The organism is Luedemannella helvata, from assembly GCF_039528415.1.
Taxonomy (GTDB): domain Bacteria; phylum Actinomycetota; class Actinomycetes; order Mycobacteriales; family Micromonosporaceae; genus Luedemannella; species Luedemannella helvata.
Genome location: NZ_BAAALS010000008.1, coordinates 56,915 through 172,257, shown reverse-complemented (window position 1 = coordinate 172,257; position 115,343 = coordinate 56,915). Strand labels below are relative to the sequence as shown.

The window sequence follows — 115,343 nt, the reverse complement described above, 5'->3', positions numbered from 1 at the left end:
CTACGCGGGCAAGCGCTACTACGAGGGCCAGCAGTTCGTCGACCCGATCGAGGAGCTGGCCCGCACCCGCGCCGAGGCCCTGTTCGGCGTCGACCACGCCAACGTCCAGCCGTACTCCGGCTCCCCCGCGAACCTGGCCGTGTTCCTGGCGTTCCTGCAGCCCGGCGACACGTTCCTGTCGCTGGAGCTGGCCCACGGCGGTCACCTCACGCACGGCTCGCCGGTATCGGCGACCGGCAAGTGGTTCCGGCCCGTGCACTACGCGGTCGACCGCGCCACCGGCCGCATCGACATGGACCACGTCCGGGAACTCGCGCTCGCCGAGCGGCCCAAGATGATCATCTGTGGTGGTACGGCCATCCCGCGCACGATCGACTTCCCCGCGTTCGCGGCGATCGCCCGCGAGGTCGGCGCGGTGCTGCTGGCCGACATCGCGCACATCGCCGGCCTGATCGCGGGCGGCGCGCACCCGTCGCCGGTCGGCCACGCCGACGTGATCTCGACCACGACGCACAAGACGCTGCGCGGCCCGCGCGGCGCCATGCTGATGAGCACGGCCGAGCACGCCACCGCGATCGACAAGGCCGTCTTCCCCGGCCTGCAGGGCGGCCCGCACAACCACACGACCGCCGGCATCGCGGTCGCGCTGGGCGAGGCCGCGCAGCCGTCGTTCCGCGACTACGCCGCGCAGGTCGTCGCGAACGGCAAGGCGCTCGCCGCCGCCCTGACCGAGCGGGGCTTCAACCTGGTGTCCGGCGGCACGGACAACCACCTGATCCTCATCGACCTGACCGACAAGGGCGTCGAGGGCAAGCCGGCCGCCAAGGCGCTCGACCGGGCCGGCATCGAGCTGAACTTCAACACCGTGCCGTACGACCCGCGCAAGCCGTGGAACCCGTCCGGCATCCGGCTGGGCACCGCGGCGATCACGACCCGCGGCCTCACCGAGGAGCACATGCCCCAGGTCGCCACGTGGTACGACGAGGCGATCACCGCGGTCGTCAAGGACGACGAGGCGACGCTGGACCGGGTCGCCGGCGAGGTGGCCGACCTGCTGGCCGGCTTCCCCATGCCGGGCTACGCGACCGCCTGACAAGCACGCAGGATCAGGGCCGCGCGCCGCCGTGTCACCACGGCCGCGCGCGGCTCTGATCAACTACGATCGGCGAACCACCCACCGTTGAGGAGGGTGTGCGCCGGTATGGCAGGTCGTTCCACAGAGCTGATGAAGTCCGCGCTCCGGCCGGTCGTGGGCGAGCGGGGGTGGCGCGCCCTGCGCCGCGCCAGGCGGCGCCTCGCCGGACCGGCACCCGCCCCGGCCCCCGCTCAGGCCGGCCTCCGTGACGAGCCGCACCCGGACGACTCCCACAAGATGTCGCGCCACCGGTTCCTCACCGAACTGCACGAGAAGCTGAAGCCGCGCACCTACCTGGAGACCGGCGTCTCCACCGGGCTGAGCCTGGCGCTGTCGCGCTGCCGCAGCATCGGCATCGACCCGGCCTTCGCGATCACCAGCGAGATCCGCTGCGACGTGGCGCTGTACCGCGAGGGCAGCGACGACTTCTTCGCCCGGCCCGACCCGACGGCGCATTTCGGCGGCGACCCGATCGACCTGGCCTTCATCGACGGCATGCACCTGTTCGAGTACGCGCTGCGCGACTTCATGAACATCGAGCGGCACGCGGCGGCGCACAGCGTGATCGTCGTCGACGACATGCTGCCGCGCTCGGTGGCCGAGGCGGCCCGCGACCGTGTCACACGGATGTGGACGGGCGATGTCTTCCGGCTCATCCCGGTGCTGGAGAAGTACCGGCCCGACCTGGTCTGCCGGCCGGTCGACACCCGGCCCACGGGCGTGCTGGTCGTTTTCGGCGCCGACCCCACCAGCACCGTCCTGTGGGACCACTACGACGACATCGTTCGGGCGTACGTGCGGCCGGATCCGCAGCCCGTACCGGCCGAGATTCTGCGGCGCTCGCACGCGGTCGAGCCGACGGCGCTCCTCGCCCACGGCGTGTGGGCCGATCTCGTGGCCATGCGCGACGCCGGCGGGCCGGAGCGGGCCGCGCTCGCGGCCGCGACCGCGACGCTCCCCGCCAAGTAACGGTCCCGCCCGCCGCTCGTTGTGCGACTGGACCGACCTATCCGCGTCCAGTCGGGAGGCATGATGGCGGACGTCAGCGTCGTGCTGGCCGTCTACAACACGATGCCGTACCTGAGCCGGTGCCTCGCTTCGCTCGTCTCGCAGACGATCGGCCCCGACCGGTTGCAGATCGTCGCGGTCGACGACGGGTCCACCGACGGCAGCGGCGCGGAGCTCGACCGGTTCGCCGCCGCGTACCCCGGCTCGTTCGAGGTGATCCACCAGGCCAACTCGGGCGGCCCCGCCGCGCCCAGCAATGCCGCCCTCGCCCGGGCGACCGGACGGTACGTGTTCTTCGTGGGGGCGGACGACTGGCTGGAGCCGGACGCGCTCGAAGCCGCCGTCGCCATGGCCGACCGGCACGGCAGCGACGTGGTGGCGATCCGCATGGTCGGCGAGAACGGCCGGTTCGTGCACCAGGGCATCTTCAGGCAGACCACTGTCGACATCGACCTGGCCGGCTCGGACCTGGCCTGGTCGCTGTCGAACGTCAAGCTGTTCCGGCGCGACCTCATCGAACGCCACGCGATCCGGTATCCGGAGGAGCTGTCGGTCTCCAGCGACCAGCCGTTCACCCTCGCGGCTCTCGTGGCCGCCGCCCGCGTGTCGGCACTGGCCGACAAGATCTACTACCACGTCGTACGCCGCGACGACGGCAGCAATATCACCTACAGCGCCCGGTTCGAGGAGCGGCTGCGCTGCACGGACGCCATCATGGCGTGCGCCGAACGGCTCCTCGACCCGGGGCCGGCGCGCGAGAAGGTGCACCAGCGCCACCTCACCTGGGAGGCGGCCAAGCTGCTGGAACCCGGCCTGCTCGACCTTGAACGCGACGACCAGGAATGGATCTTCGCCGGGATCGGGCGCCTGGCGAAGCTGTACCTGACCGACGCCATCCGCGGCCGCATCGACCAGCGCCGGCGGATGCGCCTGTCGCTGGCCCAGGCCGGCGCGCTGGACACCTTGCTCACCACGCTGCGCCAGGACCTCGCGGGCGGGCCGCCGATCGTGGTGACCGGGGGGCGCGCGTACGCGGCGTACGCGGGATTCCGCGACCCCGAGCTGGGGTTGCCCGACGGCTGGTTCGACGTCACGGACCACGCGGCCCGCCTGGTCGCGCAGCGCCTGGTCATCCACTCGGTGAACCTGACGGCACCCGGCGACGGGGAGTGCGCGGTCACGCTCACGGCGAGAGACGCACCGGTCGAGCTACCCCGCCTCTCGGTCACCGCCGACACCGTGACCGCCCGGTTCGAGCCGCCGTCGGCCACCGCGCCGGCCCAGGCCCGCGTCCCTCTCGCGGAGCTGGTCGCGGGCTGCCCGCCCGGCGGGGTCCGCCACCCGCTGCGCCTGCGTCTGGAAGGGCTGAGCGAGCAGGGCGACCTGCCGGTGAAGGTCACCGTCCCGGTGCCGCGCCGCGCGGTTCACCGGCGCGTGGGCCTGCGGCTGTACCGGGCGTCGCTGCGGGTGACGCGTCGTGGACAGGTCTCGGTCGAGATCCGCCCGGTCACCGTGCGCCGCGTGGCGCGCTGGGCCTGGGGCCGCGCGCGGCGCGTCCTGGCCGGGGACTAAGGCATCCGGGTCACCGTCACGGCCCTGCGGGACCGTCACCGAGCGCGTCGACGAGCGCGGTCCGCAGCCTCGGGCGCAACGAGGCGGCGTAGCTCGCCGTGAGGTGGCTCTTGTCCCGGTAGATCAGCACGCCGCCGATGACCGCGGCACACCTGGGCGTGGGGCAGATCGCGTCGTTGAGATCGACGAGCGTGACGCCGCGCATCTCGCGGGCGGCCGCCTCCTGCGCCTCGCCGGTGCCCTTGAGCGCGGCGGAGCGGGGGAACGAGCAGCGGGTCAGCTGCGTGCGATGGGCCGCCGCACAGTCCGGGATGTGCTGCTCGGGGTACGGGGTGTCGCGGAGCACGACGACGCGGACGCCGGCATCGACGAAGGCCTGCCACGTGCGACGCAGCGCGTCGACGATGACGTCGTCGTCCGCGCCGGACGCGGCCCCGTCCGCCCGGCGCACGCGGTACCTCGCGCTGCTGGTGATCAGGACATCCGGCCGGGCCGGACCGAGCAGCAGCCGGCGCAGCTCGCGGTTCCACTCCGCACACGAGGCGACCTGCTGGGCCGACGGCTTGACGATCTCGGCGTCCAGCACGGGACAGGAGGACTTCGTGTACATGTGCGCGCGCCAGCCCAGCTCCTGGGCGATCGGTTCGATCGCCGGCAGCCACTGGGCCACGTGCGAGTCGCCGGCCACAGCCACGGTGACCCGGCCGGCCGGGTCACCGAACTCGCACGTCAGCAGCGTGCCCGTCGTGCCCGCGTGGCAGGACCTCGCGTAGGAGGCGGGCACGTCCCTCGCCGCCGCGACAGGGTCGGGGAAGACCACGGCCACCCGGTCTGTCGGCGCGCCGGCGGGATCGTCACGGGGAAACGGCCGCAGCGCCGCCGCCCCGGGCGTGGCGCCGGGGACAGGGCCTGTGCCGGACGGCACCGTCGTCAGCAGGACCACCGCGACGAGCACGGGTACGCCCGTGCTGAGCGCCCCGAGCCGCAGTGCCCGCGCCGGCACGCGGACCAGGTGCCGGCGGTTGCGCAGCGGATTCTCCACGAAGCGGTACGTCAGTGCCGCGGGCACGACGGACATCGCCACGACGGCCAGGCCGCCGAGCGCGGACAGGTCCCCGAAGCGTGCCCGCGCCGCGACGAGCAGCGGCCAGTGCCACAGGTAGAGCGAGTAGGAGATCAGGCCGAGCGCGCGCAGGACGCCCGTGTCGAGCAGGCGCTCCGGCCCGGCGCGCCCCGCCGCCGGCCCGGCGCCGATGACCATGGCGGCGCCGAGCACCGGCACGGCCGCCGCCCAGCCGGGAAAAGGGGTCTCGTGGTCGAATCCCACGAGGGCGGCGCCGATCGCGGCCAGCCCCGCCCAACCGATCACCGCCGCGAGCCGGCGGGGCAGGCGGGGCAGCCAGGCCACGCCGAGGGCCAGCGCGCCGCCCACCGCCAGCTCCCACAGCCGCGTGGTGGTCACGAAGTACGCCCGCTCGGGCATCGCCGTGGTCAGGTGCGCCGACCACAGCAATGACGGCAGACCGACGGCCGCCAGCGCGGCGACCAGCCACCCGCGGGGTGTTCGCGCCGCCGGCCGGGCGTGGCCGGACCGCAACCCGAGCCACCGGGCCGGCGACCGGCGCCGGCGTGCCGCCAGTACGCCGACGAGCACGAGCAGGACCGGCCAGATCAGGTAGAACTGCTCCTCGACCGCGAGCGACCAGTAGTGCTGCAGGATGCTGGGCGCCTCGTCCTGCGCCAGGTAGTCGCCCGCGTGGTCGGCCAGCCGCCAGTTCACGACGTACGCGGCGGCCGCGATGACGTCGCCCGCCGTGCCGGACCACCGGGTGGCCGGCAGGCACAGCCAGCCCAGGACCAGCGTGGCCAGCAGGACGACGCCCGCGGCGGGCAGCAGCCGTCGCGACCGGCGGGCGTAGAACGCGAGCAGGTCGATCCGGCCGGTGCTGTCCAGTTCGGCGACGAGCAGGCCGGTGATGAGGAACCCGGAGATGACGAAGAAGACGTCAACGCCGACATAGCCGCCGGGGACCAGCGACTCGCCAGCGTGCCACAGCAGCACGGCCGCGACGGCGAGTCCGCGCAGTCCCTCGATGTCGGGGCGGAACCCGCGACTCACCCGGCGGTCTCGAAGAAGGCCGTGACCGTGGAGGTGACCCGGGCCAGCTGCTCCTCCGTCAGCTCGGGGTACAGCGGCAGTGACAGGCACTCGCGGGCCCACGCCTCCGCGGCCGGCAGGGCCCCGGCGGGCACGCCGAGGTGGGCGTACGCGGGTTGGCGGTGGATCGGGACCGGGTAGTGCACGCCCGCGCCGATGCCCCGGCCGCGCAGGTACGCGAGCAGTTCGTCGCGGTGCGCCGTACGCACGACGTAGAGGTGGTGGACGCCGCGCCGGCCGGGCGGCTCGGCGGGCAGCGCCAGGTCGCCCACGCCGGCGAGCAGGCGCGAGTACCGCTGGGCGAGGGAGCGGCGGCGCTCGTTGGCGGCGTCGAGGCCGCCCAGCTTGGCGCGCAGCACGGCCGCCTGCAGCGTGTCGAGCCGGTGCGCGTACCCGACGACGAGGTGCTCGTACTTGGCGACGCGGCCGTGGTCGCGCAGCATCCGCACGGTCTGCGCGAGCCGGTCGTCATCGGTGGTCACGGCCCCCGCGTCGCCGAAGGCGCCCAGGTTCTTGCCGGGATAGAACGAGAAGCAGCCCGCCCTTGCGTACGTCCCGGCCCGGCGGGCGGTGCCGTCCGGCCCCGTGTACTGGGCGCCGTGCGCCTGGGCGGCGTCCTCGACGACGGGTACGCCGGCCGCGTCGGCGATCTCGGCGATCGCCGCCAGGTCGGCCAGCCCGCCGTAGAGGTGTACCGGCACGACCGCCCGCACGCCGTCGATCACGGTCTTCAGGGCTTCGGGGTCCAGGCAGCCCGTGGCCGGGTCCACATCGACGAACCGGGGGGTCGCGCCGAGCCAGGTGATCGGCTCGACCGTGGCGATGAAGGTGTGCGCGGGCACGGCGACCACGTCGCCCGGCCCGATGCCGAGGGCGGCCAGCGCCAGGTGCACGGCGGCCGTGCCCGAGCCGACGCCGATCGCGTGGCGGGCGCCGCAGAACCGGGCGAACTCGGCCTCGAACTGCGCGACCTGCGGGCCGTTGATGAACTGGGCGCTGCCGATCACCTCGGCGATGGCGGCGTCGATATCGACGCGCTGGCGGGCGTACGCGGCGCCCAGGTCAACGAGCGGAATGGACATCGGCATCCTCACGTCGTGGCGGATACGGCAGGTGGTCGAGCCCGGCCGGGCAGCTGAGCTGGTCGACCTCGCCCACCGTTCGGGCGGGTACGCCGACGGCCACGCTGCCGGCCGGCACGTCCCGGGTGACGACCGCGCCCGCGCCGATCAGGGCGCCGGCACCGATGCGTACCCCGGGCAGGACGGTGACGTTGGCGCCCACGCGGGCGTCGCGGCCGACGCGCACGCCCGCGAGGCAGGCGGACACGTCGGGGCAGCGGGGGCGCGGGGCGTTGGTGACCGTGACGCGCGGGCCGAGCCACGCGCCGTCCTCCAGCACCGAGTACTCCGGAACGAAGCAGTGCGAGTGCACGCGTACGCCGTGACCCACGGTGACGTGGTGCTCGACGACGGACAGGGAACCGATCGAGACGTCGTCGCCGAGCGCGGTGTCCTCGCGCACGAGCACGTGGTGCCCGGTCGCGAAGCCCCGCCCGGCGCGCACCCCCGCGTAGATCACGGTGTGGCTGCGCACGCGCGCGCCCGGCCCCAGTACGGTCGGGACGGGCGCGGCGCCGTCGCCCGCCGGGCGCCCGACGAGGCAGAACTCCTCGACGACCGAACCGGCGCCGAGGACCACGTCGGGCCAGACGGCCGAGCCGGGCGCGACGCGCGGGGCCGCGTCGGCGGGTACGCGCGGATGCGGTCCGGTCACCCCGCCGCGCCCCACGGCGCGCACACCTCGACGCGGGCGCCGTCGGCCCGCATCGAGGCGTCCACGGCCTCCAGCGCCGCGACCACCCGCACGCCGTTCCAGCCGTCCACGGCCGGGCGCTCGCCCGTGCGTACACAGTCGAGGAAGTGGGTGAGCAGCGCGGCGAGCGGCTCGACCGTGGGCAACGCCGGCGCGTGCATGCCGTTGCTGCGCATCTGGTAGCGCCAGACGCCGTAGGCGTCCGAGTCGAGCAGGTCCACGCCCTTGTCGTAGACGCGCAGGCTGCCCTCGGTGTCCAGATCGTCGTAGACGAGCATCCGGCGGCTGCCCACGAGGGTGGTCCGCCGCGTCTTGGACGGGTCCAGCCAGCTGACGTGCATGTGGGCGAGCACCCCGCCCGGATAGCCGGCGGTCACGAAGAGGACGTCCTCGACGTCGCGGCTCAGGTAACGGGCGCCGCGCGCCGATACCCACTCGGGCGTGGCGCCGGTCAGGTAGTTGGCGATCGAGACGTCGTGCGGCCCGATGGACCAGAACGCGTTGATGTCGCGTTGCAGGCGACCGAGGTTGAGCCGCTGCGCGTGCAGGTACAGCAGGTCGCCGGCGTCGCCGCTGAGCAGGTATTCGCGCATGCGCCGGATGGCGGGGACGAACTCGAAGGTGTGCCCCACCATGAGCACCAGGCTCATCTTCTCGGCGAGCTCCGTGAGGTCCACCGCGTCGGCGACGCTGAGCGCGAGCGGCTTCTCCACGAGCACGTGCTTGCCGGCCTCCAGCGCGCGGCGGGCCAGCGGGGCGTGCGTGGCGGCCGGCGTGGCGATCACCACGGCGTGCACCTGCGGGTCGTCGAGCGCCTCGTCGAGGCGGTCGGTCACCCGCACGTACGGGTGAAGGCGGGCCGCCTCGGCGCGCCGCTGCTCGGCGGCCTCCACCACGTACCGGAAGGATCGACCGAGCAGCGTGGTGAGGTTACGCGCGTGGTTGGGCCCCCAGTAGCCGAAGCCCACCTGCGCGACACCGACGCCCATGTGCGCCTCCAAGATCAACTGTGGGCGGATTCCATGTATAACCGAGCAACGGCTGACTGAGGACACGGACCGCATTTAGGCGTTTTCACGTACGTCTCGTGAGCGGGCGCGGGCGTCGTCACCGCGCGCGCAGGACACGGTACGGATATAAGCACTCGAACCTGCATGTTCATGTCTAATGTCGAATAATTCGTGAGCGAAGGGTGACCGAGTCATGGCCCTGGAGGCAACCGAGAGACCGGTCGCGCGTGGCCGGATCGCCATGATCGTCGACACGCCCGTCCGGGGCGACTCGCGCGTCCAGAAGGCCGCGTACTCCGCCGCCGAGGCCGGCTGGGAGGTCACCCTCCTCGGCCGCTCCCCCGACCGGGACCGGCACGAGTTCGACCTCGGTGGGGCCCGCGTGGAGCTGCTGCCCGTCGCGAACACCCTGGCCCGACGGCGGCGGGCGTACCGGCGCTCCCCGCTGCGGCAACCGCTCGCCTACCCGCCCACCGGCATCGCCAACCTGCGCCAGCAGCAGATGCTCGCCTGGCGCGCCGACCATCGCCAGCGGTGCGCGCAGCTGACCGTGGCCCTGACCGAAGGGCCGGTGCGCTGGGCGCGCTCGCGCCGGTGGGCGTTGGACGTCGAGCTGCTCCTCATCCGCGCGGTCCACCGCTGGGTCTCGATCCGCAGCCGTCAGACCAGGCGGCTCGCCCAGCGCCACATCGCCGCCGACACGCTCGCGGACCGCGTCGGCGCGCGCTTCTGGCCGGCCGTACGCGGCACGCGGTCCTGGCGGCGCATCGAACCGCAACTGTGGGAGTACGAACTCGCGTTCGGCGAGCGACTGGACCGCCTGCGGCCCGACATCATCCACGCCAACGACTTCCGCATGCTCGGGGTGGGCGCCCGCGCGGCGCTGCGCGCCCGGGCCGGCGGGCGCACGGTCAAGCTCGTCTGGGACGCGCACGAGTACCTGCCCGGCATGCGGCCGTGGCAGAACCGACCGCACTGGCTGGCCGCCAACTGCGCGCACGAGCGCGAGTACGCGCCGTACGCCGACGCCGTCGTCACCGTCTCGGAGGAGATCGCCGCGCTGCTGCAACGCCGGCACGGGCTGGCGAGCCGGCCGACGGTCGTGCGTAACGCGCCCGAGCTGCGGTCGCTGGCGCCGGCCGGCGAGCCGCCCGGTGACGTGCGCGCGGCGTGCGGGCTCGACGCCGGCACGCCGCTGCTCGTCTACAGCGGGGTGGCGGCCGAACAGCGCGGGCTCGACCTGATGGTCGACGCGCTGCCCGACCTGCCCGGGGTCCACGTCGCCCTCGTGGTGACGCTGCCGGAGCATCCCCTCCTCCGGCGGCTGCGGCAGCGGGCCGAGCGGGCCGGGGCCGGCGATCGCCTGCACGTCCTGCCGATCGTGGCGCACTGGGACGTCGTACGGTTCCTGGCCACCGCGGACATCGGGGTCAGCCCGATCCAGCGCTGGCCCAACTACGACATGGCGCTGTCCACGAAGTTCTACGAGTACTCCCAGGCACGGCTGCCCATCGTGTCCAGCGACGTGCGCACCGCGGCCCAGACGATCCGCGCGACCGGGCAGGGCGAGGTCTTCGCGGCGGGTGACCGCGAGGCCTACGTCCGCGCGGTCCGCGCGGTGCTGGCCGACCCGGCCCGCTACCGCGCCGCGTACGAGCGGCCGGGCCTGCTCGACGACTGGACGTGGCAGGCCCAGGCTCGGGTGTTGGATCAGGTCTACACGCGGCTGCTGCCCGCGACGACGACCGTGGGGGCGCCGCGCGCGCGGAGCGTCACCGCGTCGGTGAACTAGCCTCCGGCTCGACCGTCCCGGCGGCGCGGCGACTGTCCGGGACGGCCATCGGCCACGCGCCGCGGTCGGCGTCGCCGAGCAGCAGCTGGTCGAACTCGCGGCGGGTCACCGGCCAGTCCCAGCGCGACAGCACGTGCGCCGAGGCGGCCTCGCCGAGCTGCCGCCAGGTGGCCTCCGTCGCCGTGACGGCCAGGACGCGCTCGGCGGCCGCACGCGGGTCACCCACCACCCACGGCTGCGGGAACAGCGTACGGGCGCCGTGCGCCCGGCCCGCGAAGAAGGGCCAGTCCCGCACCACCGGTACGGCGCCACTGGCGGCCCCCTCCACGAGGCCGCAGTGGAAGCTCTCCCGGACGGACGAGCTGACGATGACGCCGACCTGGGTCAGCGCACCCACCACGTCGTCCGTGCGGCCCAGCACCTCGACGGCGCCGCCGCGACCCAGCTCGGCGAGGTCGGCCTCGAACGCCGCGCGGTACCCCGCCGCCACGCTGTGACCGGCGTTCGCCGCGTCGCCGATGAGCAGCATGCGGTAGCGGGGATCGCGCTCCCGCACGAGGCGCAGGACGTCCAGCGCCCAGCGGGGGTCCTTCGCGATGCTGCCGAATCCCACCATCCCGAGCGTGAACCGGGCGGCGTCCGCCTTGGGCTGCCGGAAGCCCGCGAGGTCCATGGCGTTGCCGATGACCCACGTGCGCGGCGCGTCCGCATCGCGCAGGCGCGGCACCACGTCCAGGGTCAGGTCGCGCAGATGGTCGGAGACGAAGACGAGGTCGTCCACCCGGGTGAAGTCCATGATCTGGGGCCACAGCGAGAACGCCTCGAAGCTGTGCAGCCGCACGACGACGCGCACCGCGCCGGGGTCGCGCAGCGTCATCATCGCCGCGGGCGCCAGGCACCAGTCCACGAAGACCGTGTCCGCCCACGCCAGCTGGGGCGCCAGCCACTCGTCGAGACGGTCCCCGTAGGCGGTCGGCTCGCCGGACAGCACGTCCTGGATCATCTTGGCCGGATCGGCGGTGAGCCGGCGCGCCACCTCGTCGGTGAAGATGTCGTGGAACCGGACCTCAACGCCGGGCTCGGCCGCGTAGTGGTCCACCACCCGCCGGAGGAAATAGTCGTTGTCGCGCGTGACGAACAGCAGCCGCGCCGGCCGGTCCGTCGGCAGGGGCGCCGCGTTCCTCGCCCGGCCGCGCGAGGCGGTCAGCTGCGCCATGGCCGTGCTGCGCCGCAGCGGGGCCAGAAACCGCGCGGGATCGGCCGCCAACGGCGAGGACAGCACGTCGAAGTGCAGACCCCGGTGGAAGGCGAGGTTCATCGCCGTGACCAGCATCCCGGCCGCGCGGCCGGCCTCGCCGGCACGGTGCAGGTCGTCCGCGACCGCCACGCCCGCCGACAGTGCCCCGTCAAGGTCCCGCGGCGCGCGGCCGGCCCGCAGCTGCGTCTGCCCGGCCCGGCAGCGCAACCGCGCCGCCACCCGTGGGTCGGCGACGCGGCGGGCCCACTCCTCGTCGAGCCTGATGGCCTGGTCGAACCGGCCGGTCCCGACGAGTTCCGCGTGCAGCGTGGCGGCGATCGACCCGACCCGGCGGCCGGGCAGCCGGCCGACGGGCAGCAGGCCACGACACAGGACATCGCCGGCGGTGCTTACGGCGGCGCGCACGGCCGCCACCTTGACCCGGCGCTTGAGCGCGGCCCGGACGACGGCCCAGGAGGGCCCGACCCGGCACAGGTCGGCCAGTGCGCGGGCGAACGGGCGCGCGGCACGCTCGTCCACCGCGCGCAGCGCCGGCGCCAGCCCGAACCGGGCGTCCGCGCGCCGGTTGCGCTGCGCGAACTGCCACACCGTGTGCACCGCGTCCGGGTCGAGCGCCACGAGTACGTGCGCCGCGCGGGCCAGCCTGCGCAGGCGCGCGTCGTGGCCCGCGTACAGCCAGACCCGGCCGCCCTTGGTGCGCCGGCGCTGCGCCGTCCGGCGAAAGTGCGGACCATGGTCGGCCGGCGGCCCGAAGAAGAGCGTCGGCACGGTGGACGCGACGGCGTCCTCCGGGCCGAAGTAGCAGGCGAGGTCGACGTGGGCGCCCCGCTGCGCGAACTGGCCCAGGGCGTGTTCGAGAACGGCGGGCTCGGCCGGCGGGGCGCCGGCGATCAGCAGGACCTTGCTCACCGGCCGCACGTGACCAGCTCCGTCACGTCGCGCACCGCCGGCTGCAACTGGGGACCGCGGGCGAACTGGCGCGCGTACGCGACCGCCGCGGCGCGGTCGGCGGGCGAGACGCTCACGGCGAGTTTCGCGGCGGCCGCGAACGCGGCGGCGAGCCGATCCGGATCCAGGCCGGTCTCCCCGGTCCACAGGGGATAGCCGGCCAGGACCGCGCTGACGCCGTGCCCGCTGGTGTGCGCGGACACGACGGGTAGCCCGGCTGCCATGTACTCGTACACCTTTCCTGAGGTCATGTGTACGCCGCCCCGCTGGATGAGCACGAGCGCGTCCCAGCGCCCGTAGCACCCGGCCACGTCGCCCTTCGGGACCGGCCCGCCGAACACGACGCCGTGCGGGGCGGCCTCGCGCAGCAGTTGCGCGTGACGGTTGGCCTCCCGCAGCGCGGCCGCGCCCACGTGGCCGCGGACCTCGAAGCGCGACCGCGCGACCAGCGGGTCGGCCCGGCGGGCCAGGCGCCAGCCGGTCAGCGTCGCCTCGAGCGTCTCGGTGGGAAACGTGGTCGTGCCGAGGTAGCCGTAGGTCAGCCCGGCCGACGGGTCGGGGACGCGTACGGTGTTCGGCACGCTGTCCGCGTCGTACCCGTTCCGGACCACCCGTACGCGGTCGGCGATGTCGGGGTAGCGCTCGCGGTAGCAGGCGGCGATGGTGTCGTTGACGCACCAGACGGCGACCGCCCGCGCGAGGACGCGCTGCTCCCAGACCCCGGCCACGGACTCCCTGGGGAACGCCTCGCCCCCGCCGACGACGTCGACGGACCAGCCGTCCCGGAAGTCGACCACGTAGGGGACCTGGTGCTCCTCCCACAGGCGCCAGGTGGCGGCGAGGTTGACGTAGGGCACGCAGGTGGTCACGAGCAGGTCCGCCGGGCGGCGGCGGTGCACGCGCAGCAGCGCGCGCTCCAGGTCGTCGCGCCACCAGGCGAAGATGGGCTCCGGGAAGATCTCCTCCGACCGCTCCCGCCACTGCTCCACCCACTGCCGCGGCCGCAGCGACCGCTCATGGGAGTACCGGCGGATGTCGGTCTCCAGGTCGGCACGGACGAGCGGCAGCTCGACGACCCGTACGCGGGGGTCGACCGCATCGAGCAGGGACAGGTCGAGGCCGGAGTCGTCGTCCCAGGCCCGCCGGCAGACGGTCACGACGGTCACGTCCCAGCCGGCCGCGCACAGCTGGTTGGCGGTCTCCCGCATCCGGTACGCGCAGCTCTTGGCTGCTGGCGGAAAGCCGATGGCGAGATAGATCGCGTGCGGTCGGGCCGTCCCACGGCGCCGCCACGGCGGGCGCCATCCGGGGCTCACGCGCGATCTCCCATGGGCAGCCCTTCCCCATACCGAACATAGGCACTAAACATGGAAAGATTACCGGTATCAGCTTGAAAAGGGCAGAATCCCGGCGGCGCGTGTTCCGCTCCGTCCGTTTCCCCGCGCCGGGGTCGGCGCGCGGCACGCCCGATCCGGCGCGTGGCAGGATGGTTGGGTGGAGACCGCTGCGAAGACCCTCCGGTTCCGCCGCTCGGCCGCGATCACCGTCGCGGCGGCGGTCGGCTTCCTGGGCGCCCTGCCCATGCTCGGCGGCGGCCCCTGGTACGCGTTGATCCTGCTCGTACCGCTCGCGATCGCCCTGTGGAGCTGGCGGTCCGGCACGGACGTCACCCCGGACGGCCTGGTGGTACGCGCGGCACTGGGTTCGCGGCGCGTGCCGTGGTCCGAGGTGGTCGAGCTGGCCCCCGCCCCGAAGGGCGGCGTGGCCGTGCGGCTCGCCTCCGGCGCGGTGCTGACCCTGCCCGCCGTGCCGACGAGCGCGCTGCCGGCGATCGCGTCCGTGGGCGGCGAGCTGACCCGCGCCTGATCACGGGCCAGCCGCCACGGACTCAGACGGTCGTCACGACCTCGTCGTACGCCAGCCGGGGCAGGCGGTCGCGCCACGCGTCCGCGGCGGGGCGGCCGATGTTGACCACGGCCACGACCCGGTGCTCGCCGTCGGGGAAGAAGTCCGCGTTGATGCCGGCGGCGTCGTAGCCGCCCATCGGGCCGGCGGCCAGCCCGGCCGCGCGGATGGCGAGGATGAGGAAGCCGAGCTGGATGGCGGCGTTGAAGCGCGCCGAGTTCTCCCGCGCGTGCGGGTCGGCGAACAGCTCCCGCGCGCCGGGCGCGTGCGGGAAGACGCGCGGCAGCTCGTCGTGGAAGCGGGTGTCGGCGGCCACGATCGCGACCAGCGGCGCGGCCGCGGTCTTGTCCCTGTTGCCCGGGGCCATGTGCCCCACCAGCCGGGCCCGCGCCTCCTCGGAACGGACGAGCACCAGCCGCAGCGGTTGCTGGTTCATGGCGGTGGGCGCGTACTTGGCCAGGTCGTAGATGGCGCGGACGTGGTCGTCGGTGACCGGCTCGTCCGTGAAGGCGTTGGCCGTCCGGGCTTCGCGGAACAGCAGGTCCGCGGCGTCCGGACTGAGGTGAAGGCGGTCGATCGCGGGTGCCGTCATGGCGCTCTCCTTAGCGTATGCGCAGCTCAGAGCCGGTCCAGCGGGCATAACGTTGTCTAAGCAATTATTGTTTCAGCAAGGAAGGTGACGGTCACCACCGAGTGGCGCCCACGTGGCAGGCCTCGCTACTGTCGGGCGATGAGGGCCACTCCCCCGCCTCGACGCCTCGCCGCCGCACTCGCCGCCGCGGCGCTCACCGCAGGCCTGCTCGCCGGCTGCAGCTTCGGCGAACCGGACGACACCACCGGAGGCGGCCCGCCCAACCTGCCCAAGCCGACACCCAGCACCGGCGGCGACAGCGGCACCGAGACGGCCGCCACCGTGCTGGCCAAGGGCCTCGAGGTGCCCTGGGCGATCGCCTTCCTCCCGGACGGCGCCGCGCTGGTCACCGAGCGCGACAGCCGGCGCATCCTGAAGGTCGGCCCCAAGTCGGACGCCAACGGGCTGGTGGTCGAACCCGTCCAGACGATCGAGGACGCCCGGCCGTCCGGCGAGGGCGGCCTGCTCGGCATCGCCGTCTCACCGAAGTACAAGACCGACAAGACCGTGTACGTCTACTACACCGCCGAGACGGACAACCGCATCGCGAAACTGACCCTCGGCGGCACCCCCACCCCGATCGTCACCGGCATCCCCAAGGCCGGCAACCACAACGGCGGCGGCCTCGCGTTCGGGCCCGACGGCTTCCTCTACGCGGCCACGGGCGACGCCGCGCAGACCAGCCGCTCGCAGGACCGGGCCGACCTCGGCGGCAAGATCCTGCGGATGACGCCGGACGGCAAGCCGGCGCCCGGCAACCCGTTCCCGAACTCGCTCGTCTGGTCGTACGGGCACCGCAACGTGCAGGGCCTGGCCTTCGACGCGAAGGGGCGCCTCTACGCCACCGAGTTCGGGCAGAACACGTGGGACGAGGTCAACCAGATCACCAAGGGCAAGAACTACGGTTGGCCGATCGTCGAGGGCAACGGCGGCAGGAAGGAGTACGTCGACCCGATCGCGGCCTGGCACACCGACGAGGCCTCGTGCTCCGGCGCGGCGATCGTGACCACCACCTTCGTGGCCGCCTGCCTGCGCGGCGAGCGCCTGTGGCTGCTCCGGCTCACAGACACGGGCGCCGTTCTCGGCGCCCCGACCGCAGCCCTGGAGGGCAAGTACGGGCGCCTGCGCGCCGCCGCGGCCGCACCCGACGGCTCTTTGTGGATCACCACATCGAACCGGGACGGCCGGGGCGACCCGGCGGCCGACGACGACCGCATCGTGCGCATCGTGCTCTCCGGCAACGGCGGCGTCAGCAAGGCGTAAACCTGCCCGGACGGCCGGGTGCCCGGCGCCGCGCGGGTGAAGCTGGCCACCGCCCGGTTCGAGCCGGGCGCGGCCTCACCGCCCCGTCATCTCGGTGAGGTAAGGATGAATGGTGCGACCGTTGCCCCGTACCCGTCGGATTGTCACGACCGGGACCACCGCGCTGGCCGCAGCGACCCGCCAGGCCCGACGGCTGGGCTACCGGGTGCGCGACGACGCGCCGCGGTGGTGGTCCTCGCGCGCCGCGCGGCGGACCCGCTCGGCGGTCGCCCTCCTCGCGGTCACCATCATCGGCGCCGCGCTCGGCACGCTGCTGCTGGCCAACGTCCGCCAGGACGTGGGCCCGTTCCAGGCGGACTTCAGGATCACCCCCACGCTGCACGGCGGTACGGAGGTGCGGCTGCCACCGCTGGGCTCGCTCACCCTGCGCAGCCACAGCGGCCCGGCCCACCTGGAGATCGACCTCGCCGCGCTCGACGAGGGGCGCACCCGCGAGCTGGTCACCCAGCCCAACGCCATCAACCGGGCCAGCGCCGACGCCGTCACCGACGTGACGCAGGGGTTGCGGCGCGTCGCGCTGCAGTTCGCGGGCGCGGCCGTGCTCGGCGCGATGCTGGCCGCCCTGATCGTGTTCCGGTCGACCCGCCGCGCGGCCGCGGCCGGCGGGCTGGCCCTCCTGCTCACAGCGGCCAGCCTCGGCACGGCCGGGGCGACGTTCAGCCGGTCGGCGCTGGCCGAGCCGACGTACCGGGGGCTGCTCGGCAACGCGCAGACCGTCGTCGGTGACGCCGACCGCATCGCCAGCCGGTACGGGGAGTACACGGCCCAGCTGCAGAAGATGGTCACCAACGTCAGCCGGCTCTACGCGACCATCACCAACCTGCCGGTGTACGAGCCGGCCGACGGCACGATCCGCGTCCTGCACATCTCCGACATGCACCTCAATCCGGCCGGCTGGTCGGTCGTGCGTACGGTGGTCGAGCAGTTCCACATCGACGTCGTCGTGGACACGGGCGACATGGTCGACTGGGGCAGCGAGCCGGAGGCGTCGTTCGTCGACGCGATCGGCGGCCTGGGCGTGCCGTACGTGTACGTGCGGGGCAACCACGACTCGGCCACCACGCAGGCGGCCGTGGCCCGCCAGCGCAACGCGATCGTGCTCGACAACAAGGTCGAGACCGTGGCCGGGCTGACCTTCGCCGGCATCGGCGACCCGCGCTTCACCCCGGACAAGTCCGAGGGGGAGCCAGCGGACCCCAACGACCCGTACGAGCGCGCCGGCGTGCAGGCCGTCGGCATCCAGCTCGCGAAGACGATCGCCGAATCACCGCAGCCGGTGAACGTCGCGTTGGTCCACGATCCGGCGATGGCCGCCCCCCTGGCGGGGCTCGTGCCCCTCGTGCTCGCCGGGCACCGCCACCACCGCGAGATCGTCACGGAGCCCGGCCCGGTCGGCGCCCCGTACCCGCAGACCACCGTCATGATCGAGGGCTCGACCGGCGGCGCCGGCCTGCGCGGCCTGGACACCGGAACGCCGCTGCCCTTGGAGCTGTCCGTGCTCTACTTCGGCGGCGAGAACCGTCAACTACAGGCGTACGACGAGATCAGCGTCGGCGGCACGGGCCTGTCCGAGGTCCAGCTCGAACGCCACCTGGCCGGTACGGACACCGAACCGGAACCCACCACCACGCCGACCCGGTAGTCGTCGTGCGGGATTCTGGTCATACTTATGACTATGACGACGTTACCGTTGGCTGAGGTGAAGGCACACCTGTCCGAGCTGGTGGGCCGCGTGCACGACCACCATGAGCGGGTCACCGTGACGGTCCACGGGCACGCGTCCGCCGTGCTGGTCTCGGTCGAGGATCTGGAACAGCTTGAGGAGACGCTGCGGATCCTGAGCGATCCGGCCACTATGCGCCGGCTGGCCGACTCTGACGCCGAACTTGCCCGGGGCGAGGCCGTCTCCGCCGATGAACTGGGCGAGGCCATGCGACGCAGGCGCCGCGGCGAGTGAACGCGCCCGTACCGCCGGCATACACGCTCCGCACAACCCCGACCGTCCGCCGCGCCCTGACGGACCGTCTACCCGAAGCCGTCGCAGCCGCGGCGTACGAGTTCATGACGGGCCCCCTGATCCGGGAGCCGTACCGCGTCGGCAAACAGCTACTGCCACCGCTGCAGGATCGCTTCAGCGCCCGCAGGGGCACGTACCGGATCCTCTACCGGATCGACGAGGCGACACGGACCGTCACGGTCGTCGATGTCGACCATCGGAGCGACATCTACCACCGCTGAGGCCGCGTCCTGGTGCCGGCACGGGCACCAGGACGACATGGCTGCTCAGCTGAGCCGGAAGATGATCAGTTCGCGGACGGTCTTGGCGTCGGCCTGACCCCGGGTGGCCTTCATGACCGCCCCGATGAGCACGCCGGCCGCCTCGACCTTGCCGGAGCGGATCTTGTCGGCGATGGCCGGGTTCGCGGCGATCGCCTCGTCCACGGCCTTCTCCAGGGCCCCGGTGTCGGAGACGACCTCCAACCCGCGCGCCGCCATGATCGCGGCCGGGTCGCCCTCGCCCGCGAGCACGCCCTCCAGCACGGTACGCGCCAGCTTGTCGTTGAGCTTGCCCTCGTCGACCAGGCCCTGCAACTGGGCGACCTGGGCCGGGGTGACGCTCATCGCCGACAGCTCCACGCCGGCCTCGTTCGCCCGCCGGGCCAGCTCGCCGAGCCACCACTTGCGCGCGCCGTCGGCGCTCGTACCCGCCGCGACCGCCGCCTCGATCAGCTCCACGGCGCCGGCGTTGACGATGGCCTGCATCTCGGCGTCCGCGAGGCCCCACGCCTCCTGCAGTCGCTTGCGGTGCGCCCGCGGCGGCTCGGGCAGGGCGGCCTTCAGCTCCGCGACCCACGCCGGGTCCGGCGCGAGGGGCACGAGGTCGGGCTCCGGGAAGTACCGGTAGTCGGTCGCCGTCTCCTTGCTGCGACCCGACGTGGTCTCGCCGGTGTCCTCGTGGAAGTGGCGCGTCTCCTGAGTGATCTTCCCGCCTGCGTCGAGCACGTTGGCCTGCCGGATGATCTCCGATCGGACGGCCCGCTCCACGCTGCGCAGCGAGTTGACGTTCTTGGTCTCCGTACGGGTGCCCCATGGCTCGCCCGGCCGCGACAGGGACGTGTTGACGTCGCAGCGCATCGAGCCCTGCTCCATGCGCACGTCGGAGACGCCCAGCGAGCGGATCACGTCGCGCAGCTCCGTCACGTACGCCTTGGCGACCTGCGGCGCCCTGGCCCCCGTGCCGACGACCGGCTTGGTGACGATCTCCACCAGCGGGATGCCGGCCCGGTTGTAGTCCACCAGCGACTCGGTCGCGCCGTGGATGCGGCCCGTGGCGCCGCCCACGTGCAGGGTCTTGCCGGTGTCCTCCTCCAGGTGCACGCGCTCGATCTCCACCCGGACGATCTCGCCGTCGACGTCGACGTCGAGCCACCCGTCGACGCACAGCGGCTCGTCGTACTGGCTGATCTGGAAGTTCTTCGGCATGTCCGGGTAGAAGTAGTTCTTGCGCGCGAACCGGCACCACGTGGCGATGGAGCAGTTGAGCGCCAGGCCGATGCGGATGGTCGCCTCGATGGCCGCCTTGTTCGCCACCGGCAGCGCGCCGGGCAGCGCCAGGCACACGGGGCACACCTGGGTGTTGGGCTCCGCGCCGAACTCCGTCGGGCAGCCGCAGAACATCTTGGTCGCGGTGCCCAGCTCGACGTGCGTCTCCAGGCCGATGACCGGCTCGAAACGCTCGATCGCGTCGTCGTAGGTCAGCATCGCCACGGTCGTCATGACAGCTCCAGTTCCGGCGGGGTGAGCGTGCCGAGGGCGGACTCCAGCGCGGCGCCGACCCGGTACATGCGGTCGTCGGCCAGCGTCGGCGCCATGATCTGGAAGCCGACCGGCAGGCCCTCCGACAGTCCACACGGGACGGAGATGGCCGGGCCGCCGTACAGGTTCGTCGGGATCGTGTAGAGGTCCGCGAGATACATCTGGTACGGGTCGGACGTGCGCGACCCGAACGGGAACGCCACGAACGGCGTGGTCGGCGAGACCAGCACGTCGACCTTCTCGAACGCGCTGGTGAAGTCGCGGGTGATAAGCGTGCGCACCTTCTGCGCCTGCCCGTAGTAGGCGTCGTAGTACCCGGACGACAGCGCGTACGTGCCGATGATGATGCGGCGCTTCACCTCGGGGCCGAAGCCGGCCTCGCGGGTGAGCGACATGACCTCCTCCAGCGACCGGTTGCCGTCGTCGCCGACGCGCAGGCCGTAGCGCACGCCGTCGAAGCGGGCCAGATTCGAGGAGCACTCGCTCGGCGCGATCAGGTAGTACGCGGGCAGCGCGTACAGGAAGTGGGGGCAGCTGACCTCGACGACCTCGGCGCCCAGCTTGACCAGGGCGTCCACGGAGTCGCGGAAGGCGGCCATGACGCCCGGTTCGGCGCCCTCGCCGGCGAACTCCTTGACGAGGCCGAGCTTGACGCCCGTGAGATCGCCGGTCTTTCCCTGCCGGGCCGCGGCGACCACGTCGGGCACGGGCGCGTCGATGGAGGTGCTGTCGCGCGGGTCGTGACCGGCGATCACCGCGTGCAGCAGGGCGGCGTCCTCGACCGTACGGGCGCACGGGCCGGGCGTGTCCAGCGAGCTGGAGAACGCGACCAGGCCGTAGCGGGATGTGCCGCCGTAGGTCGGCTTGGCGCCCACCGTGCCGGTGACGGCGCCCGGCTGGCGGATCGAGCCGCCCGTGTCCGTGCCGATCGACAGCGGCGCCTCATAGGCGGCCAGCGCGGCGGCCGAGCCACCCCCGGAACCGCCCGGGATGCGGCCCAGGTCCCACGGGTTGTTCGTCGGCCCGTACGCGGAGTACTCCGTGGACGAGCCCATGGCGAACTCGTCCATGTTCGTCTTGCCGAGCATCACCATGCCCGCGCCGTTGATCCGCTCCATGAGGGTGGCGTCGTACGGCGGCCGCCAGCCCTCAAGGATCTTCGAGGCGCAGGTGGTCGGCACGCCCTTGGTGGCGATGACGTCCTTGATCGCGATCGGCACCCCGGCCAGCGGGCCCAGTTCCTCCCCGGCCGCGCGCGCCCGGTCGATATCGCGGGCTTTCTGGATCGCGTTGTCGCCGTCGACGTGCAGGAAGGCGTGCACCTTGCCGTCGACCTCGGCGATGCGGTCCAGGTGGGCGCGGGTGACCTCCTCGGCGGACAGGTCACCGCTGCCGAGGTGGCGACTGAGGTCCGCGGCGGTCAGCCTGGTCGCGTCGGTCACGCTTCCTCCTCCAGAATCCGGGGTACGCGGAAGCGCTGCTCCGCGGCGTCCGGTGCGCCGGACAGCGCCTCATCCGGGCCCAGCCCGGGCACCACGACGTCCTCGCGCAGCACGTTGGTCAGCGGCACGGAGTGCGACGTCGGCGGGATGTCATCCGCGGCGACCTCGCCGACCCGGGCCACCGACTGCAGGATCACGTCCAGCTGGCCGGCGAACCGGTCCAGCTCCTCGTCGGTGACGGCGAGCCGCGACAGGCGCGCGAGGTGCGCGACCTCCTCGCGGGAGATGGCGGCCATGATGCCCCCTAGGACCTGGTTCAGATTGCGTCGCGGTGAGTCTATTTGGCGTCGTATCCGGTCCCGTCGGCGGCCACCGGCCGGCGGGCCGCGTCGTAGCGGATCAACCACTCCGGCAGCGCCGCGGCCGGCATCGGAGCGGCGAACAGCCAGCCCTGGGCCAGCCCGCAGCCCGCCTCGACGAGCATCCGGCGGGTCCGGTCGTCCTCGACGCCCTCCGCGACGACGCGCAGTCCCAGCTCGCCGCCCAGCCGGACGACCGCCCGCGCCACGGCCGCGTCCCGCGGGTCGGTCGCCATGCCGAGCACGAAGGACCGGTCCATCTTGACCTCGCTCAACGGCAACCGCCGCAGGTGCCGCAGCGACGAGTACCCGGTGCCGAAGTCGTCCAGCGACAGCGCCACCCCGAGCCGGTCCAGCCGGTGCACGGCGGTCACGGCGCCCGGCGGGTCGATCATCAACGCGCTCTCGGTGATCTCGATCTGCAGCTGGCCGGCCGGGAGGTCATGCGCCCGCAGCAGGTCCGCGATGCTCTCGACCAGCCCGGGATGGTGCAGGTCGCGCGCGCTGACGTTGACGGACATCCGGGGCGCGAGGCCGGCCGCGCGCCAGGCCGCCGCCTGCGCGACCGCGTCGGCCAGCACCCGGTCGGTGACCTGCCGCATCACGGCCGTCCGCTCGGCCAGGGCCACCAGGTTCGCCGGCTGGATGTGACCCCGCCGCGGATGGCGCCACCGCAGCAGCGCCTCGACCCCGACCACCCGGCCGGTGGCCAGCTCCACCTGTGGCTGGTAGTGCAGGCAGAGCTCATCGTCGCGCCGGCCGAGGGCCGCCCGCAGGTCGGCGAGCAGCGCCAGCCGGGCGGCGGAGTGATGATCGGCCCGGGGCGAGTAGACCGCCACCCCCGACCCCGACCGGGCCTGCGCCATCGCGGTGTCCGCGTGCCGCATGAGCGTCTGCGCGTCGCTGCCGTGCTCCGGGTACCACGCCAGCCCGATCGCCGCGCTCACCTCCAACGCCAGCCCGTCGAGCAGTACCGGCTCGGCCAGCAACCGCTCCACCTGCCCGGCCCGCTCCAGCGACGGCCGCCCCCGCGACGTCCCGTCGCCGCTCACCATGATCGCGAACGCCGCGCCGTCCAGTCGTGTGATCAGGTCGTCGGACGGCAGGTTCTCCCGCAGGCGCCGCGCCACGGCCGCGAGCAGCCGATCCCCGGCCGCGTGCCCCAACGACTCCACGACCTCCCGGAAAAGATCAAGATCAAGGACGAGTACGCCGTCGAGCCCGTCGCCGCGCCCGACCGCCCCGAAGAACGTCCGACGGTCGGGCAACCCCGTCACGGGGTCGGTGCCCGCAAGAGAGCGCTCCTGCCAGCGCAACCGTCGTACCGCTTCCCGGATCACACCATCACGCTATGCGTTGGATGCACCTTTTAGAGTGATCGGCGCCCTTCGCAATCAATCCGAGACGCTCCGCGCCAGCGCACCGGAAAGTCGCCCGCCCGCGACAGTCACCCGCGACGGGCGAGCACCCGCCCGGCACAGCCCTCGCCAAAGGCACGACATTGGCGACCCCCGCCGCCCCCCACCTCACCAAAAGCACGACTTTGGCGACCCCAGCCGCCCCCCACCTAACCAAAGGCACGACTTTGGCGAACGCAGCGGCCACCGAGCCCGCCAAAAGCACGACTTTGGCGAACGCAGCGCACGCCAGCCCGCCAAAAGCACGACTTTGGCGACCCCGCCGCCCCCCACCTCACCAAAAGCACGACATTGGCGAACGCAGCGGCCACCGAGCCCGCCAAAAGCACGACTTTGGCGACCCCCGCCGCCCCCCACCTCACCAAAAGCACGACATTGGCGAACGCAGCGGCCGCCCATCTCACCAAAAGCACGACTTTGGCGAACGCAGCGCCCGCCAGGCCGCCAAAAGCACGACTTTGGCGAAGATCGCCCGCAGGCACCCGCCACAGCCGCGCGTTTCGTGAGGAGTTCAGGTTGGCCGCCAGCGCGTGGATGATCTTGGTGGCGGCTGACCTCAGCGCCTCGCCTGCCGCATCAGTGCGGGCGAGGGCTCGGACCAGCCATCACGGGCTGCCGTGGGGACGGGTTAGCGCTGCTCGGGAGCGCTCGCGGCCTGGCGGGCCGCGTCGGGGCCGTCGGCGAGGAGGACGGCGAAGCCGGCGTCATCGAGGGTCGGCACCCCCAGTGACAGGGCCTTGTCGTACTTCGAGCCGGGATTGTCGCCCACCACCACGAAGCTCGTCTTCTTCGAGACCGAACCGGCGACCTTGCCGCCGCGGGCGGTGACCGCCTCGGCGGCCTCCTCGCGGGTGTAGTCCGCCAAGGTGCCCGTGATGACGGCCGTGATCCCGGCGAGCGTCTGGGGAAGCTGCTCGGACGGCGGCCTGGGCTCGTCCTGCATGCGCACCCCGGCGGCGCGCCACTTCGCGACGATCTCGCGGTGCCAGTCGACCGCGAACCACTCCTTGAGCGACTCGGCGATCTCGGGGCCGACGCCTTCGACGGAGGAAAGCTCCTCGACGCTCGCCGCCTCGATGGCGTCGAGCGAGCGGAAGTGGTCGGCCAGCGCCTGGGCGGCCGTGGGGCCCACGTGGCGGATGGACAGCGACACGAGCACCCGCCACAGGGGGCGCTGCTTGGCGGCCTCGATGAAGCCGAGCATCTTGACCGCGTTGGCCGACAGGGTGCCCTTCTTCGTCACGAAGAACGGCGACGCGGCGAGCCGTGCCTCGTCCAGAGAGAACAGGTCGCCCTCGTCGGCGATCACCTTGGCGTCGAGCAGCGCCACGGCCGCCTTCAGACCGAGCAGCTCGATGTCGAAGCCGCCGCGCCCGGCCGCGTGGAAGACGCGCTCGCGCAGCTGCGCCGGGCAGTACCGGGTGTTGGGGCAACGGATGTCGACATCGCCCTCCTTGGCGGGGGCGAGCGGCGACCCGCACTCGGGGCACTCGGTCGGCATGACGAACGGCCGCTCGGCGCCGGTGCGCTTCTCCTGCACGGCGCCGACGATCTCGGGGATCACGTCGCCGGCCCGGCGCACGATGACCGTGTCGCCGATGAGCACGCCGCGCCGCACGACGTCGGACGCGTTGTGCAGCGTGGCGTTCGTGACCGTCACGCCGCCCACGTAGACGGGCTCCAGCACGGCGAACGGGGTCACCCGGCCGGTGCGACCCACGTTGACCTCGATGTCGCGCATGACCGTGGTCGCCGTCTCCGGCGGGTACTTGAAGGCGATCGCCCAGCGCGGCGCCTTGCTGGTGTTGCCGAGCCGCCGCTGGACGGCCACGTCGTCGACCTTGACGACGACGCCGTCGATCTCGTGCTCGACATCGTGACGGTGCTCGGCGTAGTAGCCGATGTACCCGCGCACGGCCGCCACGTCCGGCAGCACCCGCCACCGGTCGGACGTCGGCAGGCCCCACGCCTTGAGCTGCTCGTACGCCGTTGACTGGCGGGCCGGCTCGAAGCCCGAACGCGCGCCGACGCCGTGCACGACCAGGCGCAGCGGCCGGGTCGCGGTGACCCGGGGGTCCTTCTGCCGCAGGCTGCCCGCCGCCGCGTTGCGCGGGTTGACGAACGGCGACCTGCCCTGCGCGATCATGGCCTCGTTGACCTGGGCGAAGGCCTCCACCGTGAAGAAGATCTCGCCGCGCACCTCCAGCAGGTCGGGCACGCCCGCGCCCGTGAGCCGCTTGGGCACGTCGGCGATCGTGCGCACGTTGAGGGTGACGTCCTCCCCCGTCCGCCCGTCGCCGCGAGTCGCGGCCCGCACCAGCCGACCCTGTTCGTACGTCAGGTTGATGGCGAGGCCGTCCACCTTGAGCTCGCAGAGGAAATCGACCTCGCCGGCGTCGCGGCGGATCCGGTCGGCCCACGCGGTGAACTCGTCGTCGTTGAGGGCGTTGTCGAGGCTCAGCATGCGCTCCGCGTGGGGCACTGCCGCGAAGTCCGTCGAGTACGTCCCGCCGACCCGCTGGGTCGGGGAGTCCGCCGTGCGCAGCGTCGGGTACGCGTCCTCGATGCCCTCCAGCTCGCGCATCAGCGCGTCGTACTCCGCATCGCCCACGGTCGGCGCGTCGAGGATGTAGTAGCGGTACTGGTGTTCGTCGATCTCGACGACCAGCTCGGAGTGCCGTTCGCGCACGGTCGCCGGCGGCTCGGCCACCGTCACCGGGGCGCCCGCGGCCACCTCGGCGGGCAGTTCCGCCCGGTCGGCCGCCTCGGCCATCCCGGCCCCGTCGTGGGGAACAGTGCCGCCGTCCTCCGTGCCGCGCCGTGCCATCCGGCTCGCCTCCCGTTCGCGTGCCGCGCGGCCGTTCTCACCACCGCGCCGAGACCATCATGCCGCCTGGGTACGACGAAACGGGCTGGTCAGTCCCAGGCCTCGCCGAATCCGCGCAGCCGCTGCGCGTACTCGATGCGGGTGTCCCAACCGGCCGGCCAGACCGCCATGCCATGGGCGGCGCCCAGGAACGCGCCCGCCAGCGCGGCGATGGAGTCCGAGTCGCCGGAACTCGCCGCCGCGCGGCCGAGGGCGGCCACTGGGTCGTCGGGGTAGAGCAGCGCGCAGTGCAGCGCCGTGGCGAGCGCCTCCTCGGCGATCCAGCCCTCCCCGGTGGCCAGGCACGGGTCGGCGGACCGGTCGGGGGCCGCCAGCGCCGCGTCGAGCCTGTCGAGGACCGCCAGGCACTCGGCCCACCCTCGGCCGATGTAGTCGTCCGGGGTGCTGGCGCCGGGCCGCTCCCACAGGTCGCCGAGCCACTCCGCGCGGTAGACACCGCGCTGCCCCTCGGCCCGCTCGCGCAGCAGCGCGGGCACGTCGGCGAGCGCCGCGCCGTCGCGCAGCACGCGCACGGCGTACGCGGTCAGTTCGCTCGCCGCCAGGGCGGTCGGGTGCCCGTGCGTCATGCCGGCCTGCAGTTGCGCCAGGCCGGCGAGGGTGTCGTCGTCGATGTCGCGCAGCAGGCCCACGGGGGTGACCCGCATGTTCGCGCCGCAGCCCTTGGAGCCGGGCACGGTGGCGTGCTGCCACCGGTGCCCGTCCTCGAGCGCCGCGACCGCGCGCAGGCAGGTCATGCCCGGGGCGCGGTCGTTGTCGGGCGAGTGGGCCCAGGCGATGAACGCCGAGCGCCACAGGGGCTCGACCACGTCGGGCGCCCACGATCCGGCGGCCAGCAGGCCGTCGGCGACCGCGAGCGCCATCTGCGTGTCGTCCGTGACGAGCGCGGGATCGCCCGCCAGCTCGCGCGGGCCGCCGGGACCGTAGCGCCGCTCGATCTCGACCAGGTCGAGGAACTCGGTCGGCTTGCCCAGCGCGTCGCCGTACGCCAGTCCGAAGAGACTTCCGCTCGCCCGCCTCATGCGCGCGACGTTACGCGATCGATCACTCGTAGCAGAAACAGAACGGGTGGCCCGCCGGGTCCGCGTACACCGTGAAGTTATCGCCGCCGCCGGGCAGCTTGGTGGCGCCCAGGGCGAGCACCTTCGCCTCCGCCGCCGGCAGGTCGGCCCGCTCGATGTCGATGTCGAGGTGGACCTGTTGGGGGTGCTTGGCGTCGGGCCACTGCGGGGGCACGTGGTCGGGGGCGAGCTGAAAAGCCAGGTGCGGCGTCTCGTCACCGGCGAGCGTGACCCAGTCGTCCTCGACACGCGTGATCGGCTTGCCGAGGAGCTGCGAGTAGAACTCGGCGAGCGCCTTCGGGTCCGGACAGTCCAGGACGATCACGGAGAGTTTTCCAATCATGCCCACGACTCTGCCACGGCCCTGCGACAGGTTTACGCCTCCGCGAGCCGCCGGCCGGCGTCGCGGCACGCCCGCAGCACGTCGCGCGCGTAGGTCATGGAGGCGCCGGCGAGCCCGCACGTCGGGGTCACCACGACCTGGTGGGCCGCCTGGGCGGCCGGGAAGCCGAGCCGGTGCCACAACGCGCGCACCTTGTCGGCGACCTGAGCCGAGGTGGGCGCCCGGCCCGCGACGCTGGGCGCCGCGCCGGCCAGCAAGCCCATGCCCGCGTCCAGCGCCTCGCCGAGCGGGTCGAGGTCGGTCAGCAGGGACAGGTCGAGCCCCACGCCGCGCACCCCGGCCTCGCGCAGCAGCCGTACGGGCACGTCGGCCGCGCAGGAATGCACGACGACCGGTACGCCCACCGTGTCCACGAGCGACCGGAGGCTGTCGCGGACGGCCGCCTCCGGCACCGCCCGCAGGGTCTGCCAGCCGCTCTCCGTCGGCACGGTCCCGGCCAGGACGGCCGGCAGCCAGGGCTCGTCAAGCTGCAGGACGACCTGCGCCCCGGGCAGCCGGCGCGACACCTCGGCCACGTGCACGGCCAGGCCCTCGGTCAGCGACTCGCACACGTCCCGGGCGGCGCCGTGGTCGCGCAGCAGGCGCCCGCCGATGGGCAGCTCGACGCTCGCGGCCATCGTCCATGGGCCGGCGGCCTGCACCTTGAGCGGGCCGGTGAGGCCCTCGCCCAGCTCCGTCAGCGCGTCCAGGTCGCGTTCGCGCAGGTCGTGCGTACGAAGAAGGTCGCGGCCCGGGTGGGCGGCGACCCGCCACCGGCCCGCGTAGAGCTCCACCGGCAGTTCGATGAGCAGGCCGGCGGTGCGTCCGATGAGGTCGGCGCCCGGCCCCCGGTTGGGCAGCTCAGGCAGGTGCGGCAGGTCGGGCAGCTCGCCGAGGACGACCTTGACGGCCTCACGGATGTCGGTCCCGGGCAGCGACCCCACCCCGGTGGCGGTCCCCGCCCCCCAAACCCACGCGTCGTCCGTCACGCCATCAGACGCTACCGTGCCGCGCGACGGGAAACCGCTTCAGCGGGCAGAGGAGATGGTGGCTGAGCCCAGGACGACGTCGCCCTGCGGGTCGGGGCGGTAGGCGACCAGCGCCTGGCCGGCCGCGACGCCGCGCACCGGCCGACCCAGCTCGGCGTTCAGCGAACCGCCCTCGACCGTGACGACCCCGGGCACGGTCTCCCCGTGGGCGCGCAGCTGCAGGTGCGCCTCCACCGGGCCGCTCGGCAGGGGTCCACCGGTCCACACCGGACGGTCTGCCACCACGGTGCTGACCTCGAGTGCCTCCAGAGGCCCCACGGTCACGGTGTTGGTGACCGGGGTGATGGACAGGACGTAGCGGGGGCGGCCGTCCGGCGCGGGCACCCGCAGGTCGAGCCCGCGACGCTGGCCCACCGTGAACGCAAACGCGCCCTGGTGGCGGCCGAGGACCGCGCCGGAGGTGTCCACGATGTCCCCGGGCGCCTCCCCCAGCCGCTCGGCCAGGAAGCCACGGGTGTCGCCGTCGGCGATGAAGCAGATGTCGTGCGAGTCGGGCTTGTCTGCCACGGCGAGGCCCCGCGCGGCGGCCTCCTCCCGCACCCCGGCCTTGGTCGTGTCGCCGAGGGGGAACATCGACCGGTCGAGCTGCTCGCGGGTGAGCACGGCCAGCACGTAGGACTGGTCCTTGGCGAGGTCGACGGAGCGGCGCAGCAGGCCGTCGGCGCCCAGCCGGGCGTGGTGGCCGGTGACCACGGCGTCGAAGCCCAGGGCGATCGCCCGGTCCAGCACCGCCGCGAACTTGATCTTCTCGTTGCACCGGAGGCAGGGGTTCGGCGTACGGCCCGCCGCGTACTCGGCGACGAAGTCGTCGACGACCGAGGAGTGGAACTCGTCGGCCATGTCCCACACGTAGAACGGGATGGCGATCACGTCGGCCGCCCGGCGAGCGTCGCGGGAGTCCTCCAGCGTGCAGCAGCCGCGCGCGCCCGTACGGTAGGTCTGCGGGTTGCGCGCCAGCGCCAGGTGCACGCCGGTGACGTCGTGCCCGGCGTCCACGGCCCGCGCGGCCGCCACCGCCGAGTCGACGCCGCCCGACATCGCCGCGAGTACGCGCACGCTCCGCCCGCCTTTACAAGATCTTGATTGGTACGCCCATTCGAGAGTACCCGCGTCAGCGCGCGGCCTTGAGCGCCCCGGCACGTCGCGCGCGCTCCACGGCGGCCGGCAGGGCGGCCACGACGTCGGCCACATCGGCCGCGGTCGAGGTCTGCCCGAGGGTGAACCGCAGCGAGCCGCGGGCGCGGGAGTCGTCGGCGCCCATGGCGAGCAGCACGTGCGAGGGCTGGGCGACGCCGGCGGAGCAGGCCGACCCGGTGGAGCAGGCGATGCCCTGCGCGTCGAGCAGCAGCAGGAGGGCGTCGCCCTCGCAGCCGGGGAACGAGAAGTGGGCGTTGCCGGGCAGCCGCTCGACCGGGTCGCCGTTGAGGACGGCGTCCGGCACGGCCGCGCGGACGCCGGCGACCAGCTCGTCGCGCAGCGCGCCGACCCGGAGCGCGAACTCGGTCTGGTGCTTGACGGCGAGCTCCGTGGCCACCGCGAACGCGCTGATGCCGGCCACGTCGATGGTGCCCGATCGCACGTCGCGCTCCTGACCCCCGCCGTGCAGCAGCGGGGTGCACTCGATGTCGCGGCCCAGGACGAGCGCGCCGACCCCGACCGGGCCACCGAGCTTGTGCCCGCTCAGCGTCAGGCCACCGACCCCGGCGGCCGCGACATCGACCGGCACCTGCCCGACGGCCTGGACGGCGTCGGTGTGGAACGGGATCCCGCGCTCCGCCGCCGCGGCGGCGGACTCGGCGATCGGCTGCAGCGTGCCGACCTCGTTGTTGGCCCACATCAGCGTGACGAGGGCGACCTCGTCGGCGTACTGGTCGAGCGCCGCGCGGACCGCCCCGGCGGGCACGGCGCCGCTCTCGTCGGCCGGCAGCCAGGTGACCTCGGCGCCCTCCCGCTCGACCAGCCAGTGCACGGCGTCGAGCACGGCGTGGTGCTCGACCGCGCTGGCCACGACGCGGCGGCGCCCGGCGTCGGCGGCGCGGCGGGCCCAGAAGATGCCCTTCACGGCGAGGTTGTCGCTCTCCGTGCCGCCGCCGGTGAAGATGATCTCGGAGGGGCGGCAGCCCAGCGCCGCGGCGACCCGCTCGCGGGCCTCCTCGACCCGGCGGCGGGCCAGCCGCCCGGGGGCGTGCAGCGACGAGGCGTTGCCGACCTCGCGGGCGGCCGACACGTAGGCGTCGAGCGCCTCCGGCAGCATCGGTGTAGTCGCGGCGTGATCGAGGTAGGCCATCGCATCCAGCGTAATCGGCACCATGACCCCGGCCCAGCCGCCCCGGCGCCGCTCGCGCTCCGCGCGATTTCTCATCCCGCCGGGGGACGGGTAGAGGGGCGGCCGGCGTGCCGGCCGCCCCTCGCGGGACCCCCCAGCCCCGTCAACCGGACCACCGGGGTGCTGGCAGCCCGTCCGTACGAGTGGAGCCGTCGGTCGCGTCGACCGCACCGCGCGCCGCTGACGTGCGCTCCCGAGGGACGGCGAACTGGGAGCGCTTCCACTTGTACGGCGAAGATAGAACCGTGCGGCGGCGGCGCCGAGATCCGGCGACACTCTTCGCAACTCGACCGGCGTTCGGGCTGTTCACCCCCACCTGGGACAGCACCTGCGCGCAGAAAGTTCCAACGCTTTCGAAATCGGCCCGCGGGCGGAAACGTTGCGGGCCGCACCCGTGCGGGTGCGGCCCGGTCCTACGGCCGTTCGGGGCTCAGCCCTTGCGCTTGCGGATCTCCTCGGCGGCCTGCGGAACCACGGCGAACAGGTCGCCGACCACGCCGAAGTCGGCCAGCTCGAAGATCGGTGCCTCGGCGTCCTTGTTCACCGCGACGATCGTCTTCGACGTCTGCATACCGGCCCGGTGCTGGATCGCCCCGGAGATGCCCAGCGCCACGTAGAGCTGCGGCGAGACCGTCTTGCCGGTCTGGCCCACCTGGAACTGGTGCGGGTAGAAGCCCGAGTCGGTGGCCGCGCGCGACGCGCCGACGGCGCCGCCGAGCAGGTCGGCCAGTTCCTCGACGAGCTTGAAGTTGTCCGCGCTGCCCACGCCGCGACCGCCGGAGACGACGATGGAGGCCTCCGTCAGCTCGGGGCGCGCTCCCTTGGCCTCGACGACCCGTTCGACCACACGCGCGGCCTTGTCGGCGTCCGACAGCGTCACGGACACGGGCACCACGGCCGGCGTGGTCGGTGCGGGGGTCGGCGTCACGGACGACGGCCGCACGGTGACCAGCGGGATGCCGCGCGTGACGCGGGACTTCACGATCGTGCCGCCCGCGAACACCACCTGCGTGGCGGTGCCGTCGACGGCCAGCTCGTTGACGTCGATGAGGACGCCGTTGTCGAGGCGCACCGCGAGGCGGCCGGCGATCTCCTTGCCCTCCTGCGTGGAGGGGATGAGCACGGCGGCCGGCGAGGCCTCGCGCACGAGCTGTTCCAGCACGGTCACCTTCGGGGCGACCAGATAGTCGCGCAGCTCCTCGGCGTCGGCGGCGTACACCTTCGTCGCGCCGTACTCCCCGAGGGTCTCCACGACGTCGGCCGGGGCACCCACGACGACCGCGGCCGGCTCGCCGAGCGAACGGGCGATGGTGAGCGCTTCCAGCGTGGCCTTGTTGACCTTGCCGTCGGCGACCTTGACCAGGACGAGAACCTCAGCCATCTCTACCTCACACGAACTTCTCGGACGACAGGAACTCGACCAGCGCCAGGCCACCCTCGCCGGAGTCCTCGACCCGGGTGCCGGCCGCGCGTGGCGGCCGCTTGCTGTGTTCGACCACCGCGGTCGACGCCCCGGTGGCGCCCACCTCGTCGGCGGCGATGCCCAGGTCGGCCAGTGTCAGCGTCTGGATCGGCTTCTTCTTGGCGGCCATGATGCCCTTGAACGAGGGGAAGCGCGGCTCGTTGATGGTGTCCCACACGCTGACGACGGCGGGCGTCGACGCGGTGAGGACCTCGTAGCCCTCCTCGGTCTGCCGCTCGGCCGTCAGCGACGTGCCGTCGACCGTGAGCTTGCGGGTGCCGGTGAGCGCGGGCGCGCCCAGCCGCTCGGCGACCATCTGCGGCACGACCTGGCCGCGCGCGTCCGTGGCCTCGGCGCCGCAGAGGATCAGGTCGGGCGACAGCGTGCGCAGCGCGGCGGCGAGCACCTTGGAGGTGGCCAGCGCGCACGAGCCGGCGAGGGCGTCGTCGACGATGTGCACGCCCTTGTCCGGGCCCATCTGCAGGCCCTTGCGGATCGCCTCGGTGGCGCGCTCGGGGCCCATGGACAGCAGCGTGACCTCGCCGCCGTGCGCCTCCTGGAGCTTGAGCGCCTCCTCGATGGCGTACTCGTCCATCTCGTTGATGACGTTGTTGGCCGACTCCCGGTCGACAGTGTTGTCGTCGCTGCGCAGGCTGCGCTCCGCACTGGAGTCGGGCACCTGCTTGACGAGTACGACGATATTCATCGCTTTCGACGTCCTCCTGCTTGAACGACCGAGCGGTCGTGGTGGCTCTCCCGAATGGTGCCACCCTGCCGGAGCTGGGCAACGGGCAGCCGCGGAGCCCAATGTTACCCACAGGTAAGTTAACCGGGCCCCGACGGATCTATGACTCAGCTCACGACGGCCGCCCCACGCACGCATACTGAGGTGCGGCAGGAGGTGCAAAATGGCAGCTCACGAGCTTGATTCACATGTGATCGTCGATACGGACGCGCTCGCCGCGCCCTCCGGCGACGCGCCGGCGCACCGCTGCCGGGCGGCGCCGGAGGAGCATCTGTGCTCCTGCGGGCGGTTGCGCGAGGACTGCGTGCGCGACACCGTCCGCGCGGTGTGGTCAACGTAACAGTGGCGGCGCCCACACGTACGGCGTCGTGGTGGTGAGCGCGACGAACCCCAGCCGCTGCAGGATCGGCCGGCTGTTGTCAGAGGCGTCCACCTGGAGGACCCGGTAGCCGCGCGCCACCGCCAGGCTCGCCCGCCGGGCGACGAGGGCCTTGTAGATGCCGCGTCCCCGCCACGCGGCCAGCGTCGACCCGCCCCACAGCGTGGCGAACCCGGTACCTGTGACATACCGCACCCACCCGGCTGACACGACCTCCCCGTCCGCCTCCGCCATCACCACGGTGACCGACCCGGGGTCCGCCGCGATCTCCTTGCTGAGCGCCTCGGCCTGCCACGTGCGGTCCGCGCCCCACACCCGCGACTCCATGGCCGCGATCCGCGCCAGGTCCGCGTCGGACACGACCTCCTTGAGGAGTACGCCGTCCGGCGGCGTGAGCCCGGCCGTGCTCAACGGCGCGGCGAGCCCCACGACGACCGTCTCCCGTTCCTCCGGCTCGAACCCCGCGGCGACCAGCCGGTCGGGCAGCGAGGCGGGCAGGTCGTGACCGTGCAGCTTCCACTCCACCCCCTCGCCCCGGGCCGCGAAGTAGTCCCGCTGCCGGGCGATCAGCTCGTCGAGCGCGTCCCCGTCCAGCCCACCGAGATCGCGATAGGTCACGAATCCCTGATTATCGAGTCCGACGAAGCGCAGCAGCGGGCCGTCGGTCTCCACCCGACCGCCTTCCGGCATGGGATCAGGCACGTGGGCCCGGAGGTGGGCGTCGTACTCGGCCAGCAGCCCCGCCAGATCGGCGTCGTTGTCCATGTCCCCAGCCTCCCCCGAGGGCTGCGCCCGGCGGTCGCAGGGTGCATCATTCACCCGTGGCCCGCGTATACCTCCTGCTCTTCATCATCAACCTCGTCCTCGCCGTGGCGGCCCTGATCGACTGCCTGTCGGCCGAGGAGGACGAGATCCGCGCCCTGCCACGCCTCTTCTGGGTGCTCATCATCCTGCTGTTCTCGCCGATCGGCCCGATCGCCTGGTTCATCGCCGGCCGTCCACAACGGACGGCGGCCCGTCCGGGCGGCGCCTGGCGCCCCGGCAACGGTTTCCCCGAGGCGACGCGGCCCCGGCCCCTGGCCCCCGACGACGACCCCGCGTTCCTGGCCAACCTCAACCAGGTCCGCAAGGACGACGAGGAACTCCTGCGGCGTTGGGAGGAGGACCTCCGCCGCCGCGAGGAGGAACTGCGCAACAAGGACGAGGACGACCGCAAGAGCTGACCGGCGGGCCGCGGCCCACGCCGGGTGAGCGCTCAGGCCAGGTTGGAGGAGCGGGGGTAGGCGTCCGTCGGGTCGGTGAGGACGTTGACGAGGTACGGCACGCCGGCGTCGAACGCGCGACGCAGCGCCGGGCCCAGGTCGCCGGGCTTCTCGACGGTCTCCCCCGCCCCGCCGAGCGCGCGGACCACGTCGTCGTAGCGCAGGCCGGGCTGCAGGTCGGCGGCCACGTCGTAGCCGTACATGGCCCGCATGGGGTGCTTCTCCAGCCCCCAGATGCCGTTGTTGCCGACCACGATCACGACCGGCAACCCCTGGCGGGCCAGCGACTCGACGTCCATCAGGGAGAAGCCGGCCGCGCCGTCGCCCATGAGTACGCAGATCTGGCGGTCGGGGTAGGTGACCCGGGCGCCGAGCGCGTACCCCATGCCGGTGCCCAGGCAGCCGTACGGGCCGGGGTCGAGCCACGTGCCGGGCTGGGCCGGCTCCAGGTACCTGCCGGCGTAGGAGACGAAGTCGCCGCCGTCGCCGATGGTGACCGCGTCGGGCTCCAGGACCTTGCGCAGCTCGCCGTAGACGCGGCTGGGCTTGATCGGGTCGGTGTCGGCGTCGAGTTCGGCCAGCTCGGCCTGGCGGGCGGCGTCCTCGATCTGGCGCAGCTGGGTGACCCAGTCGACATGCGCGGCGCGGTTGCCGGCCGGCGCGTCGGCCAGCGCGGACAGGATCAGCCGCAGGTCACCGGCCGGCGAGACGGCCGCGCTGACGTGCTCGGCCCGCTGGGTCGGGGCGTCGACGATGTGGATGACCTGGGCGTCGCCGAAGTCGCCGAAGCTGAGCCGGAAGTCCAGCGGCGTGCCGACGACCGCGACCACGTCGGCGCCGCGCAGCGCGGCCCGGCGCGCCTTGGCGAACGCCAGCGGGTGCTCGGGCGGCAGGCTGCCGCGCCCCATGCCGTTGGTGAAGACCGGTACGTGCAGGGCCTCGGCGGCCTCGCGCAGGGCCGCGGTGGCGTCGCCGGCATACACGTCCGAGCCCACGATGATGACGGGCCGCTGCGCGGCGGCGAGCAGGGCGGCCGCGCGGGCCACCTCGTCGGGGTCGGGCGCGAGCACGGGCGGGGTCGTGGTCTCGGGCTCGGCGCCCTCGCCGTAGCTGAAGATGACGTCGAGCGGCAGGTCGAGGAAGACCGGGCCGCGGTGCGCGGTCAGCGCCGTGAGGGCCGCACCGTGCACGGCGCCGTAGACGTCGTCCGTGCTGGTCACGGTGGCCGCGAGCTTGGTCACGGGCGTGACGAGCGGCACGTGGTCGATCTCCTGCAGGCTGCCGGCGCCCCAGCGGAACTGCGGGGCCCGGCCGCCCAGCACGACGACGGGCGCGCCGTTGAAGTACGCGCTGGTCAGACCCGAGATGCCGTTGGTGACGCCCGGCCCGGCGGTGAGCACGGCGAGCGACGGGCGGCGTTGGAGCTTGGCGACGGCCTCGGCGGCGAACACGGCGGACTGCTCGTGGCGCACGTCGACCAGCCGTACGGCGCCGTCGCTGTTGTGCACGGCGTCGTACAGCGGGAACACGTGCCCGCCGGAGAGGGTGAACATCTCCCGCACGCCGAATGCCCGCAGCGCCGCCAGCGCCAGGTGCCCGCCGTGCCCCTCGACCCGCTCGCCCATGCCGCCTCCTCGCCGTCAAACGCGAATCTTACTCACGACCGAACTCGGGGCGGCGCTTCTCGACGAAGGCGGCCATCCCCTCGGCCCGGTCCGCCGTCGCGAACAGGCCCGCGAACAGTTGACTCTCCCACGCCAGGGCGGCCGGCAGGCTCAGCTCCAGGCCCTCGTCCACGGCCTGCTTCGCCGCGCGCAGGGCCAGGGCCGGTCCGGTCACGTACGGCCGCACGAGCGCCACGGCCGCGTCGTACACCTCGTCGGCGGGTACCACCCGGTCGGCCAGGCCGATGCGCAACGCCTCCGCCGCGTCGACCATGCGGCCCGACATGATCAGCTCCTTGGCCCGGGCCGGGCCGATCAGCCGGGGCAGCCGCTGGGTGCCGCCCGCGCCCGGGATCAGCCCGATTGTGATCTCGGGCTGGCCCAGCTTCGCGTCCTCGGCCACCACCCGCCAGTCGCAGGCCAGGGCCAGCTCGCAGCCGCCGCCGAGCGCGTACCCGTTGATGGCCGCGACCACCGGCTTCGGGATGCGCGCCACCGCGTCGAACGCGCTCGACAGGTCGCGCGCCCGCGCCACCATGTCGGCATAGGACATCCCGGCCATCTCCTTGATGTCCGCGCCGGCCGCGAAGACCTTCCGTCCGCCGTACACGACGACGGCGCGGACCTCGGCCGACGCGGACGCCCACGCGGCCGCGGACCGCAACTGCTCCTGAGTGGCCACGTCGAGCGCGTTCATCGGCGGACGCGCCAGCGTGATGGTGCCGACGCCGTCGGTCACCTCACAGCGCACGTACTCACCCATCGGTCCCTCCTTCGCAGCGCCGTCGCAGGCGAGGTTAGCCCGTCCGGTGACCTGTCGGGGTGGAATCGTTGCCGGGCACCGTCCGCGGGCTCACACTGGTGGTACGGGATCGGAGCCTGCCATGGCCATCTTGTTCAATGAGCGTGACCTGCTCATCACGGATGAACGCGTCCGCACGCCCCGCCGCGAGTACCCGATCCACCGGGTGCGCCGCGCGTGGGTGTCCCTGCCCGAGTCGACGCGGGGCCTGCGCCTCGTCGTCACGGCGCTCCTGGTCGGCGCGGTGGTCGCCGTGGCGGCGTGGGCCGTGGCCAGCGGTTGGCTCACCGACCACTGGATAGCCGTGCCGCTGTTCATCGTCGCGGCCGCCGTCGCCGGCTGGGCCGGCTTCCTGGACCCGCTCGCCATCTACCTGGAGAAGCGCCGGCACGACCTGTGGATCGACGTGGACGGCGTCGCGGTGCACGTGTGGTCGGACAACAAGGTCGAGGTCAACAAGGCGGTACGCGCCATCGACCGCGCCCGGGAACGGCACCGCGACGCCCAGTGGCGTTAGTCGCGCGACACGATCTCGTGGCCGAGGGGGAACAGCGACACCGGCACCAGCTTGATGTTCGCCAGACCCAGCGGGATGCCGATGATGGTGATGAACTGGCCGATCGCCGTCGTGATGTGGCCCAGCGCCAGCCACCAGCCGGCGACGATGAACCAGATCACATTCCCGACCGACGACGCGACCCCGGCCGACTCCTTGCGCACGAGGTCACGCCCGAACGGCCAGAGGCAGTAGTTGGCCATCCGGAACGAGGCCACGCCGAACGGGATCGTCACGATCAGGACATAGCAGATCAGGCCGGCCACGGCGTAGCCGAGCGCCAGGAAGAACCCGCCGAAGATGAGCCAGCCGATGTTCATGATGAGGTTCAGCGTGCTTCGCATACCTCGATGGTGACCGGTGCCGTCCACCCCGGTGCGCTCAGGCGATGTCCCGGCGCCGGAACGCGAACAGGGCCGCGCCGGCGAGCAGCACCACGACCGTGCCGAGGACCGCCGACGACGCGGCCAGGTCCACGACGTAGAACCGGTTGCCGCAGCCCGGGCCGACACCGGCGCAGACGTCGTACTCGTAGAGCTCCACCCGCTGGGTGAGCCAGGCACCGATGTACGTCGACAGCCGGAACCGCTCCGGGAAGCTCGCGTTGAGCACCCCGAACACGAGCAGGGTGCCCAGCTCGACAACGATCGCGTACCCGATGCCGATGCCGAGCGCCGAGGCGGTGTGCCGGCCCAGCGAGGCCAGCGCGAAGCCGATCGCCGCGCTGGCGAGCGCGAGCACGAGCACCCGCAGGCACAGCAGGGCGGTCGACTGCCAGAAGCCGGCCGTGGCACCGTCGACGACGCCCCGCCACTGCGCCACCAGCCCCAGGCCGCCGGTCCACAGCGCCAGGTAGGCCGCGCCGACCGCGGCTGTGCCCAGCAGCGCCGCCGTGAGCTTCGTGGCCAGCAGCGCGACGCGGCGCGGGTACCACAGCGCGAGGTTCGTCATGCCGCCCGAGGTCCATTCGGCGCCCACGAACGACGCCCCGATGGTGAAGGCGAACAGGCACAGCACCAGTGCGGCCAGATAGAGCCAGGTGTCCAGCTCGTACCGCAGGTTGAACTGGTCGGGCAGGTAGGCGACGGGGTCGCTCGGCGAGATGGCGCGGGCCTTCTCCAGGATGCCGGCGCACACCTCGATGCCGCCGTTGCCCCAGGTGCCGCTCGGCGTGGGCGAGGTGACGTCCTCAACACAGTTCTCGTACTCGAGCTGCAACATCTGCTTGTTGAGCTCGAAGTCGCGCTGCGCGGCGTCCTTGGCGGCCGCGTACTGCTCCGGGCCGACGGGCGTGGAGTTGCCCGCGACGGCCGCCAGGACCGTGCCCATGATCAACAAAATGAAGATCGACAGTACGTGCAGGAACCGGCGCGCGAAGAACCGGCTCAGCTCGGTGCGCAGCAGTCTCACTGGGACAGCTCCTCGGCTTTCGCCGGCGCCTCGGTCGGCGCGGGCCAGGGTTCGTCGCGTGACTCGTCCACCGGACGGTGGGTGCCCGGCTCGGGCGTGGTGCCCGTGATCGTGAGGAAGACGCTCTCCAGGTCGGGCGTGAGCGGCGACAGCTCCGTCAGCCAGACGCCCGCGCTGCCAAGCACCTCGCTCACCCGGGCCGGATCGCTCACCCCGCCGACCACCAGGCGGCCGTCGCGGGGCACCACGCTCAGGCCCGCGGCGCTGAGCAGCTCGGCGGCCCGGTCACGGTCGTCGTCGCGGACGCCCACGAGGTGTTCGCCCTTGTCCTGTGTGGCCAGCACGTCCGCGACCGGGCCGGCCGCGACCCGCTTGCCGCGCGAGATGATCGTCACCGAGTCGCAGATCTGCTCGATCTCGTCGAGCAGGTGGCTGGACACGAGCACGGTCGACCCGGCCGCCGCGAGGCCGCGCACCAGGTCGCGCATCTCCCGGATGCCCGCCGGGTCCAGGCCGTTGGCCGGCTCGTCCAGGATCAACAGTTCGGGGGACTTCAGCAGCGCGGTCGCCACGGCCAGCCGCTGCTTCATGCCCAGGGAGTACGTTTTGACCTTCTCGTCGCCGCGCTCGCGCATACCGACCAGCTCCAGCACCTGATCGACCCGGGCGTCCGGCAGCCCGCCGACGCGGGCGAGCAGCGACAACGTGCGCCGGCCGGTGAAGTTGCGGAAGAACTGCGGGCTCTCCACGATCGCGCCGAACCGGTGCACGACCGCGGGCAGCGCCTGCGGCACCGGCTGGCCGAACAGGAACATCCGCCCGGAGTCCGCGCGGGCCAGCCCCAGCAGTGTCCGCAGCGTCGTCGTCTTGCCCGAACCGTTCGGCCCGAGGAACCCGTGCACCTGCCCCGCCGTGACCTGCATATCGAACCCGTTGAGCGCCACGCGTTTGCCGCGCAGCAGGCTGACGTACGTCTTGCGGAGGTTCTCGATCTCGATCACCGCGGCCACAGCGGCCCCTCTCGATCCGGGTGTCGGCACACACTACTGGCCCCGGACCCCGCGCGGGGGGACGGCTGACAGCGGCCCTGGTAGAGCCGCATGGTTGGATAGTCGGCGTGCCACAGGAGCCCCCGCTGGACGCCCCGGTCGACGACGACACCGTGATCGCGGTCCGCAACGCCACCGTGACCCGGGGCGGCAACCATCTGATCCACAACCTCAGCTGGCAGGTCGAGCTCGACGAGCGCTGGGTCGTGCTGGGCCCCAACGGCGCCGGCAAGACCACCCTGCTCAACCTGGCCGCCGCCCGGCTGCACCCCACCCGCGGCCGGGTGTACGTGCTCGGCGAGCGCCTCGGCCGCGTCGACATCAACGAGCTGCGCCCCCGCATCGGCCTGGCCACGGTGGCGCTGCACGACCGGATGCCGCCCGACGAGACCGTGCACAACATCGTGCTGACCGCGGCGTGGTCGGTGCTCGGCCGCTTCCGCGAGTCGTACGACCCGATCGACGAGTCCCGGGCCACGGCCCTGCTGGAGCAGCTCGGCATGGGTCCGCTCGCTTCCCGGCTCTACGGCACCCTGTCGGAGGGCGAGCGCAAGCGGGTCCAGATCGCCCGGGCGCTCATGACCGACCCGGAACTGCTGCTGCTCGACGAGCCGGCCGCGGGCCTGGACCTGGGCGGCCGCGAGGACCTGGTCCGCCGGCTCGCGGAGCTGGCCGCCGACCCGGACTCCCCGGCGCTGGTCCTCGTCACCCACCACGTGGAGGAGATCCCGCCCGGCTTCAGCCACGGCCTGCTCCTCCGCGACGGCGAGGTGGTGGCTCAGGGCCTGCTCAGGGACGTGCTCACCGGGGAGAACCTGACGGCCACGTTCGGCGTACCGCTGCGCGTGGACCACGCCGACGGCCGCTGGTCCGCCCGCGCCGCCTAGTTGAGGTTCTCCAGGAACTTCTTCGCCAGGGGGATGGCCGGGCCGGCCGAGCCGCCCTTCTCCACGAAGACGCAGAACGCGATGTCGTCCTGGTACCCCATGATCCAGCGGTGGTCTTCCTTGGTCTCCTCCGAGTACTCGGCCGTGCCGCTCTTGGCGTAAACCGGGTCGCCGGGCACGTCAACGAGCTGGGTGGCCGTGCCGTCCGTGACGACCTCGCGCATCATCGTGCGCAGCGCCGCGACCGACGACTCCTTCAGCGGGGCCTGCGGGGTGGCCGGCGCGGCGGACGCGGTGGCCCCGGCCGCACCGGCGGGCGGCTCGGTGAACAGCTTCGGCTGCTGCCAGGAACCCCTGGCCACCGCGGCGGCGGCGCCGGCCATGGCGACCGGACTGACGAGCGTGTCTCCCTGGCCGAAGGAGGCCGCCGCGAGGTCGACCTTGGTGATATTGGGGCCGAGCGAGCCCGTGAAGGCGGGGGCGCCGAGCTTCCAGTCCACGCCCACGCCGAGCGCGGCGGCGGCGCCGGCCAGCTGCTCGGGCTGCAACTTGAGGCCGACGTTGATGAAGGCGGTATTGCAGGAACGGGCGAAGTCCTTACGGAACGGGACCTTGCCGAGGAAGGAGTTGTTCGCGTTGTTGAACACCCGGCCCTCGACGGCCAGCGTCTTCGGGCAGTCGACGATGCTGTCGGCGGTGACGAGGCCGGCGTCGAGGCCGGCCAAGGCGGTGACCACCTTGAACGTGGAGCCCGGCGGCACCTGGGCGGTGAAGGCGTAGTTCTCCGTGCCGCCGTTCGGGCCGTTGGCGACGGCCACGACCGCGCCGTCGCTGATCCGGATCGCGACGAGCGAGGTGTTGTACTTCTTCTGGCCGGCGAGCGCGTTGTCGGCCGCGTTCTGGATCTTCTGCACGATCGTGGTCCTGAGCGGGGTGCCGTCGACCGGCGCGACGCGGAACAGCTCGGGGGTCTCGACCTGGGTGCCGTCGCCGTCGACCCGGCCGTTGATGACCACGGCGAAGCCGTTGCGGCCGCGTAGCTGCTCGTCGTAGATCTCCTGCAGGCCACCCTGGCCCACCTGGTCGCCGATCTCGTAGCGGCCCGGGTGGGCGTCCATGTCGTCCTTCTGCACGTCGCCGACCTGGCCGAGCAGGGCGCGGGCGAAGGACCTCGTGGGCGCGAGCATCAGGCTGCGCTCGCGGAAGACCGTGCCGTCCAGGTCGCGGATCTCGCCGCGGATGCGGTTGTAGACCTCTCGGCGCAGGGTCACGATGTCGACCCACGCGTCGGGCTTGGCGGCCTTGATCCGGGCGGGCAGGTCGGTGAGGCCGGCGTCCACGTCGACGGACTTGAGCGCCTCGTCGAGCCGCTTGGTGAGGTCCTCGGCGTCCTTGACCCGGCGCGGTTCGACGCCCACGTCGACGACCGGACGGGGCTTGACGATCGCGTCGCCGCCGCCGTCGAGGACGCTGGCCCGCTGGGCGACGAGGCGCCTGGTGCCGAGCTTGTCGCCGGCCTGCAGCTGCTCGTGCATGGTCGCGGGGGTCCACACGACCGCCCACGTGTCCGCCTTCTTGTGCAGGCGAACGGTCGTGTCGTAGGTCCAGACGATCCCCTCGGCGACCGTCCACTCCACCTTGACGGGCGCGGTCGCGTCCTTCTCCGTGACGGTGGCCTTCGCGGCGGTCAGCTTGATCGGCTTGTCGAGGAGGGTGCCCGACAGGGCCTTGAGCTGGGCGAGCACGTCGGCGGCGGGCATGGTGTCGCCGGTGGCCGCCAGGAAGCCCACCTTCCCGAGGTCCTTGTTCCTCCAGCCCTCCAGGAACGCGCGCACGGTCGGGTCGGGGCCATCGTCCTTGCCGCAGGCGGCGAGGGTGCCAGCGACGACCACCCCCATGACGAGAATGGCGGCGACAAGTCGACGACGCATGCGGTCCCCTCCACACGGTTCGGATCCGGACAGCCCGGGGCATGTCATTGTGCCCGGTCAGGACGACACGCGCTCCGCCCGAAAGCCCCATAACGCTGCAATCTCCGCGGGAATGTGGCGGAACGCATGACGCGAGCCAACCGGCCGGGCGCGTCTGTTCGACTGCCGACAGCGGCCCGTCGCCTAGGACCTAGGCTGGGCCAGACGGGGTCCACAGCGCCGTGGACCCGAGAAGGAGTACGCCCATGGACCGGCGACGCGTGACCCTTGACGCGGATCCCGCCACCCGCCATCCCGATGACCTGATCGACAACGACCTCGTTGACGACGGCCCCGGAGAGGATGCCGAGCTGAATCCACGGGTACCGAACCTCGAACGGCTCGTCGCGGACGCGATGGCCCTGGCGGTCACGCCCGGGCCCCGGGCCGCCGAGCCGGGCGCCATCCGCGGCCCCGCGCTGGCCGACCTCGTCAACCGGTACTGGCGCCACGTGCCGGACGAGGACCTGGCCGGGCATACCGCCGTGAGCATGCTGGCCGCCACCCGGGAGCACGCCGGGCTCGCCGCCCATCGCAAGCCGGGCGAGACGCGCATCGCCGTCGAGTCGTCCGCCGACGGTACGCACACCGTCATCGAGATCGTCACGGACGACATCCCGTTCCTCGTCGACTCCGTGACCGGCGCGCTGGCCCAACGCGACCTGGACCTCGACCTGATCGTCCACCCGCAGCTCGTGGTGCGCCGCGACGCGACCGGCGCGCTCACGGCCGTACGCGCGCACGTGGAGCCCGACGACGCCGAGGACGGCGACCTCGTCGAGAGCTGGATCCGGATGGAGACCGACAAGCTCGGCGACGCCGCCCGCGCCGCGCTGCGCGACGATCTCACCCGCGTACTCTCCGATGTCGCCGAAGCGGTGACCGACTGGCCCGCGATGCGCGAGCGGGCGCTCATCCTGGCCGACGAGATCGCGGCGAACGCCACCGCGCTGCCCGTGCCCGACAAGGACGTCTCCGACTCCGTCGACCTGCTGCGCTGGCTCGTCGAGGACAACTTCACGTTCCTGGGCTACCGGGAGTACCGGCTGGCGGTGGGCGAGAACGGCGAGCGGCAGCTGCGCGCCGTGCGCGGCAGCGGCCTGGGCATCATGCGCGACCAGCCGGGGTCCGTGCGGGTCCTGTCCTCGATGACCCCCGAGGCCCACGCGAAGGTGTTGGAGAAGCGGCTGCTCTTCATCACCAAGGCCAACTCGCGGGCCACGGTGCACCGCACGGCCTACCTGGACTACATCGGCGTGAAGACGTTCGACGCGGACGGCAACGTGCTCGGCGAGGTGCGCTTCCTCGGCCTGTTCACCTCGTCGGCCTACCTGACGTCCGTGCGCGACCTGCCGGTGATCAAGCGGAAGGTGGCCGAGGTGCTGGCCCGTTCGGGCCTCAACACCCGCAGCCACACCGGCCGCGACCTCATGGCGATCCTTGAGGACTACCCGCGCGAGGAACTGTTCCAGATCTCCACGGACGACCTGTACCGCACCGTGCTCGGCGTGCTGCGCCTGGCCGGCCGGCGGCAGGTGCGCATCTTCTGCCGCAAGGACTCCTACGGGCGGTTCATCTCCTGCCTGGTCTACCTGCCCCGCGACCGGTTCAACACCGCCAACCGGCTGCGCATCCAGGACATCCTGCTGCGCGAGCTCAACGGCGTGGGCCTGGACTTCACCACCCGGGTCACGGACGCGACCCTGGCCCGCCTGCATTTCATCGTCCGCACCGACCCGGCCAACCCGCCCGGCGTCGTCGACGCCGACCACCTGTCGGCGCTGATCGCCGAGGCGACCCGGCTGTGGGACGAGGACTTCCGGCTGCTGCTGGAGCGCAAGCTCGGCGAGGACCAGGCCAAGACGCTGGCCGCCCGCTACCGCGGCGCCCTGCCGGAGACCTACAAGGACGAGCACAGCGCGCATGAGGCCGTGCAGGACCTGGCCAAGCTGGAACTGATGGACGAGCCCGGCCAACTCGTGCTGCACCTGTTCCGCCGCCGCAAGAACGACTCCGACGTCCGGTTCAAGGTCTTCCGGTACGGCGAGCCGATGCTGCTGTCGGCCGTCCTGCCCGTGCTGCACTCCCTGGGCGTACGGGTCGTGGACGAGCGCCCGTACGAGGTGCGCCGCGCCGACGGCACGGTGCACATCTACGACTTCGGGCTCATGCTGCCCGAGGGGGCGCTGGCGCTGCCCGAGGTGCGCGCCGACGTGGAGAACGCGTTCTCGGCCGCGTGGCGGGGCGAGGCGGAGGTCGACCACTTCAACGAACTCGTGCTGCGCGCAGGGCTGACCTGGCGGCAGGTGGTCGTCCTGCGGGCCTACGCGAAGTACCTGCGCCAGGCCGGGACGGTGTTCTCCCAGGAGTACATGGAACAGACGCTCACCGCGTACCCGAAGATCTCCGAACTGCTGGTGAACCTGTTCGCCACCCGCTTCGACCCGGGCAGCGGCCTGGGCGCCGAGGATCGGGCCATGCGCTCCAAGCAGCTCATCGAGTCCGTGCGCGAGCAGCTCGACGCGGTCGCGTCGCTCGACCAGGACCGCATCCTGCGCGGTTTTCTCACCCTCATCCAGGCGACGCTGCGCACGTCGTTCTTCCAGCGGGGCGCCGACGGCCGGCCCAAGGCGTATGTCGCGTTCAAGCTGGACCCCCAGTCGCTGCCGGACCTGCCCGCGCCCCGACCCAAGTTCGAGATCTTCGTGTACTCCCCCCGGTTCGAGGGCGTGCACCTGCGCTTCGGCCCGGTCGCGCGCGGCGGCCTGCGCTGGTCCGACCGGCGCGAGGACTTCCGTACGGAAATTCTGGGCCTGGTCAAGGCGCAGTCCGTGAAGAACGCCGTCATCGTGCCCGTGGGCGCCAAGGGCGGCTTCGTGCTCAAGCAGGCGCCGGTGGCCCGCGACGCGCTACAGGCCGAGGGCGTCGCCTGCTACGAGCAGTTCATCTCGGCCATGCTCGACGTGACCGACAACCTCGTGGGCGGCCAGGTCGTCACCCCGCCCGACGTGATCCGCCACGACGGCGACGACCCGTACCTCGTGGTGGCCGCCGACAAGGGCACGGCGAGCTTCTCCGACATCGCCAACAAGATCTCGCTGGAGTACGGGTTCTGGCTGGGCGACGCGTTCGCCTCCGGCGGCTCGGCCGGCTACGACCACAAGAAGATGGGCATCACCGCGCGGGGCGCGTGGGAGTCCGTGAAGCGGCACTTCCGCGAGATGGACGTCGACACCCAGACCCAGGACTTCACCGTCGTGGGCATCGGCGACATGTCGGGCGACGTGTTCGGCAACGGGATGCTGCTGTCCGAACACATCCGCCTGGTGGCCGCGTTCGACCACCGGCACGTGTTCGTCGACCCGGCGCCCGACGCGGCCACCTCGTACGCCGAGCGGCGGCGCCTGTTCGAGCTGCCGCGCTCGTCGTGGGACGACTACGACCGCTCGCTGATCTCGGCCGGCGGCGGCGTGTGGCCGCGCACGGCCAAGTCCGTTCCGGTCAGCGAGCAGATGCGCGAGGCCCTCGGCATCGAGGACGACTCCGTCACCGCGCTGGCTCCGGTCGACCTCATCAAGGCGATCCTGCGGGCCCCCGTCGACCTGCTGTGGAACGGCGGCATCGGCACGTACGTGAAGGCCGCCACGGAGTCGCACGCCGACGTCGGCGACAAGGCCAACGACGCCGTCCGCGTCAACGGCCGCCAGCTGCGGGCCAAGGTGGTCGGTGAGGGCGGCAACCTGGGCCTGACCCAGCGGGGCCGCGTCGAGTACGCCCTCGCCGGCGGGCGGGTGTGCACGGACTTCATCGACAACTCGGCCGGCGTCGACTGCTCCGACCACGAGGTGAACATCAAGATCCTGCTCGGCGGGGCGGTCGCCGACGGCTCGCTCGCGCTGGCCGACCGGGACACGCTGCTCGCCGAGATGACCGACGAGGTCGCCGACCTGGTGCTCGCCGACAACTACGGGCAGGCGACCGCGCTCGGCAACGCCCGCGTGCAGGCCGACCTGCTGCTGCCCGTACACCGAAGGCAGATCGCGGAGCTGGAGCGCTCCGGCCGGCTGGACCGGGCGCTGGAGGCGCTGCCCACGGACGAGGAACTCGACGCCCGCGGGGCGGGCCTCACCGGGCCCGAACTGGCCGTCCTCATGGCGTACACGAAGATGGCCCTTGAGGACGAGATCGACGAGACGCCGCTGCCGGACGAGGAATGGACCGACCCGGTGCTCGCGTCGTACTTCCCCAGGCCGCTGCGCGAGCGGTACGCCGACCGGATGGCCGGGCACCGGCTGCGCCAGGAGATCGTCTCGACCACGCTGGTCAACGAGATGGTCAACCGGGGCGGCATCACGTTCGCGTTCCGGGTCGCGGAGGAGACGGGCGCGCTGCCGCCGGATGTCCTGCGCGCCTACGTCGTGGCCCGCGAGGTGTACGGCCTGGACGAGCTGTGGGAGGGCGTCGCCGCCCTGGACAACCAGGTGCCCGCCCAGGCCCTGACGGCCGTCTACCTGGAGACCCGCCGGCTGCTCGACCGGGCCGTACGCTGGCTCGTGTCCGGCCGCCGCTCCCCGCTCGACGTGACCGCCGAGATCGAGCGGCTGCGACCGGGGGTCACCGCGCTGCTGCCCCGGCTGGAGGAGCTGTTCCGCGGCCGCGAACGGCAGACGCTGCTCGCCCACATCGACGAGGTGGTGGCCAGGGGCGTGCCCGAGGACCTGGCGCGGGTCGCCTCCCGCGTCATGTACGGCTTCGGCCTGCTCGACATCGTGGAGACCGCGCACGCCACCGGCCGCGACCCGGTCGAGGTCGCCGGCGTGTACTTCGTGCTGTCCGAGCGCTTCGGCATCGACGACCTGCTGTCGAAGATCTCGGCGCTGCCGCGCGAGGACCGCTGGCAGACCCTGGCGCGCATGGCGCTGCGCTACGACCTGTACGCGGCCCTGGCCGGCCTCACCCGGGAGGTGCTCGCGGACACGGACGCCACCGCGCCGGCCGAGGAGCGCGTCACCGCCTGGGAGGCGGCGAACGCCACCTCCATCATGCGGACCCGCAACGCGATCGGCGAGTTCGACGACTCCCGCGCCGACCTCGCGGCCCTGTCGGTGCTGCTGCGCCAGATCCGGACCCTCGTGCGTACCATCGCCTGACGGGTGGTGGCCACCGCGGCCGGCGTGTTCGCCGGCACGAACGTCGACGACCTCGTCGTGCTGACGGTGCTCTTCCTGTCGGCGCGCGCGACCGGCCGGCCCAGGCCGTGGCACATCTGGGCCGGCCAGTACGCCGGCATCGCGGTGCTGGTGGCCGCCTCCGCGCTCGCGGCACTGGGATTGGCGGTCGTGCCCGACGGCTGGGTCCGGTTCCTGGGCCTGATCCCGCTGGCACTCGGCGTGAAGGGTTTCGTGACCGCGGACGGTTCGGGTGAGCCCGTCCCGGGGGTGACCGGATGGGTCTCCGTCGCCGGCATCACGATCGCCAACGGAGCCGACAACATCGCCGTCTACACGCCGCTGCTGCGCACGGTCGGCGCGGCCGACGGCCTGGTCATCACGGCGGTCTTCGCGGTCGGCGTCGCGCTGTGGTGCCTGGCCGGCTCGTGGCTCGGCGCACACCCGCGAGTGATCGCCGTGGTCGAACGCTTCGGGCGCTGGCTCGTGCCCGGCGTGTTCGTCGCGCTCGGCCTGCTGATCCTGTTCGGCCTTTAGCCGGCCTTGAGCAGCTCATCGAGCTTCTCGTAGCCCTCGATGACGCCCTTGTCCATGCCACTGGACACGATCATGTCGCGGATCTCGATCGACTCCACGACGGAGGTGCTCGTCACCCGGGTGCGACCGTCGCCCAGGTCCTCGAAGACCATGGTGTCCAGCGAGACGCCGTCCGGGGCGCCCTCCCAGGTGAAGGTCTGCACGAGGCGCTCGTTCGGGCGTACCTCGTGGAAGGACCCGAAGAACCGGGCCAGCTCCTCCCCGTCACGCCACGCCGCGTACCGGTAGCCGCCGCCCGTGCGGCCGTCCCACTGCTCGATGCGCATCTCCGTCTCCCTGGGGCCGAGCCACCGCCGCACGAGGTCCGGGTCGGTCCACGCCCGGAACACCCGGTCCGGCGGGGCGTCGAAGTCCCGGATGATGCGCAGGGTCGGCAGGTTCGGGTCCACCTCGATACGGGTGTCGTTCGTCGTCATCACGCTGCTCCTCGGTTGTCGTCCTCGTCCGTCTCGGCGTCCAGTTCGGCCAGGACGGCGTCCAGGCGGCGGAACCGTTCCTCGGCCTGCCGCCGGTACCGCTCGATCCAGCCGGTCATCAGGTCGAACACCTCGGCCTCCAGGTGACAGGGCCGCCGCTGCGCGTCCCGCCCCCGGGTGACCAGGCCGGCGTCCTCCAGCACCCGGATGTGCTTGGAGACAGCCTGCAACGAGACGTCGTAGGGCGCGGCCAGATCGCCGACGCTCTTGTCCCCGGCCGCCAGCCGCGCGACGATGTCGCGCCGCGTCGGATCCGCCAGCGCCGCGAACACCCGCGAGAGCCGATCCTCACCCACCGCCGCCTCCATGTTCAACCAATCAGTTGAGTACGACCGTACGCGGCGCGAGGTGGTTTATCAACCATCTGGTTGAGGACGGTCGCCTCTCGGGTTCGACCGTTGACGGGCCCCTTGTCCGCCCCCTTACCCGCGTGGCCCTGCCCCTGGTGCGCGCCGACACCACCCCGCCGCCAAAGTCACGCTTATGGCGGGACGGCGCCACCCGCCCTTCGCCAAAGTCCCGCTTATGGCGGGACAGCGCCACCCACCCTTCGCCAAAGTCACGCTTATGGCGGCACGGCGCCACCCGCCCTTCGCCAAAGTCACGCTTATGGCAGCACGGCGCCGGGCTTCCCCCACCAAAGTCGTGCCATTGGCGAGGCAGCATCACCCTCCCCTCGCCAAAGTCACGCCTTTGGCGATGCCGCGCCACCCACCCCTCGCCAAAGTCACGCTTATGGCGACGTTGCGCCACCCACCCCTCGCCAAAGTCACGCCTTTGGCGACGTTGCGCTGGGCCAGCCTCGCCAAAGTCACGCTTTTGGCGAGATGCACCGGACCTCGCCCGCCAGAGTGACGACTCTGGCGAGCACCTCAGACGAGTCAGCAGGCGCGGCGCGGCGGACGGGCGAAGTCCAGCGCAGCAGCGAGACCCGCACCCCTCGACGGGAGCGGTCAGCAGAGGTGAAGAATCTCGGCGGCCGCGCGGGCGTTGACCGGGGCGGCGCCGAATGTGGCGACGTAGCCCGCGCCGGCCGGGCGCCACGCGGCGGGCCAGCCCATCTCGACGAGGACCACGCCCGGGTGGGCGGCGGCCAGGGACTCGACGAGCGCCCGGGCCCACGGATGGCGGTGGGTGTCCCGGCTCGCGACGACGAGGGGCCGGTCGCCGGCCAGCGACACCAGGTCGGCCACCACCGCGGTGTCCGCGACGGGGTGGACGCCGGGCAGGACGGGCGCGAGCCCCCAGGGGACCTCGCCGACCGCCGCCGTGGCCGGCGGCATGAGCTGCACGACGACCGCGCCCGCCAGGCCGGCCGGCAGCGGGCCCTCGACGCGGACGGCCCGGCGCGCGGCGACCAGGCCCAGCGCATCGTCGTAGCCGCCCACCGGGACGGGGGCGGCCGGCGCACCGAGCATGGCGTTGCGCGCGGCGCTCGCGGCGAGGTCGTCCTCCGTGAGCCGGCCGTCGACCACCGCCGCGATGATCGCCGCGACCGTCTTCTCCACGACCGCCTCGGCGTCGGGCGACTTGGCCAGTTCGCCGCCGAAGCAGAGCAGGTCGTTGCCCGCGGCCAGGGCGCGCACGGCGGCCTCGGGGATGCCGATGGCGCCGCTGGCGCCGCGCATCTCCAGCGCGTCGGAGACGACCGCACCCGTGAAGCCCAGCTCGTCGCGCAGCAGGTCGCGCAGGGTACGACGGCTGAAGGTGGCCGGCTCGGCGCCGGTGAGTTCCGGTACGCGGATGTGCGCCGTCATCACCGAGCGGGCGCCGGCCGCGATGGCCGCCGCGAAGGGCGGCAGTTCGCGCTCGCGCAGCGTGGCCAACGGCGCCTCGACGAGCGGCAGGTCCAGGTGGGAGTCCGTGACGGTGGCGCCGTGGCCCGGGAAGTGCTTGGCGCAGGCGGCCACGCCGGCCGACTGGAGGCCGGCCACGGCGGCGGCGCCGTGCGCGGCGACGCGGGCGGGGTCGGCGCCGAAGCTGCGGGTGCCGATGGCCGGGTTGTCGTCGGCGCTGTTGACGTCGACCGCAGGGGCCATGTCGAGGGTGATGCCGACGGCCGCGAGCCGGACGCCGATGGCCCGGTAGACGGACTCGGTGAGCGCCACGTCGTCGACGACGCCGAGCGCGGCGTTTCCCGGGTACGGGCTGCCGTCGGCGTAGTGCAGGCGGGTGACGTCGCCGCCCTCCTCGTCGGTCGCGATCACGACATCGGGCCGGACCGCGCGTAGCGTCGCCGTCAGTGCGGACACCTGCGCCGCGTCGCGGATGTTGTAGCCGAACAGGGTGTAGCCGCCGAGGCCCTCCTCCACGAGGCGCAGTGCCCAGGCGGGCGGCTGGTGGCCGTGGAAGGCCGGGAGCAGGGTGCTCAGCGCGAGGCGCCGCAGGGGGGACCCGCTCATCGGCCACCACGCACCGTCATCGATAGGATGCGATGCGCCGGGCTACCGTCCGTCCGCACCAGCCAACTCCCTTGCGCCGTCGGGTGAGACTGGCAGCGTTGGGCCGATCGCCCGGCAAGAGGCTTGACCGTACGCTGACAGCATCCGTACGGTCGAGAATCTAATAGGAAACTTTCCTAACCACAAGCTTCGTAGGGTCGTTACCAGAATGAGTCCTGCCCGCCTGCCCGGTACTCCCAGCCTGTTGCGCGCCATCAACGACCGCGCCGCGCTCGAGCTTCTGCTCGACAAGGGTCCCCTGACCCGGGCGCAGCTCGGTGAGCTCACCGGGCTGTCCAAGGTCACCGCCTCCCAGCTCGTGGAGCGCCTGGAGGAACGCCAGCTCGTCGCCCGCGTGGGCGAGCTGGCCGGCGGGCGGGGCCCGAACGCCCAGCTGTACGCCGTCGTGCCGAGCAGCGCGTACGTCATCGGGGTCGAGGTGGGCCCCACCCAGGTCGTCGCCGCGTCCGCCGACATCACCGGCGCCGTCACCTCCCGCGTCGAGGTCACGACCAGGGGCGCCGACGACCCCGTCGGCCTGGTGCACAACGCGGTCATCGAGGCGGCCACTCAGGCGCAGGCGCCGTGGGACCGGGTGCGCCGCGTCGTCCTCGGCACGCCCGGCCTGGTCGACCCGGCCACCGGCGACATCGCGTTCGCGGTCGACCTGCCCAAATGGCACCACGGCCTGCTCGCGGCCCTGCGCTCGGACCTCGACCGGCCGGTCGCGTTCGAGAACGACGTCAACCTCGCCGCCATCGCGGAGGCGCGGGTCGGGGCGGCCCGGGGGGTGGACGACTTCGTGCTCATCTGGCTCAGCCGGGGCGTCGGCCTGGCGGTCGTGCTCGGCGGCAAGCTGCACCGGGGCCACTCCGGCGGCGCGGGCGAGATCGGCTACCTGCCGGTGCCCGGCGCCCCCCTGCCCGACGACGCGCGCCAGCGCAGCCACCGCGGCCTGACCGGCTCGTTCCAGCGGACGGTCAGCGCCGAGGCCGTGCGCGACATGGCGGGCGCGGCCGGGTTCGGCTCCGCCACGGGCGCCGCCGCGCTCGAGGCGGCCGTCGCCGCGGGCGTCGACGGCGAACCGGTCCTCGACGAGCTGGCCCGGCGCGTGGCGCTGGGCGTCGTCGCCGTCTGCGTGGTGCTCGACCCGTCGCTCGTCGTGCTCGCCGGCGACATCGGCAGCGCCGGCGGCGCGGCGCTCGCGAGCCGGGTTCAGGAGCAGGTCGCCCGGCTCGCCCCGGTCTCGCCGACCGTGGTGACGACCCAGGTCCCGCAGGACCCGGTGCTGCGCGGCGCCCTCCTCACGGGGGTGGCCAGCACCCGCGAGGAGGTCTTCACGACCACCCCGGCGTCGGCCTGAGCGTCAGCCCGCGTGCGGGATGCTCGCGCGGGTGGGTTGGGCGGGGATGGGCGGGGTCGGCGCGCCGCCGGTGACCGGGGCGAGGCCGGACACGAGGGTCTGCACGACCTCCCGGGCGTACTCGCCCTCGGGGTCGAAGTCCGGGTCGAAGACGGTCACGTCCAGGCCCAGGCACTCGGCCGACCCGACGAGGCCGCGGATGAGCAGCTCCAGCTCGCTGTGCGAGATGCCGCCCGGGTCGGCCGTGTCCACGGCGGGCATCACGGCCGGGTCGAGGACGTCGACGTCGACATGCACCCAGAAGCCGGCGCAGTCCGTGACCTGCGCGCGCGCCCACTGCGCCGTGCGGGCCGCCCCCTCGGCCCGCACCTCCGGGACGGCCCGGAACGAGAAGCCGCCGGCCTGCAGGTCCATCCGGTACTCCTCCGTGGCCCGGATGCCGAGCAGCACCACGTCGCTGTCGCGCACGTACGGCCGGCGGCCCTCCAGGCCGGCGAGGTTGGCCTGCCCGCGCCCGGTGGCCAGGGCGAGCGCCTCCCCGGCGGCCGCGCCCACGACGGCCGCGTTGCCCGGGTGGCGGAAGTCGGCGTGACCGTCCACATAGATCAGACCGATCCGGCCGCCGATCGCCTCGCCCAAGCGGTTCATGGCGAGGGCGGCGCCCAGCACGACGGAGCAGTCCCCGCCGAGCACCACGGGGAACTCCCCCGCGTCGACCATCACGCCGATGCGGTCGGCGAGCCTGATCGTGTACCCGGCGATCTCGGCCGCCTGGCTCACCCCGTCGCCGGGCCGCCAGTCCCCCGGCTCGTACCTCGGTGGGGTGTGGCAGCCCGCGTCGCGGGCGGCGAGCCGGGTGATCAGGCCCTGATCGCGCAGCGCGCCCGGCGCCTTGCCGCAGCCGGGCACGGAAGTGGGCGTCGGCGGGCGCAGCCCCAGGTTGGAGGGGGCGTCAAGGACGGCGATGCGGCGCATAGGGGGTGGTCGCGCCTCCTTCTAGAACAACGCGCTCGCGAGCGCGCGCCGGGCGTTCGCCACAGCCGGGTCGTCCGGGCCGGCCACCGCGAACAGCCCCACCAGGTGCTGGCGGACACGGTCGCGGTCCTCGCCGAAAACGCGCCGCACCAACGCGATGAGCCGGTTGTAGGCCAGCTCGGCGTTGCCGCTGACCACCTCCAGGTCCGCGGCGCTGAACTGCGCTTCGATGTCGTCGGGCGCCGCGTCGGCGGCCGCGAGCGCCGCCGCCGGGTCGCCGATGCCCTGGACCCGGCGGAAGAGCCCGACCTGCGCCAGGCCGGCCTCCGCGTTGCCGTCCGCGGGACGCTCATTCAAGATCTTCTTGTACGCCGCCTCGGCCGCGTCCAGGTCGCCGGACATGAGCGCGTCATCGGCCGCGGACAGCACCGGGTCCTCCGGCTCGGCCACCTCGACCCCGGACGCCTTGAGCAGGTTGTCCAGCCACTGGCGCAGCTGCGCCTCGGGCACCACGCCGCTGAAGGCGTCGACCGGCTGGCCGCCGAGCACCGCGTACACCATGGGGATGCCCTGCACCCGGAAGGCCTGCGCGAGGCGGGGGTTCGCGTCGACGTCGATCTTGGCAAGCACCCACGCGCCCTGGCCCTCGGCAGCGAGCTTCTCCAGGACCGGTGAGAGCTGCTTGCACGGGCCGCACCACTCGGCCCAGAAGTCGATGACGACGAGCTGGTTCATCGACCGCTCGACGATCTCCGCCTGGAACGTGGCCTCGGTCACGTCGATGACCGTCACGGCGGTGCCGGGCAACGTGGGCGCGGGCGGCGTGCCCGGCGCGGCGCCCTCGGCGCCCCCGGCCGACCCGTTCGCCGGCTGGGCGGGCTGGGCCGGCGTCCGGCTCGCGGCGGCGGCACGGTCGCGCAGCGCGCTGAGGTCGACCGCGCCCCGCGTGAAGATCGACTGACTCCGTGGATCGCTCATGCTCATGGTTGTCTAGTCTGGCACGCGTGGCGCGCCGGCAGCGCGACGCCTAGACGGCAGCGTCGGCTTGTCGCGTCGCGGTCTCCAGCACCGGCTCGCCGTTGGCGAGCAGCGTCACCCCGCCGTCCGAGCGGTCGACCGTGAACAGCGTGCCGGGCGGGAACTCGCCCAGCACCTCCGGCGGCAGCTGGATCGTGCCGTCACCGGCCACCACGGCGAAGTCCTGCCCGTCTCGACCCTCGGCGCCGACCCGCCCGTCGCGGATCGTCACCGCCCGGCCCAGCCGGTTGCCGACCTCGCCGTCGTGGGTCACCACCACGATCGTCGTACCGCGCTCGGCGTTGACGGTCTCCAGGGCGTGCACCACCTCGTCGCGGCCCTCGGCGTCGAGCTGGCTCGTCGGCTCGTCGACCAGCAGCAGGCCCGGGCCGGCCGCGATGCCGACGGCGAGGGCGGCGCGCTGCCGGGCGCCCGGCGCGAGCTGGTCCACCTTGGCCTTGCCCTGGCCGCCCAGGCCCACCAGGTCCAGGATGCGCTCGGGGTCGTCCAGCTTCACGCCCCGCGTACCGGCCGCGCGGGTCTGCGCCAGCCAGATGTTGCGGTGCAGGGACGCGTACGGCAGCAGGTTGCGGGCCGCGCCCTGCAGCACCACACCGACCTCCGTGCCGCGCAGCCGCGAGATCTCCGCGTCCGAGAGCTTGCCCATGTCGTACGTGCCGATGCCCACCCGCCCGGCCGACGGCCGCATGAGGCCCGCCAGCAACGCGATCAGGGTCGACTTGCCGGAGCCCGACGGGCCGACGAAGGCCACCATCTCCCCCGGCGCGATGTGCAGGTCCACGCCGGCGAGCGCCACCACGTCGCCCGCGTCGGCCCGGTAGATGTGCACCACGCGCCGGCAGGTCACAGCCAGTCCGGTCATGAGTAACCACCCTTGCTTCCATTGCGCGCCACGGCGCGTCGCAGCTGTGCGGCGACAATCGCGGCCGCCACGGCGAACAGGACGGTCGCGGCCGCCCACGGCAGCAGGACGGCGTCCGGGGACGGCCAGCGCGGCGGCGTGATGGCCACGAGCTGGTCGACGAAGATCGGTAGCTGGTCTCCCGCGACGGTCCACGCGAGCGCGGCCGCGCCGAGGCCGAGGACGGCGCCCGCCAGCACCACGGTCAGGTTGCCCCACAACGCCGCCCGGCGTACGTCGCGCCGACGCAGGCCCTGCCAGCGCAGGTAGCGCAGGTCGTCCGCGCGACGGCGGCGGTCCACGGCCGCGACGAGCCCGATGCCCCCGACCGCGAGCAGGACGCCGAACCCGGCCGCCACGACGTAGAACCACAGCGCGAGCGCGGAGCCCTGCCAGGCCAGCGAGGCCTCCTCGGCGGCGATGCCGAGCTCCTTGCGCACCGGCAGGCCGGCCGCGCGCAGCTTGGCCACGATGTCGGCGGGAGCGGCCGGGCCCAGCCACACCTCGGCCCCGTTGACGGAGTTGTCCGCCGCCGCCGAGCGCGACAGGTACTCGAGGTCCACCAGCATGCCCGCGCTGCCCAGGCGCGGCAGGGAGACCGGCTTGGCGGCCCGCAGGACCCGCAGCCGCGCGCCATCGAACCCGGAGACCTCGTTGCGGTACGGCGGCTCCCCCGTCGACGCGATCGGCAGCGGCACCGGCGCGTCGACCGGGCGCGCGCCCAGCGGGTTGCCCAACCAGCCGGAGCCGGAGATCCGCAGGCCCTCACCGTCCGCCCGCACCATGCTGCCGTCGTCGCTGATGGCGGCCCACCGGTCCGGCGCGGTGAGCTCCCGCCGACCGATGATCGGGGCGGCCGTGCCGCGGGCGGAGATGCCGAACAGCACAGCGTCGACCTGGCCGGTGTCGTCCGTCACGAGGGCCACCTGCGCGAGCCGGCAGCCCTCCGAGCAGGCCGGGACCGCCACGTCGTACGTGTGCCGACCGGCGCGCAGCACGCCCAGCGACACCGTGACGTCGCCCGCGCCGCTGAGCCGCGTGAGGATCAGCTTGCCCTCAAGCCGCTGGCCGCCCAGGTAGTTGCCGTTCTCGATGTCGACCCGGAGCGCGCGCGCCTTGAGCACGAACGGTTGCGGCGCGCTCGGCCGCAGCAGCCGGGCGGTCTCCGCCGCGCCGGTCGGGCCGAAGCTCGCCCGCCACTGCGCGACATTGGCCAGCCGGGTGCTGTCCACCGCGAGGCCGGGCAGCTCCCCGGCCGACTGCGGCGTCGGCGCGACCGCCATGGCGAACGCGCCGTCCGGGTCGACCGAGCGCGTCGCGTTGAGCAGCAGCTGGGTCGATACCGCGTCGATTTCGAGCACGCGGGTGGCGCCGACCGAGATGGTGGCCCGGTCGTGGCGGGCCTGGGCGGCCACCTCGACCCCCGCGGCCGCGAAGCCGAGCAGCGCCGTGGCGACCGTGAGCAGCACCAGCAGCCGGTGGCTGCCGGGCCGGCGGGCCAGCTGCACGGCCGCCAGGCCAAGGCCGAGGCGGCCCCGGCGCATCGCGGCGCGGGCGACCGCGCCGGCGAGCGGCACGACCGCGCGGGCGGCCAGGAGCGCCACGGCGGCGATGACGAGACCGGGCAGCAGGGCCGCGATGCCGGCGAACCCCGTACCCGCGCCGCGCAACTGGATCGCGGCCGCCACAGCGAGCGCGACGACGAGGACCTCCAGCACCACCGAGCGCCACGCCCGGCCCCGACCGGCGACCCGGCGCAGCAGCTCGGCGACGGAGGTGCCCAGATCACGGCGCAGGCCGAAGAACGCGGCCACGAGCGCGCCGCCGAGCGCGGCCAGGGCGTACGGCACGGTGTCCAGCGACGGGCCGACCACGGCGTCGAACTGTGACCAGGCCACGAACGCGACGGCGGCGTGGCCCAGGGCGTACCCGACGGGCACGCCGAGCAGGATCATGAGAATGACCTCGCCGCTGGCCAGCCACCACCGACCGAGCGGGCTCGCGCCGCGCAGGGCGACCAGCCCGAGTTCGTACCGGCGGCCCGCGGTGCCGTAGGAGACCGCCAGGTAGATGACGAACAGGCACAGGGCGACGAGCGGCACGAACGCGACCGGTACCAGCGTGTGCGCGGTGTCCATGCTGGCCTGGATGCGGTCGAGCAGCGCGGGGATCTCCGTCGAGACGGCCAGCGACTCGGCCTCGCCGAGGCGGTCGGTGAGCACGGTGAGGTTGTTACGCAGTTCGGCCAGCCCGTCCGCGGTCACCGCGTCGGCGCGCAGCACCGCGTCGATGGACTGCCACTGCGTGTACGAGTTGATGTAGCCGATGGTCCGCCGGCTCATGAACACCGGCTCGGCGCGCTCGCCCTTGCCGTCGACGGAGAAGTAACCGGCGCGGCCCCAGTACAGGTCCTCGGGGTCGGTCGGGGTGTAGGTGCCCACGACGTTGAGCACGTGCGGGTTGCCGGCCGGATAGGCCACACCGGTCGACGGGTTGTAACGGACCTCGTCAGCGGTGACCTTGCTGCCCGGCCCGAGGCCCGTCCGCTGCGCGGTGCGCGCGCCGATCACGACCTCGTAGTTGCCCTGGGCGCAGCGCCCGCGCTCGATCGTCAGGTGGGCGCAGTTGTCCTCGCGGAAGATGACCCGCGAGATGCCCGACCCGAACCCGAACATCGAGATCTCGATCGCGTACACCTGGTCGAAGGCCGGCATCTGGAGCACCGCCGGCACGAACTGCGAGAACTCGCCCGAGGTGTTGACGCCCTCGGACGACACCGAACCCAGGGTCAGCATCCGCTCGGTGGCGCTCGCGTCCGCCGTCTCGTGCGCGACGATGGCCGCGTCCACGGCGTGCAGGCTGGCCGGCCCGGCGACCGCCGCCCCGGTCGTGAAGGCGCACAGCAGCAGCACGGTGAGGGCCTGCGCGCGGCGGGCCCGCAGCATCGCGAGGACCAGGGCGATCACGAGCGGCCTCCCGGCTGCCAGACCCGCACGGTGCGGATCATCTGGGCGGTCGCCACCGCGGTGGCGCCCACGAGCACCACGACCGCCACGGCGGCCGCGATCAGCAGGGGCACGGGCTCGGCCCCGGTGCGGATCGGCAACACCGACCAGCCGTCGGTGAAGACCGGCGCCGCGGCCTCGACGATGAGCCGCGCGAGGATCGCCGACAACAGACCAGCGAGTACGGCGCCGCCGACGAGCGCGCCGTAGCTGGCGTAGCCGGCCAGGCGCACCACCCGGTGGGGCACGCCCTGCGCGCGCAGCGCGGCGAGTTCGCCGGCGCGGGGGCGGCGCTCGACGGCCGCGACGACGAACAGCGAGCCGGCGGCCAGCGCCAGCCCGACCAGCGCCGTGAAGACCAGGTAGCGCAGTGCCGCGGCGGGACCCTGCCGCGCGTACCGACCTGCCGCCTCGTCGACCGTGCGCTGATTGATCACGTTCAGGCCGGCGTCGGCGAGCCGGGCGGTGAGCGCTTCGGGCGCGTCGTCGGTGAGCCAGACCTCGTAGGCGACCGCCTCGGCAACGGCGGTGCTGGTCCGCGCGGCGGCGGTCAGGTCGACCAGGACGGCGTCCGCGCCGAAGCCGGGCAGCACGTCGGCTGTCCGCGCGATCCGGTAGGGCACGTCGTCCACCCCCAGCGGGGAGATGCGGTTGTCACCGAGCGGGTCGGCGGCGGGTGCCCTGCCGGCGCGCACGACCGGCAGCGGCACGACCGCGTCCGCGACGAACACCCGTCGGTCGACCTGCCGCTGCTCGCCGGCGGGGAAGCCGTTGGTGATGGTGAGGACGCCGTGCCCGGCCTCGAGTTCCACGCCGCCGCCGGCCGGGACCACGGACCCGCGCCAACGCGCCACGTCGCCGAAGGCGTCCGGGGTGATCAACACGCCGCCGGGCCCGTCGAGGCGGTGCAGCGACACCGCGGCGCGCACCGGCCCGTCCACCTCGACGCTGACCAGCCGGCACGGCCGATCGGCCGGGCAGCCGGTGAGCGTGAACGGGTACGTGCGGGTGCCGCCCTTGATCGGGCCGATCGTGATGATCTGCGTGGCGCCGCCGGCGCCCATCACGGTCACCTCGAGCTCAGGCGCCGCGATGCCCGCCGCCCCCGGGTCGTTGTCGAAGTCGATCGCCGAGCGGGGAACGGGGTTCGCCGCGGTCAGCACCAGCGTGCCGTCCGTGAGGGTGATGCTGGGCGGCGCGGAGGGCTTCAGGGCGGTCGCCACCTCGGCGCGTGAGGGCGCGCCGTACTCGTCGTTCCAGAGGGCGACCCGCGCGAGCCGGTCACTGTCGACGGCGAGCAACCGCCCGCTCACGGAGCCCGAGCCGCGCGCGACCGCCATGGCGTAGCGCCCCTCCGGGTCGGCCGCGTGCGTCCCCGTCAGCAGGTGGGTGGCGTTGGTCGCGGTGACCGTGAGCACCCGCGACGCGCCCAGTTCCTGGGCGGCCCGCCCGTGCCACGCGTCGCGCGAGGAGAACCAGGTCAGGCTCGCCGTGGCCAGCACGCAGACCGCGACCACCAGCATGGCCAGCACCCGGTGCGTGCCCGGGCGGCGGGCCACGTGCAGCGCCGCCAGCGCGAACGCCGGCCGGCCGGAGCGCAGCGCGGCGCGTCCCGCACGGCCGGCCACGATCGGCAGCAGGCGCGCCACGATCAGCCCGATGGCCAGGGCCATCAGGCCCGGAGCGAGCAACGGCAGGGCGCTGACGCGGGTGCCGCCGCTCTCGGCCCAGCCCTGGTACACCCCGGCGAGCGCGAGCGCGGCGATCAGCAGGTCGATGATGTCGGCCCGCCAGCCGGCCCGGCGCGCGGGCACCCGGCGCAGCAGGCCGGTGACGGAGGAGCCCAGCGCCCGCCACTCGGCGATGACGGCCGACACCAGCGCGCCGAAGGCGGCGACGCCCGCCGCCGCGAGCGACAGCCACAGCGGGGTGCCGCCGATGGCCGGCAACGCCGCGCCACCGGCGAGGCCGGCGAGCACGCGGGCCGCGAGGTAGCCGCCGGCCCAGCCGAGCACGGCGCCGATCAGCATCGGCCAGGCGCTCTGCTCGGCGGTGAGGGCCCATACCCGCCACGGCGCCGCGCCGCGCAGCTTGAGCAGGCCGATGTCGGGCCGCCGCTCCTCGGCCGTGTGGCGCACCGCGAGGAACAGCGCGAACCAGCACAGCAGCAGCAACTGGGCGACGGCGACGCCCACCCCCACCCGGACGAGGTTCTGGTCGCGGGCGATCAGGTTGGCCAGCACGTCCGCGCTGGTAATGGGGTTGAAATCGGCGATCTTGAGGTCGTGCCGGGTGCGGGCCAGCTCGGCGCGCAGGTCGTAGCCGTCCGTGCGACCGAACAGGTTGTCGGGCAGCCGCGCGTGGTAGATCATGTCGATCCGGTCGGCGTTGCCGGCCAGCAGGGCTGGCTCGTCGACGAAGGCCGCGTCGGAGAAGCTGCCCGGCCCCCGGCCCCGGCTGCGGCTGCCCTGGTTGTCGAGCAGGTCGGTGTCCACCCAGTACGGGTCGAGCAGCACCGCGGGGCGGTAGATGCCCACGATCGTCACCGGTACGGCCTGCTTGAACCGGAACGAGGTGAGCGAGATCCGCGCGCCCTTGTCGACGCCCAGCTTCTTGGCCACAGCCTCGGAGACGATCACCTGGTCGGCCCCGCGCGGACACGACCCGTCGATGACGAGGTGTTCGCACACCTGCTCGCGGTGGGCGATCGGCAGGGTCGCCGACTCGTCCTTGTACTTCGCGGTGCCATCGACATGGTCGCCCACCGTGGCGGTCGTGCCGGGCAGGTTGAGCAGGCCGGCGATCCGCTCCTTCGCGGCGGGCAGCGGCGACGGACCGTCCGGGGTGACACGCAGCGAGCCCTTGACGATGTAGACGCGCTCGCGGGCGGTGGACGCGGCCACGTCAGCGGCGGCCACGGAGTCGACGGCTGACGACAGGTACCACGGTGCCGCGGCGGCCGCACCCACGGCGAGGACGGTGAGGACGAGCAGCCACACCGCCTGCGCCCGGCGGGCCACGAGGGCACTCAACACCAAGCCGAACATCGACACCCCGTCGCTCGTCGTACCCGCGCTACGCGGGAGCGGGCGCGGCGGGCGTCAGCTTAGGCGATCGGCGTGGAAATGTGGATGCTCAGAACCTTGCCGGTTCCCGGTAACTGCCCCATTCGTCACGCAACGCGCCGCAGATCTCACCAAGCGTGGCCTCCGCGCGGACCGCGTCCAGCATCGGCGGGACGAGGTTGCCGTCACCGCGGGCGACCTCCACCATCCGGGCGAGTGCGATCTCCACAGTGGAGGCGTCGCGGCCGGCCTTCCGCTCGCCGAGCACCCGGCGTTGTTCCCGTTCCACCTCGTGCGACACCCGCAGGATCTCCAGATCGCTCGTGACCGTGCCGGTGTGGCAGTTGACCCCCACGATGCGCTTGGCGCCCTTCTCCAGCGCCTGCTGGTAGGCGAAGGCCGAGTCGGCGATGGCCGCCGTGAACCAGCCGTCCTCGATGCCGCGCAGGATGCCGCTGGTCATCGAGCCGTCCCCGCCGAGCGCCGTGATCCGCTCGAAGATGTCCTCCGCGTCGCGCTCGATGCGGTCGGTGAGCGCCTCGACGTACCAGGAACCGCCCAGCGGGTCGACCACGTTGGCCACCCCCGTCTCCTCCATGAGCACCTGCTGCGTGCGCAGCGCGATCTCGGCGCTCGCGTCCGTCGGCAGGGCCAGGGTCTCGTCGAGGGCGTTCGTGTGCAGCGAGTTCGTGCCCCCGAGCACGGCCGACAGGGCCTCGATCGCCGTGCGTACCACGTTGTTGTAGGGCTGTTGCGCGGTGAGTGAGACGCCCGCGGTCTGGGTGTGGAAACGCAGCCATTGCGCACGCGGATCGGTCGCGCCGTAGCGGTCGCGCAACCACCGCGCCCAGATGCGGCGGGCGGCCCGGAACTTCGCGATCTCCTCGAAGAAGTCGATGTGCGCGTCGAAGAAGAACGACAGGCCCGGCGCGAACCCGTTCACGTCGAGGCCACGCGAAAGGCCCAACTCGACGTAGGCGAACCCGTCGGCAAGGGTGAACGCCAGCTCCTGCGCGGCCGTCGACCCGGCCTCGCGGATGTGGTAGCCCGACACGGACAGCGGCTTGTAGCGCGGAAGGTTGCCCGCGCAGTACTCCATGAGGTCACCGATCAGCCGCAGGTGCGGCTCCGGCGCGAAGATCCACTCCTTCTGCGCGATGTACTCCTTGAAGATGTCCGTCTGCAGGGTGCCGTCGAGCTTGCCGATGTCGGCGCCCTGCCGCTCGGCCGCCACGAGGTACATACAGAAGATCGGCACGGCCGGGCCGGAGATCGTCATCGAGGTGGTGGTCGTCGCCAGGTCGATGCCGTCGAACAGCACCTCCATGTCGGCGGCCGAGTCCACGGCCACGCCGCAGTGCCCCACCTCGCCGATCGCGTGCGGATCGTCCGAGTCGCGGCCCATGAGCGTCGGCATGTCGAACGCGACGGACAGCCCACCCCCACCCGCGCCCAGAATCATCTTGTACCGCTCGTTGGTCTGGCGCGCGTTGCCGAACCCGGCGAACTGCCGGATGGTCCACGACCGGCCCCGGTAACCCGACGGGTACAGGCCCCGGGTGTACGGGAACTCCCCCGGCCAGCCGACCCGCTCGAACCCGGGGACCTCGACGCCTTCCGGCGGGCCGTAGACGGGTTCGACCTCGTCGCCGGACAGCGTGGTGAAATCCGCGTCCCGAACAGGCGACGCGGCGTACCGGTCCGACCAGCGTTTCCGCCCGGCCTCGATCTCCGCAGGATCCATGCTCAGCCTCCGCGCTTGGAGTGGTCCCCACGATCCTATGCCGCAACCTTAACGATTGCTAAGGAACTGCGCCGGCACCCGCACCACCTGCCCGCACGCGATACCGGCGAACGGGCCCCCTCCCCGCCACCAAAACCACGACCTGGGCGGGCCTCCGCCCACATCCCCGCCCGCACCCCCGCCAAAGGCACGACTATGGCGAACCTCGCCACCCGCACCCCCGCCAAAAGCACGACTATGGCGAACCTCCCCGCCCACACCCCCACCAAAAGCACGACTATGGCGAACCTCCCCGCCCGGGGCATCGCCGCGACGGCCTGGGCGCGCCCCGCCCAACTCCGCATCACCAGAGTCGCAACTTTCGCGACCGACAGACTCCCCACGGCCGCATGATCGTGAAAGATTCGTCGATTCGTGCATGCGGAAAGGACCGGTTGTACTCTTCACGACCGTGACTGAGACCACTCCGCCCGACGAGTCCGACGTCGCCGAGGCGACCGATAACCCCAAGCCGAAGCGGGCCGCGGCGAACGGGACCGCCAAGGCGGACGAGGCCAAAGTGGACACCGACGCCAGCCCGGCCAGCGACGTCGACGCCGACGCCGACGCCGCGACCGACAAGGACGCGACCGGCAAGGCCGCGACCAACCGGGCCGCGACCGGCAAGGACGACGCGGACGTCGAGGACGACACCGATGACGACGACGCGCGACCGCTGCTCGCCGACAAGCGCGGGTCGTCCACGCCGGCCATCGTCGGCGCGGTGATCGCGGTTCTCGTCCTGGCGCTCGGCGTCTGGGGCCTCACCGCCCTGGGTACCTCGGACGACGACGAGGGGAACAAGGCCGCCGCACCGCCGCCGGCCGCCACGAGCGCCCCGGCGCAGGCGGCCCTGGGCGGCCCGGTCGCGCAGCTCGACACGACCGACCCGGCCACCGCGCCGGCCGCGTGCACGTGGACGCCCGCGCCGCAGGAGCATCACAAGGATGTCGGTACGCCGCCGAAGGGCGAGCCGCGCAAGGGCATCGCGACGATGACGATGAACACGACCGTGGGCGTCATCGAGATCGCCATCAACGTGGCGCGTACGCCCTGCACGGCGTGGAGCTTCCACTACCTCGGGGAGAAGAAGTTCTTCAACGACTCGACCTGCCACCGGCTGACCAGCGCCGGGCCGGAGGCGAGCATCGGCATCCTGCAGTGCGGCGACCCGACGAGCACGGGCGGCGGCGGCCCCGCGTACGTGTACGGCGACGAGAACCTTGAGGCGCAGGCCGACCAGGTCTACGAGCGCGGCGTGGTGGCGATGGCCAATGCGGGCCCGAACACCAACGGCAGCCAGTTCTTCATCAACTTCAAGGACGGCGCGCTCAGCAACGCGTACACGCCGTTCGGCGTGGTGACCAAGGGCATGGACATCATCGACACGATCGCCCTGAAGGGCCAGGACAACTCGTACGACCAGGGTGACGGTCGCCCGATCCAGGGCTTCAGCATCATGTCCATCACGGTCAAGATGCCGTAACAGGCCTCAACAAGGTGCGCACTTCGGCGGCATCCGGCCCACCGGTAGGCGCCAAAGTGCGCACCTTGCCGTTGAGGGCGCGCCAGGGGCGCCGCCCGACCGGCGGCGCGAGGCGCAGGGTCAGTGGTATTCCGGCGCGCGGGACTCGTCGTCGCCGACCGGGCCCTTGTCGGGCACGTGGACGTCGTCGACCACGATGTCGCAGGCCGTGACCTCCAGGCCCAGCAGATTCTCGACCGCGCCGATCACCTTCATCCGCACGCTGTCGGTCACCGAGTGGACGACGAAGCCGTACTCGATGACCAGGGTGACCGTGACCGTGGCCTGGCGCCCCTCAAGGCGCACCTTGACCCCCTGGTCGGCGGACTCGCCACCGTCCTTGTCCCGGCCGAACCCGATGCGTTCCTTGACGGAGGCGAACAGCCGGGCGACGTCCCCGCCCAGGTCATACACGCCGGGCACCTCGCGCGCCGCAATGGCCGCGATCTTCTCCACGACCTCGTTGGCGATCGTGGTGGTGCCCCGGTCGGCGGTCAGCTCGGCGTTGTTGCGCATGCGTTCCACCAGGTCGGAGGTGATCCGCCCGGTGGCCGCGCTGACCCGTTCGGCCGTCTCGCGCGCCTTGTCCGCGTACTCCCCGGCCGTCTCACGCGCCTTGTCCGCGTACTCCGTGGCGGTCTCGCGGGCACGGTCGGCGAACTCGGCGGCGGTCTGCTGGGCACCGTCGACGACCTCCACCTGGGTCGAGGGCGCGGCGGTATCGGTCTCGCTCATCCGTTTCTCTCCTTGCTCAGCGCAGGTACTCGGCGGTGCCGTCGAGCAGGTGCAGCTCGCGGTCGCACAGCGCCGCGGCCTCGGGGTCGTGCGTCGCGAAGACCACGGCGGCGCCCCGCTCGGCCTCGGCGCGCAGCAGGTCGATGACGCGCTGGCGGTTCTGCGCGTCGAGTTCGCTGGTCACCTCGTCGGCGAGCAGCACGCGACCGCGCAGCGCGAGGCCGCGGGCCACCGCGGTGCGCTGCTGCTGACCGCCCGAGAGTTCCTCGACGAGTTGGTCGGCCTGCTCGGCGAGGCCCACCGAGTCCAGGGTGTCGACCGTGCGCCGGCGCGCCTCGGCCGGCGAGATGCCGTTCGCGACGAGCGCGACCTGGATGTTCTCCTGCGCCGTCAGGATCGGCGCGAGGCCGTTGTCCTGCGGCACGAGGACGACCTCGGCGGCCACGGCCTGGTCGCGGTCGCGCAGTTGGGCGCCGTCGACGCTGACCACCCCTCCGGCGGGCCTGATCAGCCCGGCCATGGCCCACAGCAGCGTGGTCTTGCCCGCGCCCGACGGCCCGGTCACGGCGAGCACCGTGCCTGGTTCCACGGTCACCGACACGTCCCGCAGCACGACATGCTTGTCGTAGGCGACCGTCACCCGGTCGACCACGAGGGTCTCGCTCACGTGTTTGCCCTCCCCCACGCGGCGGTTCGGGCCACCCCGTCCGCCACCGCGCCATCTTCGCTGCCCGGCCCGGCTCTGCCAACCCCCGGCCGGAAAGCCGACGCTCAGCGGTGGTCGCCGTCCGCGCGTCGGTCCAGGGCCGCGAGCAGCTTCGCTGCCGCCGTGTACGGGTCGGCAGCGCCATCGGCGACCTCGGCGGCGAGGGCGGGCAGGCCGGCGTCGCCCGTGACGGCTTCCAGCCGCGCGCGCAGCCGGCCCAGCGCGATGCGGCCGATCTCGACCTCGGCGCGCTCGCGTCGCCGGCGGGCGAGCACGTCGTGTTCGACGAGCCAGGCGCGGTGCTTGCCGAGCGCCGCGAGGATGTCGTCCATGCCCTCCGCGCGCGCGGCGACGGTGCGCAGGACGGGCGGGCGCCAGTCACCCGGCGCGCGCTCGCCGAGCGCGATAGCGCCCTGGATGTCGCGGTAGGTGACGTCCGCCCCGTCGCGGTCGGCCTTGTTGATGACGAAGATGTCGGCGACTTCGAGGATGCCGGCCTTCACCGCCTGGATGGCGTCGCCCATGCCGGGAGCGAGCAGCACGATCGTGGTGTCGGCGAGGCTGGCGATCTCCACCTCGGCCTGCCCCACGCCGACCGTCTCGACGAGGACGACGTCGCAGCCGGCCGCCTCCAGCACCCGTACGGCCATGGGCGTCGCGGCGGCGAGACCGCCGAGGTGGCCGCGGCTGGACATGGACCGGATGAACACCCCCGAGTCGGTGGCGTGGTCCTGCATGCGCACCCGGTCGCCGAGGATCGCCCCGCCGGTGAACGGGCTGGACGGGTCGACGGCGAGCACCCCCACCCGGCGCCCGGCCGCGCGCAGCGCGCGGACCAGCTCGTTCGTGGTGGTCGACTTGCCCACGCCGGGAGCGCCGGTCAGGCCGATCACCTCGGCGCGGCCGGTGTCGGCGGCCAGCAGTGCGGCCAGCTCGGCCAGTCCGTCGCCGCCCCGCTCGACGAGGCTGATGAGCCGGGCCACCGCCCGCGCGTCGCCGCCGCGGGCGGCGGCGACAGCCGCGGCAAGGTCGGCCCTCATGCCGTCACCTCCGCTGCGCTCCGGCGCCGCCATGAGCCGAACCCGCGCTGATGATTCGCTCGCGGACGCTCGCTCATGCCCTCACCTCCGCTGCGCCCCGGCGCCGCCATGAGCCGAACCTACGCTGACGATTCGCTCGCGGACGCTCGCTCATGCGCGCAGCAGGAGCGCGTCGCCCTGGCCGCCGCCGCCGCACAGGGCCGCGGCGCCGAGGCCGCCGCCGCGTCGACGCAGCTCGAGGGCCAGGGTGAGGGCGAGGCGGGCGCCGGAGGCGCCGACCGGGTGACCCAGCGCGATGGCGCCGCCGTTGACGTTGACGATGTCGGGCGAGATGCCGAGGTCGCGGGTCGACTGGATGCCGACGGCCGCGAACGCCTCGTTGATCTCGACCACGTCGAGGTCGGCGGCGGTGGCGCCGACCTTGGCCAGTGCCTTCTCGATGGCCCGGGACGGCTGGCTGTGCAGGGAGTTGTCGGGGCCGGCGACGCTGCCGTGCGGGCCGATCTCGGCGAGCCAGGTGAGGCCGAGCGCCTCGGCGCGGGCGCGGCTCATGACGACGACGGCGGCCGCGCCGTCGGAGATCGGCGACGAGGTGCCCGCGGTGATGGTGCCGCCGGCGCCGAACGCGGGACGCAGCTTGGCCAGGATCTCCGGGGTGGTGTCGCCGCGCACGCCCTCGTCCTCCGCGATGACGAGCGGGTCGCCGCGCCGCTGGGGCACCTCGACGGGCACGATCTCGTCGGCGAAGACGCCGTTCTTCTGCGCGGCGGCGGCCTTCTGGTGGCTGGCAGCGCCGAACGCGTCCTGCTCCTCGCGGGTGATGCCGAGGCGGGCGGTGTGCCGGTCGGTCGACTCGCCCATGGAGACCTCGTCGTACGCGTCCGTGAGCCCGTCGAACGCCATGTGGTCGACCATGGTCACGTCGCCGTACTTGAACCCGGTGCGCTGGTTGCGCAGCAGGTGCGGGGCGTTGGTCATCGACTCCATACCGCCGGCGACCACGATGTCGACCTCGCCGGCACGGATGAGCTGGTCGGCCAGCCCGATCGCGGTGAGCCCGGAGAGGCAGACCTTGTTGATGCCCAGCGACGGCACCGACATGGGGATCCCGGCGGCGACGGCGGCCTGCCGCGGCGGCATCTGGCCGGCCCCGGCCGGGAGCACCTGCCCCATGATCACGTAGTCGACCTGCTCCGGGGCGACGCCCGCCCGCGCGAGAGCTGCCCGGATGGCGGCCGCGCCCAGCTGCGTGGAGGAGTGATCCTTGAGATTGCCGAGGAGCCGACCCATGGGGGTGCGGGCCCCGTTGACGATGACCGTGGACATGCCGACCTACCCGTCGCTCGCGCCTTAACGCTGGTTCGGGTAAGACTAGCTCCATGGAGAAGATCGGCCTGCTGCGCATTGACCACGTTGGGATCGCCGTCACGGACCTGGACGAGGCGGTGGAGTTCTACGAGCGGGTGTTCGGGATGCGCTGCGCCCACCGGGAGACCAACGTCGAGCAGGGCGTCGAGGAGGCCATGCTCGACGTGGGGCCCGAGGGCGGCGTCGTGCAGCTCCTGGCCCCGCTGACCCCGGAGTCGGCCATCGCCCGCTTCCTGGACCGCTCGGGGCCGGGGGTGCAGCAGGTGGCCTACACGGTGCGCGACGTGGCGGCGGCGTCCGCCGCGCTGCGCGAGCGGGGGCTACGCCTGCTCTATGACGAGCCACGCCGGGGCACCGGCGGCTCATTGATCAACTTCGTCCACCCGAAGGACGCCGGCGGGGTGCTCATCGAGTTGGTCGAGGCGCCGCGGGAATAAACGCGACAATTGATTTTTCTGTCACGTCCAGTGACGGAAGATGCGGAAATAACGTCTTTCATGTCTGGTGTTTCCGCTTTTACGACACGCCGGATAAGGCGGCCGTTTACTGCCCGCTACCGCCGATCATGGCGGTGCCGCACAAGATGTCCATCAGCATGAGGGCAGACATGGCCGTACGCCCTTGCGAAAGGGCAGGGTGGTTCTGCAAGTATGTGCCACATGCCCCAGCAGCAGTCTTCTCTGGCGTTCTTTGACAACGCAAACTCCCAGCCTGACTTCACTGTCGTGCTCCGTGGCTACGACCGTCCTCAGGTTGACGACTTCGTGCAGCGGCTCAACGCTGCCCTCGCCCAGTCCGAGACGGCTCGGGCTGAGGCGGAGCAGCGGCTGACCGAGGCGCAGCGCCGCACCCGCCAGGCGGAGCAGGCGCTCAGCTCAGCGCAGCAGAAGCTGACGGACCAGACCAAGCAGATCGAGGAGAACAGCCGCCCGACGCTGTCTGGCCTGGGCACCCGGGTCGAGCAGATCCTGCGGCTGGCCGAGGAGCAGGCCAACGAGCACCGCGGCGAGTCGAAGCGGGAGTCCGAGGGCATCCTGTCCGGCGCCCGCCTCGAAGCCCGCGAGATCACCGACAAGGCGCGCGCCGAGGCTGCCGCCATGAAGGCGTCCGCCGAGCGGGAGGCGGGCAACCTGCGCACCGCCGCCGAGCGCGAGGCCGCCGAGATGCGCGTGCAGGCCCGCCGCGAGGCCGACACCCTGCGTGCCGACGCCGACCGGGAGACCAAGCAGCTGCGCACCGCCACCGCGCACGAGGTCGCCGAGCTCAAGGCCACGGTCGAGCGCGAGGTCGCGACGCTGCGGGCCACCGCCGAGCGCGAGATCACGCAGCTGCGGGCCAAGGCCGCGCGCGACGCCGAGGAGAAGCGCGCCGAGGCCGCCAAGCTGCACGCCGAGGCGAAGGACAAGCGCGACAAGGACCTGCAGGCCCTGGCGCTGGAGCTGGCCGAGCGCCGCGAGAAGGCCGAGCGCGAGGAGTCGCAGCGCCACGCCGCGGCGGTCGCCAACACGCAGAAGCTGGTCGGCGAGGCCGAGGTGCGGGCGCGGGCGGCGGAGGAGCGGGCCAAGGAGATCGAGCAGCGCGCCGAGGTGCGCCGCGTCGAGTCCGAGCGCCACGCGACCGACACCGTGGAGAAGGCCAAGGCGCTGGCGGAGAAGACCATCAACGAGGCCCGCGCCGAGGCGCACCGGGTGCTCAGCGACGCGCGCAGCGAGGCGGAGATGACCACCACGGCCGCCCGCCGCGAGGTCGAGGACCTGACCCGGCAGAAGGACGCCGTCACGGCGCAGCTGGGCCAGATGCTCTCGGGCCTGGCCGGAATCGTCCCGGGTGTCCCGAACGGCGGCAAGCCCGCCGCCAAGACCGACAAGGACGCGGACGCGACGCAGCGGGTCGCGGCCAACGGCTGACCACCATCGACCGCCGTCCCGTCACGCCAAGCGCGCGCGCCGCGCGTGACGGGACATCGCGTGTGAGGATAGGCCTATGGCACACGGCGCGGAGCTCTACACCCTGACGAACGGTATGACGACCGAACCCACCCCGTTCGAGACCGCCCTACGCGGCTACGAACGCAAGCAGGTCGACCGTTACGTCACCCAGGCGGAAGGGGAGATCGTGGCGCTCGCTGGGGAGCGCGACGAAGCGTTGGATCAGCTGCGTGCGCTCACGGAGCAGGTGCACCAGCTGCAACAGGAGCTGGCGGTGGCGCGCAGGAGCGCGACCGCGCCGGCACCCACCAACGTCTCGTTCCGCCACCTGGGTCCCCGCGTGGAGCAGATCCTCGCGCTCGCCGAGGATCAGGCCGAGGCCATCAAGGCCGAGGCGCTGGAGAGCATCGCCGACCACCAGGCCGAGATCGAGCAGCTGCTGGAGAAGACCCGGGCCGAGGCCGCGTCGGCCACGCGGGACTTCGAGATCTCGCTCGCCGCGCGCCGTGCCGAGGAGGAGGCCGCGCTCACGCAGCGTCGTGAGGCGGCCGATGCCGAGGTGGCGGCCGCGGAGGAGCGGGCGCGGCAGGTGCGCGCCGAGGCCGAGGCCCGCTACGAGGCGGCGAAGCAGGAGTCGGAGCGCGCCGGCAAGGCCACCGCGGAGTATGTGGAGCGCGTGCGCAGCGAGACCGACGCGCATGCCATGCGGGTGCGCGACCAGCTCGACCAGGAGCTCGCGCAGCAGCGCGCCGCGCTGGAGGAGGAGCTGTCGAACCGGCGGCGGGCGGCCGAGCGCGAGCTGGCCCAGCGTCGCGCCGAGGTCGAGCAGGAGCTGAACAACCTGCGGCAGGCCGCCGAGACGCACGCCCGCGAGCTGCGCTCCGAGGCGGAGACGTACGCGGCGAACCTGCGCGCCCGGGCAGACGAACTCAAGGCCGCCGCCGAGGTGGAGCTGCGCGAGGCCAAGGCCGAGGTGCAGCGCACGGAGTCCGAGGCCAAGGCCCACGCCACGGCGCTGGCCCAGGCGAAGTCGGACATGGAGAAGGCGAGCGCCAAGGCCCAGCAGGCCCGGGCCGAGGCCGAGCAGGCCGCTGGCCGGGTCCGCGCGGCCCACGCCGAGGTCGAGCGCGCCAACCAGCAGGCCGAGTCCGTGCGCAGTGAGATCGACCGGCTCACCGCGGAGGCCCGCAAGTCCCGCGACGAGGCGGAGCGCGACCGGGCGGCCGCCGCCGAGGCGCTCGCGGACGCCGAGCACATGCGCGCCGACGCCGAGCACATCCTCACCGCCGCGAAGGCCGGCGCCGAGGCGATGATCAACGCGACCAGGGCGCGGGCCCGGTCGGCGTCGCCCGCCCCGGCCCCGCCGACCGGCGACGAGGAGGCGGAGGCGGGAGCGCGCGCCTGAGCTGACCCGGATCGGTGAGGTGTCGCATATGCAGCACCCATCGCCGACTGACCTTCCCAACCCGAGCAAGTAGGGTGACACCAGTTTTTGCCGGGGAGGAGTGTCGGATGGGTTCGGCTCAAGCGCGGCCGTCGCACCGCGCGAGGCGTCGACGGGTCGTCGCCAGCACCATCCAGTCCGCCGCCGCGGCCGCACTGGGCCTGGTCATCAGCGTGGGGGCCCTGGGCGCGCTGAACGACACGGCGTACCTGCGGATGGTGGACCCGACGCTGCCCGTCGGGCGCGCGCCGCTCGTCATCGCGCTGACCGTCGCCGTCATCGCGCTCGTCCCCCGCTGGGGGATCGTGCGGTGGCTCATCGGGGAGCGCTGCGGGTGGCCCGTGGCCACCGGCGGCGCCCTCATCGCGGCCACGACCGCCCTGCTGACCGAGGGCGGGGCACCGAGCGCGGCCGAGGCCGATGCCGCCACCCTCATGCTCGCCGTAGCCGGCGCGGTCACGCTCGGTGGCGTGCTGCTGGCCGCGGCGGAGGCCACCGCCCGGCTGCGGCTCGCGATCGGCTGCGGGCTCGCGGCCGGCCTCGTCATCGCCCCGCTCGCGTTCGCCGTCGTCGTCGGCCGCGCCGGCCTGGGCACTGTCGGCGACCTGCCCGGCGTCGTGCTGTTCGGAATGCTCGCCGTCGTCGGCGTGGCGGCCACCGTGGCCGACCGCACGGACCCGCGCATCGACCTGGACCGCCTGCCCCGCATCGGGGTGCGCCGGGCCGTCGCCCCGGTCCTCGTGGTGATCGGGGTCATGGTGCTGCCGGTCATCGGCTGGCGCGTACGCGAGACCGTGTCGGGCAAGCTGCGCGGAGCGCTGAGCGAGAAGCGCGCCAACCTGGCCGCCACGGTCGACACCGTCCTGCCGTACGCGGTGGCGGCCGCCGTGCTCGTCCTGCTCATCTGGTACGGCTACCGCCGCGCGGGCGCGCCGCTCGTGCGCCTCATCGTCACCGCCGCCGGCCTCGGCCTGCTGCTGCCGGTCGGCCTGCAGGTCGACCTGCTCGCCCAGCGGTCGGCGGGTGCCGCCGTCGTGGTCGTCGGCGCGGCGGCGGCCCTGGCCGGCGTGCTCCTCGCCCGCCGGGTGCCCCGGGCGCTGCCCTGGGACGCGCTGGGCCTGCTGGCCGGCGCGGGCGGCGTGGTGCTGCTCGGCCGCTCGGTGCGCACCGAGGTCCACTCCCCCGGCGCGATGCAGGCGATGCTGCTCGTCGGGGGCGCCGCGCTGGCCCTGGGCGCGACGCTGACCCCGCTGCTGCGGCCGGAGGCGACCGACCAGCCCGGCACCCGTACCCCCACCGAGACCGTGGGTACCCTGGCCGTCGCGGTCGCCGCCCTGACGACCAGCACCGTGCTGCTCGGGCCCGCCGCGCTGAGCCACATCACCTACCTGCGCACCGGGTTCGGCGTCTACGCGGGGCCGGTGACCCTCGGCGTGCTGGCGCTCGTACTCACCGGGATCTTCCTTTTCGGGCTGGCCATGGCGCGCATCCTGCGCGAGCGCGCGGCCGCGAACATCGCGCCGCCGGCCACGTTGTACCGCAGCACGGCCGCGAGCGCCGGGGAGGCGGAAAAGGCGGAGCGCGCGGCCCGGCCGGCCGGGCCGGCCCCGATGCGACTGGCCACGTTCGAGGACCCGCCACCCGCGGACGACTGGGACCTGCCGCCCTCGGACGAGGTCACCATGGTGGGCACGATGTCGCCGTTGCGGACCACGGCGGCCCCGACCGCGCCCAGCACCCCGGTGCCCACCCAGTGGCCGCCGCTGTCCCCGGAGCTCGGTCACGACGACGAGCCGGACGACAACGACACCGGCATCATGATCGTCCCAACGGACCCGTCGCGCGGGCACGGCACCCGCAACCCCTGGTAACCACGAGCACGAAGGACGGTCATCTCAAGATGCGGGGACTGCTGCGCCAGGCTCGGCTGCTCGTCACGGCGCTCGCGCTGGTCGGCGTCACGGCCACCACCCTGGTCGTCGCTCCGGCTCTGGCCGCCGACGACCCGTGCGCGGACGGCAACCTGATCGTCTGCGAGAACTCGCGCCGCGACGCCGACGCGTCGGCCTGGGCCGGCGGCCGGTCCCCGGAGTGGGACATCGACAAGGCCGGCGACGCGTCCATCCAGGGTTACTCGACCGACATCAGCGTGAACCTCGGCGAGCGCATCGATTTCAAGGTGGACACCGAGGCCAGCGCGTTCGATGTCGACATCTACCGGGTGGGGTGGTACGGCGGAGCGGGCGCCCGCAAGATCGCTTCGCTGGACCCGGGCACGATCGTGGCCCGCCGGCAGCCCCTGTGCCTCACCGATCCCGCGACCGAGCTGCTGGACTGCGGCAACTGGTCGGTGTCCGCGTCGTGGACGGTGCCGGGCGACGCCGTCTCCGGGGTCTACCTGGCCAAGCTGACCCGCCCCGACACGGGCGGGTCGAGCCACATCGTCTTCGTGGTACGCGACGACAGCAGCAAGGCGGCCATGGTCTTCCAGACCTCGGACACGTCGTGGCAGGCGTACAACACGTACGGCGGGTCGAGCTTCTACCAGGGTGAGGCGCACGGCCGGGCGTACAAGCTGTCCTACAACCGGCCGTTCGCCACCCGGGGCCTCAACCGCGGGCAGGACTTCTTCTTCGCCAACGAGTACCCGATGATCCGGTTCCTGGAGCGCAACGGGTACGACGTGACGTACACGACCGGCGTGGACTCCGACCGCCGCGGCCAACTGCTCAAGAACCACAAGGTGTTCCTGTCGGTCGGCCACGACGAGTACTGGTCGGCCAAGCAGCGGACCAATGTCGAGGCCGCCCGCGACGCCGGGGTGCACCTGGCCTTCTTCAGCGGCAACGAGGTCTACTGGCGCACCCGCTGGGAGCCCAGCCAGGACGGCACGAGCACCCCGTACCGGACGCTGGTCTGCTACAAGGAGACCTGGGCCGACGCGAAGATCGACCCGTCCAAGGAGTGGACCGGCACCTGGCGTGACCGGCGGTTCGCCGAGACGGCGACGGTCGGCGAGCCGGAGAACGCCCTCACCGGCACGGCCTACGTGGCCAACTCGACCGACCTGGCCCTACAGGTGTCGACCGAGCAGGCCCGGCTGCGGCTGTGGCGCAACACCAGCATCTCCACGATGACCGCCGGCCAGACCGCCACGCTCGCCCCGCACACGGTCGGGTACGAGTCGAACGAGGACCTGGACAACGGGTACCGCCCGGAGGGCCTGATCCGGATGTCCACCACGGTCGGCCCCACGCCGGAGTACCTGCGGGACGAGGGACGCATCGTGACGCCGGGCACCACGACCCACCACCTGACGCTCTACCGCGCCCGCAGCGGCGCGCTCGTGTTCAGCGCCGGGACGATCCAGTACGCGTGGGGCCTCGACCCCCAGCACGACGGCGCGCAGGAGCCGGCCGACCCGCGCCTGCAGCAGGCGACGATCAACCTGTTCGCGGACATGGGCGTGCAGCCCACCACGCTGATGGACGGGATGGTCGAGGCGACCGCGTCCACGGACAAGACGGCCCCGACGGCGGCCATCACGTGGCCCAAGCGCCCGCAGGTCAAGGTCGGCGAGGAGATCACCGTTCAGGGCAGCGCGGCCGACAACGCCGACGGTCGCGTCGCGGCGGTCGAGGTCTCCCTCGACGGCGGCGACACCTGGCGCCCGGCGATGGGCACCACCTTCTGGTCCTATACCTTCACGGCGACCCGGGAAACGACGCGGGTGCTGGCGCGTGCCATCGACGACAGCGTGAACATCGGCCCCGCCTCACCGCCGCTCGCGGTGCGGGTGACGACCGCCAACTGACGGGAGGACCGCCGTGGAGAACCCCGCCACGGGCGGCCGCCACCGCCGGCCGGAGCCCGACGACCTGGACACCGCGGACACGCTGGTCACCGCCGCGCCCTGGGCTCCGCCCGCGCAGCGCACGGCGCCGGCGCCCTACCCGGCGCCGGCCATCGACCCGCTGGACGCCTCCCCGCTGGACCAGACGGTCGAGATGGCCGGGCTCCCGGACCTGATCGCCCAGGACGCACCGCGCGGCGCCGGTACGCCCGGATCGCCGCCCGACGAGCCGCCCGCCGCCCCCGCGCCCACCGACGGCGAGGACGAGAGCAGCGGGCTCGGCCGAAAAGCCAGCAAGGCGCTCGGCTGGAGCCTGGCGAGCACGATCCTCGGCCGGGTGGGCCGCATCGCGTTCGGCATCTGGATCGCCCGCCTGCTCGGTCCGGACGAGTTCGGCGTCTACGCCCTGGCGTTGGTCTTCCAGCTCGCCATCCTCAGCTTCAACGAACTGGGCGTGAGCCTGGCGATCGTCCGGTGGCCCGGCCACCCGCGGGAGATCGCACCGACGGTGGCGACCATCTCGGTGCTGTCCAGCGTCATCATCTACATCGGCTGCTTCTTCGCCACGCCGTTCATCGCGTCCGCCATGGGCGCCCCGGGCGCCACGCCGGTCATCCGGGTACTCACCCTGAGCGTCATCATCAGCGGGCTCGTGGCCGTGCCCGTCGCGTTGCTGCAGCGCGGCTTCCGGCAGGACAAGCGCACGGTCGCCGACCTGACCACCGCCATCGTCAGCCCGCTCACCTCCATAGCCTGCGCGGTGGCCGGCATGGGCGCCATGAGCCTCGCGGTCGGCACGCTCGCCGGCAGCGTGGTGGGCGCCGCGCTGTTCATCTGGTTTGCCCCCGAGGGCCTGCGCTTCGGCTTCGACCGCGCCATCGCCCGCAAGCTGCTGACGTTCGGCCTGCCGCTGGCCGGGTCGAGCATCGTCGTCTTCGCCGCCGGCAACATCGACAAGATGGTGGTGGGCGCCCTCTTCGGCGTGCGGTCGCTCGGCATCTACACGAACGCGTTCAACCTCTCCAACCTGCCGGTGAGCATCTTCTCCACGCCGATGCGCGCGGTGGCCCCGGCGGCGTTCGCGCGCCTGCAGCACGACAAGCCCCGCATGAACCGGGCCTTCCTCATGTCGTCGGGCCTGCTCGGGGCGATCGCCCTGCCGGCCTGCGTGCTGCTCGCCACCGCGCCGTACCCGCTGATCCGCATCGTCTACGGTACGGCGTGGGAGGCCTCCGCGACCGTGCTGCCGTGGCTGGCGGCGCTGGGCGCGCTGCGCATCTTCTTCGAGCTGATCTACGACTTCTTCGTCGTGCTGGCCAACACCCGCGCGGTGTTCACCATCCAGGTGGTCTGGCTCATCGCGCTCGCCCCGTCGATCTGGGTGGGCTCGCACTTCTTCGGCCTGCCCGGCGCCGCCGCCGCGCAGTTCGCCACCGGCCTGCTCGTGGTGCTGCCGTTGTACCTGCGGGAACTCAGCCGCGCCGGCATCCGGCCCCGATCCATCGCCGGCAGCGTGGCGATGCCGATCGCGGCGGGCGCCGTGGTGGCCGGCCTGGTCCTGCTGATCCAGGTGTTCGTGACGAACGACTGGGTGGTGCTGCCGCTCGTCGGCCTGGTCGGGATGGCCGCGATGGCGGCGGTCCTCTACCGGATGCGCGCCACCCTCAAGTCCCTACGCTCCACCAACCCGGAGTCGACCCCCGCCTAGCCCGCTACGCGCCGAGGCCACCTACGCACCGAATCACGGTCTCGATTCCGTACGTAGGTGGCCTCGGTGTGGCTACGACGGTGCTGCTACGACAGCGTCACGGCAGCCGGGGCAGCACCTGGGTCGCCGCGGCCTTCGCGAAGAGCTTGTCCGCGTCGCCGCCCGCGGGGGTGGTGGCGTAGATGTCGACCTCAATGTGGCCCTTGCGGATGAAGAGGTGGTTGGAGAAGAAGTGCGCGTCGTAGCCGAGGTCCGTCACCGGCTCCGAGTCGGGGTGGTTGGTGCCGAAATCCGCCTCGGTGGTGGGCCCGAGCTGGATGGCCAGCCGTGCCCCGGACAGCTGCCACTGGCAGTACCGGACGGTCGCGTCAGGAGCCGCGTCGTCGCGGTCGACCTGAAGGACCGACGCGCCCCCGGCCAACGCCGTGACCTCCTCCTTGGTGAGCAGGGTACAGACGTCAGGCAGGCCACTCGCCCCGGTGCCGCTGCCGCCCGGGGGCGTGGCGGCGGCGGACGGGGACCCGACGACAATCTCGGTGCCCGTGGTCGCGCCGGGATCGTCGCATCCGGTCAGGGCGAACGCGGCTGCGGTCACCAGAACGGCACCAATGCGGGCCACACGCGGTGGGCAGAAGGGCATCGTCATCTCCTCGGCTGGGGGGCAGTCCGCCGTGAATCTATGCTATGTGGACAGTCCCGGTCGCCAGCTGAGCCGACAGTGGTTCGGGCGGATGGCCGACTGATCACGCATTGAGATCCGGACCGGATTGCGCGCCTGATGTCGCCTGGTGCCCGGAGGCCGCGGTCTCGACGCGGGCGATGAGCTGCTTGAGCCGCTCCATCTCCTCGGCGAGCGCGGTGCTGCCCGCGGCGGTGAGCGTGATCCAGGTGCGGGCCCGCTTGCCGGCGTACCCCTTCTCCACCTCGATCAGGCCGGCCGTCTCGAGGACCCCGAGGTGCTGCGAGAGGTTGCCGGCGGTCAGGTCCAGCTGGGTGCGCAGGTAACCGAACTCGACCCGGCGCGCCTCGTGCGCGATGGCCAGGATGCCCAGCCGCACGCGCTGGTGCACCACGTCGTCGAGTCCGGAGACCGGGTGCGCGGCCTGCGGAGCCCCGGATTCGGCCGTCACCACCGGTGCCACCGCAGGGCGAGCACGAAGCCGACCACGGTCAGCGTCAGGAGTACGGCGTTGACGATGTGCGGGGCTCGGGGCCATCGGCGCTCGAGCGCGAAGCCGACCGCGCCGGCGAGCAGCACGACGCCGTTGATGACCTGCGGCGCCAGGGACATGTCCGGCGTCGGATCCTGGGCGGGCCGCCAGATCGTGTTGATCGGCACCAGCACGATCGCCAGGTAGCCGAGGGTGAACACCGCCAACCCGACGTTGCGTTCCAGCCAGGCCAGCACCAGCAGGGCGACGCCGATCGTGCCCCAGGGTGCGACCAGCCGGTCCAGCAGCATCACCCAGTACGGGAACGGTTCGGTCGGCACCGGGTGGGTGTCGAGGTACAGGCGGAACGACAGCCACACGGCGGTGTGCAGGGCGGTCAGCGCGACGCCGGTGACCACATAGGGCAGCACCCGGGTGCCGAGCCCGCGCGCTCGAGCGACCCGCACGTAGCACCAGGCGATCGCCGCGTACGCCAGCAGCAGCGCCGGGGGCCAGAAGAACGCCGCGTGCCTGATCTCGCAACGCATGCCGTCGGCCACGGAGGAGCAGGTGCTGTCGAGGAAGGCCCAGTCCAGCGGGATCGCCGCGAACGTCACCGCGGACAGCACTAGCAGTGCCACCCAGGTGGCCCGCTGGTCGAGGCGCACCCGGTGGGCGAGCGCGCGCACGTCGGTCAGCAGCCGGCGGGCATCGCCAGCGGCCGGCACGGAGTCAGTTGTCATGCCAATAGGTTTGCACAACAAACCTATTGGCGCTAGTGCCAAACTGAGCCGCCCGACGGGCCGAGGTCAGGGCCTGCGCTCCTCCTTCATGGCCTCGGCGGCCAGGGTCACCGCGTTCATGTCGTCACTCTTGGCCGTGCCGCGCATGCGGTCGACCTTGCGGCGCACCTTGTGCGAGGCGAGCAGGACGGCCGACCGGGCGCCGACCGTGGCCTGGCGCACGGCCGAGGTGTGCCGGGACGCCAGCGCGCTGCGGTAGATCTCCTCCTGCAGCAGGGCCGCCCGTTCCAGGCTGAACCGCCGCAGCGCGAGCTGTCGCCCGTACTCCCCGAGGTTCTCGCGGAGCGCGCTGTCCATGATCAGTGGTTCCAGGATGGCCCGCAGGCGCTCGGCCCCGCCGGTGCCGTTGCCGATGCCGTACCAGCCCTGGCTGAGGAAGAGGTCGACGCTGTCGGGCGTGAGCAGCTGCCAGAAAGCCTGCTCCCCCTGCACGACGAGTGGCTTGCCGAAGGCGAGTGCGCGCAGCGCCGAGCCGCCCATGCCGAGCATGATGTCGGCGGCGTCGTAGGCCGGACGCGGGTCGACCAGCTCCCCGGTCAGCACGACGACCTCCCGGCCCGCGCGCTGGTTCGCCGCGGCCGCGCGCTGCGCGACCTGGTCGCGCGCGTCGCCGTCGCCGGTGATGACCAGCCGTACGGGCCAGCGCAGCCCCAGCTCCCCCACCACATCGACGGCCGTGAGCACGCCCTCCAGCTTCAGCTCGGGCACGAGCCGGCACACGACCCCAATGTCGATCGTCTGGTGGGTGCTGCCCAGGAACCGGTCGCGGAACTCGCGCACCGGCTGGCCCGGCGAGTTCGCCTTCATGTCCACGGGCGGCTCGATCAGGTACGTGGGGCCGGAACGCTTGCGGGCGGTGTGCTGGCGCAGCGCCTCCGTACCCACGATGAGCGGCATGTTGCCCGGCAGGAACGGCGCCACGGCCATCGACATGATCGTGCAGATGGCCACGGCGCGCTCGTTCGGGAACACGGCCGCGACCGCGTCGAGCGCGGGCGGCCACTCGTACCCGTGGATGATGTCGATGTCGTACTGGCGCACCAGCGCGCGCAGCTGCTTGGCCACAGCCGGCGAGGGCCGGCGGCGCTGCGCCGGGATCGCCATCCGCTCCAGGCCCAGCTCCTCCACCCGCCGGCTGAGCGGGCCGTCCTCGCCGATGATGGCGACCTGGTGCCCCAGGTCGCGCACCGCGGCGGCCAGCTCGATCGCGTTGAGCTGGCTGCCGCCCAGCTCCATCGCGTGCGGGTAGACGAGGATCTTCATCGGTTGCCCGTCCGGGAGGGACCGGGCAGCTCCGCCCAGCGGCGCTCGGACACCAGCGCCTGCAGCGCGCGGCGCTGGCCCGGCCGGTTGGCCCGCAGCAGCTGGGTACCGATGACCACGAGCCGGAACGCCGCGCTCGCCACCCGTCCGTGGTACTTGCGGTAGTAGCGCACCTTGTTGACCGCGGTGAGCGCGACGAGCGCGGGGCCCGTACCCGAACCCGCGCCCTTGTGCGTCACCACCGCGTCGGGCAGGTAGCGCACCGCGTAGCCGGACTCGCGCAACCGCCGGCAGTAGTCGGTCTCCTCCGAGTAGAGGAAGAAGCGCTCCTCGTCCCAGGCGCCGACCCGCTGGTCGGCCTCGATCGCGATGAGCAGCGCCGCGCCGGTGGCCCAGTCCACATTGGCCGGCGCGTCGTAGGCGTCCGTGCGCCACACCATCTCCGACAGCGCGGCCGGGCGGTTGCGCCACTTGGCGCCGAGCAGGCCGTCGGCGGCCGAACGCAGCAACGACGGCTCGCGGCGCAGCGACGGCGACGTGTGCCCGTCCTCACCGAGCATCCGGGGCACCACGGCGCCGACGCCGGGCTCGGTCAGCGCCGCGCAGAGCCGGCGGATGGACCCGGGCGCCGCCCGCAGGTCCGGGTTGAGGATCAGGACCGCCCGGGTGGGGCCGAGGTGGCGGCGGCCGACGTTGATGCCGCCCGAGTAGCCCAGGTTGCCGCCCGACGGCACGAGCTGCACGCCCGGGTAGCGGGCCACCACGGAGGCGATGTCGTCGGCGGAGTCGTTGTCGACCACGAGGACGCGCACCCGCAGCCCGTCCGCCGCCGCGGGCAGCGAGTCGAGCAGGCCACCCACGTCGGCCGCGCTGTTGTAGGTCACGATGATGGCGGTGCAGTCGGCGAGCTCCCGCTCGTCCGCAAAAACGCCGCCGGTCGCGGCAGTCGCGCTCTGGGTCATGCCCGGTCCCCTGCTCGAATGTTGAATTGTCATCGGCTCACCGACGGCGACCAGGCATCGTGCACCAGGACCCGCGGCGTTCCCCCGCCATCGGCGTCGGCCACCCAGATGTCGCTGGTCGCCGCCGCCCCGCCCGTGCGGGGCAGACCATAGACCACTCGGCTGTCGTCGAGCCATTCGGCCTGGTCGTCCACGCTGCGCTGCTCCGCGAGTACGGTCTCGCGCATCGTGGCGAGATCGAGTACGGCCAGCCGCCACTGCCCGGCCGGCAGATCTCCGTGCTTCTTGAACGCGATGCGGGTGCCGTCCGGCGACAGCGACGGGCACTCCACGTCCTCGCGCAGCGCCGTCAGGGTCCGCTCGCGCAGGCTGCCCCGCACCAGCCAGGTCGTGCCGCCGGACGCGGCCGTGGCGTAGAACGTGTCGTCGTCGGCGAACGTCACGCCCCACACGTTGCGGTCGGCCGCGTTGATCTGCTTGCCGTTCACCAGCAGCCGGAACTGCTCCAGGTCCTCGCTCGGCCCGCCCGCCGCGCGGCTGACGAGCGTACGGGTGGAGAACTGCCCCGGCATCGCGTACGAGTCGCCGTACACGAAGGTCGTGGTGGCCACGAGCGACCCGTCGGCGGACAGGCGGGCCCGGCTGGGCAGCCCGGTCAGCGGCAGCTCGCGCCGCACGTCCCAGTCGGGGCCGAGCAGGTGCGACTGGTACGTGGTGACCAGGCCGCGGTGCGCGGACAGGCAGATGGCGGTGTCCGCCCGGGCGTAGACGCGCTCGCAGGCCGCCCGGGTGAAGGTGCGGGGCCCGTCCGGGTCGCTCAGCGGGGCGAGGGCCACCCGCCCGTACGTGTCGCCGAGCGCCGTGCTGCGGAACGCCAGGTGCGGCACGGCCGTGACGGCGGCGAGGTCGTCGTTGGTCGCCACGGGCGTGGCGGCGCTCTGGGCGGCCTGCTGGCGGGCGGCCTGGCGCACGACGTAGCCCGCCGCGCCGAGCACGACGAGCACCGCGACGGCCGCGAAGATCGCCAGCCGGGTGCGCGACGTCATGCCGCCTCCGCGGCGGCGTCCGGGCGGGGGCGCATCAACCAGGCGGCCACCGGCAGGGCGACGGCCAGTGCCGGCACGACGGCGAGCAGCGCGGATGCCGTGCCGAGGTTCAGGGCCAGCGCGCCGAAGCCGAGCGACGAGGCGAACCGGGCGACCACCACCACAGTCTGCGCCGCCGCGATCCCGGTCGCCCGGCCGTTGTCCGGAACGAGCCGGCTCACCAGCGCCGGCAGCACCCCGTCGGTGGCCGCGTAGTACGCCCCGAAGAACACCAGCGCCACGGCCGTGGCGGCCCACCCGCCGGTGAGCGAGCCGGCCGCCAGGTAGGCCCCGAGCAGGGCGAGGTGCCCGCCGAGGAAGACCCGGCCCCGGCCGACCCGGTCGGCGAGGCGCCCGAGCGGGACGGCCAGCGCCAGGTACGCCACGTTGGTGCCCACGGCCAGCAGCGGGAAGTACTGGGCGGCGAGGTCGTCGCGCTGTTGCAGGGTCAGGTAGAGGAACCCGTCGCCGACGGTGAGCAGCCCCAGCAGCGCGGCGGCGAGCAGCGGCCGGCGCAGCGCCGGGGTGGTCAGCACCCGCAGGATGTCGCGGCGCGACGGCTTCTGCGCGGCCGAGGCCCGGCCCAGGCGGCGGTTCGGGACGAACAGGACCAGCACCGCGAGCCCCACCAGGGCGACGGCGAACGACACCACGAACACCGCGTCGTACCCGTCGGGCAGCAGCAACAGCAGCGCGAACGCGGCGATCGGCCCGAGCGCGGCGCCGATGGTGTCGAGCATCCGGTGCACGCCGAAGGAGCGGCCGAGGGCGGCCGGGTCGGCGGCGTCGGCGATGAGCGCGTCCCGCGGCGCGGTGCGCAGCCCCTTGCCGAGCCGGTCGGCGACGACGACCGAGGTGATGGCACCCATGGTCTGCGCGGGCAGCAGCGCGATGCGCGACAGGGCCGACAGGCCGTACCCGATGACGGCCACCCACTTGGGCCGGCGCCCCCGGTCGGCCGCGTACCCGCCGGCCACCCGTACCAGCGAGCTGACGCCCTGGTAGAGCCCGTCGATGATGCCGTACCCGAGCAGGCTGATGCCGACGTGGGCGGTCAGGTAGATCGGCAGGACGGCGTTGACCATCTCCGAGGAGACGTCCGTGAGCATGCTGACGACGCCCAGCAGGACGACCGTCGAGGCGACGCGGGCACGCGGCCCGGACCGGAGCTGATCCGCCCCGGGCCGGTCGCGCACCGTGATGTACATGTCAGGCCAGGGCCGCCTTCAGCGCCGCCACGACAGCCTCCTGCTGGTCGACCGTGATCTGCGGGAACAGCGGCAGCGACAGGATCTCGTTGGCGGCGGCCTCCGCGTGCGGGAAGGCGCCGGCCCGGTAGCCGAGCCCGGCGTACGCCGGGGTGAGGTGGACCGGCTGCGGGTAGTGGATGCCCGCGCCGATGCCGGCCGCGTTGAGCTTGCCGAGCACCTCGTCGCGCCGGGCCGGGGTACCGTCGCCGGGCACGCGCACCACGTACAGGTGCCACACGTGCTCGTTGCCCTCCAGGGTCGCCGGCCGCACGATGTCGACGTCGGCGAGCAGCGCGTCGTAGCGGGCGGCGGCGGCGCGGCGGGCGGCGTTCCACGCGGCCAGTCGGGTGAGCTTGGCGCGCAGCACGACCGCCTGCAGGCCGTCGAGGCGGCTGTTCATGCCGATGATGTCGTGCGCGTACTTCTTGAGCCCGCCGTGGTTGCCCAGCGTGCGCACCGTGGTGGCGAGCGCCTCGTCGTCCGTGACGACCGCGCCGGCGTCGCCGTACGCGCCGAGGTTCTTGCCGGGGTAGAAGCTGGTGGACGAGACACCGCCGGCGCCGGCGGCCTTGCCGAACCGGGTGGCGCCCTGCGACTGCGCGCCGTCCTCCATGATCACGATGCCCTCGGTGCCGGCGAGGCCCTCGCGCAGCCGCTCGACGGGGGCGAGCTGGCCGTACAGGTGCACCGGGACGATCGCTTTGGTGCCGCCGTCGACCGCGGACAGGGCCGCGTCCGTGTCGATGAGGTAGGTGTCGGGGTCCATGTCGACCAGCACGATGCGCGCGCCCGCGCGGGCGGCCGCGCCGGCCGTGGCGATGAAGGTGTTGGCCGGCAGGATCACCCCGTCGCCCGGCTTGACGCCCGCCGCGAGCAGCGCCAGCTCGATCGCGTCCGTACCGTTGGCCACGCCGACGGTGTGCCCGACGCCGGAGAACGCCGAGTACTCGCGCTCGAACGCCGCGACCTCCTCGCCGCCGACGAACGCCGTGTTCTCCATGACGCGCTTGAACCCGATGGCGACCTCCTCGGCCACCTCCGCGTGCTGCGCCTTCAGGTCTACGAGGGGGATGGACACGGTTAACGACTCCCTAAATCCGGCATTTCGAATGACACGTCACGGAGCCGGCGCGCGGGTGTGCCCACCCACACCTCGCCGGCCGGTACGTCGTCGAGGACGACCGAGCCCATGCCGACCTGCGACCAGGCCCCGACGCGGACGCCCTCGCGCAGCAGGGCCCCCGACCCCAGGTAGGCGCCCGTGCCGACCACCGCGCCGCCGCCGACCCGTACGCCCGAGGCGATCGTGGCGAAGTCGCCCACCTCATCGTCGTGGGTGAGCACGGCGTGCGGCATCACCGCGACGTGCGACCCGACGGTCACGTCGGCGGTGAGCACGACCCCGGCGAGCAGCACGCTGCCCGGGTTGACGACACAGCCCGACCCCACCGAGGCGAGCGGGTGCACGACCGTCGCGTAGCGCTCCGCCGGCAGGTCCAGCCGCTGCACGAGCCGCATCCGCGAGGTGTAGTCGCGCGGGTTGCCGACGCAGACCACGACGTCCGCGTCCGGCAGGTCCGCCAGTGCCTTCAGGCCGCCGATGATCTCAAACCCCGTGCGGTACGTGCCGTGCAGCGCCTCGTTGTCGTCGAGATAGCCGAGCAGCCGCCACGTCGGCGTCACCTCGTTGATCGAGGTGATCGCCGACGCCGTCTCGCGGGCGAAGCCGCCTGCTCCGACGATAACGAGGTCGCGGGTCATCGACTCGCCAGCTTGCGCAGCACCGCGACGACGTGGTCCTGGTCGTCCTCGGTGAGCGCGTGGTGCACCGGCAGGATGAGCGACTCGCGGGTGATGCGCTCCGTGTTCGGCAGCGCGACGTGCGGGTGACCGGCGTAGGCGGGCTCCAGGTGCGAGGCCATGATGCCGCGCCGGGCCGAGACGCCGTTCGCGGCCAGCTCGGCGAGCGCCTCGTCGCGGGTGGCGCCGAAGCTCGGCTCGATCAGTACCCAGAACGACTGGTAGTTCGTCGTGCCGTACGCCGGGTCGCGCACCGGGGTCAGCCCGTCGATGTCGGCGAGCAGCTCCTGGTACCGCTCGGCGATCGCGCGGCGCTGGGCCACGATGCCGTCGAGGCGGCCGAGCTGAACCAGGCCGACGGCGGCCTGGATGTCGGTCATGCGGTAGTTGTAGGCCGTCTCCAGGTAGGCCTCCAGCACGGGCTGCGCGCTCGCGTGGCGGTCGGCGGCGGAGACGTTCATGCCGTGCTCGCGCAGCCGGCGCAGCCGGGTGGCCACCTCGGCGTCATCGACCGTGACCATGCCGCCCTCGCCCGTGGTGATGAGCTTGCGCGGGTGGAACGACCACGCCGAGATCAGCGAGCCGGCACCCACCGGCTCGCCGTACGCGGTGGAGCCGGCGCCGCAGGCGGCGTCCTCGACCAGCGCGATGCCCCAGTCGGCGGCGGCCGCGCGCAGGGCGCGGGTGTCGAACGGCACGCCGCCCTGGTGCACGGCGATGATCGCGCGGGTGCGCGGGGTGCGCACGGCGTCGATCGTCTCGACGCTCAGGTTGCCGGTGGCCAGCTCGACGTCGGCGAACACCGGGACGGCGCCGACGTAACGGGCCGCGTTGGCGGTCGCGATGAACGACAGCGACGGCACGATGACCTCGTCGCCGGCCTGCACGCCGGCCGCGATGAGCGCGAGGTGCAGCCCGGTGGTGCAGGAGCTGACGGCCACGCCGTGCGCGGCGCCGACGAGCGCGGCGAACCGCTTCTCGAACTCGGCGACGCGCGGGCCCTGGGCGACCCAGCCCGAGCGGACCGCCTCGGCGGCCGCCTGGGCCTCCTCCTCGCCGAGGAGGGGGATCATGACCGGGATCTTGCGTTCGGTCATGCGCCCACCTGCTCGACGCCGGCCGCGCGCTCCGCGCGCCACCAGTCGACCAGGCCCTGCAGGCCCTCGCGCAGCCCGATCTCGGCGCGGAAGCCGAGCTTGCTCTCGGCCGCCTCCGTGGAGGCGAGCCGGCGGGTCACGCCGTTGACCGCGCGGGCCGGGCCGTGCTCCGGGGCGAGGTCGGACTTCATGACCTCGGACAGGGCGGCGGCCAGCTCCTTGAGGCTGGTCTCCTCCCCGCTGGCGATGTTGAACACGTCGTCGGTGAGGTCGGCCTCAGCCGCCAGGATGTTGGCGCGGGCGATGTCGATGACGTTGACGAAGTCCATCGTCTGCAGGCCGTCGCCGAGGATCAGCGGCGGGGTGCCCGACTCGATGCGCTCCATCCAGCGGATGAGCACCTCGGTGTAGAGGCCGTAGATGTCCATCCGGGGGCCGTACACGTTGAAGTAGCGCAGCGCCACGTAGTCCAGGTCGTACATCGACTTGAAGCTGCGCAGCATGGCCTCGTTGAACGCCTTGGCCGCGCCGTAGAACGTGTCGTTGTTGTACGGGTGGTGGCGCTCCGTCGTCGGGAACTGCTCGGCGAGGCCGTACACGGAGGCCGACGAGGAGGCGATGACCTTCTTCACACCCGCCTGCTGCGCCGCCTCGATCACGTTGAACGTGCCGTCGACGAGCACCTCGTTGGCCAGCCGCGGCTCCTCGGCGCACTGCGTGATGCGGATGGCGGCGAGGTGGAAGACCAGGTCCTTGCCCCCGGTCAGCTCGCGCACGAGCGCGGCGTCACGGATGTCACCCTCGACCACGCGGACGGGGCCGTTCTCGACCGCCCAGGCGATGTTGGCCTGCCGGCCACGCACGAAGTTGTCGAGGATGACGACCTCGGCCGCGCCGCCGCGCACCAGCAGGTCGACCACGTGCGAGCCGATGGTGCCGGCGCCACCGGTCACCAGGGCACGGGAGCCGGAAATGGGGACGGAAGCTGTCATCGGGCACTCTCCAGGGGGATCGCGGCACCACCGTCGGCGAGACTACGCGACGCGGCTTCGAGGATTTCCAGAACCCGCAGGCCAGCGCGGCCGTCCGTGAGCGACGGCGTGCCCGTGTGGATGGCCTCGGCGAACGCGTTGACCATCTGGCCGAGGGCCTCCTTCTCCACGAGCGCCGGCGCGATCATGTCGCCGGAGCGGTAGGAGACCTGGATGGAGCGGCGCTCGTCCACGCCCAGCTCGTCCGGGGTGGCCACGTCGACGCCGCGGTCGTAGATGCCGATGCGCTGGGTCGGGTTGAGGTCGTCCCAGACCAGCGTCCGCTTCGACCCGCCGACGATCGTGGTGCGCACCTTGATGGGTGAGAGCCAGTTCACGTGGATGTGGGCGATGGCGCCGGTGTTGAGGGCCAGCGTGAGATATCCCACGCAGGAGTTGCCGGCGCCGATGGGGTCGGCGCCGTGCGCGCTGACGGACACGGGGAAGACCCCGTCCGGCAGCACGAAGTCCAGGATGGAGAGGTCATGCGGGGCGAGGTCCCAGATGACGTCGATGTCGCGCTGCACGAGGCCCAGATTGATGCGCACCGAGTCCAGATAGTGCAATTCGCCCAGTTCGCCCGAGTGCAGGGCCTCGCGGATGCGGGTCACGGCGGGCGTGTAGCAGTACGTGTGGTCGCACATGACCGTGAGGCCGCGGCCCTCCGCCTCGCTCACCAGCTTCAGGCCGTCGGCGTACGTCGCCGCGAGCGGCTTCTCCACGAGCACGTGCTTGCCGGCGCGCAGCGCCTTGAGCGCCACCTCCAGGTGCGTACCGGCCGGTGTGGCGATCGCCACGGCGCCGACGCCCGGGTTGGCCAGCACGGCGTCGAGGTCGTTGGTGGCCTCGACGGTCGAGTACGCGCCGAGAACCTTGCGGGCGCGCGCCACGTCGAGATCGACGACCGAGGTGAGCCGGAACGCGGCCGAGCCGGAGAAGTTGCGCACCAGGTTGGGGCCCCAGTAGCCGGCACCGACGACGGCGACGCCGATCGGCTCGCGGTCGGCAGACGGAGAAGTCACTGATCCTCGCAGGAAGTCGGGGGCGGACAGCGGCGAGGCCCGCACAGGTCCTCGGGACCCCAGGGCGCGGGTCAACGCCCGTGGTCAGGCGCGATGGCGTGACGTTGGCAAGGTACCGGCTGACCTCGTACAACGCGAAGCCGGTGACAGAAATCCGGCAGAGGGGCACCCGCCCGGGCAGGCCGGTCGGCGCGCTGGAGTAGCGTCCCGACGACACCGCAGGACGAGATGTCAGGAGTACGCCCATGGCCGCGGTCAAGATCGCCTCAAGCGCCGACGTGGACGAGCGCGCCCAGGTGGGCGACGGCACCTCGGTGTGGCATCTGGCACAGGTGCGCGAGGACGCCGTCGTGGGCGAGAACTGCAACATCGGCCGGGGCGCCTACGTCGGCCCCGGCGTACGCCTCGGCGCCAACTGCAAGCTGCAGAACTACGCGCTCGTGTACGAACCGGCACAACTCGGTGACGGCGTGTTCATCGGGCCGGCGGCCGTCCTCACCAACGACGAGTACCCGCGGGCGGTGACCCCGGAGGGCCGGCTCAAGTCCGGCCACGACTGGACGGCCGTGGGCGTGACGGTCGGCGAGGGCGCCGCGATCGGCGCCCGGGCCGTGTGCGTGGCGCCGGTCTCCGTCGGCCGCTGGGCGCTGGTCGCCGCCGGCGCCGTCGTCACCAAGGACGTGCCGGACTTCGCGCTCGTCGTCGGCGTGCCCGCCCGGCGCGTCGGCTGGGTCGGGCGGGCCGGCGTCCCGCTGGAGAGCAAGGGCGACGGACGCTACGTCTGCCCGTCGACCGGCGAGGAGTACGTCGAGGCCGACGGCCTGCTCAGCCCGGCCGGCTGAGCACGGTTTGGCGGCTGACGTCAGTTCTGCCGGCTGACCGCGACCGGCTTGCCGTTGTCCTTCCAGACGTTCGTCTTGTCCCACTGCGTGGTGTTGCTGTTGATGCCCCACAGCACCACCGCGCCGTAGATGCCGCCGCGCAGGAAGGTGTTGCGGCGGAAGATGTTGTCGCTCATCTGCGGGTCGTTGCGCACGTTGATGCTGAACCCGCCGCCGTTGACCAGATTGTCCTCGAAGCGCAGGCCGCGCAGCGGTCCGAACTCGGCGCCGACCATGAACGCCGCGTTGAACGTGTAGTCGGTCGGTGACATGGCGTCGATGGTGTTGTGCCGGATGATCGATCCGATGCCGCCGGTGGTCTGCAGCGCGTCCTGGTGGTCGTCCTTGTTAGTGAGCACCATGTTGTGGATCCAGCTGTCCTCGATGAGCACCTTGTTGCCGATGCGCGGACCCTCGTTGATGTTGTAGATGTCGACCCGGCGCAGGGTGTAGTTGCTCCACCCGATCGCCATGGCGGTGCGCCCGCCGTCGATGTCGCTGTCCTCGATGGTGACGGACGCGCGGTCGCCGTCGTCCGGAGCAACCCGCACGATGGTCTCGCCGTCGCAGGTGAGCTTCGAGCGCCGGATCACCACGCCCTTGGCCTGGATGTTCAGGCATGTCGTGACCGACTTGCCGTCAATGACGTACCCGTCCTTGGTGATGGTCGACGGCCCGGTGTAGCGGGTGAGCGTCACGCCGGCCGGTACGCCCGTGTTGTCCGCACCTGGCCAGCCTGTCGTGCGTGGCTTCTTCGACGGCGCGGCGGACGTGGGCGGGCGGGTGGTCGGCGAGGCCGGCGCGCTCTTGGCGGCCGGCGACGCGGGCGCGGAGGTACCGGCCGGGACAGCCGTGGGCGACGCCGCCGGCTGCTCGGCGACGGCGACCTCGCCGGCCGGGCGCAGCACCATCTGCGTGGCGACCGCCGTACCCGACACCAAGGTCACAAAACAGACGCCAAGGAGTGCATAACGGACGATCTTGCCCGTATGCACGTGGCGACCCAGGTACGTCACGACAAAACCCTCCCGACGAACGGTCGAAGCACTCTGGACACTACCCAGGTACGCTCGGCTCGGTCCGACGTAGGTTACGGCCGCCGCCTTGTCAAGATGGCGACATCGGGCCTGGCGAACTCACCGAATCTGACCGGTTTTTGCTGGTCGGAGCCTCGCGGGGGGTCCGTCACCACATTGCATCATTGGCATGGTCGTAGCAGACTGATTCGCGGTGCGGGTGAATCGTGCCCAAGCCCGGTCCCGCCAATGCTGCGGACGCTTGATCCGGCAACGAGATAGGGGAGCCGTGGACCTGCTGGCAATCAGCAAGATGATGTTCCGTCGCTGGTATGTGGCGATGCCACTGCTGGTCCTCACGGTCGTGGCCACGCTGCTGACCGCGGCGGTCGTCAAGGTGGAGTACAAGGCCCTGGGCCACGTCCTGGTGGTGCCGCCCACGGTCGAGCTCCGCACCGACCAGCAGGTCCGACAGGTCAACCCCTGGAACGACCTCGGCGCCCAGGCGCTGGGCCAGGCGGTCGTCGTCACCCTCACCCAGAAGTCCGTGCAGGACGACTTCGTCGCGCAGGGCCTGTCCAAGAACTACAAGGTCCTCGTCGACCAGGAGTGGCCGATCATCAACATCGAGGTCGTCGGCGCCACCCGCCAGCAGGCGACGTCGACGGTCCAGCAGCTGTTCTCGCTCATCAACACGAACATCACGGCACAGCAGGACCGCTACAAGGTCGCCAAGAACCAGCGCTACACCGCGCAGAACCTCGACAGCGGCAACCTGGTGACCCCGGAGAGCGGCAAGCTGAAGCGCGCCATCATCGTGGTGGTCGCCGCGGGCCTCATCCTCATGGTGTCCGCGACGCTCGGCCTGGACGCCTTCCTGCGCCGCCGTGCCCGCCGCCGGATGGGTGACGCCGCCGTGGCGGCCGGCCCGCCGCCGGCCCGCGGCTGGGGCGCCGCCTCCTCCGCGGCGGCCCTACCGACCGCCGGCGCGGCCGGTGCGGCCCCTGCCGCGCTGCCGGCCAGCTCGACGGCTGAGCCGGTCATCAACTGGGTCAACCTGAGCCCCGCGCAGGCCACCGCCGGCGCCCAGCCGGTGGTGAACGGCAACCGTGGCGGCCGCTCGACCTCCGGCACGGTGCATCCGTCGTCGTCGTCAACGACCCCCACCGAGGACCCCACGACCCACCTGTCGCGCCCGTCGAGCGAGTCGAGCCTGCCCAGCCTGGCCGACGTGCCCGAGCTCGACCGCGCCGACGACGTGGACGAGACCATCGTGCTGCCGCTGTCCTACCCGCGCTGGTCGAAGGGGGAGAGCTGACCGGCCGGCTGGAGGGCGCGCGGCGCGACCTCATCGTCTACTACGCCACGACCCGCTACATCGGGCCGGGCGGCACGGACCGGCATATCGCGGACGCGCTGACCGCGCACGGACCCGTGCTGTTCGTCGACCCCGAGCTGAGCATGATGGCGAAGCTGCGCCGCCCCGATCCCGCCAGCGGCGCGCCGCAGCCGGGCCTGCACGTGCTCGGGCCGCGCCTGGCGCGGCTGGTCCCGATGGTGACGCCCGGCAACACTCGGCCCGGGCTGCGGTCGCTCGTCCAGCCGTTGATCAAGCGGGCGGTCAGGTCGGCCCTGGCTGACCTGTTCCCCGGCTCGGCCGAGCCGGTCGCCGCCGAGGTCACCTGCCAGTACGGGTGGTACAGGTTCGTCGACAGCCGCCACCGGATGGTCTACATCAAGGACGACTACGTGCTGGGCGCCGAACTGTTCGGCGAGACCCGGGAGCGGATGTCGCAGCTGGAGGACCAGGTCATCGCCAACGTCGACACGGTCGCGGCCGTGTCGCTGCCGCTGCGTGACCGGCTCGTCGCGGCGGGTCACCAGGTGGAACTCATCCCCAACGGCTGTGACCCGGACGTCTACGCGAAGGTGGACGACGCCCCGCCGCCGGCCGACGCGCCACTGCGCGGCCCCGTGGCCGGCCTCGTCGGCCAGATCAACGACCGGCTCGACATCGGGCTGCTCGAAGCCGTCGCGGACACGGGCGCCCCCGTCCTCGTCGTCGGCCCGATCGGCCCCGGCTACGACCCGGCGCGGTTCCTGGCGTTCACCGAGCGTCCCAACGTCTGCTGGGTCGGCGGCAAGCCGTTCGAGGAGCTGCCCAGCTACCTGCGGCTCATCGACGTCGGGCTGGTGCCCTATGTCGACAACGCCTTCAACCGCGCGAGCTTCCCGCTCAAGACGCTGGAGTACCTCTCCGCCGGGCGGGCCGTGGTGTCCACGCCGCTGCCGGCCAACGACTGGCTCGCCACCGACCTCATCGACGTGGCCACCGGCCCCGGCGCGTTCGCGGCGTCGGTCGTGCGGGCCCTGCGTGAGCCGCGCACCGACGCGCTGGCTCAGCGTCGCCGCGCGTTCGCCCGGGAGCACACCTGGCAGCGCCGCGCCGATCAACTCGCCCGCCTGGCCGGCATCGGCCGAGGGCACGTCCCGGGCCCGCACCCGTCATGAAGCCGACACCGGCTCGGCTCAAGGCGCGACCGTGTCCACCCGTACGCGCCTTTTAGCCTGGTCCGGCGGCCTGCCCGCCGGCATCGAGGCGGGTCAGGCCCGGGTCGGGGACGCACCGCCAGCGAGGAGATGAGGAAACCGTGGACCTGCTCGAGCTGATCAAGCTGGTCATCCGGCGGTGGTACGTCGCGCTCCCGCTGCTGCTCGTGGCCACGACGACGACCCTGTGGACCGCGACCCACATGCAGCCGGAATACCGGGCCAGCAGTCAGGTGCTGCTCGTGCCGCCCGCGCTGAGCGCCGACACCGACCACCTCGGCGTCACCCGGATCAACCCCTGGTTGGGCCCCGGCCTGAAGAACGTCGCCAGATCCCTGGTGGTGAGCCTGCAGCAGGGCGGCGCCGCGGTCATCATCGCCGGCAAGAACCTGTCCAAGTCGTACACGGTGACGGCCGACCCGTACCTGCCGATCATCAATCTCGCGGCGGTCGGGCATTCGGAGGACATCGCGATCCAGACCGTGGCCGAGCTGACGGAGTTGGTCAAACAGAGCGTGCTGCAGCTACAGGTGCGCTACAAGGTCCCCGAGATCGAGCGCATCACGACCCAGGTCATCGACGAGCCCAGCCTGATCAGCACCCAGTCGAACACCTTCAAGCGGGTGGTCGGCGGGTTCGCGCTGGCCGGGCTGCTGATCACGCTGGCGCTCACGATCGCCTTCGACGGGTACGTGCGCCGTGGTCGCCACCGGCTTGCCGAGGCCGCCAACGCCGTCGTCGCCGAGGTGCCGGGCTACGGCTCCCCCGGCCAGTCGCTCGCCACGGCCGGCCCGCCGCCCGACCGGCCACCGGTACTCGCCGGCGTCCAGGGCGCGCCGGCCAACAACGACCAAACCATGATCATCCCGGCGCAGCCGAAGGCGCCGGCGTCCGGGGAGGGCAAGAGTTGACCGCCGTCACCATCCACCCGGTCGATCTCGACCCCGGACGCGTCGCCGACGGGACGTACACCACGCGCCGGCGTGGTGGCCTCGACCCGACCGCCCTGATCGTCTTCATGCTGGTGCTGCTGTGCGTCATCCCGGCCGGCCTCATCGTGCCGGGCATGACCGACATCGGCCGGCCGGCCCAGCTCGTGTCCCTGCTGCTGTGCGCCTGGTGGGTCGCCGGCCGCATCCACCCCGCGCTGGCCATGCGCGGCCCGCAGCCGCTGCGCTGGGCGGTCGGTTTCTTCCTCATCTCGGCCCTCCTCTCGTACGGCCTGGGCTACCTGCGCGGCCTCACGCTGCTGGAGGCCAACGCCTCCGACATGGAGATGCTCAAGACGCTGGCCATGATCGGCGTCATCCTGATGACCGCCGACGGCATCTCGACCCGGGAGCGGCTCGACCGCGCCCTGCAGGTGCTCGTCTGGCTGTGCGGCTTCATGGGCCTGATCGGCATCATCCAGTTCGCCAGCGGCTACGACATCACGCAGAACATCATCATCCCGGGCCTGGAATACAAGCGGGACCTGACCGGCTTCGCGTCACGCGGCGACGGCCTCTTCCGGGTGCCGAGCACGGCGCTGCACTACATCGAGTTCAGCGCCGCCATGGCCATGGTGCTGCCGTACGCGATGCACTACACGCGCTTCGGCGAGACCCGCGGGCGCCGCCAGCTCGCCGCGATCAGCGGCGTCCTCGCGGCCTCGGCGATCCCGCTCACCCTGTCGCGCACCGGCATCCTGGCCGCCGGCGTCGCGCTCATCTGCGTGCTGCCGGCGCTGCCGTGGCGCATCCGGGCCAACGTCCTCGTGGTGTTGGCGTTCGGCACGGCGGCGTTCATGGTCATCCGTCCCGGCCTGCTCGGCACGCTGAAGTCACTGTTCCTGGGCGCCAGCAACGACCCCAGCATCCAGGGCCGTACGGACGACTACGAGCAGGTCGCCCAGTACTTCTCGGAGCGTCCCTGGTTCGGCCGCGGCACGGGCACCTTCGTGCCGCAGGCGTACCGGATCCTCGACAACGAGTGGCTGTTCTACCTCATGACCAACGGCCTGGTCGGGGTGTTCGCGCTGTTCGCCCTGCACGTGGTGGCCATCAGCCTGGCGGTCATCGCGATGCGCCGCTCCACCAGCGAGGCCGACCGGCAGCTGTGCGCCGCGCTCATCTCCACCCAGTTCGTGTCGATGCTGGTCGGCCTGACGTTCGACTCGCTGGGCTTCATCACGTACGCCACGATGTGGTTCGTGCTGACCGGCGCCGCCGGGGCGATGTGGCGGCTCACCCACCCGAGCCGGCAGATCAGCACGGCGACGCCGCACGAACAGTTCACCGGGGAGTTCCCCGTGATCACCCTGGACGGCGCCGGCGCACCCGCGATCGGGGCGGCCCCGGACGCGAAGCCGGCCCTGCCGAGCAAGCCGACGGAGTCGCCTGCCTAACGGGCGTGGCGGCCCGACGGGGTCGCCGCGCCCGTGACGATGTCGACGACCTGGCGGCCGGCCCGTTCCCAGGTGTACCAGGAGGACACCTCGGGCGCCCGCTTGGCGCAGTTGTCATAGAGGGCGTCGTCGGCGAGCGACGCCGCGATGACGCGGGCCAGCTCGGCCGGGTCGTCGCCGCTGATCAGGGCGCCGGTCACCCCGGGTTCGATGATCTCGGTCATCGCGTACGCGTCACGGCCCACGCACGGCAGGCCCCGCGACATCGCCTCGGTGAACACGATGCCGAAGCCCTCCAGCCGGCTCGGCATGACGAACAGGTCGTGGGTGTCGAACAGCCGCGCGACCTCCTCGCGCGGGATCGAGCCCAGGAACGTGACCCCGTCCGGGACCGGCGTCTCCAGCGGCCACTCGGGCGGCCCCGCGAAGGTCAGCGTGATCTCCGGGTCGACCTCGCGGCGAAGGATCTCCAGGGCGGCCAGCGTCAGGTCGCCGCCCTTGCCGGTGAACGAGCCGCGGCCGACGAGCAGCAGCTTGCGCCGGGGCCCCGCGCGCTCGGGCAGCGGCGGCGGCTCGGTGGCAGCCGACGAGCGGCCCGGATGGATGACGTGGACCTTCTCCGGCGGCAGGCCGGAGAGGTCAACGAGGCTCTGGCCGAACCAGTGGCTCATGGCCAGCACACCGGTGGCCTTCTCGTAGATGCCGCGCTGGCGGTCGCGGCGGCGCTCGATGTCGGCGCGGGTGAGGCCGAAGGGCAGCGGCACCCCGTGCCGGTCCTGCGCGTCCAGCAGCAGGTCGAAGCTGAGGTCCTGGTACAGGTAGAAGGGCTTCTCCACGGGGGCGATATCGCCGATCTCGACCACGACGTCGCATCCCGACGCCACCACGGCGCGGTCCAGTCCCCAGTGGAAGTACGCGTCCGTAAGCCGTGATTGCTGCCAGGTCGTGACAAACCGCCCACCTCGCCGGCGCGCGTGCAGCACCTTCAGCCCCAACTGCACCTTGGCGGGCACCTCGACGCCCACGTCGATCACGTCGCCGAACTGGCGCATGGCGTTGCGCAGGTTCCACGGCGTGTACGACCACGTCTTCTGGGGATTGGGGTGGTCCCAGACACAGGCGAATCCGATGCGGGGACCGGCCATGCTCGCGAGCTCCTTGTGGGGGTAGCGGACGGGCAACCCTATCCCGGGCGCTCCGGCGGGTTGGTCGGCTGCCCGACATTCCGGCGCCGGCCGGGGCACCTAGGATCGTCAGGTCACAGCACCGACAACGCGGGACGAGGAGTTCGGGTGAGCGGCGCAGCGCGGGCAGGACGCACGATCGTCAAGACGGTCGCGCGGAAGGCGAGCAGCCCGGTGGGCTCCGTACGCGCCATCCGCACCGACGCTCCGCACATCGTGCTGACCTACGACGACGGCCCGGACGACGTCGGCACGGAACGGGTGCTCGCCGCGCTCGCCCGCCACCAGGCCACGGCCACGTTCTTCGTCCTGATGGGCCGCGTGCACCGCAACCCCACGCTGTTGCGCGAGGTGCGCGACGCGGGGCACGAGATCGCCCTGCACGGCCTGGACCACAAGCGGCTCACCGACTTCTCGGCCCAGGACGTCTTCCGGCGTACCCGCGACGGCCGCGCCCAACTGGAGGACATCGTCGGCGCGCCCGTGAAGTGGTTCCGCCCGCCGTACGGGGCGCAGGTGCCGGCCACCTGGCTGGCCATCCGCCGCGCGGGCCTGATGCCCGTGGTGTGGGGCCCGACCCCGGGCGACTGGCGCGACCTGCCGGAGGAGCAGCTGGCGCAGGACGCGATGGCCGGCAGCGGCAAGGGCTCGGTCGTGCTCTGCCACGACGGGCACGCCGGCCCGGCCGACGGCGTCAACGACGGCCCCGAGCCGCGCATCGACCGCGGCAAGCTCGCCGACCTGATGCTGCAGGGGTTCGCCGCGCGCGGCCTGCAGGGCCGCTCCCTGGCCGACGCGATGGCGTCCGGCCGGGAGCTGCGCTGGGCCTGGTTCAAGCACTAGACCGTGGCCCGACCCGGCGGTCGGGCCACGCGATCAGTACCCGACCGGTCGGCCGTTGTCGTCCCAGACGTTGTTGCGCCACTCGTTGCCCGGCCGGCCCGGGTCGAAGTGCGCCGCCGGCCCGTACGAGCCGCCGTTGGCGAAGTGCCCGCCGCCGGCCGCCCGCTTGAACCGGTTACCGATGATCTTGATGCCGGACACCCGGTCGGTGTCGCCGCCGCCATACAGCGAGTAGCCGCCGCCGTTGAACAGGTTGTTCTCCACGAGCACGTTGCGCAGCGGGGCGAACTCCTCGCCGAGCAGCACGCACGACGTCTGGGAGTACCTGTTGTCGATGTGGTTGTGCCGGATCACGATGTTGGAGCCGCCGGTCGACTGGATGCCGTCGTTGTGGCAGTCGCCGCACGTCTTCAGGTCGTGGATGTAGCTGTCCTGGATGGTGACGTTGCTGCCGGCGCGCATGCCGTCGCCGACGCCGTGGCAGTTCACCCGCAGCGCGGTGTAGTTCTCCGCCGCGATGCACAGCGCCTCGTACGAACCCCGGCCGTCGACCTCGGTGTCCTCGATCCACAGCGTGGCGGGCGACTCGACGCGCACGGGGTAGGGCCCGCTGCACCGGACCCGCGACTTCTTGATGACCACGTTCTTGGCGCGGATGAACATGCAGCCCATGTCCATGCCCTCGATCACCGTGCCGTCCCGGGTGATCTCATCGGGCCCCCGGTACTGCGTCAGCGTCACGCCCGTGTGCTGCCACCCGGTGTTCGCCTCCGAGGGGAAGCCCTTGACGGTCGCCTGATCCAGCTTCGGAGGCGTCGGTGACGGCAACGACGCCGAGGTGCCGGCCGCCGAGGTCGGCGGCGCGGCCGAGGCACTGGCCGTGGGCGGTGCGGCGCTGCCCGCGTCGCTCGCCACGGCGGCCGTCGTCGGCGCCGTGACCTGCGTCAGGTCGGGCTCGGTGACCACGTTGAAGACGGTCACGACCATGGCGGTGACCGCGACCGTGACCAGCGCGACACCGCCGACGACCGCAGCCCGCGCCACCCGGGGTTGTCCGGACGCCGGAGGCACCTGCCGGTACGAGCCCGTCGACCCGGCCGGCACCTGCCGATAGGAACCCGTCGACGAGGAACCCGGGGGCACCTGCCGGTACGAGCCGGTCGACCCGGCCGGCACCTGCCGATAGGAACCGGTCGACGAGGACCCCGGGGGCACCTGCCGGTACGAGCCCGTCGACGACGGCGACACAGGCACCTGCGGGTAGGCCCCGCTCGGCTGCGAGACCGCCGGCACCTGCGGGTAGGACCCGCTCGGCTGCGAGACCGCCGGCACCTGCGGATAGGAACCCGTCGACGGGGGCCCCGGGGGCACCTGCGGGTAGGACCCGCTGGGGTACGACGCCGGCATGTCGTTTGTGGAATCCGACGACTCGTCATCCGGGTCGTACGGCGATGTGGGCGGGGGGAAGGCCATATATGTCTACGTCCCTCGGGCGGGGTCAGTAACGCTCGGACTCCAGTGGTTGCGGGCGCGACACGGCCTCACCATCGCCCGCCGTTCGCATCATCGACACGCGGTCGCGCGGCACCCGGCCAACGGCCTCGACCTGTACGGGCACGAGCGTGCGCCACATCTCGATGTACGCGGCCGCCTGATGGTCCCACGAGAGCGTGTCACGGAAGCGCTGAAGCGCGATCTCCCGCATGAGCGCCAGCTCGGCGGGTGAATCGAGCAGCGCGTCGATCGCCTTGGCCAGCTCGTCGGGCGTACCCGTGGGCACGTAGACGGCCGCCCCCTCGGCCGTACGCCGGGTCTCCAGCAGGTCGACCGCCACGACGGGGATGCCCCGCGCGACGTACTCCACGCTCTTGGCCATGGTCGACAGGTTCGCCATCGCGGTGGGCGGGTCGGGCTGCACGCCGATGGTCGCCGAGGCGAGCAGTTCGTCCACCTGGGTCGCCTCGAGCCAGCCGGCGAAGCTGACCACGTCGGTGATGCCGCGCGCCGCCGCGAGCTGCCGCAGGTCGGCCAGGCAGTCGCCGTCGCCTGCGATGACCATCTCCCAGTCGTCGCGCCCGCGCAGGTCGATCAGGCGCTCGGCGGCGAGCACGGCCGCCTCCACGTGGTCCTGCGGGTTGATGACGCCGAGGTAGACGATGCGCTTGCGGGCGCCCGGACCGTGCGCGACCACCGGTGGCGCCTTGATCTCACTGGCGGCCGGGCCGTTGCGCACGACCGTCACGCGCTCGGGGGCGCACCCGCCGCGCCTGATGGCGATCTCCCGGTACGACTCGTTGGTGGACACGACCCAGGAGGAGCAGCGCATCGACAGCTTCTCGAACAGCTTCAGGACGCCGAGGATGACGCCGTTCGGCTTCTCGTTCTTCTCGTCGGCCTTGCACTCGTACAGCTCGGGGTTGAGGTCGTGGTGGTCGAAGACGAACGGCGTGCCCAGCGCGCGCATCAGCAGCGCGAGCGGCCAGAACACGTCCGGCGGGTTGCACACCTGCATGCCGTGTACGCGGCCGCGCAGCAGCAGGCCGAACAGCCGCCACGCCACGCAGACGAAGGACCAGAGGAACTCCATCGCGAAGGAGATGACACCGGAACCGGCGAGCGGCTGGCGGAAGGAACGGATCGCGGTGTCCCGCGTGCCGGGCAGATACGTGAGGCCTTCCTTGCCCCGCGGGCAGATCACCGTGACCCGGTAACCGGCCGCCTCCAGGGCCTTGCACTCGCGGATGACCCGCCTGTCCCGCTCCACGGGGAGGTTCACGACCGCGATGACGATGTGCGGCCTACTCCGATCGCGCGAGCGTGCTCCCATCACTTCCCCACATTCACTTGGCTCCGTCCAACCCTTCCTGGCCTGGTAGGAGACCGACAAGCCCCGCACGGACCGGTTCGGTGTCGACATGTCGACACGGCCGTAACCACTGCGGCTACGGTGTTACGCGCGAGACTTGACCGCCGGAGCAGCCCGGCACAGGGGTGGGAGGACAGCGGGTGACCAGCGTAATCGTGGCGGCGCACAACGAGGCGGCGGTGCTGGACCGCAGCCTGCCGAACCTGGTCGGACCGGGCATTCAGGTCATCGTCGCCGCGAACGGGTGCACCGATAACACGGTCGAGGTCGCCCGGCGCCACCCCGTCGAGGTCGTCGACATCCCCACGCCGTCCAAGGTCGCCGCGCTCAACGCCGGCGAGGCCGTCGCGACGAGCTTCCCGCGCATGTACGTGGACGCCGACGTCGTCCTCTCCCCCGGCGCGATCGCGCACCTCACGCGCGCGCTCAGCCGCCCGGGGGCGCTGGCCGCGGTGCCGCTGCGCCGGCTGGAACTGTCCGGCCGCCCGCTGCTGGTACGGGCCTACTTCGCGATCCACTCGCGCCTGCCGGTGTTCTACAACGGACTGTTCGGGCGTGGGGTCATCGCGCTCTCCGAGGCCGGCCGCGCCCGCTTTGCCCAGTTTCCTACGGTCGTCGCCGATGACCTCTTCCTGGACTCGCTGTTCGGCCCGCACGAGCGCACCGTCGTCCCCGAGGCCAGCGTGCTCGTCGAGACGCCGCGAAAGACCAGGGATCTCGTACGCCGTCTCGTGCGCGTACGCTCGGGCAACTCCGCGCTGCGGCAGGCGGCCGCCGCGGCGGGCGCCCCAGCGGCCGTACGGGCCAGCGACAAGTGGTCCTGGCTGCGCGACGTCGTGCTCCCCGCACCGTGGCTGGCCCCGGCGGCGGTCTGCTACGTCGGCATCACCGTGACGGCCGGCCTGCTCGCCAAGCGCGCCCGCAAGCGCGGCAACACCGTCTGGCAGCGCGACGAGTCCAGCCGCGTCGCCGCGAAGTAGGGCGCTACCACCCGCGCGGCTCGTCGGCCTCCGGCTTCTTGACCTCAGCGAACGCCGCCACCGTACGGTCGGCGTACGCGCTGGCGTCGCCCGACTCCATCGGACCGTCCCACTCGCGCGGCAGCGGTTCGCGCCCCGGCGCCACCCGTCGCACCACCTCGTCGAGCACCTTCTCGGCGTCGCCGACCCACAGGTGCTTGGCGCCCGGCACCCCGACGACCTCCGCCTGCGGGATCGCCGCGAACCGCGTGGTCGCCTCGGCCGGGCGCAGGTAGTCGTCGAACTCCGGCACCAGCGCGACGACCGGCTTGCCCGATTCGCCCCACACCGCGAGGTCCGCGTCCGTGGCCGTACGCAGCGGCGGGGAGAGCAGGATCGCGCCCACGACGCCGGGCTCGCACCCGTACCGCAGGGTCAGGTCCGTGCCGAACGACCAGCCCAGCAGCCACAGGTTCGGCAGGTCGGCGAACTCCGCGTACTCGATCGCGGCCGCGATGTCGAACCGCTCCCCCACCCCACCGTCGAAGGCGCCCTGCGAGGTGCCGCGCACGCTGCTGGTACCCCGGGTGTTGAACCGCAGCACCGCGAGGTCGGCCAGGGCGGGCAGCCGCCAGGCGGCCTTGCGCAGCACGTGGCTGTCCATCATGCCGCCGTGCGTGGGCAGCGGGTGCAGGCACACCAGCGTCGCGAACGGCGGTCGGTCGAGTGGCAGCGCCAGCTCCCCGACCAGGGTCAGGCCGTCGGCCGTGTGCAGCTCGATGTCCTCGCGCCGGGCGGGCAGGATGGAGTTCGCGCGGATGGTCGTCACGTCACCATGATCCCGTAGCGCCGCGCCCGCCGCGACGGGTGGGCCCGCGCCGGTCGCGCGCCCGCCAGCAGGCCGTGTGCCAGTGACGCCGGTCACCCAGGTCGCCGCGGCCGTCCGCCGGCCACGCGACGATGTGCGCGACGCCCGCCTTGACCTCGTGGTCGCAGCCCGGGCACCGGTAGGTCTTCACGGCCGCGCCGGCCGGCACGGTGCGCACCGCCCACTCGCCGTCCGTCCACTGCTGGACGGCGGGCAGCCCACGGCGGGCCCGCTCCTCATCGAGCGGACCGACGTCGTCGAGGCGGCGGTGTCTGCGCGGCACGCGCCCAAGGTTAGCCGCGCGGGCACCGGGCTCCGGCCGCGACCACGGCACCGGACGTGAGCCGGCCCACACCGGCGGCGTGGCCCTCGCCACACCCGATGTCACTCCACAAGGGAGGTCAGTAGTAGACCCGCATCAGGTCCTCGGCCCAGGCGGGCTCGCGCACCTCACCCCGGGGACCGAACCCACTGATGTACGGCTTGACGTCGAGCACCGGCGTCCCGTCTATCGCGTCGAGCCCACCGACATGCAGGTCCAGCCCATCGACCGCGAGCAGGGCGCAGCGCGAGACGCCGATCCGGTTCGGGCGGTTGGGTCCCCGGTGGGCGAAGATGCCCACTTTCGGCCAGTCGGTGTTGCCGCGCGGGTGCCGCGCGCCGTACTCGATGGCGTCCGGGTCGACCTTGTCGAAGAAGAACACGACCTCAAGGTGCGAGAACTCGGCCAGGCCGACGATCGCCGCCGGGGTGAACCGGTCGGCGCGGATGCGGATCACCGCGGTCTCCGGCGCCCAGTGGTCGTGGTAGGGCTCGCCGCGCCCGCCGACCACCTGCCCGATCGGTTCCATCGTGATCACGCCGTCGTGGTCCGGCCCTGAGCCGATGACTGGCTCGCTCATCGTTCCTCCTCGTACAACTCCACCGCCCGGCGCAGCCAGGTCGCCACGTCGCCGGCGTGGTAGGGGTGCTCGGCCGGCTCGATGCCGGCCAGGAAGTCCGCGTAGACGGCGGCCATCCGCAGCGCCGCCACCGGCCGCAGCAGCTCGAGGGCCCCGTGCGGGTCGCTGCCCGGGATCTCGGCGCGCCAGCGCGCCGCCCAGTCCTCGATCACGACCTCGGCCTCACCGGCAGGCATGACCTCGGTCAACCGCAGGACGTCGAACCCCGGGTGGCCGATGAACGAGTCGCCCCAGTCGATGATCGTGCGCCGGTCGCCGCCGATGACGTTGCCCGGGTGCAGGTCGCCGTGGACGAGCGTGTCGGGCAGCCGGCACGCCTCGATCCGGTCGAGGCGGTCGGGCAGGCCGGCCGCCAGCGCCCGCAGGGACACGTCGCCGCCGCCGTACTCCTCGATGACGCCGCGCAGGTAGCCCTCCAGCCGTGGCCGGCGGCGGTCGGGCACCCCGTCCGCCAGCAGGTGCGGCACGCTGTCGATCGCGGCGACCTGCAGGTAGTGCAGGTCGGCGGCGATGTCGCGGCGCACCTCGACGCCGGCGCCGTAGAGATCGTCGCCGTCGACGTGCGCGAGCAGCATCCTGGCGTCCTCGGCGACCAGCAGCGGGGTGGCCCGGCCGCTGCCCGCCGCCCAGGTGAGCACGACCGGCTCGTGGGCGAAGAAGTCCGGCACCTGCTTGAGCCAGTACGGCCCGGTGGGGGTGTCCAGCCGCCACAGGGTGGACAGGTTCCACGTGCGCTGCTGGATCGCGGCCGTCACCGGGCCCCGGCCGCGCTCGTCGAGCGCGCGGGCCGCCCACGCCAGGCTCCGCGCCGGGCCGCCGGCGTGCGCGTAGGGCGCGCGCAGCGGGTGGTGGCTCAGGTCGACCTCGGTCGGCGTCCAGGGCGCACCGGCCGCCGGGGACAGCAGCTGGCCGAGGTAGGTGACGTGGCCGCCCTCGGCAACGTCGCCCGGCGCCTTCAGCAGGCGCAGTACGGCCAGGTCAAGGCCGTACCGCTCGCGGGCGGCGGCCACGATCTCGGCCGTCTCCGGCCAGTACGGAAGGGACACGTCGAAGGCCGGCAGCTCCCCCAGGAGCCCGCCGGACTCATCGAGAACGATGAGCGTCACGGTACGGGGCACGGTGTCCGAGATTAGGCGATCCGCGCCGGTCACGGGCACTCAGGTCCGGGGTGGGTGGCGTCCCACGAAATAAGATCTTCTACAGTCCTGGCGTGCGTTCAGTAGTAATCACGGGGGTTTCGAAGGGCCTGGGCTCGGCGTTCTTCGAAGAGTTCGTCACCAGCGGGAACCGGGTGCTGGCCATCGGCCGCCGGTTCACCGACAGCCAGTACGCCCGGGAACGGGCAGAGCCACAGCGCGTCCGGTTACGCCCGGCGGACCTCGCGTACCCCGCCTCCCTGCCGAGCGCGGCCGAGCTGGCCTCGTTCACGCACGGGGCGTCCGAGATCGTCCTGATCCACAACGCGGCGACCGTCCGCCCGGTCGGGGCGATCGGCACGCTGCCGGACGACCAGATCATCCACGCGGCGTCGGTGAACTTCGTGGCCCCGATGATCCTCACGAACGCCCTGCTCGGTACGGGCGTGGCCCGCCCGGCGGGCGAGGGCGCGGGCAACGCCACCGCGCTGACGGTGCTGTTCATCTCGTCCGGGGCCGCGCACCGGCCGGTCGGCGGCTGGTCGGTCTACACCGCGACCAAGCGCGGCGCCGAGGCGTTCTTCGACACGCTGAGCGCGCAGCACGCCGACGACAAGCGGGTACGCGTGATCAACGTGAACCCGGGCGTCATGGACACCGAGATGCAGGAACAACTTCGCCAGTACGCCGCGAGCGGCGCGTACTTCCCGGACGCCGAGCGGTTCGTGAACCTGCACGCGACGGGCGGGCTCCCGCGCCCGGTCGAGGTGGCCCGAAAGATCATCGCGGACACCCTCCACTGACGCTCTACCCGTGGGTAGCATCCGCACTATGATCGCGTCGCCCCCGCCCGTCAACGCCGACGGCACCCTCACCTCCACCAACCCGGTCACCGGCGAGGTGGTCGGCACGTTCCCGGTCGCCGGTCCGGACGAGGTCGCCGCCGCGGTCGCCCGGGCCCGCGAGGCCGGCGCGTGGTGGCGGGCGCTGGGCTTCGACGGCCGCCGCGAGCGGCTGCTGCGCTGGGCCGGCGCGATCGCCCGGCGGCTGCCGGAACTGACCGCCCTCATGCACGCCGAGGGCGGCAAGCCCGTCGCCGACGCGACCGTCGAAGCGGCGGCCGCGCTGGAGCACCTGGCCTGGGCGGCGAAGAACGCCAAGCGCGTGCTGCGGCTGCGCCGCCAGCGCGGCTCGATCATGCTCGCCGAGTTCAGCGCCATGCTGGAGTACCAGCCGTACGGGGTCATCGGCGTGATCGGCCCGTGGAACTACCCCATCCACACGCCGATGGGGTCGCTGGCCTACGCGCTCGCCGCCGGCAACGCGGTCGTCTTCAAACCCAGCGAGTACACCCCGGCGATCGCGGACTGGTACGTGCGACGGTTCGCCGAGGTGGTGCCCGAGCAGCCCGTACTCCAGATTGTCTTCGGCGGCGGAGAGACCGGCGCCGCGCTCGTGGCCGCGGGCGTCGACAAGATCGCGTTCACCGGCTCCACGGCCACCGGCAAAAAGATCATGGCGGCGTGCGCGGCGACGCTGACGCCGGTCCTGCTGGAGTGCGGCGGCAAGGACGCCATGATCGTCGACAGCGACGCCGACCTGGACGCGGCCGCCGACGCGTGCTGCTGGGGCGCGCTGACCAACGCCGGCCAGGCGTGCGTGAGCATCGAGCGGGCCTATGTCGTCTCGTCCGTCTACGACGCCTTCCTCGACAAACTGGTCGGGCGCGTGTCCAGGCTGCGCGTGGGCGGCGACCCGGACGCCGACCTCGGCCCGATCACGATGCCCGGGCAGGTCGACATCATCGCCCGGCACATCGACGACGCCCTGTCGCGCGGCGGGCGCGCGATCGTCGGTGGGCGCGAGGCCGTCCAGCCGCCGTTCGTGCACCCGACGGTCCTGGTCGACGTGCCGCAGGACTCGACCGCCGTCACCGAGGAGACGTTCGGCCCGACCCTGGTCGTCACCCGCGTCGCCGACGCGGACGAGGCCGTCCGCCTGGCCAACGCCACCTCGTACGGGCTGGGCGGCGCCGTCTTCGGCAAGGCGCGCGCCCTGTCGCTGGCCCGCCGGATGCGCTCGGGCATGACGTCGATCAACGGCACTCTGTCGTTCGCGGGCATGGGCTCGCTCCCCTTCGGCGGCACGGGCGACTCCGGCATCGGCCGCATCCACGGCGCCGACGGCCTGCGCGAGTTCGCCCGCCCCAAGGCGATCACGAAGCGCCGGGCCAGATCCCTGATCCCGTCGACGACCTTCGACCGCACCCCCGCGGACACCTCCCGCGTGGTCAAGATCGTCCGATTCCTCCACGGCCGCCGCTAAACCCCGCCGCAACAGCCCGAACTGATGCTCCTTCGGCTCGTCAACGTGGATCTCGCGACCGATGTACCGCTTGAGACACCGAACGACGCCTTCCTCGCCGAGGCCCGCACCCCGGCGTTGACGGAAAGGCGCGTTATTCGGGCGTGTTATTACACGCGGAACCGCCCAAACGTCGGGAAGCAGGGGCCAGCACCGGCGGGCGAGTGTCGGAGGGCGGGCGCCCGGCGGGCGAACCCACACCCGCAGACCGCCGAAGTGCACTTCGGCGACGGGAGGGCAGCCTCGGCCGGCAGTGGTGGGTCAGAAGAGGGTCAGCTCGTCGCGGACGATGCCACGTAGGGCGTCATAGTCGACGACCACGCAGCGGATGCCGCGGTCGGTGGCCAGGACGCGGGCCTGGGGCTTGATCTCCTGGGCCGCGAACACGCCCGTGATCGGGGCGATCAGCGGGTCGCGGCCGAGCAGCTCCAGGTAGCGCGTCAGCTGTTCCACGCCGTCGATGTCGCCGCGCCGCTTGACCTCGACCGCGACGTGGGCGCCGGTCGCGTCGCGGCACAGCAGGTCGACCGGGCCGATGGCGGTCATGTGCTCACGGCGTACGAGCGTGAAGCCCACGCCGAGCGCCGACGGCGTCGCGGCGAGCAGCTCCTGCAGGTGGGCCTCCACGCCGTCCTTGCGCAGGCCGGGATCGACGCCCAGCTCGTGGCTGGTGTCGTGGAGGATCTCCTCGAGCGTGATCCGCAGCTCCTCGCCGGCCTTGTTGACCACGCGCCACACCCCGGGCGCCTCTTCCAGCCGGCACGGCGGGCTCATCCAGTTCAACGGCTTGTACGCGCGGTCGTCGGCGTGGATCGAGATCGACCCGTCGGCCTTGACCATGAGCAGCCGGGTGGCGAGGGGCAGATGTGCGGTGAGCCGTCCGACGTAGTCCACCGAGCACCGAGCGATAACCAGACGCACCGCAGCAGCCTACGCGAACCACCGCCGCGCCGACGCGGGTTGGCGGCGTACCGCATGTCCGATCACGTGATGTGCTGAGCCGGGGTCGGACCCCGGCCAGCGGCCGGGGCTCGGCACCCTTTGCGAGCAAGTGTCATGCTTGGTACGTGCTGGAGACATTGACGGGAGTCGGGCTGGCCACCTCGGCCGGCCTGAACGCGTACATCCCCCTGCTCGCCGTCGGCCTCCTCGGTCGCTTCACCGGCCTGATCAACCTCCCCGGGTCATGGAACTGGCTGGAGAACGGCTGGGTGCTCGGCATCCTGACGGTCCTGCTGCTCATCGAGTTCGTCGCCGACAAGATCCCGGTCGTCGACCACATCAACGACGTGGTCCAGACCGTCGTCCGGCCCACGGCCGGCGGCCTCGCCTTCGGGGCGACGTCGAGTTCGGGTGCGGTCACCGTGGACAACCCCGGTGACTTCTTCGGCGGCAACCAGTGGGTACCGGTCGTCGCGGGCATCGTGATCTCGCTGGTCGTGCACGGCGCCAAGGCCGCGATCCGGCCGGTGGTGAACCTGTCGACCGGCGGGGCGGGCGCGCCGGTGGCGAGCACGGTCGAGGATGTGGCGAGTGCCTCACTGTCGCTGATCGCGATCATCCTGCCGGTACTCGTTATTGTCTTTCTGATCGGTTTTGTCTGGTTCTTCTGGGTGATGTTCCGCAAGGTGCGGCGACGGCGGGCGGAGAAGCGGGCCCGCCGGGCGGGCGTCCGCGAGCCGGATCCGACGCTGCCCCTGCCGCCGGTGCGGTAGCCCCGGCGAACGGCCGCCGGTCCGCTCCGACATAGTGGACGGCATGAGTTCTGACGCCGCCATCGCGGTGGTGGGCCTGCGCAAGGCGTACGGCAAGCAGCAGGCGGTCGCCGGAGTGGACCTCACGGTCGACAAGGGCGAGGTGTTCGCGCTGCTCGGGCCGAACGGCGCCGGCAAGACCACGACGGTGGAGATCCTGGAGGGTTACCGGCGCCGGGACGCGGGCGAGGTCAGCGTTCTCGGCGTCGATCCGGCGCGGGCCGACGCGGCCTGGCGCGCGCGCATCGGCATCGTGCTGCAGAGCACCAACCAGTTCGACAACCTGCGCGTCGGTGAGCTGCTGCGGCTGTTCGCGGGCTACTACCCGAACGCGGACGACCCGGCGGGCGTGCTGGAGCGGGTGGGCCTGGCGGACAAGGACCGCGCCGCGGTGCACACGCTGTCGGGCGGGCAGCGCCGGCGCCTCGACGTGGCGCTGGGCATCATCGGCCGCCCCGAGCTGCTTTTCCTCGACGAGCCGACCACGGGCTTCGACCCCCAGGCGCGGCGCGAGTTCTGGGCGCTCGTGCGCGACCTCTCGGCCGCCGGCACGACCATCCTGCTCACCACCCACTACCTGGACGAGGCGGAGGCGCTCGCCGGCCGGGTCGGCGTGATCGCCGGCGGCCGGGTCGTGGCCGTGGCCCCGCCGGCCGAGCTGGGCGGGCGCGCCCAGGCCGCCGCGACGGTCTCCTGGATCGAGCCCGACGGGCCGCGTTCGGCGCGGACGGACACCCCCACGGCGTTCGTCCGGCAGCTCGTGTCGCGCTTCGGCGGCGCGGAGATCCCCGGTCTCAGCGTCACCCGCCCCACCCTGGAGGAGATCTACCTCGACATGATCGGTGGAGACAGATGAGCGACCTCGTGGCGCCGGCGCTCGGTCTGCGGCAGGGGCGCGCGGAGATCACCCGGTTCGCGCGCAGCCGCGAGGCCGTGGTGTTCACGGTGCTGTTCCCCGTACTGATGATCGTGGTCTTCGGGTCGATCTTCGACTGGGACATCGCCCCCGGCGTGCCGTTCACGCAGTACTTCGTGGTGGGCATGATGGGCGCCGGCCTCATGGCGACCGGCTTTCAGAACCTGGCCATCCAGATCCCCATGGAACGCGACCGTGGCGAGCTGAAGCGGCTGCGCGGCACCCCGATGCCCCCGTCGGTCTACTTCATGGGCAAGGTGCTCATGGTCCTGGCCGTCTCGGCGATGTTGACGGTCGTGCTGCTCGTGTTCGCGGTCGCGTTCTACGGCGTGCGGCTGCCGGGCGACGCCCAGCGGTGGTTCACGTTCGGCTGGGTGAGCCTGCTCGGCGTCACAGCGTGCACGCTGTGCGGCATCGCGTTCTCCTCGCTGGCCCGCACGGCGCGCAGCGGCTCGGCCGTGGCCACCCCGGTCGCGCTCGTCCTGCAGTTCATCTCGGGCGTGTTCTTCGAGTTCTCGCAGCTGCCGCACTGGATGCAGCAGATCGCCGCGCTGTTCCCGCTCAAGTGGATCTGCCAGGGCCTGCGCTCGGTGTTCCTGCCGGCCGAGCTGGCCGCGGGTGAGCCGGCCGGGTCCTGGGAGCTGGGCCGTGTCGCCCTCGTGCTGACCGTCTGGTGTGTGCTCGGCCTGGTCCTCTGCCTGACCACGTTCCGCTGGACCACGAAGCGCGACGGCTGATCAGCTGACGGCAGCCGGCCAGCCAGGATCCGGGCGTCTCACCCTCTCACCCTTCCCTCCTTCGAGAACCGCACATTGCGCGTACGCGACACCGACGACGCCCGCACGACCAGCTCCGGCGCGACCAGTACCCGTTGGGCGGGGCGGCGCTCGCCGTCCAGCAGCCGCGAGACCATGAGCTCGACGGCGAGCCGACCGACGTGACTCTTCGGCGGCCGTACGGCCGTGAGCGGCGGCTCGGCCAGGTGGGCCACCTCGTCGTCGTACGAGACGATCGCCAGGTCGTCGGGGATGTTGACGCCCCGCTCGGCACAGAACTGGGCGACGGACACGGCATCGGGGTCGCTGTGCACGATGAGCGCGGTGACCCCTTCGCGCCGGCACTCCGCGAGGATGCCCGCGATGATGTCGCGATGGTCGGGCGCGTCGAGCGCCACGGACTCGCGCACCACCAGCGCGTCCGTCACGCCCAGCTCGGTGGTCGCGGCGTGCCAGCCATGCAGCAGGTGGGTGGAAGTGGGGCTGCCCCGCGACAGTACGAGGCCCAGGCGCTCGTGTCCCTGCTGCCGCAGGTGGTGCACGGCGATCCCCATGCCGAGCGCGTGGTCGCTGCGCACCCACTCGAGGCGGCTCGACGTCGGGGTCCACCGGGACGGCTGGCGCTCGACGAGGATGACCGGCACGGGCAGCTGGCCGATCCAGTCGAGCAGCTCGCCGTCCAGGCTGGGCGCGAGCAGCAGCCCCTGCGCGTGACCGTCGTCGACCAGCCGGCCGATCTGGCGGCGATCCTCGTCCGGGTCGTAGCTCGACCCGCGCAGCTGGATGGTCACCCCGAGCGCGGCGGCCGCCGCACGCGCCCCGGCCACGATCGGGGGCCAGGAGAAGTCAAGCGACGGTACGACCATGCCGATGGTGAACCGGGTCGCGGCCCGGCGCGGGCGGTGGACGACCTGGGTCGGCAGGGTGGCCCCGCCGTGCACCTTGGCCACGAGGCCCCGCTCGGCGAGCGCGGCGATGTCGCGACGGATGGTCAGCTCGCTGACGCCGAGTTCGCGCGCGAGGTCCCGCACGCGCACGGCGCCCTGCCCGCGCAGCTCAGCAAGCAGCCGTTCCTGTCGCTGCACGCTGAACAGCCGCCCTGCCGTCACGACGCCTCACCCGGGCCTAGTATCGACAGGCGCTGATGTTACCGGCCCGGGTGCGTGATGGGGTTCCTGACCTCCGTCGCCGCCCGCTAGCTGTAGTCGTAGAAGCCCTTGCCGGTCTTGCGGCCCAGGTCACCGGCGGCGGCCATACGCTGCAGCAGCTCGGGCGGGAAGAACTTCGGGTCGCTGGTGTCCGAGTGGATGTTCAGGGTGGCGTGCAGCAGCACATCGACGCCGGTGAGGTCCGTCGTCGCGAGCGGGCCCATCGCGTGGCCGAAACCCAACTTGCAGGCCGTGTCGAGGTCCTCTGGGGTGACCACGCCGCTCTCCACGAGGCTCACGGCCTCCATGACGAGCGCGGTGATCAGGCGCGTCGTGACGAAGCCCGCGATGTCGCGGTTGACGACGATGCAGGTCTTGCCGATCTCCTCGGCGAACGCGCGGGCGGTCGCGAGCGTCGCGTCGCTCGTCTTGTACCCGCGCACGAGCTCACACAACTTCATCATGGGTACGGGCGAGAAGAAGTGCGTACCGACGACGGACTCGGGCCGGGCGGTCACCGCCGCGATCTGGGTGACCGGGATGGCTGAGGTGTTGGTCGCCAGGACGGCAGTGTCCCCGCACAGGCGGTCGAGCTGACGGAAGACCTCCTGCTTGAGGTCCAGGCGCTCGAAGACGGCCTCGACGACGAGGTCGGCGTCGGCCACGGCGTCCAGGTCGGTCGTCGTCGTGATCCGGTCCAGCGTGGCGGACACGTCCTCGGCCGCGATCGTGCCCTTGGCGGCGAACTTCTCCAGCGACGCCCGCACGGCCGCGACGCCCCGTGCGGTGGCGGCGTCGTCCAGGTCGCGGAGCGTGACCTGCCAGCCCGCCTGGGCCGCCACCTGGGCGATGCCCGAACCCATCAGACCGGCCCCGATGACCGCGAGTCGCCCTGCCATCCGCGCACCCTCCTCGTCCCGAGGTCGCCGCCTTTGCGCGGCGGCCCTGGCCTGACCCTACCGACCCCAGCCGGAACGCGCGTTCAGGGCACCCCATCCCACCTGCGGTGGCACACTGGCAGCGTGCCCCTCACGCACGGGTTGAGCTACTTTCTGGCGCCGCTGCTGGCTTTGGCCCTCGTCGGCGTGCTCGCCCTGGTGCTCAAGTGGGCCTTCAGCGACGTGGCCGAGCCGGACGACCTCGACGACATTGACACGCGGCCCCGGGGCGCCGACCGTCGCGACGACGATGTCGAGATCGCGGAGGTCGCCACCGCCGAACCAGCGGTCACAGCGACCCCGCCGGCCCCGCTGGAAACACCGGATCCACTCGCCGGACCCACGGCCGTCGCGGGGCTCCCCATGCACGAGGACTACGGCCTGCTGCGCGTCGTCACCGTGGCCGAGTGCGACGACGCGGCCCACGCCGCGGTCAGCTTGCTCGCCGAGGCCGGCATCCGCGCCACGACCACCACCGGCGCGGACGGCCAGGTCCGGGTGCTGGTGTTCGAGTCGGACCTCTTCCGGGCCCGCCGCGTCGTCGGCTGGCCCGCCTGATCCGAGCAGTTCCGGGCGGTGTACGCCGTCGGCGTTGACGTAGGTCCTCGTGGCTGGACTGACGCTGTGTGGACATTTTGTGGAAGCGCTGTGGACCCGCATCGCCGATGACCGGCGGGCGGCGGTCACAGCCCGAACTCGGGCTCCGGCGGGGCGGCCACCCGCTCCACGTGCGCCCCCAGGCGGTGCAGGTCGTTGACGAAGTCCGGGTACCCCCGGTCGATGTGGTGTACGTGCGACACCTCGGTCACCCCGTCCGCGCACAGGCCCGCGATGACCAGGCCGGCGCCCGCCCGGATGTCCGTGGCGCGCACCGGGGCGGCCGACAGCCGGTCGCGGCCACGGACCACGGCGTGCTTGCCGTCCGTACGGATCTCGGCGCCGAGGCGGACGACCTCCTGCACGAACATGAACCGGCCGTCGAAGATGTTCTCCGTGATCATGGAGGCGCCGTCACTCACGGCGGCCAGGCCGATGGCCATGGGCAGCAGGTCGGTGGCGAACCCCGGGTAGGGCAGCGTCACGATGTCGATCGCCGCGGGGCGCTCGTCCATGCGTACCCTGAAATGATCTTTGCCCGTCTCGACGGACGCGCCGGCGGTGGCGAGCTTGTCCAGGGCGATCTCGAGCGAGGACGGGTTGATGCCGGTGACGGTGACGTCCCCGCGCGTCATGGCCGCGCCGAACGCCCAGGTGCCCGCGACGATGCGGTCGCCGACCGTCCGGTGCGCGACCGGCCGCAGCTCGTCCACGCCCGTGATGACCAGCGTGGAGGTGCCCGCGCCCTCGATCTGCGCGCCCATCCCCCGCAGCATGTCGCACAGGTCGACGATCTCGGGCTCGCGGGCCGCGTTGTCGATCTCGGTGGTGCCCTTGGCGAGCACGGCCGCCATGAGGAGGTTCTCCGTGGCGCCCACGCTCGGGAAGTCGAGCCAGATCGTCGCGCCGCGCAGCCGGTCGGCCGTCGCGATGATGAACCCGTGCTCGCCGCTGATCTCGGCACCCATCCGGGCGAGCCCGCTGATGTGCATGTCCAGCCCGCGCGAGCCGATCGCGTCGCCGCCGGGGTGGGCGACCCGGACGGACCCGCACCGGGCCAGCAGCGGGCCGAGTACGCAGATGGAGGCGCGCAGGCGGCGCACGAGGTCGTAGTCGGCCTCCGCGCCCAGCCCGTCGG

The 115,343-nt window shown here is 72.6% G+C and carries 98 protein-coding genes and 1 pseudogene (2 of these 99 running past the window's edge); 36 read left to right on the top strand and 63 right to left on the bottom strand.

Translation table 11 applies throughout. The annotated features are described in order from the left end of the window. From ABD191_RS10770 to ABD191_RS10760, 3 genes are all read left to right on the top strand, one after another. Positions 1–1,093: the 3' portion of a serine hydroxymethyltransferase gene (locus ABD191_RS10770; protein WP_344079521.1), read on the top strand. The gene continues 176 nt to the left of window position 1, outside the view; the window shows 1,093 of its 1,269 coding nt (coding positions 177–1,269); the start codon falls outside the window, past its left edge; the stop codon is at positions 1,091–1,093. 132 nt (positions 1,094–1,225) lie between these two features. Then, positions 1,226–2,104, top strand: a complete 879-nt coding sequence (locus tag ABD191_RS10765; protein WP_344079518.1) for a class I SAM-dependent methyltransferase — start codon at positions 1,226–1,228, stop codon at positions 2,102–2,104. Between the two features lie 63 nt (positions 2,105–2,167). After that, complete coding sequence (locus ABD191_RS10760; protein WP_344079515.1) at positions 2,168–3,715, top strand: glycosyltransferase family 2 protein; 1,548 nt, start codon at positions 2,168–2,170, stop codon at positions 3,713–3,715. 16 nt (positions 3,716–3,731) lie between these two features. On the opposite strand, the gene ABD191_RS10755 is transcribed toward ABD191_RS10760, so the two are convergent. Genes ABD191_RS10755 through ABD191_RS10740 form a run of 4 tightly spaced genes read right to left on the bottom strand, consistent with a single transcriptional unit; the run spans position 3,732 to position 8,677 of the window. Then, positions 3,732–5,834, bottom strand: a complete 2,103-nt coding sequence (locus ABD191_RS10755) for an acyltransferase family protein (protein WP_344079513.1) — start codon at positions 5,832–5,834, stop codon at positions 3,732–3,734. Continuing rightward, positions 5,831–6,955 (bottom strand): DegT/DnrJ/EryC1/StrS family aminotransferase, encoded by a 1,125-nt coding sequence (locus tag ABD191_RS10750; RefSeq protein WP_344079510.1) that lies wholly within the window; start codon positions 6,953–6,955, stop codon positions 5,831–5,833. Before ABD191_RS10750 ends, ABD191_RS10755 begins: the two co-directional genes overlap by 4 nt. Continuing rightward, positions 6,936–7,649 carry an N-acetyltransferase gene (locus tag ABD191_RS10745; RefSeq protein WP_344079507.1) on the bottom strand — a complete coding sequence of 238 codons (714 nt, stop codon included), beginning with the start codon at positions 7,647–7,649 and terminating at the stop codon, positions 6,936–6,938. Before ABD191_RS10745 ends, ABD191_RS10750 begins: the two co-directional genes overlap by 20 nt. Then, entirely contained in the window at positions 7,646–8,677 is a 1,032-nt protein-coding gene (locus ABD191_RS10740; RefSeq protein WP_344079504.1) for a Gfo/Idh/MocA family protein, read from the bottom strand. Before ABD191_RS10740 ends, ABD191_RS10745 begins: the two co-directional genes overlap by 4 nt. 262 nt (positions 8,678–8,939) lie before the next feature. On the opposite strand from ABD191_RS10740, the gene ABD191_RS10735 reads away from it, so the two are divergent. Continuing rightward, positions 8,940–10,490, top strand: a complete 1,551-nt coding sequence (locus ABD191_RS10735) for a glycosyltransferase family 4 protein (protein WP_425560702.1) — start codon at positions 8,940–8,942, stop codon at positions 10,488–10,490. Here ABD191_RS10735 and ABD191_RS10730 read toward each other — a convergent pair. Both ABD191_RS10730 and ABD191_RS10725 read right to left on the bottom strand, forming a co-directional pair. Then, positions 10,471–12,657 carry a glycosyltransferase gene (locus tag ABD191_RS10730; RefSeq protein WP_344079498.1) on the bottom strand — a complete coding sequence of 729 codons (2,187 nt, stop codon included), beginning with the start codon at positions 12,655–12,657 and terminating at the stop codon, positions 10,471–10,473. The genes ABD191_RS10735 and ABD191_RS10730 overlap by 20 nt on opposite strands. Then, complete coding sequence (locus tag ABD191_RS10725; RefSeq protein WP_344079495.1) at positions 12,654–14,012, bottom strand: glycosyltransferase; 1,359 nt, start codon at positions 14,010–14,012, stop codon at positions 12,654–12,656. The genes ABD191_RS10730 and ABD191_RS10725 overlap by 4 nt, the downstream gene beginning before the upstream one ends. Positions 14,013–14,190: 178 nt before the next feature. On the opposite strand from ABD191_RS10725, the gene ABD191_RS10720 reads away from it, so the two are divergent. Continuing rightward, positions 14,191–14,562: a PH domain-containing protein gene (locus ABD191_RS10720; RefSeq protein WP_344079492.1), complete on the top strand. Its 372-nt coding sequence runs from the start codon at positions 14,191–14,193 to the stop codon at positions 14,560–14,562. 22 nt (positions 14,563–14,584) lie between these two features. Here the strand turns inward: ABD191_RS10720 and ABD191_RS10715 are convergent, their stop codons facing one another. Continuing rightward, positions 14,585–15,193, bottom strand: a complete 609-nt coding sequence (locus tag ABD191_RS10715; protein ID WP_344079489.1) for a malonic semialdehyde reductase — start codon at positions 15,191–15,193, stop codon at positions 14,585–14,587. Positions 15,194–15,331: 138 nt separating this feature from the next. Between ABD191_RS10715 and ABD191_RS10710 the strand changes: the two genes are divergently transcribed. The 4 genes from ABD191_RS10710 to ABD191_RS10695 all read left to right on the top strand — a co-directional run bounded on the left by ABD191_RS10710 (position 15,332) and on the right by ABD191_RS10695 (position 18,793). Continuing rightward, positions 15,332–16,495, top strand: a complete 1,164-nt coding sequence (locus ABD191_RS10710) for a PQQ-dependent sugar dehydrogenase (protein WP_344079486.1) — start codon at positions 15,332–15,334, stop codon at positions 16,493–16,495. A gap of 112 nt (positions 16,496–16,607) precedes the next feature. Then, positions 16,608–18,197 (top strand): metallophosphoesterase, encoded by a 1,590-nt coding sequence (locus ABD191_RS10705; RefSeq protein WP_344079483.1) that lies wholly within the window; start codon positions 16,608–16,610, stop codon positions 18,195–18,197. Positions 18,198–18,230: 33 nt separating this feature from the next. After that, complete coding sequence (locus tag ABD191_RS10700; protein WP_344079480.1) at positions 18,231–18,512, top strand: type II toxin-antitoxin system Phd/YefM family antitoxin; 282 nt, start codon at positions 18,231–18,233, stop codon at positions 18,510–18,512. Next, positions 18,509–18,793, top strand: coding sequence for a type II toxin-antitoxin system RelE family toxin (locus ABD191_RS10695; RefSeq protein WP_344079477.1), 285 nt, complete (start codon positions 18,509–18,511; stop codon positions 18,791–18,793). Before ABD191_RS10700 ends, ABD191_RS10695 begins: the two co-directional genes overlap by 4 nt. 45 nt (positions 18,794–18,838) lie before the next feature. Here the strand turns inward: ABD191_RS10695 and gatB are convergent, their stop codons facing one another. The 12 genes from gatB to ABD191_RS10635 all read right to left on the bottom strand — a co-directional run bounded on the left by gatB (position 18,839) and on the right by ABD191_RS10635 (position 33,460). Further along, positions 18,839–20,332: an Asp-tRNA(Asn)/Glu-tRNA(Gln) amidotransferase subunit GatB gene (gatB, locus tag ABD191_RS10690; RefSeq protein ID WP_344079474.1), complete on the bottom strand. Its 1,494-nt coding sequence runs from the start codon at positions 20,330–20,332 to the stop codon at positions 18,839–18,841. Beyond that, complete coding sequence (gene gatA / locus ABD191_RS10685; RefSeq protein WP_344079471.1) at positions 20,329–21,813, bottom strand: Asp-tRNA(Asn)/Glu-tRNA(Gln) amidotransferase subunit GatA; 1,485 nt, start codon at positions 21,811–21,813, stop codon at positions 20,329–20,331. The genes gatB and gatA overlap by 4 nt, the downstream gene beginning before the upstream one ends. After that, positions 21,810–22,109: an Asp-tRNA(Asn)/Glu-tRNA(Gln) amidotransferase subunit GatC gene (gene gatC / locus ABD191_RS10680; RefSeq protein ID WP_344079468.1), complete on the bottom strand. Its 300-nt coding sequence runs from the start codon at positions 22,107–22,109 to the stop codon at positions 21,810–21,812. The genes gatA and gatC overlap by 4 nt, the downstream gene beginning before the upstream one ends. A 41-nt stretch (positions 22,110–22,150) precedes the next feature. After that, a complete protein-coding gene (locus ABD191_RS10675; protein WP_344079465.1) occupies positions 22,151–23,512 on the bottom strand; it encodes a putative bifunctional diguanylate cyclase/phosphodiesterase in 1,362 nt (453 codons plus the stop codon). Positions 23,513–24,218: 706 nt separating this feature from the next. Next, entirely contained in the window at positions 24,219–26,363 is a 2,145-nt protein-coding gene (gene ligA / locus ABD191_RS10670) for an NAD-dependent DNA ligase LigA (RefSeq protein ID WP_344079602.1), read from the bottom strand. 143 nt (positions 26,364–26,506) lie between these two features. Next, positions 26,507–27,496, bottom strand: a complete 990-nt coding sequence (locus tag ABD191_RS10665) for an ADP-ribosylglycohydrolase family protein (protein WP_344079462.1) — start codon at positions 27,494–27,496, stop codon at positions 26,507–26,509. Positions 27,497–27,518: 22 nt separating this feature from the next. Further along, positions 27,519–27,878: a VOC family protein gene (locus tag ABD191_RS10660; protein ID WP_344079459.1), complete on the bottom strand. Its 360-nt coding sequence runs from the start codon at positions 27,876–27,878 to the stop codon at positions 27,519–27,521. Positions 27,879–27,910: 32 nt separating this feature from the next. After that, positions 27,911–28,906 (bottom strand): uroporphyrinogen decarboxylase/cobalamine-independent methonine synthase family protein, encoded by a 996-nt coding sequence (locus ABD191_RS10655; RefSeq protein WP_344079456.1) that lies wholly within the window; start codon positions 28,904–28,906, stop codon positions 27,911–27,913. A 39-nt stretch (positions 28,907–28,945) separates the two neighbouring features. Next, positions 28,946–30,022: a tRNA 2-thiouridine(34) synthase MnmA gene (gene mnmA / locus ABD191_RS10650; protein WP_344079453.1), complete on the bottom strand. Its 1,077-nt coding sequence runs from the start codon at positions 30,020–30,022 to the stop codon at positions 28,946–28,948. A 55-nt stretch (positions 30,023–30,077) separates the two neighbouring features. Then, positions 30,078–31,253, bottom strand: a complete 1,176-nt coding sequence (locus ABD191_RS10645) for a cysteine desulfurase family protein (protein ID WP_344079450.1) — start codon at positions 31,251–31,253, stop codon at positions 30,078–30,080. Positions 31,254–31,722: 469 nt separating this feature from the next. Next, complete coding sequence (locus tag ABD191_RS10640) at positions 31,723–32,673, bottom strand: electron transfer flavoprotein subunit alpha/FixB family protein (RefSeq protein ID WP_344079448.1); 951 nt, start codon at positions 32,671–32,673, stop codon at positions 31,723–31,725. A 7-nt stretch (positions 32,674–32,680) separates the two neighbouring features. Next, positions 32,681–33,460, bottom strand: coding sequence for an electron transfer flavoprotein subunit beta/FixA family protein (locus ABD191_RS10635; protein ID WP_344079446.1), 780 nt, complete (start codon positions 33,458–33,460; stop codon positions 32,681–32,683). A gap of 202 nt (positions 33,461–33,662) precedes the next feature. Between ABD191_RS10635 and ABD191_RS10630 the strand changes: the two genes are divergently transcribed. After that, a complete protein-coding gene (locus tag ABD191_RS10630; RefSeq protein WP_344079444.1) occupies positions 33,663–33,839 on the top strand; it encodes a hypothetical protein in 177 nt (58 codons plus the stop codon). On the opposite strand, the gene ABD191_RS10625 is transcribed toward ABD191_RS10630, so the two are convergent. Continuing rightward, positions 33,831–34,643 carry a GNAT family N-acetyltransferase gene (locus ABD191_RS10625; RefSeq protein ID WP_344079442.1) on the bottom strand — a complete coding sequence of 271 codons (813 nt, stop codon included), beginning with the start codon at positions 34,641–34,643 and terminating at the stop codon, positions 33,831–33,833. The two genes, ABD191_RS10630 and ABD191_RS10625, sit on opposite strands and share 9 nt — an antisense overlap. A 56-nt stretch (positions 34,644–34,699) precedes the next feature. On the opposite strand from ABD191_RS10625, the gene ABD191_RS10620 reads away from it, so the two are divergent. Next, positions 34,700–35,101, top strand: a complete 402-nt coding sequence (locus ABD191_RS10620; RefSeq protein WP_344079440.1) for a PLD nuclease N-terminal domain-containing protein — start codon at positions 34,700–34,702, stop codon at positions 35,099–35,101. Between the two features lie 32 nt (positions 35,102–35,133). Here the strand turns inward: ABD191_RS10620 and ABD191_RS10615 are convergent, their stop codons facing one another. Together ABD191_RS10615 and ABD191_RS10610 are read right to left on the bottom strand one after the other, a co-directional pair. Further along, positions 35,134–36,765, bottom strand: a complete 1,632-nt coding sequence (locus ABD191_RS10615; RefSeq protein ID WP_344079438.1) for an acetolactate synthase — start codon at positions 36,763–36,765, stop codon at positions 35,134–35,136. 28 nt (positions 36,766–36,793) lie between these two features. Then, a complete protein-coding gene (locus ABD191_RS10610) occupies positions 36,794–37,567 on the bottom strand; it encodes an enoyl-CoA hydratase/isomerase family protein (RefSeq protein ID WP_344079436.1) in 774 nt (257 codons plus the stop codon). Between the two features lie 121 nt (positions 37,568–37,688). Here ABD191_RS10610 and ABD191_RS10605 point away from each other — a divergent pair, with 121 nt between their 5' ends. Further along, positions 37,689–38,123: a DUF6232 family protein gene (locus ABD191_RS10605; RefSeq protein WP_344079434.1), complete on the top strand. Its 435-nt coding sequence runs from the start codon at positions 37,689–37,691 to the stop codon at positions 38,121–38,123. On the opposite strand, the gene ABD191_RS10600 is transcribed toward ABD191_RS10605, so the two are convergent. From ABD191_RS10600 to ABD191_RS10590, 3 genes are read right to left on the bottom strand one after another with little or no spacing between them, the layout of a single operon-like run. Then, complete coding sequence (locus ABD191_RS10600; RefSeq protein ID WP_344079432.1) at positions 38,120–38,506, bottom strand: YccF domain-containing protein; 387 nt, start codon at positions 38,504–38,506, stop codon at positions 38,120–38,122. The genes ABD191_RS10605 and ABD191_RS10600 overlap by 4 nt on opposite strands. 37 nt (positions 38,507–38,543) lie before the next feature. Further along, entirely contained in the window at positions 38,544–39,572 is a 1,029-nt protein-coding gene (locus ABD191_RS10595; protein WP_344079430.1) for an ABC-2 transporter permease, read from the bottom strand. Next, positions 39,569–40,582 carry an ATP-binding cassette domain-containing protein gene (locus ABD191_RS10590; protein ID WP_344079428.1) on the bottom strand — a complete coding sequence of 338 codons (1,014 nt, stop codon included), beginning with the start codon at positions 40,580–40,582 and terminating at the stop codon, positions 39,569–39,571. Before ABD191_RS10590 ends, ABD191_RS10595 begins: the two co-directional genes overlap by 4 nt. 98 nt (positions 40,583–40,680) lie before the next feature. Here ABD191_RS10590 and ABD191_RS10585 point away from each other — a divergent pair, with 98 nt between their 5' ends. Beyond that, entirely contained in the window at positions 40,681–41,508 is an 828-nt protein-coding gene (locus tag ABD191_RS10585; RefSeq protein ID WP_344079600.1) for an ABC transporter ATP-binding protein, read from the top strand. On the opposite strand, the gene ABD191_RS10580 is transcribed toward ABD191_RS10585, so the two are convergent. Beyond that, positions 41,505–43,439, bottom strand: a complete 1,935-nt coding sequence (locus ABD191_RS10580; RefSeq protein ID WP_344079426.1) for a penicillin-binding transpeptidase domain-containing protein — start codon at positions 43,437–43,439, stop codon at positions 41,505–41,507. The two genes, ABD191_RS10585 and ABD191_RS10580, sit on opposite strands and share 4 nt — an antisense overlap. A gap of 245 nt (positions 43,440–43,684) precedes the next feature. Here ABD191_RS10580 and ABD191_RS10575 point away from each other — a divergent pair, with 245 nt between their 5' ends. Then, positions 43,685–48,628 carry an NAD-glutamate dehydrogenase gene (locus ABD191_RS10575; RefSeq protein ID WP_344079424.1) on the top strand — a complete coding sequence of 1,648 codons (4,944 nt, stop codon included), beginning with the start codon at positions 43,685–43,687 and terminating at the stop codon, positions 48,626–48,628. A 3-nt stretch (positions 48,629–48,631) separates the two neighbouring features. Continuing rightward, complete coding sequence (locus ABD191_RS10570) at positions 48,632–49,183, top strand: cadmium resistance transporter (protein ID WP_344079422.1); 552 nt, start codon at positions 48,632–48,634, stop codon at positions 49,181–49,183. Here the strand turns inward: ABD191_RS10570 and ABD191_RS10565 are convergent. From ABD191_RS10565 to ABD191_RS10555, 3 genes are all read right to left on the bottom strand, one after another. Beyond that, positions 49,180–49,659 carry an SRPBCC family protein gene (locus ABD191_RS10565; RefSeq protein WP_344079420.1) on the bottom strand — a complete coding sequence of 160 codons (480 nt, stop codon included), beginning with the start codon at positions 49,657–49,659 and terminating at the stop codon, positions 49,180–49,182. The two genes, ABD191_RS10570 and ABD191_RS10565, sit on opposite strands and share 4 nt — an antisense overlap. Further along, the gene (locus ABD191_RS10560) at positions 49,659–50,015 is read right to left on the bottom strand and encodes an ArsR/SmtB family transcription factor (RefSeq protein WP_425560699.1); all 357 of its coding nucleotides are present in this window, start codon (positions 50,013–50,015) and stop codon (positions 49,659–49,661) included. The genes ABD191_RS10565 and ABD191_RS10560 overlap by 1 nt, the downstream gene beginning before the upstream one ends. A gap of 657 nt (positions 50,016–50,672) precedes the next feature. Next, a complete protein-coding gene (locus ABD191_RS10555; RefSeq protein ID WP_344079416.1) occupies positions 50,673–52,121 on the bottom strand; it encodes a glycoside hydrolase family 3 protein in 1,449 nt (482 codons plus the stop codon). A 208-nt stretch (positions 52,122–52,329) separates the two neighbouring features. Here ABD191_RS10555 and ABD191_RS10550 point away from each other — a divergent pair, with 208 nt between their 5' ends. Then, the gene (locus tag ABD191_RS10550; protein WP_344079414.1) at positions 52,330–53,523 is read left to right on the top strand and encodes an ROK family transcriptional regulator; all 1,194 of its coding nucleotides are present in this window, start codon (positions 52,330–52,332) and stop codon (positions 53,521–53,523) included. Positions 53,524–53,532: 9 nt separating this feature from the next. Here the strand turns inward: ABD191_RS10550 and ABD191_RS10545 are convergent. From ABD191_RS10545 to icmA, 6 genes and pseudogenes are all read right to left on the bottom strand, one after another. Continuing rightward, positions 53,533–54,498: pseudogene (locus ABD191_RS10545) on the bottom strand (arginase family protein); the annotation flags it as partial. A gap of 21 nt (positions 54,499–54,519) precedes the next feature. Continuing rightward, complete coding sequence (locus ABD191_RS10540) at positions 54,520–55,476, bottom strand: tetratricopeptide repeat protein (protein ID WP_344079412.1); 957 nt, start codon at positions 55,474–55,476, stop codon at positions 54,520–54,522. A gap of 49 nt (positions 55,477–55,525) precedes the next feature. Then, positions 55,526–56,398: an ABC transporter ATP-binding protein gene (locus tag ABD191_RS10535; protein ID WP_344079410.1), complete on the bottom strand. Its 873-nt coding sequence runs from the start codon at positions 56,396–56,398 to the stop codon at positions 55,526–55,528. After that, complete coding sequence (locus ABD191_RS10530; protein ID WP_344079408.1) at positions 56,395–59,403, bottom strand: FtsX-like permease family protein; 3,009 nt, start codon at positions 59,401–59,403, stop codon at positions 56,395–56,397. Before ABD191_RS10530 ends, ABD191_RS10535 begins: the two co-directional genes overlap by 4 nt. Then, positions 59,400–62,489 carry an FtsX-like permease family protein gene (locus ABD191_RS10525; protein WP_344079406.1) on the bottom strand — a complete coding sequence of 1,030 codons (3,090 nt, stop codon included), beginning with the start codon at positions 62,487–62,489 and terminating at the stop codon, positions 59,400–59,402. The genes ABD191_RS10530 and ABD191_RS10525 overlap by 4 nt, the downstream gene beginning before the upstream one ends. 88 nt (positions 62,490–62,577) lie before the next feature. After that, complete coding sequence (gene icmA / locus ABD191_RS10520; RefSeq protein WP_344079404.1) at positions 62,578–64,251, bottom strand: coenzyme B12-dependent isobutyryl-CoA mutase large subunit; 1,674 nt, start codon at positions 64,249–64,251, stop codon at positions 62,578–62,580. A gap of 451 nt (positions 64,252–64,702) precedes the next feature. Here icmA and ABD191_RS10515 point away from each other — a divergent pair, with 451 nt between their 5' ends. Continuing rightward, positions 64,703–65,776, top strand: coding sequence for a peptidylprolyl isomerase (locus ABD191_RS10515; RefSeq protein ID WP_344079402.1), 1,074 nt, complete (start codon positions 64,703–64,705; stop codon positions 65,774–65,776). 120 nt (positions 65,777–65,896) lie between these two features. Here ABD191_RS10515 and ABD191_RS10510 read toward each other — a convergent pair whose 3' ends face one another. From ABD191_RS10510 to ABD191_RS10495, 4 genes are all read right to left on the bottom strand, one after another. Beyond that, positions 65,897–66,550, bottom strand: coding sequence for an Asp23/Gls24 family envelope stress response protein (locus tag ABD191_RS10510; RefSeq protein WP_344079400.1), 654 nt, complete (start codon positions 66,548–66,550; stop codon positions 65,897–65,899). Positions 66,551–66,566: 16 nt separating this feature from the next. After that, positions 66,567–67,217 (bottom strand): ABC transporter ATP-binding protein, encoded by a 651-nt coding sequence (locus ABD191_RS10505; protein ID WP_344079398.1) that lies wholly within the window; start codon positions 67,215–67,217, stop codon positions 66,567–66,569. A gap of 104 nt (positions 67,218–67,321) precedes the next feature. After that, positions 67,322–68,296 carry a methylmalonyl Co-A mutase-associated GTPase MeaB gene (meaB, locus tag ABD191_RS10500; protein ID WP_344079396.1) on the bottom strand — a complete coding sequence of 325 codons (975 nt, stop codon included), beginning with the start codon at positions 68,294–68,296 and terminating at the stop codon, positions 67,322–67,324. A gap of 150 nt (positions 68,297–68,446) precedes the next feature. Next, complete coding sequence (locus tag ABD191_RS10495; RefSeq protein WP_344079394.1) at positions 68,447–69,622, bottom strand: acetyl-CoA C-acetyltransferase; 1,176 nt, start codon at positions 69,620–69,622, stop codon at positions 68,447–68,449. A 53-nt stretch (positions 69,623–69,675) separates the two neighbouring features. Here ABD191_RS10495 and mce point away from each other — a divergent pair, with 53 nt between their 5' ends. From mce to ABD191_RS10465, 6 genes are all read left to right on the top strand, one after another. After that, on the top strand, positions 69,676–70,101 hold the full coding sequence (gene mce / locus ABD191_RS10490; protein ID WP_344079392.1) for a methylmalonyl-CoA epimerase: 426 nt from the start codon (positions 69,676–69,678) through the stop codon (positions 70,099–70,101). A gap of 222 nt (positions 70,102–70,323) precedes the next feature. Continuing rightward, positions 70,324–71,571, top strand: coding sequence for a DivIVA domain-containing protein (locus tag ABD191_RS10485; RefSeq protein WP_344079390.1), 1,248 nt, complete (start codon positions 70,324–70,326; stop codon positions 71,569–71,571). 76 nt (positions 71,572–71,647) lie between these two features. Continuing rightward, positions 71,648–72,997, top strand: coding sequence for a coiled-coil domain-containing protein (locus ABD191_RS10480; protein WP_344079388.1), 1,350 nt, complete (start codon positions 71,648–71,650; stop codon positions 72,995–72,997). A 107-nt stretch (positions 72,998–73,104) separates the two neighbouring features. Then, positions 73,105–74,907 (top strand): hypothetical protein, encoded by a 1,803-nt coding sequence (locus tag ABD191_RS10475; protein WP_344079386.1) that lies wholly within the window; start codon positions 73,105–73,107, stop codon positions 74,905–74,907. A gap of 29 nt (positions 74,908–74,936) precedes the next feature. After that, a complete protein-coding gene (locus ABD191_RS10470) occupies positions 74,937–76,850 on the top strand; it encodes a N,N-dimethylformamidase beta subunit family domain-containing protein (RefSeq protein WP_344079384.1) in 1,914 nt (637 codons plus the stop codon). Positions 76,851–76,863: 13 nt separating this feature from the next. Beyond that, positions 76,864–78,597 carry a lipopolysaccharide biosynthesis protein gene (locus ABD191_RS10465; protein ID WP_344079382.1) on the top strand — a complete coding sequence of 578 codons (1,734 nt, stop codon included), beginning with the start codon at positions 76,864–76,866 and terminating at the stop codon, positions 78,595–78,597. A 97-nt stretch (positions 78,598–78,694) separates the two neighbouring features. Here the strand turns inward: ABD191_RS10465 and ABD191_RS10460 are convergent, their stop codons facing one another. The 12 genes from ABD191_RS10460 to ABD191_RS10405 form a co-directional block, all read right to left on the bottom strand. Then, the gene (locus ABD191_RS10460) at positions 78,695–79,192 is read right to left on the bottom strand and encodes a DUF3558 family protein (protein WP_344079380.1); all 498 of its coding nucleotides are present in this window, start codon (positions 79,190–79,192) and stop codon (positions 78,695–78,697) included. 148 nt (positions 79,193–79,340) lie between these two features. After that, entirely contained in the window at positions 79,341–79,727 is a 387-nt protein-coding gene (locus ABD191_RS10455; protein ID WP_344079598.1) for a transcriptional regulator, read from the bottom strand. Next, the gene (locus tag ABD191_RS10450; RefSeq protein WP_344079379.1) at positions 79,724–80,491 is read right to left on the bottom strand and encodes a hypothetical protein; all 768 of its coding nucleotides are present in this window, start codon (positions 80,489–80,491) and stop codon (positions 79,724–79,726) included. Before ABD191_RS10450 ends, ABD191_RS10455 begins: the two co-directional genes overlap by 4 nt. A gap of 66 nt (positions 80,492–80,557) precedes the next feature. Beyond that, on the bottom strand, positions 80,558–81,814 hold the full coding sequence (locus ABD191_RS10445) for a glycosyltransferase (protein WP_344079377.1): 1,257 nt from the start codon (positions 81,812–81,814) through the stop codon (positions 80,558–80,560). Continuing rightward, complete coding sequence (locus tag ABD191_RS10440) at positions 81,811–82,776, bottom strand: glycosyltransferase family 2 protein (RefSeq protein WP_344079375.1); 966 nt, start codon at positions 82,774–82,776, stop codon at positions 81,811–81,813. The genes ABD191_RS10445 and ABD191_RS10440 overlap by 4 nt, the downstream gene beginning before the upstream one ends. Positions 82,777–82,805: 29 nt before the next feature. Then, positions 82,806–83,822: a TolB family protein gene (locus ABD191_RS10435; RefSeq protein WP_344079374.1), complete on the bottom strand. Its 1,017-nt coding sequence runs from the start codon at positions 83,820–83,822 to the stop codon at positions 82,806–82,808. Next, positions 83,819–85,069, bottom strand: a complete 1,251-nt coding sequence (locus ABD191_RS10430) for an MFS transporter (RefSeq protein ID WP_344079372.1) — start codon at positions 85,067–85,069, stop codon at positions 83,819–83,821. Before ABD191_RS10430 ends, ABD191_RS10435 begins: the two co-directional genes overlap by 4 nt. Position 85,070: 1 nt before the next feature. After that, positions 85,071–86,189, bottom strand: coding sequence for a DegT/DnrJ/EryC1/StrS family aminotransferase (locus tag ABD191_RS10425; protein WP_344079370.1), 1,119 nt, complete (start codon positions 86,187–86,189; stop codon positions 85,071–85,073). Between the two features lie 2 nt (positions 86,190–86,191). Next, entirely contained in the window at positions 86,192–86,872 is a 681-nt protein-coding gene (locus tag ABD191_RS10420) for a NeuD/PglB/VioB family sugar acetyltransferase (RefSeq protein ID WP_344079368.1), read from the bottom strand. After that, entirely contained in the window at positions 86,869–88,008 is a 1,140-nt protein-coding gene (locus ABD191_RS10415) for a DegT/DnrJ/EryC1/StrS family aminotransferase (protein WP_344079366.1), read from the bottom strand. Before ABD191_RS10415 ends, ABD191_RS10420 begins: the two co-directional genes overlap by 4 nt. Further along, positions 88,005–89,000 (bottom strand): NAD-dependent epimerase/dehydratase family protein, encoded by a 996-nt coding sequence (locus tag ABD191_RS10410; RefSeq protein ID WP_344079364.1) that lies wholly within the window; start codon positions 88,998–89,000, stop codon positions 88,005–88,007. The genes ABD191_RS10415 and ABD191_RS10410 overlap by 4 nt, the downstream gene beginning before the upstream one ends. After that, complete coding sequence (locus ABD191_RS10405) at positions 88,997–90,061, bottom strand: Gfo/Idh/MocA family protein (RefSeq protein ID WP_344079362.1); 1,065 nt, start codon at positions 90,059–90,061, stop codon at positions 88,997–88,999. The genes ABD191_RS10410 and ABD191_RS10405 overlap by 4 nt, the downstream gene beginning before the upstream one ends. A gap of 245 nt (positions 90,062–90,306) precedes the next feature. On the opposite strand from ABD191_RS10405, the gene ABD191_RS10400 reads away from it, so the two are divergent. Next, positions 90,307–90,903: an acyltransferase gene (locus ABD191_RS10400; RefSeq protein ID WP_344079360.1), complete on the top strand. Its 597-nt coding sequence runs from the start codon at positions 90,307–90,309 to the stop codon at positions 90,901–90,903. A gap of 20 nt (positions 90,904–90,923) precedes the next feature. Here the strand turns inward: ABD191_RS10400 and ABD191_RS10395 are convergent, their stop codons facing one another. Continuing rightward, positions 90,924–91,889: a hypothetical protein gene (locus tag ABD191_RS10395; protein WP_344079357.1), complete on the bottom strand. Its 966-nt coding sequence runs from the start codon at positions 91,887–91,889 to the stop codon at positions 90,924–90,926. 358 nt (positions 91,890–92,247) lie between these two features. Between ABD191_RS10395 and ABD191_RS10390 the strand changes: the two genes are divergently transcribed. The 4 genes from ABD191_RS10390 to ABD191_RS10375 all read left to right on the top strand — a co-directional run bounded on the left by ABD191_RS10390 (position 92,248) and on the right by ABD191_RS10375 (position 96,894). After that, entirely contained in the window at positions 92,248–93,276 is a 1,029-nt protein-coding gene (locus ABD191_RS10390; protein WP_344079355.1) for a hypothetical protein, read from the top strand. A gap of 116 nt (positions 93,277–93,392) precedes the next feature. Next, a complete protein-coding gene (locus ABD191_RS10385) occupies positions 93,393–94,469 on the top strand; it encodes a glycosyltransferase (protein ID WP_344079353.1) in 1,077 nt (358 codons plus the stop codon). Positions 94,470–94,609: 140 nt separating this feature from the next. Beyond that, on the top strand, positions 94,610–95,419 hold the full coding sequence (locus ABD191_RS10380; RefSeq protein ID WP_344079351.1) for a YveK family protein: 810 nt from the start codon (positions 94,610–94,612) through the stop codon (positions 95,417–95,419). Continuing rightward, positions 95,416–96,894, top strand: coding sequence for an O-antigen ligase family protein (locus ABD191_RS10375; protein ID WP_344079349.1), 1,479 nt, complete (start codon positions 95,416–95,418; stop codon positions 96,892–96,894). Before ABD191_RS10380 ends, ABD191_RS10375 begins: the two co-directional genes overlap by 4 nt. Here the strand turns inward: ABD191_RS10375 and ABD191_RS10370 are convergent. Further along, the gene (locus ABD191_RS10370) at positions 96,891–98,039 is read right to left on the bottom strand and encodes a glycosyltransferase family 4 protein (protein ID WP_344079347.1); all 1,149 of its coding nucleotides are present in this window, start codon (positions 98,037–98,039) and stop codon (positions 96,891–96,893) included. The genes ABD191_RS10375 and ABD191_RS10370 overlap by 4 nt on opposite strands. 147 nt (positions 98,040–98,186) lie before the next feature. Between ABD191_RS10370 and ABD191_RS10365 the strand changes: the two genes are divergently transcribed. Next, entirely contained in the window at positions 98,187–98,921 is a 735-nt protein-coding gene (locus ABD191_RS10365) for a polysaccharide deacetylase family protein (RefSeq protein ID WP_344079345.1), read from the top strand. A gap of 33 nt (positions 98,922–98,954) precedes the next feature. Here ABD191_RS10365 and ABD191_RS10360 read toward each other — a convergent pair whose 3' ends face one another. After that, on the bottom strand, positions 98,955–100,328 hold the full coding sequence (locus ABD191_RS10360; protein WP_344079344.1) for a right-handed parallel beta-helix repeat-containing protein: 1,374 nt from the start codon (positions 100,326–100,328) through the stop codon (positions 98,955–98,957). Positions 100,329–100,419: 91 nt separating this feature from the next. Next, entirely contained in the window at positions 100,420–101,697 is a 1,278-nt protein-coding gene (locus ABD191_RS10355; protein ID WP_344079342.1) for a glycosyltransferase family 4 protein, read from the bottom strand. Between the two features lie 230 nt (positions 101,698–101,927). Between ABD191_RS10355 and ABD191_RS10350 the strand changes: the two genes are divergently transcribed. Further along, the gene (locus tag ABD191_RS10350; protein WP_344079340.1) at positions 101,928–102,767 is read left to right on the top strand and encodes a glycosyltransferase; all 840 of its coding nucleotides are present in this window, start codon (positions 101,928–101,930) and stop codon (positions 102,765–102,767) included. A 4-nt stretch (positions 102,768–102,771) separates the two neighbouring features. Here the strand turns inward: ABD191_RS10350 and ABD191_RS10345 are convergent, their stop codons facing one another. From ABD191_RS10345 to ABD191_RS10330, 4 genes are all read right to left on the bottom strand, one after another. Continuing rightward, a complete protein-coding gene (locus ABD191_RS10345; protein WP_344079338.1) occupies positions 102,772–103,575 on the bottom strand; it encodes an alpha/beta hydrolase in 804 nt (267 codons plus the stop codon). Position 103,576: 1 nt separating this feature from the next. Continuing rightward, entirely contained in the window at positions 103,577–103,897 is a 321-nt protein-coding gene (locus ABD191_RS10340; protein WP_344079336.1) for a hypothetical protein, read from the bottom strand. A gap of 118 nt (positions 103,898–104,015) precedes the next feature. Beyond that, positions 104,016–104,516: an SAM-dependent methyltransferase gene (locus ABD191_RS10335; RefSeq protein ID WP_344079334.1), complete on the bottom strand. Its 501-nt coding sequence runs from the start codon at positions 104,514–104,516 to the stop codon at positions 104,016–104,018. Next, the gene (locus ABD191_RS10330) at positions 104,513–105,682 is read right to left on the bottom strand and encodes a phosphotransferase family protein (RefSeq protein ID WP_344079333.1); all 1,170 of its coding nucleotides are present in this window, start codon (positions 105,680–105,682) and stop codon (positions 104,513–104,515) included. The genes ABD191_RS10335 and ABD191_RS10330 overlap by 4 nt, the downstream gene beginning before the upstream one ends. A gap of 104 nt (positions 105,683–105,786) precedes the next feature. On the opposite strand from ABD191_RS10330, the gene ABD191_RS10325 reads away from it, so the two are divergent. Both ABD191_RS10325 and ABD191_RS10320 read left to right on the top strand, forming a co-directional pair. Beyond that, complete coding sequence (locus ABD191_RS10325) at positions 105,787–106,515, top strand: SDR family NAD(P)-dependent oxidoreductase (protein WP_344079331.1); 729 nt, start codon at positions 105,787–105,789, stop codon at positions 106,513–106,515. Between the two features lie 28 nt (positions 106,516–106,543). Next, complete coding sequence (locus ABD191_RS10320; protein ID WP_344079329.1) at positions 106,544–108,037, top strand: aldehyde dehydrogenase family protein; 1,494 nt, start codon at positions 106,544–106,546, stop codon at positions 108,035–108,037. A 300-nt stretch (positions 108,038–108,337) separates the two neighbouring features. Here the strand turns inward: ABD191_RS10320 and nucS are convergent, their stop codons facing one another. Then, a complete protein-coding gene (nucS, locus tag ABD191_RS10315; protein WP_344079328.1) occupies positions 108,338–108,997 on the bottom strand; it encodes an endonuclease NucS in 660 nt (219 codons plus the stop codon). Between the two features lie 146 nt (positions 108,998–109,143). Between nucS and ABD191_RS10310 the strand changes: the two genes are divergently transcribed. Genes ABD191_RS10310 through ABD191_RS10300 form a run of 3 tightly spaced genes read left to right on the top strand, consistent with a single transcriptional unit; the run spans position 109,144 to position 111,483 of the window. Beyond that, the gene (locus tag ABD191_RS10310) at positions 109,144–109,791 is read left to right on the top strand and encodes a DUF4126 domain-containing protein (RefSeq protein WP_344079326.1); all 648 of its coding nucleotides are present in this window, start codon (positions 109,144–109,146) and stop codon (positions 109,789–109,791) included. 43 nt (positions 109,792–109,834) lie between these two features. Beyond that, positions 109,835–110,686 carry an ABC transporter ATP-binding protein gene (locus ABD191_RS10305; RefSeq protein WP_344079324.1) on the top strand — a complete coding sequence of 284 codons (852 nt, stop codon included), beginning with the start codon at positions 109,835–109,837 and terminating at the stop codon, positions 110,684–110,686. Continuing rightward, complete coding sequence (locus tag ABD191_RS10300) at positions 110,683–111,483, top strand: ABC transporter permease (RefSeq protein ID WP_344079322.1); 801 nt, start codon at positions 110,683–110,685, stop codon at positions 111,481–111,483. The genes ABD191_RS10305 and ABD191_RS10300 overlap by 4 nt, the downstream gene beginning before the upstream one ends. 38 nt (positions 111,484–111,521) lie before the next feature. On the opposite strand, the gene ABD191_RS10295 is transcribed toward ABD191_RS10300, so the two are convergent. Both ABD191_RS10295 and ABD191_RS10290 read right to left on the bottom strand, forming a co-directional pair. Continuing rightward, positions 111,522–112,631 (bottom strand): LacI family DNA-binding transcriptional regulator, encoded by a 1,110-nt coding sequence (locus tag ABD191_RS10295; RefSeq protein WP_344079320.1) that lies wholly within the window; start codon positions 112,629–112,631, stop codon positions 111,522–111,524. Positions 112,632–112,717: 86 nt separating this feature from the next. After that, a complete protein-coding gene (locus ABD191_RS10290; RefSeq protein ID WP_344079319.1) occupies positions 112,718–113,569 on the bottom strand; it encodes a 3-hydroxyacyl-CoA dehydrogenase family protein in 852 nt (283 codons plus the stop codon). Positions 113,570–113,692: 123 nt separating this feature from the next. Here ABD191_RS10290 and ABD191_RS10285 point away from each other — a divergent pair, with 123 nt between their 5' ends. Then, a complete protein-coding gene (locus ABD191_RS10285) occupies positions 113,693–114,166 on the top strand; it encodes a putative signal transducing protein (RefSeq protein ID WP_344079317.1) in 474 nt (157 codons plus the stop codon). Between the two features lie 125 nt (positions 114,167–114,291). Here the strand turns inward: ABD191_RS10285 and murA are convergent, their stop codons facing one another. Then, a protein-coding gene (gene murA / locus ABD191_RS10280; protein WP_344079596.1) for a UDP-N-acetylglucosamine 1-carboxyvinyltransferase crosses the window boundary here: on the bottom strand, positions 114,292–115,343 show its 3' portion. Its footprint extends 253 nt past the window's final position; 1,052 of the gene's 1,305 nt are visible here — the last part of the coding sequence; the start codon falls outside the window, past its right edge; its stop codon occupies positions 114,292–114,294.

What these genes read in the sequence shown, in the direction of transcription:
- ABD191_RS10360 (WP_344079344.1), bottom strand. Translation starts at nt 100,328, where the DNA reads ATGCCGGCGTCGTACCCCAGCGGGTCCTACCCGCAGGTGCCCCCGGGG.
- ABD191_RS10495 (WP_344079394.1), bottom strand. Translation starts at nt 69,622, where the DNA reads ATGTCCACGGTCATCGTCAACGGGGCCCGCACCCCCATGGGTCGGCTC.
- ABD191_RS10305 (WP_344079324.1), top strand. Translation starts at nt 109,835, where the DNA reads ATGAGTTCTGACGCCGCCATCGCGGTGGTGGGCCTGCGCAAGGCGTAC.
- ABD191_RS10435 (WP_344079374.1), bottom strand. Translation starts at nt 83,822, where the DNA reads ATGACGTCGCGCACCCGGCTGGCGATCTTCGCGGCCGTCGCGGTGCTC.
- ABD191_RS10750 (WP_344079510.1), bottom strand. Translation starts at nt 6,955, where the DNA reads ATGTCCATTCCGCTCGTTGACCTGGGCGCCGCGTACGCCCGCCAGCGC.
- ABD191_RS10760 (WP_344079515.1), top strand. Translation starts at nt 2,168, where the DNA reads ATGGCGGACGTCAGCGTCGTGCTGGCCGTCTACAACACGATGCCGTAC.
- ABD191_RS10525 (WP_344079406.1), bottom strand. Translation starts at nt 62,489, where the DNA reads ATGTTCGGCTTGGTGTTGAGTGCCCTCGTGGCCCGCCGGGCGCAGGCG.
- ABD191_RS10615 (WP_344079438.1), bottom strand. Translation starts at nt 36,765, where the DNA reads ATGGGCGAGCGGGTCGAGGGGCACGGCGGGCACCTGGCGCTGGCGGCG.
- icmA (WP_344079404.1), bottom strand. Translation starts at nt 64,251, where the DNA reads ATGGATCCTGCGGAGATCGAGGCCGGGCGGAAACGCTGGTCGGACCGG.
- ABD191_RS10610 (WP_344079436.1), bottom strand. Translation starts at nt 37,567, where the DNA reads ATGGGTGAGTACGTGCGCTGTGAGGTGACCGACGGCGTCGGCACCATC.
- ABD191_RS10710 (WP_344079486.1), top strand. Translation starts at nt 15,332, where the DNA reads ATGAGGGCCACTCCCCCGCCTCGACGCCTCGCCGCCGCACTCGCCGCC.
- gatB (WP_344079474.1), bottom strand. Translation starts at nt 20,332, where the DNA reads ATGACGACCGTGGCGATGCTGACCTACGACGACGCGATCGAGCGTTTC.
- ABD191_RS10700 (WP_344079480.1), top strand. Translation starts at nt 18,231, where the DNA reads ATGACGACGTTACCGTTGGCTGAGGTGAAGGCACACCTGTCCGAGCTG.
- ABD191_RS10300 (WP_344079322.1), top strand. Translation starts at nt 110,683, where the DNA reads ATGAGCGACCTCGTGGCGCCGGCGCTCGGTCTGCGGCAGGGGCGCGCG.
- ABD191_RS10415 (WP_344079366.1), bottom strand. Translation starts at nt 88,008, where the DNA reads ATGACCGAACGCAAGATCCCGGTCATGATCCCCCTCCTCGGCGAGGAG.
- ABD191_RS10510 (WP_344079400.1), bottom strand. Translation starts at nt 66,550, where the DNA reads ATGAGCGAGACCGATACCGCCGCGCCCTCGACCCAGGTGGAGGTCGTC.
- mce (WP_344079392.1), top strand. Translation starts at nt 69,676, where the DNA reads ATGGAGAAGATCGGCCTGCTGCGCATTGACCACGTTGGGATCGCCGTC.
- gatC (WP_344079468.1), bottom strand. Translation starts at nt 22,109, where the DNA reads ATGGCCGCCATCTCCCGCGAGGAGGTCGCGCACCTCGCGCGCCTGTCG.
- ABD191_RS10575 (WP_344079424.1), top strand. Translation starts at nt 43,685, where the DNA reads ATGGACCGGCGACGCGTGACCCTTGACGCGGATCCCGCCACCCGCCAT.
- ABD191_RS10740 (WP_344079504.1), bottom strand. Translation starts at nt 8,677, where the DNA reads ATGGGCGTCGGTGTCGCGCAGGTGGGCTTCGGCTACTGGGGGCCCAAC.
- ABD191_RS10630 (WP_344079444.1), top strand. Translation starts at nt 33,663, where the DNA reads ATGGCAGCTCACGAGCTTGATTCACATGTGATCGTCGATACGGACGCG.
- ABD191_RS10605 (WP_344079434.1), top strand. Translation starts at nt 37,689, where the DNA reads ATGGCCATCTTGTTCAATGAGCGTGACCTGCTCATCACGGATGAACGC.
- ABD191_RS10410 (WP_344079364.1), bottom strand. Translation starts at nt 89,000, where the DNA reads ATGACAGCTTCCGTCCCCATTTCCGGCTCCCGTGCCCTGGTGACCGGT.
- ABD191_RS10635 (WP_344079446.1), bottom strand. Translation starts at nt 33,460, where the DNA reads ATGAATATCGTCGTACTCGTCAAGCAGGTGCCCGACTCCAGTGCGGAG.
- ABD191_RS10320 (WP_344079329.1), top strand. Translation starts at nt 106,544, where the DNA reads ATGATCGCGTCGCCCCCGCCCGTCAACGCCGACGGCACCCTCACCTCC.
- ABD191_RS10335 (WP_344079334.1), bottom strand. Translation starts at nt 104,516, where the DNA reads ATGAGCGAGCCAGTCATCGGCTCAGGGCCGGACCACGACGGCGTGATC.
- ABD191_RS10625 (WP_344079442.1), bottom strand. Translation starts at nt 34,643, where the DNA reads ATGGACAACGACGCCGATCTGGCGGGGCTGCTGGCCGAGTACGACGCC.
- ABD191_RS10400 (WP_344079360.1), top strand. Translation starts at nt 90,307, where the DNA reads ATGGCCGCGGTCAAGATCGCCTCAAGCGCCGACGTGGACGAGCGCGCC.
- ABD191_RS10535 (WP_344079410.1), bottom strand. Translation starts at nt 56,398, where the DNA reads ATGACCGGACTGGCTGTGACCTGCCGGCGCGTGGTGCACATCTACCGG.
- ABD191_RS10600 (WP_344079432.1), bottom strand. Translation starts at nt 38,506, where the DNA reads ATGCGAAGCACGCTGAACCTCATCATGAACATCGGCTGGCTCATCTTC.
- ABD191_RS10470 (WP_344079384.1), top strand. Translation starts at nt 74,937, where the DNA reads ATGCGGGGACTGCTGCGCCAGGCTCGGCTGCTCGTCACGGCGCTCGCG.
- ABD191_RS10580 (WP_344079426.1), bottom strand. Translation starts at nt 43,439, where the DNA reads ATGCGTCGTCGACTTGTCGCCGCCATTCTCGTCATGGGGGTGGTCGTC.
- ABD191_RS10290 (WP_344079319.1), bottom strand. Translation starts at nt 113,569, where the DNA reads ATGGCAGGGCGACTCGCGGTCATCGGGGCCGGTCTGATGGGTTCGGGC.
- ABD191_RS10420 (WP_344079368.1), bottom strand. Translation starts at nt 86,872, where the DNA reads ATGACCCGCGACCTCGTTATCGTCGGAGCAGGCGGCTTCGCCCGCGAG.
- ABD191_RS10765 (WP_344079518.1), top strand. Translation starts at nt 1,226, where the DNA reads ATGAAGTCCGCGCTCCGGCCGGTCGTGGGCGAGCGGGGGTGGCGCGCC.
- ABD191_RS10440 (WP_344079375.1), bottom strand. Translation starts at nt 82,776, where the DNA reads ATGACCCAGAGCGCGACTGCCGCGACCGGCGGCGTTTTTGCGGACGAG.
- ABD191_RS10445 (WP_344079377.1), bottom strand. Translation starts at nt 81,814, where the DNA reads ATGAAGATCCTCGTCTACCCGCACGCGATGGAGCTGGGCGGCAGCCAG.
- ABD191_RS10660 (WP_344079459.1), bottom strand. Translation starts at nt 27,878, where the DNA reads ATGATTGGAAAACTCTCCGTGATCGTCCTGGACTGTCCGGACCCGAAG.
- ABD191_RS10430 (WP_344079372.1), bottom strand. Translation starts at nt 85,069, where the DNA reads ATGTACATCACGGTGCGCGACCGGCCCGGGGCGGATCAGCTCCGGTCC.
- ABD191_RS10645 (WP_344079450.1), bottom strand. Translation starts at nt 31,253, where the DNA reads ATGGCCTACCTCGATCACGCCGCGACTACACCGATGCTGCCGGAGGCG.
- ABD191_RS10555 (WP_344079416.1), bottom strand. Translation starts at nt 52,121, where the DNA reads ATGAGCGGGTCCCCCCTGCGGCGCCTCGCGCTGAGCACCCTGCTCCCG.
- ABD191_RS10485 (WP_344079390.1), top strand. Translation starts at nt 70,324, where the DNA reads ATGCCCCAGCAGCAGTCTTCTCTGGCGTTCTTTGACAACGCAAACTCC.
- ABD191_RS10640 (WP_344079448.1), bottom strand. Translation starts at nt 32,673, where the DNA reads ATGGCTGAGGTTCTCGTCCTGGTCAAGGTCGCCGACGGCAAGGTCAAC.
- ABD191_RS10735 (WP_425560702.1), top strand. Translation starts at nt 8,940, where the DNA reads ATGATCGTCGACACGCCCGTCCGGGGCGACTCGCGCGTCCAGAAGGCC.
- meaB (WP_344079396.1), bottom strand. Translation starts at nt 68,296, where the DNA reads ATGAGGGCCGACCTTGCCGCGGCTGTCGCCGCCGCCCGCGGCGGCGAC.
- ABD191_RS10665 (WP_344079462.1), bottom strand. Translation starts at nt 27,496, where the DNA reads ATGAGGCGGGCGAGCGGAAGTCTCTTCGGACTGGCGTACGGCGACGCG.
- ABD191_RS10550 (WP_344079414.1), top strand. Translation starts at nt 52,330, where the DNA reads ATGAGTCCTGCCCGCCTGCCCGGTACTCCCAGCCTGTTGCGCGCCATC.
- ABD191_RS10480 (WP_344079388.1), top strand. Translation starts at nt 71,648, where the DNA reads ATGGCACACGGCGCGGAGCTCTACACCCTGACGAACGGTATGACGACC.
- ABD191_RS10715 (WP_344079489.1), bottom strand. Translation starts at nt 15,193, where the DNA reads ATGACGGCACCCGCGATCGACCGCCTTCACCTCAGTCCGGACGCCGCG.
- ABD191_RS10475 (WP_344079386.1), top strand. Translation starts at nt 73,105, where the DNA reads ATGGGTTCGGCTCAAGCGCGGCCGTCGCACCGCGCGAGGCGTCGACGG.
- ligA (WP_344079602.1), bottom strand. Translation starts at nt 26,363, where the DNA reads ATGGCCGAGGCGGCCGACCGGGCGGAACTGCCCGCCGAGGTGGCCGCG.
- ABD191_RS10540 (WP_344079412.1), bottom strand. Translation starts at nt 55,476, where the DNA reads ATGAGCGATCCACGGAGTCAGTCGATCTTCACGCGGGGCGCGGTCGAC.
- ABD191_RS10565 (WP_344079420.1), bottom strand. Translation starts at nt 49,659, where the DNA reads ATGACGACGAACGACACCCGTATCGAGGTGGACCCGAACCTGCCGACC.
- ABD191_RS10450 (WP_344079379.1), bottom strand. Translation starts at nt 80,491, where the DNA reads ATGACAACTGACTCCGTGCCGGCCGCTGGCGATGCCCGCCGGCTGCTG.
- ABD191_RS10370 (WP_344079347.1), bottom strand. Translation starts at nt 98,039, where the DNA reads ATGGCCGGTCCCCGCATCGGATTCGCCTGTGTCTGGGACCACCCCAAT.